The sequence below is a fragment of the Micromonospora sp. TSRI0369 genome, assembly GCF_001905625.1.
GTDB classification, from domain to species: Bacteria; Actinomycetota; Actinomycetes; order Mycobacteriales; family Micromonosporaceae; genus Micromonospora; species Micromonospora echinospora_A.
In genome coordinates, this window is record NZ_LIVU01000003.1 from 378,164 (window position 1) to 493,506 (window position 115,343).

At 72.7% G+C, this 115,343-nt stretch carries 95 protein-coding genes (2 of these 95 running past the window's edge); 54 read left to right on the forward strand and 41 right to left on the reverse strand.

The window, feature by feature from the left end; genetic code table 11:
- The 18 genes from AMK25_RS10570 to AMK25_RS10655 form a co-directional block, all read right to left on the reverse strand.
- Window positions 1-161, reverse strand: partial view of an IclR family transcriptional regulator gene (locus AMK25_RS10570; protein ID WP_073827986.1) — the 5' end (the start) only. Its footprint begins 700 nt before the window's first position; only the first 161 of its 861 coding nucleotides appear in the window; it begins with the start codon at window positions 159-161; the stop codon falls past the left edge of the window.
- 42 nt (window positions 162-203) lie between these two features.
- Window positions 204-1,193, reverse strand: coding sequence for an EamA family transporter (locus AMK25_RS10575; RefSeq protein ID WP_073827987.1), 990 nt, complete (start codon window positions 1,191-1,193; stop codon window positions 204-206).
- On the reverse strand, window positions 1,180-1,644 hold the full coding sequence (locus tag AMK25_RS10580; protein WP_073827988.1) for an Ohr family peroxiredoxin: 465 nt from the start codon (window positions 1,642-1,644) through the stop codon (window positions 1,180-1,182). The genes AMK25_RS10575 and AMK25_RS10580 overlap by 14 nt, the downstream gene beginning before the upstream one ends.
- The gene (locus AMK25_RS10585; protein WP_073827989.1) at window positions 1,641-2,468 is read right to left on the reverse strand and encodes an alpha/beta fold hydrolase; all 828 of its coding nucleotides are present in this window, start codon (window positions 2,466-2,468) and stop codon (window positions 1,641-1,643) included. Before AMK25_RS10585 ends, AMK25_RS10580 begins: the two co-directional genes overlap by 4 nt.
- Window positions 2,465-3,829, reverse strand: coding sequence for a M20/M25/M40 family metallo-hydrolase (locus AMK25_RS10590; protein WP_073827990.1), 1,365 nt, complete (start codon window positions 3,827-3,829; stop codon window positions 2,465-2,467). Before AMK25_RS10590 ends, AMK25_RS10585 begins: the two co-directional genes overlap by 4 nt.
- 35 nt (window positions 3,830-3,864) lie before the next feature.
- Window positions 3,865-4,611: an SDR family NAD(P)-dependent oxidoreductase gene (locus AMK25_RS10595; protein ID WP_073827991.1), complete on the reverse strand. Its 747-nt coding sequence runs from the start codon at window positions 4,609-4,611 to the stop codon at window positions 3,865-3,867.
- Window positions 4,612-4,711: 100 nt separating this feature from the next.
- Window positions 4,712-5,563 (reverse strand): ABC transporter permease, encoded by an 852-nt coding sequence (locus tag AMK25_RS10600; RefSeq protein ID WP_073827992.1) that lies wholly within the window; start codon window positions 5,561-5,563, stop codon window positions 4,712-4,714.
- 12 nt (window positions 5,564-5,575) lie between these two features.
- Window positions 5,576-6,406: an ABC transporter ATP-binding protein gene (locus AMK25_RS10605; RefSeq protein ID WP_082930903.1), complete on the reverse strand. Its 831-nt coding sequence runs from the start codon at window positions 6,404-6,406 to the stop codon at window positions 5,576-5,578.
- Window positions 6,407-6,431: 25 nt separating this feature from the next.
- Window positions 6,432-7,541, reverse strand: a complete 1,110-nt coding sequence (locus AMK25_RS10610; protein WP_073827993.1) for an ABC transporter substrate-binding protein — start codon at window positions 7,539-7,541, stop codon at window positions 6,432-6,434.
- A gap of 130 nt (window positions 7,542-7,671) precedes the next feature.
- A complete protein-coding gene (locus AMK25_RS10615) occupies window positions 7,672-8,058 on the reverse strand; it encodes a hypothetical protein (RefSeq protein WP_073827994.1) in 387 nt (128 codons plus the stop codon).
- Window positions 8,058-8,369, reverse strand: coding sequence for a hypothetical protein (locus tag AMK25_RS10620; protein WP_073827995.1), 312 nt, complete (start codon window positions 8,367-8,369; stop codon window positions 8,058-8,060). The genes AMK25_RS10615 and AMK25_RS10620 overlap by 1 nt, the downstream gene beginning before the upstream one ends.
- Window positions 8,369-9,445, reverse strand: coding sequence for a class I SAM-dependent methyltransferase (locus AMK25_RS10625; protein ID WP_073827996.1), 1,077 nt, complete (start codon window positions 9,443-9,445; stop codon window positions 8,369-8,371). The genes AMK25_RS10620 and AMK25_RS10625 overlap by 1 nt, the downstream gene beginning before the upstream one ends.
- Window positions 9,446-9,508: 63 nt before the next feature.
- Window positions 9,509-11,536 (reverse strand): oxidoreductase, encoded by a 2,028-nt coding sequence (locus AMK25_RS10630; RefSeq protein ID WP_073827997.1) that lies wholly within the window; start codon window positions 11,534-11,536, stop codon window positions 9,509-9,511.
- Window positions 11,537-11,896: 360 nt separating this feature from the next.
- Window positions 11,897-12,481, reverse strand: coding sequence for a TetR/AcrR family transcriptional regulator (locus AMK25_RS10635; RefSeq protein ID WP_073827998.1), 585 nt, complete (start codon window positions 12,479-12,481; stop codon window positions 11,897-11,899).
- Window positions 12,482-12,539: 58 nt separating this feature from the next.
- Window positions 12,540-13,265: an ABC transporter ATP-binding protein gene (locus AMK25_RS10640; RefSeq protein ID WP_073827999.1), complete on the reverse strand. Its 726-nt coding sequence runs from the start codon at window positions 13,263-13,265 to the stop codon at window positions 12,540-12,542.
- On the reverse strand, window positions 13,262-14,392 hold the full coding sequence (locus AMK25_RS10645) for an ABC transporter permease (protein ID WP_073828000.1): 1,131 nt from the start codon (window positions 14,390-14,392) through the stop codon (window positions 13,262-13,264). The genes AMK25_RS10640 and AMK25_RS10645 overlap by 4 nt, the downstream gene beginning before the upstream one ends.
- Window positions 14,393-14,507: 115 nt before the next feature.
- Window positions 14,508-14,975 carry an SRPBCC family protein gene (locus AMK25_RS10650; protein ID WP_073828001.1) on the reverse strand — a complete coding sequence of 156 codons (468 nt, stop codon included), beginning with the start codon at window positions 14,973-14,975 and terminating at the stop codon, window positions 14,508-14,510.
- Window positions 14,929-15,309: an ArsR/SmtB family transcription factor gene (locus AMK25_RS10655; RefSeq protein ID WP_198937503.1), complete on the reverse strand. Its 381-nt coding sequence runs from the start codon at window positions 15,307-15,309 to the stop codon at window positions 14,929-14,931. The genes AMK25_RS10650 and AMK25_RS10655 overlap by 47 nt, the downstream gene beginning before the upstream one ends.
- A 334-nt stretch (window positions 15,310-15,643) precedes the next feature.
- On the opposite strand from AMK25_RS10655, the gene AMK25_RS10660 reads away from it, so the two are divergent.
- From AMK25_RS10660 to AMK25_RS10705, 10 genes are all read left to right on the forward strand, one after another.
- A complete protein-coding gene (locus AMK25_RS10660; RefSeq protein ID WP_073828003.1) occupies window positions 15,644-16,846 on the forward strand; it encodes a dipeptidase in 1,203 nt (400 codons plus the stop codon).
- Complete coding sequence (locus tag AMK25_RS10665; protein ID WP_073828004.1) at window positions 16,843-18,468, forward strand: ABC transporter substrate-binding protein; 1,626 nt, start codon at window positions 16,843-16,845, stop codon at window positions 18,466-18,468. The genes AMK25_RS10660 and AMK25_RS10665 overlap by 4 nt, the downstream gene beginning before the upstream one ends.
- A 34-nt stretch (window positions 18,469-18,502) precedes the next feature.
- Window positions 18,503-19,456, forward strand: a complete 954-nt coding sequence (locus tag AMK25_RS10670; protein ID WP_043323238.1) for an ABC transporter permease — start codon at window positions 18,503-18,505, stop codon at window positions 19,454-19,456.
- A 64-nt stretch (window positions 19,457-19,520) separates the two neighbouring features.
- Complete coding sequence (locus AMK25_RS10675; protein ID WP_225980747.1) at window positions 19,521-20,402, forward strand: ABC transporter permease; 882 nt, start codon at window positions 19,521-19,523, stop codon at window positions 20,400-20,402.
- Between the two features lie 2 nt (window positions 20,403-20,404).
- Window positions 20,405-21,586, forward strand: coding sequence for a M24 family metallopeptidase (locus tag AMK25_RS10680; RefSeq protein ID WP_073828006.1), 1,182 nt, complete (start codon window positions 20,405-20,407; stop codon window positions 21,584-21,586).
- Entirely contained in the window at window positions 21,583-22,419 is an 837-nt protein-coding gene (locus AMK25_RS10685) for an alpha/beta fold hydrolase (RefSeq protein ID WP_073828007.1), read from the forward strand. Before AMK25_RS10680 ends, AMK25_RS10685 begins: the two co-directional genes overlap by 4 nt.
- On the forward strand, window positions 22,416-23,399 hold the full coding sequence (locus AMK25_RS10690) for an ABC transporter ATP-binding protein (RefSeq protein WP_073828008.1): 984 nt from the start codon (window positions 22,416-22,418) through the stop codon (window positions 23,397-23,399). Before AMK25_RS10685 ends, AMK25_RS10690 begins: the two co-directional genes overlap by 4 nt.
- Complete coding sequence (locus AMK25_RS10695; RefSeq protein ID WP_073828009.1) at window positions 23,383-24,372, forward strand: ABC transporter ATP-binding protein; 990 nt, start codon at window positions 23,383-23,385, stop codon at window positions 24,370-24,372. Before AMK25_RS10690 ends, AMK25_RS10695 begins: the two co-directional genes overlap by 17 nt.
- 29 nt (window positions 24,373-24,401) lie before the next feature.
- Window positions 24,402-25,604: a dipeptidase gene (locus AMK25_RS10700; RefSeq protein WP_198937504.1), complete on the forward strand. Its 1,203-nt coding sequence runs from the start codon at window positions 24,402-24,404 to the stop codon at window positions 25,602-25,604.
- Between the two features lie 87 nt (window positions 25,605-25,691).
- Window positions 25,692-26,447: a GntR family transcriptional regulator gene (locus AMK25_RS10705; RefSeq protein WP_073828010.1), complete on the forward strand. Its 756-nt coding sequence runs from the start codon at window positions 25,692-25,694 to the stop codon at window positions 26,445-26,447.
- Between the two features lie 67 nt (window positions 26,448-26,514).
- Here the strand turns inward: AMK25_RS10705 and AMK25_RS10710 are convergent, their stop codons facing one another.
- Window positions 26,515-27,882 (reverse strand): extracellular catalytic domain type 1 short-chain-length polyhydroxyalkanoate depolymerase, encoded by a 1,368-nt coding sequence (locus tag AMK25_RS10710; RefSeq protein WP_083664704.1) that lies wholly within the window; start codon window positions 27,880-27,882, stop codon window positions 26,515-26,517.
- 242 nt (window positions 27,883-28,124) lie between these two features.
- Between AMK25_RS10710 and AMK25_RS10715 the strand changes: the two genes are divergently transcribed.
- The 4 genes from AMK25_RS10715 to AMK25_RS10730 all read left to right on the forward strand — a co-directional run bounded on the left by AMK25_RS10715 (window position 28,125) and on the right by AMK25_RS10730 (window position 32,094).
- On the forward strand, window positions 28,125-29,096 hold the full coding sequence (locus AMK25_RS10715) for a PaaX family transcriptional regulator (RefSeq protein WP_073828012.1): 972 nt from the start codon (window positions 28,125-28,127) through the stop codon (window positions 29,094-29,096).
- A gap of 75 nt (window positions 29,097-29,171) precedes the next feature.
- Window positions 29,172-30,443 (forward strand): cytochrome P450, encoded by a 1,272-nt coding sequence (locus AMK25_RS10720; RefSeq protein ID WP_073828013.1) that lies wholly within the window; start codon window positions 29,172-29,174, stop codon window positions 30,441-30,443.
- Between the two features lie 98 nt (window positions 30,444-30,541).
- Window positions 30,542-30,802: an acyl carrier protein gene (locus AMK25_RS10725; protein ID WP_073828014.1), complete on the forward strand. Its 261-nt coding sequence runs from the start codon at window positions 30,542-30,544 to the stop codon at window positions 30,800-30,802.
- 53 nt (window positions 30,803-30,855) lie between these two features.
- On the forward strand, window positions 30,856-32,094 hold the full coding sequence (locus tag AMK25_RS10730; protein WP_073828015.1) for a beta-ketoacyl-[acyl-carrier-protein] synthase family protein: 1,239 nt from the start codon (window positions 30,856-30,858) through the stop codon (window positions 32,092-32,094).
- A gap of 8 nt (window positions 32,095-32,102) precedes the next feature.
- Here the strand turns inward: AMK25_RS10730 and AMK25_RS10735 are convergent, their stop codons facing one another.
- From AMK25_RS10735 to AMK25_RS10745, 3 genes are all read right to left on the reverse strand, one after another.
- Window positions 32,103-33,416: a glycosyltransferase family 2 protein gene (locus tag AMK25_RS10735; protein ID WP_073828630.1), complete on the reverse strand. Its 1,314-nt coding sequence runs from the start codon at window positions 33,414-33,416 to the stop codon at window positions 32,103-32,105.
- An 11-nt stretch (window positions 33,417-33,427) separates the two neighbouring features.
- Window positions 33,428-33,697, reverse strand: a complete 270-nt coding sequence (locus AMK25_RS10740; RefSeq protein WP_073828016.1) for a phosphopantetheine-binding protein — start codon at window positions 33,695-33,697, stop codon at window positions 33,428-33,430.
- 86 nt (window positions 33,698-33,783) lie between these two features.
- Window positions 33,784-34,464: a 4'-phosphopantetheinyl transferase family protein gene (locus tag AMK25_RS10745; protein ID WP_073828019.1), complete on the reverse strand. Its 681-nt coding sequence runs from the start codon at window positions 34,462-34,464 to the stop codon at window positions 33,784-33,786.
- 65 nt (window positions 34,465-34,529) lie between these two features.
- Between AMK25_RS10745 and AMK25_RS10750 the strand changes: the two genes are divergently transcribed.
- A complete protein-coding gene (locus AMK25_RS10750; protein ID WP_073828021.1) occupies window positions 34,530-35,939 on the forward strand; it encodes a condensation domain-containing protein in 1,410 nt (469 codons plus the stop codon).
- Between the two features lie 4 nt (window positions 35,940-35,943).
- On the opposite strand, the gene AMK25_RS10755 is transcribed toward AMK25_RS10750, so the two are convergent.
- Both AMK25_RS10755 and AMK25_RS10760 read right to left on the reverse strand, forming a co-directional pair.
- Window positions 35,944-37,146, reverse strand: coding sequence for a cytochrome P450 (locus AMK25_RS10755; protein WP_073828024.1), 1,203 nt, complete (start codon window positions 37,144-37,146; stop codon window positions 35,944-35,946).
- A gap of 10 nt (window positions 37,147-37,156) precedes the next feature.
- Window positions 37,157-38,320: a nucleotide disphospho-sugar-binding domain-containing protein gene (locus tag AMK25_RS10760; RefSeq protein ID WP_073828026.1), complete on the reverse strand. Its 1,164-nt coding sequence runs from the start codon at window positions 38,318-38,320 to the stop codon at window positions 37,157-37,159.
- Between the two features lie 194 nt (window positions 38,321-38,514).
- On the opposite strand from AMK25_RS10760, the gene AMK25_RS10765 reads away from it, so the two are divergent.
- The gene (locus tag AMK25_RS10765) at window positions 38,515-39,681 is read left to right on the forward strand and encodes a cytochrome P450 (RefSeq protein WP_241826319.1); all 1,167 of its coding nucleotides are present in this window, start codon (window positions 38,515-38,517) and stop codon (window positions 39,679-39,681) included.
- Between the two features lie 7 nt (window positions 39,682-39,688).
- Here AMK25_RS10765 and AMK25_RS10770 read toward each other — a convergent pair whose 3' ends face one another.
- Window positions 39,689-40,552, reverse strand: a complete 864-nt coding sequence (locus tag AMK25_RS10770; RefSeq protein WP_073828031.1) for a TauD/TfdA dioxygenase family protein — start codon at window positions 40,550-40,552, stop codon at window positions 39,689-39,691.
- Window positions 40,553-40,713: 161 nt separating this feature from the next.
- On the opposite strand from AMK25_RS10770, the gene AMK25_RS10775 reads away from it, so the two are divergent.
- The 6 genes from AMK25_RS10775 to AMK25_RS10800 all read left to right on the forward strand — a co-directional run bounded on the left by AMK25_RS10775 (window position 40,714) and on the right by AMK25_RS10800 (window position 48,032).
- Complete coding sequence (locus AMK25_RS10775; protein ID WP_073828033.1) at window positions 40,714-41,739, forward strand: methyltransferase; 1,026 nt, start codon at window positions 40,714-40,716, stop codon at window positions 41,737-41,739.
- Between the two features lie 252 nt (window positions 41,740-41,991).
- Window positions 41,992-43,011, forward strand: a complete 1,020-nt coding sequence (locus tag AMK25_RS10780) for a polyprenyl synthetase family protein (RefSeq protein ID WP_073828035.1) — start codon at window positions 41,992-41,994, stop codon at window positions 43,009-43,011.
- Window positions 43,008-44,045, forward strand: coding sequence for a UbiA family prenyltransferase (locus tag AMK25_RS10785; protein ID WP_073828037.1), 1,038 nt, complete (start codon window positions 43,008-43,010; stop codon window positions 44,043-44,045). The genes AMK25_RS10780 and AMK25_RS10785 overlap by 4 nt, the downstream gene beginning before the upstream one ends.
- Complete coding sequence (locus AMK25_RS10790) at window positions 44,042-45,742, forward strand: prenyltransferase/squalene oxidase repeat-containing protein (protein WP_073828040.1); 1,701 nt, start codon at window positions 44,042-44,044, stop codon at window positions 45,740-45,742. The genes AMK25_RS10785 and AMK25_RS10790 overlap by 4 nt, the downstream gene beginning before the upstream one ends.
- On the forward strand, window positions 45,739-47,010 hold the full coding sequence (locus tag AMK25_RS10795; protein ID WP_073828042.1) for an FAD-dependent oxidoreductase: 1,272 nt from the start codon (window positions 45,739-45,741) through the stop codon (window positions 47,008-47,010). The genes AMK25_RS10790 and AMK25_RS10795 overlap by 4 nt, the downstream gene beginning before the upstream one ends.
- Window positions 47,007-48,032 (forward strand): histidinol-phosphate transaminase, encoded by a 1,026-nt coding sequence (locus AMK25_RS10800; protein WP_073828045.1) that lies wholly within the window; start codon window positions 47,007-47,009, stop codon window positions 48,030-48,032. Before AMK25_RS10795 ends, AMK25_RS10800 begins: the two co-directional genes overlap by 4 nt.
- Window positions 48,033-48,956: 924 nt before the next feature.
- Here AMK25_RS10800 and AMK25_RS10810 read toward each other — a convergent pair.
- The gene (locus tag AMK25_RS10810) at window positions 48,957-49,895 is read right to left on the reverse strand and encodes a 3-oxoacyl-[acyl-carrier-protein] synthase III C-terminal domain-containing protein (protein ID WP_073828047.1); all 939 of its coding nucleotides are present in this window, start codon (window positions 49,893-49,895) and stop codon (window positions 48,957-48,959) included.
- Between the two features lie 71 nt (window positions 49,896-49,966).
- On the opposite strand from AMK25_RS10810, the gene AMK25_RS10815 reads away from it, so the two are divergent.
- The 8 genes from AMK25_RS10815 to katG all read left to right on the forward strand — a co-directional run bounded on the left by AMK25_RS10815 (window position 49,967) and on the right by katG (window position 59,481).
- The gene (locus tag AMK25_RS10815; RefSeq protein ID WP_073828050.1) at window positions 49,967-51,127 is read left to right on the forward strand and encodes a glycosyltransferase; all 1,161 of its coding nucleotides are present in this window, start codon (window positions 49,967-49,969) and stop codon (window positions 51,125-51,127) included.
- A gap of 85 nt (window positions 51,128-51,212) precedes the next feature.
- Window positions 51,213-52,190, forward strand: a complete 978-nt coding sequence (locus AMK25_RS10820) for an ATP-binding cassette domain-containing protein (protein WP_073828052.1) — start codon at window positions 51,213-51,215, stop codon at window positions 52,188-52,190.
- Window positions 52,191-52,213: 23 nt separating this feature from the next.
- Window positions 52,214-52,978: an ABC transporter permease gene (locus tag AMK25_RS10825; protein ID WP_073828054.1), complete on the forward strand. Its 765-nt coding sequence runs from the start codon at window positions 52,214-52,216 to the stop codon at window positions 52,976-52,978.
- Between the two features lie 121 nt (window positions 52,979-53,099).
- Window positions 53,100-54,752 carry a class I adenylate-forming enzyme family protein gene (locus tag AMK25_RS10830; RefSeq protein WP_083664705.1) on the forward strand — a complete coding sequence of 551 codons (1,653 nt, stop codon included), beginning with the start codon at window positions 53,100-53,102 and terminating at the stop codon, window positions 54,750-54,752.
- 45 nt (window positions 54,753-54,797) lie between these two features.
- Window positions 54,798-55,274, forward strand: coding sequence for a hypothetical protein (locus AMK25_RS10835; protein WP_073828056.1), 477 nt, complete (start codon window positions 54,798-54,800; stop codon window positions 55,272-55,274).
- A 343-nt stretch (window positions 55,275-55,617) separates the two neighbouring features.
- Entirely contained in the window at window positions 55,618-56,619 is a 1,002-nt protein-coding gene (locus tag AMK25_RS10840) for a glycoside hydrolase family 11 protein (RefSeq protein ID WP_073828058.1), read from the forward strand.
- A 133-nt stretch (window positions 56,620-56,752) separates the two neighbouring features.
- Window positions 56,753-57,181 (forward strand): Fur family transcriptional regulator, encoded by a 429-nt coding sequence (locus AMK25_RS10845; RefSeq protein ID WP_073828060.1) that lies wholly within the window; start codon window positions 56,753-56,755, stop codon window positions 57,179-57,181.
- Between the two features lie 23 nt (window positions 57,182-57,204).
- Complete coding sequence (gene katG / locus AMK25_RS10850; RefSeq protein WP_073828062.1) at window positions 57,205-59,481, forward strand: catalase/peroxidase HPI; 2,277 nt, start codon at window positions 57,205-57,207, stop codon at window positions 59,479-59,481.
- Between the two features lie 59 nt (window positions 59,482-59,540).
- Here katG and AMK25_RS10855 read toward each other — a convergent pair whose 3' ends face one another.
- Complete coding sequence (locus AMK25_RS10855; RefSeq protein ID WP_073828064.1) at window positions 59,541-59,879, reverse strand: hypothetical protein; 339 nt, start codon at window positions 59,877-59,879, stop codon at window positions 59,541-59,543.
- Window positions 59,880-60,295: 416 nt separating this feature from the next.
- Between AMK25_RS10855 and AMK25_RS10860 the strand changes: the two genes are divergently transcribed.
- Window positions 60,296-62,485 carry a carbohydrate-binding module family 20 domain-containing protein gene (locus AMK25_RS10860; RefSeq protein ID WP_073828066.1) on the forward strand — a complete coding sequence of 730 codons (2,190 nt, stop codon included), beginning with the start codon at window positions 60,296-60,298 and terminating at the stop codon, window positions 62,483-62,485.
- Window positions 62,486-62,538: 53 nt separating this feature from the next.
- Here the strand turns inward: AMK25_RS10860 and AMK25_RS10865 are convergent, their stop codons facing one another.
- The gene (locus AMK25_RS10865; protein WP_073828068.1) at window positions 62,539-63,060 is read right to left on the reverse strand and encodes an RICIN domain-containing protein; all 522 of its coding nucleotides are present in this window, start codon (window positions 63,058-63,060) and stop codon (window positions 62,539-62,541) included.
- A 194-nt stretch (window positions 63,061-63,254) separates the two neighbouring features.
- Between AMK25_RS10865 and AMK25_RS10870 the strand changes: the two genes are divergently transcribed.
- Window positions 63,255-66,029, forward strand: a complete 2,775-nt coding sequence (locus AMK25_RS10870; RefSeq protein ID WP_073828070.1) for a helix-turn-helix transcriptional regulator — start codon at window positions 63,255-63,257, stop codon at window positions 66,027-66,029.
- On the opposite strand, the gene AMK25_RS10875 is transcribed toward AMK25_RS10870, so the two are convergent.
- The 4 genes from AMK25_RS10875 to AMK25_RS10890 all read right to left on the reverse strand — a co-directional run bounded on the left by AMK25_RS10875 (window position 65,957) and on the right by AMK25_RS10890 (window position 68,799).
- Window positions 65,957-67,177, reverse strand: coding sequence for an MFS transporter (locus tag AMK25_RS10875; protein ID WP_073828072.1), 1,221 nt, complete (start codon window positions 67,175-67,177; stop codon window positions 65,957-65,959). The genes AMK25_RS10870 and AMK25_RS10875 overlap by 73 nt on opposite strands.
- Window positions 67,178-67,254: 77 nt before the next feature.
- Window positions 67,255-67,728: a hypothetical protein gene (locus AMK25_RS10880; RefSeq protein ID WP_083664706.1), complete on the reverse strand. Its 474-nt coding sequence runs from the start codon at window positions 67,726-67,728 to the stop codon at window positions 67,255-67,257.
- Window positions 67,729-67,762: 34 nt separating this feature from the next.
- On the reverse strand, window positions 67,763-67,951 hold the full coding sequence (locus AMK25_RS10885) for a hypothetical protein (protein WP_013286843.1): 189 nt from the start codon (window positions 67,949-67,951) through the stop codon (window positions 67,763-67,765).
- A 41-nt stretch (window positions 67,952-67,992) separates the two neighbouring features.
- A complete protein-coding gene (locus tag AMK25_RS10890; protein ID WP_241826320.1) occupies window positions 67,993-68,799 on the reverse strand; it encodes a hypothetical protein in 807 nt (268 codons plus the stop codon).
- 113 nt (window positions 68,800-68,912) lie between these two features.
- Between AMK25_RS10890 and AMK25_RS10895 the strand changes: the two genes are divergently transcribed.
- Both AMK25_RS10895 and AMK25_RS10900 read left to right on the forward strand, forming a co-directional pair.
- Window positions 68,913-71,570 (forward strand): cation-translocating P-type ATPase, encoded by a 2,658-nt coding sequence (locus AMK25_RS10895; protein ID WP_073828075.1) that lies wholly within the window; start codon window positions 68,913-68,915, stop codon window positions 71,568-71,570.
- A 32-nt stretch (window positions 71,571-71,602) separates the two neighbouring features.
- On the forward strand, window positions 71,603-72,484 hold the full coding sequence (locus AMK25_RS10900; protein WP_073828634.1) for a universal stress protein: 882 nt from the start codon (window positions 71,603-71,605) through the stop codon (window positions 72,482-72,484).
- A 13-nt stretch (window positions 72,485-72,497) separates the two neighbouring features.
- On the opposite strand, the gene AMK25_RS10905 is transcribed toward AMK25_RS10900, so the two are convergent.
- Both AMK25_RS10905 and AMK25_RS10910 read right to left on the reverse strand, forming a co-directional pair.
- Window positions 72,498-72,797 carry an STAS domain-containing protein gene (locus AMK25_RS10905; protein ID WP_073828077.1) on the reverse strand — a complete coding sequence of 100 codons (300 nt, stop codon included), beginning with the start codon at window positions 72,795-72,797 and terminating at the stop codon, window positions 72,498-72,500.
- Complete coding sequence (locus AMK25_RS10910) at window positions 72,794-76,945, reverse strand: SpoIIE family protein phosphatase (RefSeq protein ID WP_073828078.1); 4,152 nt, start codon at window positions 76,943-76,945, stop codon at window positions 72,794-72,796. Before AMK25_RS10910 ends, AMK25_RS10905 begins: the two co-directional genes overlap by 4 nt.
- A gap of 293 nt (window positions 76,946-77,238) precedes the next feature.
- On the opposite strand from AMK25_RS10910, the gene rph reads away from it, so the two are divergent.
- On the forward strand, window positions 77,239-79,812 hold the full coding sequence (gene rph, locus AMK25_RS10915; protein WP_073828081.1) for a rifamycin-inactivating phosphotransferase: 2,574 nt from the start codon (window positions 77,239-77,241) through the stop codon (window positions 79,810-79,812).
- Between the two features lie 47 nt (window positions 79,813-79,859).
- Here rph and AMK25_RS10920 read toward each other — a convergent pair whose 3' ends face one another.
- Entirely contained in the window at window positions 79,860-81,968 is a 2,109-nt protein-coding gene (locus AMK25_RS10920; protein ID WP_073828083.1) for a cellulase family glycosylhydrolase, read from the reverse strand.
- 310 nt (window positions 81,969-82,278) lie between these two features.
- Here AMK25_RS10920 and AMK25_RS10925 point away from each other — a divergent pair, with 310 nt between their 5' ends.
- From AMK25_RS10925 to mmsB, 6 genes are all read left to right on the forward strand, one after another.
- Window positions 82,279-82,647: a MerR family transcriptional regulator gene (locus tag AMK25_RS10925; protein WP_073828086.1), complete on the forward strand. Its 369-nt coding sequence runs from the start codon at window positions 82,279-82,281 to the stop codon at window positions 82,645-82,647.
- Window positions 82,648-82,689: 42 nt separating this feature from the next.
- Window positions 82,690-83,784, forward strand: coding sequence for an oxidoreductase (locus tag AMK25_RS10930; protein ID WP_073828088.1), 1,095 nt, complete (start codon window positions 82,690-82,692; stop codon window positions 83,782-83,784).
- 170 nt (window positions 83,785-83,954) lie between these two features.
- Complete coding sequence (locus AMK25_RS10935; RefSeq protein WP_073828090.1) at window positions 83,955-85,307, forward strand: endo-1,4-beta-xylanase; 1,353 nt, start codon at window positions 83,955-83,957, stop codon at window positions 85,305-85,307.
- A gap of 193 nt (window positions 85,308-85,500) precedes the next feature.
- Window positions 85,501-86,640, forward strand: a complete 1,140-nt coding sequence (chvE, locus tag AMK25_RS10940) for a multiple monosaccharide ABC transporter substrate-binding protein (protein ID WP_073828092.1) — start codon at window positions 85,501-85,503, stop codon at window positions 86,638-86,640.
- An 83-nt stretch (window positions 86,641-86,723) separates the two neighbouring features.
- Window positions 86,724-88,262: a multiple monosaccharide ABC transporter ATP-binding protein gene (gene mmsA, locus AMK25_RS10945; RefSeq protein ID WP_073828095.1), complete on the forward strand. Its 1,539-nt coding sequence runs from the start codon at window positions 86,724-86,726 to the stop codon at window positions 88,260-88,262.
- Window positions 88,259-89,506: a multiple monosaccharide ABC transporter permease gene (gene mmsB / locus AMK25_RS10950; protein ID WP_073828097.1), complete on the forward strand. Its 1,248-nt coding sequence runs from the start codon at window positions 88,259-88,261 to the stop codon at window positions 89,504-89,506. Before mmsA ends, mmsB begins: the two co-directional genes overlap by 4 nt.
- A gap of 59 nt (window positions 89,507-89,565) precedes the next feature.
- Here mmsB and AMK25_RS10955 read toward each other — a convergent pair whose 3' ends face one another.
- A complete protein-coding gene (locus AMK25_RS10955) occupies window positions 89,566-91,221 on the reverse strand; it encodes a glycoside hydrolase family 27 protein (RefSeq protein ID WP_073828099.1) in 1,656 nt (551 codons plus the stop codon).
- A gap of 642 nt (window positions 91,222-91,863) precedes the next feature.
- Here AMK25_RS10955 and araB point away from each other — a divergent pair.
- The 9 genes from araB (at window position 91,864) to AMK25_RS11000 (ending at window position 104,167) form a co-directional block, all read left to right on the forward strand.
- Complete coding sequence (araB, locus tag AMK25_RS10960; RefSeq protein ID WP_073828101.1) at window positions 91,864-93,546, forward strand: ribulokinase; 1,683 nt, start codon at window positions 91,864-91,866, stop codon at window positions 93,544-93,546.
- The gene (locus AMK25_RS10965; RefSeq protein WP_073828103.1) at window positions 93,543-94,226 is read left to right on the forward strand and encodes an L-ribulose-5-phosphate 4-epimerase; all 684 of its coding nucleotides are present in this window, start codon (window positions 93,543-93,545) and stop codon (window positions 94,224-94,226) included. The genes araB and AMK25_RS10965 overlap by 4 nt, the downstream gene beginning before the upstream one ends.
- Window positions 94,227-94,322: 96 nt before the next feature.
- Window positions 94,323-95,318, forward strand: a complete 996-nt coding sequence (locus AMK25_RS10970) for an ABC transporter substrate-binding protein (RefSeq protein WP_073828105.1) — start codon at window positions 94,323-94,325, stop codon at window positions 95,316-95,318.
- Window positions 95,319-95,388: 70 nt separating this feature from the next.
- Complete coding sequence (locus AMK25_RS10975) at window positions 95,389-96,930, forward strand: sugar ABC transporter ATP-binding protein (protein ID WP_073828107.1); 1,542 nt, start codon at window positions 95,389-95,391, stop codon at window positions 96,928-96,930.
- Window positions 96,927-97,994: an ABC transporter permease gene (locus AMK25_RS10980; protein ID WP_073828109.1), complete on the forward strand. Its 1,068-nt coding sequence runs from the start codon at window positions 96,927-96,929 to the stop codon at window positions 97,992-97,994. The genes AMK25_RS10975 and AMK25_RS10980 overlap by 4 nt, the downstream gene beginning before the upstream one ends.
- Complete coding sequence (gene yjfF, locus AMK25_RS10985; protein ID WP_073828112.1) at window positions 97,991-98,983, forward strand: galactofuranose ABC transporter, permease protein YjfF; 993 nt, start codon at window positions 97,991-97,993, stop codon at window positions 98,981-98,983. The genes AMK25_RS10980 and yjfF overlap by 4 nt, the downstream gene beginning before the upstream one ends.
- Before the next feature lie 26 nt (window positions 98,984-99,009).
- Complete coding sequence (gene araA / locus AMK25_RS10990) at window positions 99,010-100,512, forward strand: L-arabinose isomerase (protein WP_073828114.1); 1,503 nt, start codon at window positions 99,010-99,012, stop codon at window positions 100,510-100,512.
- A 266-nt stretch (window positions 100,513-100,778) separates the two neighbouring features.
- Entirely contained in the window at window positions 100,779-102,857 is a 2,079-nt protein-coding gene (locus tag AMK25_RS10995; protein WP_241826321.1) for an RICIN domain-containing protein, read from the forward strand.
- Window positions 102,858-103,177: 320 nt separating this feature from the next.
- Window positions 103,178-104,167 carry a LacI family DNA-binding transcriptional regulator gene (locus tag AMK25_RS11000; RefSeq protein WP_198937505.1) on the forward strand — a complete coding sequence of 330 codons (990 nt, stop codon included), beginning with the start codon at window positions 103,178-103,180 and terminating at the stop codon, window positions 104,165-104,167.
- A 123-nt stretch (window positions 104,168-104,290) separates the two neighbouring features.
- Here AMK25_RS11000 and AMK25_RS11005 read toward each other — a convergent pair whose 3' ends face one another.
- From AMK25_RS11005 to AMK25_RS11015, 3 genes are all read right to left on the reverse strand, one after another.
- On the reverse strand, window positions 104,291-107,044 hold the full coding sequence (locus AMK25_RS11005) for a beta-L-arabinofuranosidase domain-containing protein (protein WP_073828116.1): 2,754 nt from the start codon (window positions 107,042-107,044) through the stop codon (window positions 104,291-104,293).
- Between the two features lie 40 nt (window positions 107,045-107,084).
- Window positions 107,085-108,467: a glycoside hydrolase family 43 protein gene (locus tag AMK25_RS11010; RefSeq protein WP_073828118.1), complete on the reverse strand. Its 1,383-nt coding sequence runs from the start codon at window positions 108,465-108,467 to the stop codon at window positions 107,085-107,087.
- A gap of 213 nt (window positions 108,468-108,680) precedes the next feature.
- Window positions 108,681-108,893 (reverse strand): hypothetical protein, encoded by a 213-nt coding sequence (locus tag AMK25_RS11015; RefSeq protein ID WP_073828120.1) that lies wholly within the window; start codon window positions 108,891-108,893, stop codon window positions 108,681-108,683.
- 167 nt (window positions 108,894-109,060) lie between these two features.
- On the opposite strand from AMK25_RS11015, the gene AMK25_RS11020 reads away from it, so the two are divergent.
- Window positions 109,061-110,287 carry a sensor histidine kinase gene (locus tag AMK25_RS11020; RefSeq protein WP_073828122.1) on the forward strand — a complete coding sequence of 409 codons (1,227 nt, stop codon included), beginning with the start codon at window positions 109,061-109,063 and terminating at the stop codon, window positions 110,285-110,287.
- Window positions 110,275-110,928, forward strand: coding sequence for a response regulator transcription factor (locus AMK25_RS11025; RefSeq protein WP_073828124.1), 654 nt, complete (start codon window positions 110,275-110,277; stop codon window positions 110,926-110,928). Before AMK25_RS11020 ends, AMK25_RS11025 begins: the two co-directional genes overlap by 13 nt.
- Before the next feature lie 62 nt (window positions 110,929-110,990).
- On the opposite strand, the gene AMK25_RS11030 is transcribed toward AMK25_RS11025, so the two are convergent.
- Window positions 110,991-112,157 (reverse strand): serine hydrolase domain-containing protein, encoded by a 1,167-nt coding sequence (locus tag AMK25_RS11030; RefSeq protein WP_073828127.1) that lies wholly within the window; start codon window positions 112,155-112,157, stop codon window positions 110,991-110,993.
- 235 nt (window positions 112,158-112,392) lie between these two features.
- Here AMK25_RS11030 and AMK25_RS11035 point away from each other — a divergent pair, with 235 nt between their 5' ends.
- Window positions 112,393-112,863, forward strand: a complete 471-nt coding sequence (locus tag AMK25_RS11035; RefSeq protein WP_073828129.1) for a hemerythrin domain-containing protein — start codon at window positions 112,393-112,395, stop codon at window positions 112,861-112,863.
- Between the two features lie 51 nt (window positions 112,864-112,914).
- Here AMK25_RS11035 and AMK25_RS11040 read toward each other — a convergent pair whose 3' ends face one another.
- The gene (locus AMK25_RS11040) at window positions 112,915-113,772 is read right to left on the reverse strand and encodes a hypothetical protein (protein ID WP_073828131.1); all 858 of its coding nucleotides are present in this window, start codon (window positions 113,770-113,772) and stop codon (window positions 112,915-112,917) included.
- Between the two features lie 352 nt (window positions 113,773-114,124).
- Between AMK25_RS11040 and AMK25_RS11045 the strand changes: the two genes are divergently transcribed.
- Window positions 114,125-115,343, forward strand: the 5' portion of a protein-coding gene (locus tag AMK25_RS11045) for a cellulose-binding domain-containing protein (protein WP_073828134.1). Its footprint extends 416 nt past the window's final position; 1,219 of the gene's 1,635 nt are visible here — the first part of the coding sequence; it begins with the start codon at window positions 114,125-114,127; the stop codon falls past the right edge of the window.

The window sequence follows — 115,343 nt, forward strand, 5'->3', positions numbered from 1 at the left end:
TGCGCAACCGCCTTCGGCAGTCCCAGCTCCCGCGCGATCGTCGACACGCCGAGGGTCTCCGGCGCCCGTTCGGCGATGATGTTGACGATGTCGAGGGCGCGTCCGAGGCCGGAGCGGGTCCGGCCGGCGGTGGCGCTCTCGACAACCGCTGTGGTGATCATCTTCTCTCCTCCACTGTCGACGTTGGGCGGGACGGCCGGGCGTCAGGCGGGCGCGACGGGCGTCTTCCCGGGTGGCAGGCCGTCCGCCTGCCGGGGTCGCTCCCGCGCGATGACCAGCGCCACCGAGGCGAGCACCACGGCGCCGGCGAGCACCTGGCGTCCGGACAACGATTCATCCAGCACCATCATGCCGAGCAGAACCGCCACCACCGGGTTGACGTACGCGTAGGTGGACGCGAGCTGGATCGGCGCGTTGCGCAGCAGCCACGTGTAGACGCTGAAGCCGACCACCGTGGACACGAGCATCAGGTAGGTCCACGCCAGCCAGGACCGGCCCGTCACCTCGGACAGGCGGAACCCTCCCAGCTCACCGCTGGCCACGCTGGCCACCGCCACCGCGAGGCCGCCCACGAGCATCTGCCAGCCGGTGCCGACCAGGTGGTCGGCCGGCATGCGCAGCCGCTGCGACAGCGTCGAGCCCAGCGCCCACACCATCGTGGAGAGCACCACCAGCAGCATCCCGCCGAGGTGCCACCCCTGCGTCGGTACCGCGAACAGCAGCGCCAGTCCGACCACACCGCCGAGTACGCCCACGGCCGCCAGCGGGGACGGCCGCGGACCGACCACCAGCCGCAGCACCAGCACCCACAGCGGCATCCCGGCCACCAGCAGCGAGGTCAGACCCGTCGGCACGTACTGCTGGCCCAGCGCCAGCAGCGCGCTGCCGGCGCCGACCATCAGCAGCCCGCTGGCACCCACCCCGGTCCACTGCCGCCGGGGCAGCAGCAGCCCCGCCGGTCCCCGCCACAGCGCCGCCACCGCGAACAGCAGCAGCGCCGCGGCCAGGAACCGGGCCGAGGTGGCCACCAGCGGCGGAATGCTGTCCAGGGCCATCCGGTTGCCCAGGTAGGTCGAGCCCCAGATCAGGTAGACCGCGCCGAGCCCGACGGCCAGGGCCATCGGGCCGGCGGGCCGCGGCGGATCCGCCGGGTGGCGGGCCGCCGCGGGCCGGGTCAGATCAGCGGTGTCCATTTGCCCGGATCGCCACCGCGGTGTTACCCCGAAGGGCGTTCGAGTACGGACACATCCGGTCGGCCAGCTCCACCGCGCGCTCCAGGTCGGCCTGCGGGCACTGCGGCGCGGACACGTCCAGCACCACGGCGATCGCGTACCGGCCGTCGTCGGTCTGCCCCAGGGAGACCGAGGCGGTGACAGTCGTCGGACCGGGCCGCACGCCGGCCTGGCGGGCGGCGACGGCGAGCGCGCTGTCGAAGCAGGCCGCGTAGCCGGCGGCGAACAGCTCCTCCGGATCGGTGCCGGGCGCGTCCGGGCCCCGCTGGGCGGGACGGGTCAGGTCGACCCGCAGCGACCCGGTCAGCGACCGGGCGCTGCCGCCCCGGCCGCCGGACACCTCCACAGTCGCGGTGTAGACGGTGTTCGCCGGTACGACCTTCGCCTCGGACGCCGGGGTGCCGACGCTCATGCCGGCACCTCCCGTCCCAGGTCGGCGTGCACCTGCGCGGCGACCGCGTCGGCGAACGCCTCCGGCTGCTCGTCGGCCACGAAGTCGGTGCCGCCGGGAATGGTGACGAGTTCGGCACCGGGCAGCGCGGCCCGCACCTGCGGCGTCATCCGGTCCAGCAGGTCGTCGCCGCCGTGCAGCAGCACGATGGGCAGCGCGTCCAGGGCGGCCGTGTCGACGTGGTGGTCGAACACCGCCCGGTACGCGGTGGCGTAGTCCGGACCGGTCAGCAGGTACTCGGTGACCTGGCGGTTCGCCTCCTCCGGGGTCAGCGCCGGGTACAGGCCGTACACCCGGTCCCAGATCACCTTCAGGTGCCCGCCGTCGCGGTCCGGCACGTAGCCGGGCGCGTACGACCGCTTCTTCTCCGCCCGCTCCTGCTCGTCGTAGAGCGGGATGCCCTGCAGGATCAGCCGGTGCACCCGCTCCGGCGCCGACATCAGCGCCTCCGCGCCGACGATCGCGCCGGTGTGCTGCCCGAGCAGGTGCACCCGGGACAGCCCGAGGGCGTCGGCGAACTGCCACACCCCGGCCGCGTACTCCGGGATGGACCATGGGCGCGGCGGCGCGTCGGACATGCCGAAGCCCGGTGTGTCCGGGGCGATCACCCGCAGGCCGCGGCGGGCCAGCGGCTCGATCACCGCGTCGTAGGTGGCCGAGGAGAGCGGCGACTGGTGCAGGATCAGCAGCACCGGGGCGTCGGCGTCGCCGCCGTGCCGGTAGTGCACCTGACCCCACGGCACGTCGACGTAGGCGCGGCGGGCCACGCCGCGGGCCCGGGTCACTCGGCCACCGCCAGCGCCGCCATGACCTCGATGACGTGCTTGATGCCGGCCTTGTAGTCGTCCAGCCGGATGTTCTCGTTCGGGCCGTCCACGCCGGAGTCGGCGCGGGAGACGCCGACGCCGACGATGGGCCGGTCGGCGATCACGCCCTGGTTGCCGATCCACTGCGTGTACGGCTCGATGACCGGCTCGGTCCCGTACACCCGGCGGGCCGCGTCCGCGACGAGCGCGACGAACGGGTCCCGGTGGTCGGTGAGGTTGGGCCGGCTGGTCGCCATCACCTCGATGCGCAGGTCACCGAAGCCGGTCGCCGCCAGGTGGTCGCGCACGCAGCCGAGGACGCGCTCCGGGTCCTGGCCCGGCACCAGCCGGATCTCCAGCTTCGCCGAGGCGGTCGACGGGATGCCCAGCGTCACGTCGTCACGCATGTCGCCACCGGCGATACCGGCCACCGTCAGCGTCGGCACGGTCCGGATGGCCACGGCCGCGGCCTGGTCGTCGAGGTCGCCGGTGAACCGCTCGACCTGGGCCCGCTCGCGCAGGAAGTCCCCGGCGAACTCCACCTTCTCCAGCAGCGCCCGCTCCTCGTCCGTCGGCGGCCGGGCGTCGTCGGCGAAGCCGGGGATCGTCACGGTGCCGTCGGGCCGCTGCAGCTGCGCCAGGGCGGCGGCCAGGCGCGCCGTGGCGGCCGGCAGCAGCGCGGTGTTCTGGCTGGTCAGGTCGCGCGGCAGGGTCTGCGCGGTGAGCCGCAGGTAGAGCACGCCCTTCTCGGCGAGCTTGAGCAGCAGCCGGTCCTCGCCGTCGAGCCAGGAGTTCTCCCACAGCGCCGCGTCGCTGGCGAGGCGGTCGGCGTGCGCCTGCACGAAGGAGCCCAGGCCCGGGCTGTGCAGCCACTTCTTGCCCTCGAAGATGATCCGGTTGGTCACCGGCGGGGTGAGCCCCGCCAGCTTCCAGGCCGCCGCCGCGTGGATGCGGGACATGATGACCCCCTTGTCGTCGGCCACGCCCCGGGCGTAGAGCCGGCCGTCGTGGATCTCCGCCGCGTACGGCGGGCTGATCCATTCGGCGTCGTCACCGGCCGGCTCGACCTCCACGTCGTAGTGCGTGAAGTGCAGCAGCGCCTTGTCGCCCTCGCCGGCCACCTCGGCCAGCACGTACGGGTACGACTGCTCCCACGGGATGATCTCGGCCTCGCCGCCCCAGCGGCGGACCGACCCGGCGATGAACTCGGCGGTGGCCTCCATCTGCTCCGGCTCCTGGCGGCGGCTGCGGATGCGGCACAGCTGCTGGAGCTCCTCGACGAACTCGTCGAAGTGCGCGTCGACGGCCGCAAGAGCGGCCGCGGTATCCGGTTTGGGCATGGTGGTCCTCACAGAAGGGGTCGGATGGGGGAAAGTCAGTGGATGGTGACGCCGCCGTCGACGAAGATCGTCTGCCCGGTGGTCATGGCGGCGGCGTCGCTCAGCAGATAGGCGACCGCGTTGGCGACGTCCTGCGGCTGCGCCATCCGGCCCAGCGGGATGCTCGCCATCTTGTCCGCGAGGTACGCCTCGTCGCCGCGGACGTCGGAGGTCATGTCGGTGGGCACGATGGTCGGTCCGACGGCGTTGACCCGGATCCGGTCGGGCGCCCACTCCAGGGCCAGCACGCGCGCCATGTGCATCACGCCGGCCTTGCTCACGCAGTAGCCGAGCGTGTTCAGCACCGCGATGTGCCCGTTCGTGGAGCCGAGGTTCACCACCGCGCCGCCTGTCTGCCGCAGCGCCGGGTACGCGGCCTGGCACATCCGGAACGTGCCGGTGAGGTTGACGTCCAGGACGTCGGTGAAGTCCTGCTCGGACATGGTGGCCGCGGGCCCGCGCCGGACGATCCCGGCGTTGTTGACCAGCAGGTCCAGGCGGCCGTGCCGGTCCAGGACCTCGTCGACCAGAGCGGCGCAGGAGCCGGCCGACCGGATGTCCACCCGGTGCCGGGTGTGCGCGCCGCCGGACAGTTCGGCCTCGGCCCAGTCGTCGAGCAGGTCGGCCTGGGCCACTGTGGCTCCGCGCTGGGCGAGCGTCGCGGCGACGCGGGCGCCGATGCCGCGGGCCGCCCCGGTCACCACTGCCACCCGGCCGTCGAACCGGTTCGGGTCGGTGTTCATGTCTCGTGTCCTGCCTTTCCGGTCCGGCCACCGGCCGGGCGGGCGTTTCGCACGCCCGACCGGTGCCCCCAACACGTGACGGCGGTCCCGTCAACTTCCGTCACGCGCCGATCACCTTCGTGTCCTCGGCCCAGAAGGCCAGCCGCTTCTGCAGCAGCCGGATCACGAAGTGCGCCACCAGACCCATCACCGACAGCACCACGAGCACGGCGAACATGCCGGCGATGTCGAAGTTGTAGTTGGTCTGCAGCAGCAGGTAGCCCAGACCCTCCTTGGCGCCGATGAACTCGCCGACCACCGCGCCGAGGATGGCGAAGACGATGCCGATGTCCAGGCCGGCGAAGATGAACGGCAGCGCGCTGGGCAGCCGCACCATCCGGAAGATCTGCGCCTTGCTCGCGCCGAACACCGTCAGCATCTGGATCTTGTCGGCGTCGGCCGCGCGCAGACCCTCGATGACGTTCACCAGCATCGGGAAGAACGAGATCACCGCGGCCATGACCACCTTGCTGGTCAGGCCGAAACCGAACCAGACCACGAACAGCGGGGCCAGGGCGACCTTCGGCACGGTCTGGAAGGCCACGATGTACGGCATCAGGGTGGCTTCGACGATCTTGATCTGGGAGATGAACGTGCCGAGCACCAGGGCGGCGCCGACGCCGATCACGAACCCGAGCAGCGCCTCCTGCGTGGTCACCCAGAAGTGACCCCAGAACTGGTCGTCGCCGAGCTGCTGCCACAGCGACTCGACCACGCTCGACGGCAGCGGCAGGACGTACTCGTCCACGCCGAGGAGCTGGACGCCGTACTCCCAGGCCAGCACGACCACGACGAAGACCGTCGGGACCAGCCAGAGCTGGGGCTTCTCCCGCAGGTCGAACTTGCGCCGGGCGGGCCGGGCGGACGGTGCCGGTGGCTGGGCCGGCTTGCGGACCAGGTTGCTTGTTGCCATGGCTGTCCCTCGTCAGTCGATTACGCCGGCGGCGTTGAAGTGTCGGCGGATCCGTTCCACGTAGACCCCGGCCCGGTCGGACGACATGATGCCGAGGTCACGCGGCCGCTCCAGGTCGATGTCCATGACCTCCGCGATGCGGCCCGGACGGGGGCTGAGCACGACCACCCGGTCGGAGAGGAAGACCGCCTCCGGGATGGAGTGCGTGACCAGCACGATCGTCTGGTTGCTCTCCTGCCAGATGCGCAGCAGCTCCACGTTCATGTACTCGCGGGTCATCGCGTCGAGCGCGCCGAACGGCTCGTCCATCAGCAGCACCGCCGGGTCGTGCACGAGCGCGCGGCAGATGCCGGCCCGCTGCTGCATGCCGCCGCTGAGCTCGTGCGGGTACTTCTGCTCGAAGCCGTTGAGACCGACCATCTCGAGCAGTTGCTGCGCGCGTTCCCGGTGCCGGCGGGGATCCAGTCGCTGGATCTCCGCCGGCACCATCACGTTGTCGAAGATGGTGCGCCAGGGCAGCAGCGTCGGTGCCTGGAACACCATCCCGACCTCGGGAAGGGGCTTCGTCACGTCCCGCCCGGCGATCCTTACCGCGCCGCCGGTCTTCGGGCTGAGCCCGGCGAGGATCTTCAGCAAAGTGGTCTTGCCGCACCCGGACGGTCCCACGACCGAGATGAACTCGCCGCGACGTACCGTCAGGTTGATGTCGCTCAGCGCCAGGGTCGGTGCCGACTTTCGGGGCCGGTACTCCTTGTCCAGCCCGTCGATCTCGATCCAGGAGTCTTCCGACACCGATGCCGGAGCCTGCGTCTGCGCCCGGCGGGCCGTCGCCTTGATGGCCATCGAAATCCCTTCCGCTGTCCGCTGCCTAGGCGGTGTAGTTCGCGGCCTTGCTCAGCACCGCGGCCTTGTCGAAGTTGTTCGCGCCGGAGAGCAGGCTCGGGTCCCAGAGCTTCTTCAGGTCGACGTCACCGGAGATCTGGCCGGCCTCCTTGGTGTACGCCTGGGTCTTCGCCCACTCGTCGTCGCTGATCGCGCCCCAGTCACCGAACTGCTCCGGCTCGCCGCTGGCCGGCGTGGCCGTCTTCAGCCACGCGGCGAGGCTCTCGGTGTCCGCCTTGAGCCGCTCGTCGGCGGACTTGCCGGCGAGGATCTGCGGGAAGACCTTGTAGCCGATCTTCATGGCGGCCTCGGGGTTCTTGGCCGAGAAGAGCATCGCCTTGTACGCCGCGCGCAGGAACCGCTCGTACGAGTCCTTCTTGGCGTCGAAGTCACGGGCGCCGACGCTGAAGGTGAGCGACCGGATGCCGGAGAACACGTCCGGGTTGGTCAGGTACTTCAGCTGGGTGCCGGCGTTCTCGATGACCGCGTACGCCTGGGTGTAGAGCGCCAGCATGTCGACCTTGCCGTCGTTGAGCGCGGAGGCGGCCTGGGCGCCGACGCCGACCGGCAGCAGCTCGACGTCCTTGGCCGGGTCCAGCCCGGCCGCCTTGACGTAGGCGCGGGCGTACGGGGCCGAACCGGAGGCCAGGCTGATCACGCCGATCTTCTTGCCGCGCAGGTCCGCGCCGCCGGTGATCGGGGAATCCGGCTTCACCGCCATCACCCACGGCCAGTTCTGCACCAGGCCGCCGATGGCCTTGATCGGCACGTTCTTCTCCACCGCGCCGAGCGCCGAGCCGGCGTCGGCGGGGGTGATGTCGCCGCTGCCGGACGCGACCGCCTGGAGGGCGGCGACCGAGCCGTCGGCGTTGATCGTCTCGACGGTCAGCTTCTCCTCGGCGAAGTAGCCGAGTTCCTTGGCGACCGCGTAGACGGCCACCTCCTCCTTCGGGCCGATCACGGCGGAGGCGATGGCCATGGTCAGCTTCGCCTCCTTGCCCTCGCCGCCGGCCTCGTCGTCGGAGCCGCCGCCGCAGGCGGAGAGAACCAGCGTGGCGGCCAGGGCCGCCGGGAGCAGTGCCCACTTTCGTTTCATATGTACACACCTCGTCGTGAGTCGGGGGAGACCACCTCCGCCGCCGTGGCGGCGGAGGTGGGGTATCAGGCGTCGCGAAGCGACGTGTCCGTTGCGCATCACGCGTCGCGCGGCGACGCGACCGTTGCCGTCAGGCGTCGCGCAGCGACGCGACCAGTGCCAGGTCGTTGTAGACGTGCTGCTCGACGATCTGTGCGCCGTCGAGCACGAACACGTCCGCGTAGCGGATGTCGTCGAACGGCGTGCCGTCGAGCCACTCCCCGTACAGCCGCCCGAGCGAGGTCACAGTGACCCGCCCGTTGTCGTCACCCACCAGGTAGCGGTCCCGGTGCTTGCGCACCCACCGGTAGGTCCCGGTCGACGCGGCCGCCATCTCCCGCAGCGAGGAGTACTCCCGGCCGCCCGGGAAGACCAGCCGGGCCTGCGGCGCGAGGAACGCGCCGGCCTCGTCGAGCCGGCGGTCCTCACACAGCTGCAGGTAGCTGTCGATCAGTCCGGGCGCGTCCGGTGCGCTCATCAGCCGGTCTTCTCGCTCAGCGCCGCCTCCCACTGGTCCCGCAGCGGGTGCTCCGCGGGGCCGTGCTCGGTGAGGATGCGCATCAGGCGGGCCAGCAGCGCGTCCCGCTCCCGGTCGAGGACCCGCTGCTCCTCCTCGGTGGAGACGAACCCGTCGACGGCGCCCTCGGTCAGCACGCCGGAACGGGTCAGCAGTGTCTCGACCACACGTACCCGCTGCCGGGTCACGTGCAGCTCGGTGGAGAGCTGCAGCACCAGGTCGAGCAGCTTGCCGACCTTGGGGTCTCCGAAGTAGTCGAACTCGGTGCTCATCACGCCTCCGGCTTGGTCGCGGCCAGTACGGCCCAGGGGAAGTGCCACTCGGGACGGTCGCCCCAGCCCTGCGGCTGGACGCCGTTGCGGCGCTCGTCGAACGGGGTCCACGACACGTCGGTCAGGCCCGCCTCGGCGCAGACCTCGATCAGGTCGGAGCCGAACAGGTCGTGGAAGAACGGCTCGTTGTTGCGCTCGGCGTGCTCGTAGACGGTGGCGTCGCGCAGCGGGTCGCCGGTGAGCATGAACTCCAGGAAGCGCAGCGAGCCGCCCGGCTTGAGCAGGCGGGCCGCCTCCACGATCGTTTCCCGGATCGCGGCGGCCGGCATCTCGTGCAGCACCATCGTGCCGGTGACCACGTCGCAGCTGCCCGACTCGATGCCGGTGGCCCGGCCGTCGGCCTGCCGGTAGTCGATCGCCAGGCCGGTCGCCTCGGCCTCGGCGTGGGCCAGCCGCAGACCCGGTGCGGCCAGGTCCACGCCGATCACCTGCGCGGTCGGGTACTTGGCGGGCAGCGGCCGGGTGCTCTTGCCGAAGCCGCATCCGATGTCGACGATCCGGGTCGCCGCGGGCAGCTCGGGCAGGGCGGTCTTGGCGAACAGCGTGTGGAACTTGTAGCCGTCGTTGTCGCGCAGCATGACGATGCGCGCCCCGAACTCGTACACGTAGGCCGACATGTCGTCGGAGAAGAAGCTGCCGGGCTGGATGTGGATGTCGTAGTCGGTGTACCAGTCGGGCAGTTCCAGGTCGGGGTTCAGCTCCAGCGAGCCCTTCGGCTGCTCGGGCACCGACGTCAGCTGGTCGGTCAGCTCCTCGCGGCGGCTGAGCACCGCGTCGCCGGCGACCTTCCACAGCATCTTCTGCTGCACCCGCTCCAGGTGGCTGAACCAGGGGTAGAGCGGAAGGCCGCGCAGCACCTGGCTCGCGTCGCCGACCGTGGTGGCCGCCGCGCCGGTGGCGCCGTACTCCTCGCGCAGCGCCGGGTAGACGGTGTCCGCCCAGCGCTTGCGCAGGCCGAGGACGAAGTCCACGGCGGAACGCTCATCCAGGGTGAGGCGCTCCTCGATGTCCAGCATGCTTGTCTCCTCTTCAGGTGGGGGAGGACCGGTCCACGGCGGGCCGCGACCGGGATGGACGGGTCAGTGGGCGTACCGCACGCGATCCGCGGACGCGGTGTCGTAGCTGCCGAGGAACGCACCCGCCATGCGTCCCTCGTAGACGGCTTCGAAGGCCGTGCGGGGGGCGTTCGCGTCGCCGACGACGTGGATCCGGGGGCCGTCGGGCAGCGCGTCGAGCTGCCGGTACAACTCGTCGGCGGCCTGCGCCGAGCCGGCGTCGACGACCGTGGTGACGTCCTCGACGAGGGTGTCGGTGCCGGCGAGCGGGCCGCCCAAGGCGACCGCGTCGGCCCCCGCCGGGTGCGCCGTGCGCATCGGGTGCACAGCGATCCCCAGGTCCGCGAAACGCTTGAGCAGCGCCAGCCGCGAGTACGTGGTGATCTTGGCGCTCACCGAGGCGGTGGGGGAGACGAGGTGGACGCGGGCGCCGCGGCGGGCCAGCCCTTCGGCCACCGAGGCGGCGGCCCAGGTGCCCTCGTCGTCGAGCACGACGACGGCGCCGGTCGGCCGGAAGTCGGGATCGGTCAGCGCGTCGACGGCCTGCCAGATGTCGATCACCGGCGGGCCGCCGGGCAGCTCCCGCCGGGTGGGCCGGGAGCCGGTGGCCAGGACGACGTCCTGGTAGCCGCCGGCCAGCACGTCCTCGACGCCGATCCGGTGGCCGAGGCGTACCGGGATGCCGGCGGCCTCGACGTCGCGGGCCAGGTCGCGGGTGAGCAGGCCGAGCCGTTCCCGTCCGGGTACGCGCGCGGCCAGTTCCACCTGCCCGCCGAGGTGCCCGTGCGCCTCGACCACCGACACCTGGTGCCCGGCCCGGTGGGCGGAGAGGGCGGCCTCCAGGCCGGCCGGGCCGCCACCGACGACGAGGACCTTCCGCCCGCCGGACGGGCCGGGCAGCTCCGGCCAGGCCTGCGCCCACTCCCGCTCGGCGCCGACCTCCGGGTTGACCACGCAGGAGATCGGCAGGCTGGTCTCCAGCCGGCCGATGCAGCCCTGGTTGCAGGCGAGGCAGGCGCGTACCTCGTGCTGGCGGCCCTGCTCGGCCTTGCGGACCAGGTGCGGGTCGGCGATGTGCGGGCGGGTCAGGCCGACCAGGTCGGCCTCGCCGGCGGCGACGAGCTCGGCGGCCTCCGGCAGGCTGTCCAGCCGGCACACCGCGAGCACCGGCAGGTCCGGGAACTCCTGCTTGAACAGCGCCGCGTGGTGCCGGAACGGGGCGTGGCCGAAGCTCATGTCCGCCATCTGCGTCGCGAGCGACCAGCTGCCGTGGTAGGCGGAGTGGCTGACGTGCACGTAGGCGAGCGGGAAGTCGGCGCGCAGCTTGCCGACGATCTCCAGCACCGCGGCCGGGTCGAGACCGCCGGGCAGGAACTCGTCGGCGCTGACCCGCAGTCCGACGGGCAGGTCCGGCGCGGCGGCCAGCACCGCGGTGAGCACCTCGCGGGTCAGCCGCATCCGGTTGTCGAGGCTGCCGCCGTAGGAGTCGTCGCGGGTGTTGGTGTGCGGCGAGAGGAACTGCTGCAGCAGGTGGCCGTGGCCGGCGTGCACCTCCAGGCCGTCGAAGCCGGCCTCGCGCATCCGCCGTGCGGCGGCGGCGAACGCCTGGACGACGACGGCGATGTCCCGGCGTCCCATCGCGTGCGGCACGTGCGAGCCGGCCGCCCACGGCACCGGCGAGGAGGACCAGGCGGCGGTACGGGTCGCGTCCCCGTTCGCCTGCCGGCCGGCGTGCATGATCTGGGCGAACATGCGCGCGCCGTGCTCGTGCACGGCTTCGGTCACCGCCGCGTAGGCCGGGATCGACGAGTCGTCGAAGCTGCCGAGGCTGATGCTGCGGCCCGCGCTCGTGGGGTGCACGCGGATCGCCTCGGTGATGATCAGGCCGACGCCGCCACGGGCCCGTTCCGCGTGGTAGGCGACGTGGCGCCCGGTGGGCACGTTGTTCAGTCCGAAGTTGGTGGTGTGGCCGGGGACGAAGACCCGGTTCCGCAGTGTGAGACGACCGAGCCGGGTGGGGGAGAGAAGAGCGAGAAGCTTGTCGTCAGGCATGCCTCGGACTTCCTGTTTCGGGCCGCACTCGGCGAGGCCGAGAGCGTTCGGTTGAACCGTACGCCGTTCGATTGAGTGGAACGGTAGGGGTGACGCCGGTCTCCGTCAACGGGCTACCGATCGGTAACTTAGTCCGCCGCACTGCCCCTGACCTGCTGTTCCACTAGGCGGAACGCAAGCGGGCAAGGTTCGTCGATTCGTGGCTCGATCGTTCGGGTGGCCGCAGGAGATGACAGTGCCGCCGACCGGCGACCGGCCGGCGGTCCGCGCCGATCATTCGGTCGGCTGGGGCGGCACTGTCCGGTTCGGAGGGACGCTCGCCGCGAGGCGGCCGGGTGGGACGTGCCGGCGGTGCGGAGGTCAGGCAGCGGCCGGGCGCACGTACGGGGTGAGCAGTTCGCGGGCGAGGCCGGTGGCCGCCGGAAGGTCGAGGCCGTTCTCGATCATGCGGCTGAGGGCGTAGACGATCGACTGGATGACCTCCGCCATCCGGTTCGGGTCGCTCGCCCCGTGGTCGGTGAGAGCGGCGCGCAGCGGCGCCTCGAGGCTGTCGTGCAGGAGGCGGCTGGAGGTCGCGAGCACCTCGCTGTTGCCGGCTGTCGCCATCGCCCGGGCCAGCGCGTGGTCGCCCCGGGCAACCAGTTGCAGGTTTGCCTCGACGTACGCCAGGATTCTCGACCCCGGCGTGCGGGCCTCGGCCATCTGGTTCTCGACGAAGGCCGACCACCGGGGAAAGGTGTCGGCGACGAGCACGTCGAACATGTCGGTGCGCGACTTGAAGTAGGAGTACGCGCTGGACCGGGCCAGGCCGGCGTGCCGCGCCACGTCGGCGAGGCTGGGGATCTGGTCCGGGTTCTGCGAGAGCAGGGCGCGGGCGGCGTCGAGCAGCGCCGCCCGCTGGGCGGCCCGGTGCTCGGCGACGGTTGAGGCCTGGATCTTCGGCACGCCAACCTCCAAGTCTCCGGTGTGCGCACCGGGTCCGCGTCGCGCCCTGCCGTCGCGGTCAGCTGCTCGTGGCGAGCTTGCCGTCGATCATCTCGTAGACGGTGTCACAGTACTTCAGCACGTCGTGATCGTGAGTAACCATGACCACCGCCACCGACCGCTCCCGTGCCTCCTGTGCGAGGAGCTGGACGATGTCGTGGCTGCGGGCCCGGTCCAGCGCCGCTGTGGGTTCGTCCACCAGCAGCACGGACGGCTGCGTCATCAGCGCCCGGGCGATGCCGACGCGCTGGCGCTCGCCGCCGGAGAGCTGGTGCGGCCGGCGGTCGGCCTTACCGGCCAGGCCGACGTGCGCGAGCATCTCCAACGGGTCGCGTCCGGCGCGGTCCCGCCGCCCGCCCAGCCGCAGCGGCAGGCGCAGCTGGTCGGCGGCGGTCAACGCGGGCAGCAGGTTGCCCGACTGGAACACGAACCCCACGTGCCGGCGGCGAAGCTCGGTGCGCGCCCGGCGGCTGGACACGGTCATGTCGTGGCCGGCCACTGTGACGGCGCCCTGGTCGGGGCGGGCCAGCCCGCCGGCGACGGCGAGCAGGCTGGACTTGCCCGCGCCGGACGGCCCGACGATCGCGGCCAGTTCGCCCGGCGCGACGGTCAGGTCCACGTCGTCGAGCGCGTGCACGGTCTCCGCGCCGTCGCCGTGCCGCAGGTGGACGCCGCGCATGACCAGGCCGAGTTCGGCCGGGGCGGTGTCCGATGTCGTGGGGGACGCTGTGGGCCGGCTGCTCATCGGTTGCCTCCCAGGGCGGTCGCCGGGTCGATGGAGGTGAGGCGGACGACGGCGGCTGCCGCGCCGACCAGGCCGAGCACGAGCAGTCCGGCCGCGGCGGCGGCGATGCTCTGCGGGTGCAGCGCGAACGGCACGTTGCCGCCGGAGATCAGCGCGCCGAGGCCGAGGCCGATCCCCATGCCGACGGCGATGGCGAGGGCCAGCAGGATCAGCGCCTGGGTGAGGGCGTCGCGCAGCACCCAGCCGGTCGAGGCGCCCAGCGCCCGCAGCACGGCGACCTCCTGCTTGCGCTGGATCGCCCAGACCGCGAAGAACGCGCCTGCCACGAGCGCCGAGATCGCGTAGAGGAAGCCCTGGATCAGCTGGAGCGTCGTCGTCTCGGCGGTGTAGCCCGGCGAGGCGCCGTAGGACTCCTCCAGCGTCAGGCTCTCCGTGCCGGCGGCCTTGTCGCCCGCGGCCAGGTCCACCGAGTCGCCGTCGGCCGCGCGGACCGCGACGGCGGTGATCTCCTGGGCGGCCTGCGCCGGCACCTGCGTGCCGGCCGGGGTGCCGGACTTGACCGCCTGCCACGTCGCCAGCGGCACGTACGCCACGTCGACGTGGCCGAAGGTGTCCTGCTGCTCGGTGACGCCGACGACGCGCAGTTTCGTGCCCAGCCGGTCCACAGTCACGGTGTCGCCGACGCGCAGGCCCGCGTCGATCGCGGTGGGGCTCACCACGATCCCGTCGGCCGGGCCGAGCCGGTCGCCCTCGCTGACCGCGGGCGACAGGAACGAGTCGGTCTCGACGCCGAACAGCGCCAGGTCGACCTCGGTGCCCCGGTCGGTACGCCCGTTGGTGAGCGTGTTGCCGAACGGGGTCGCCTCCGCCACGCCGGGCTGGTCGCGCCAGGTGTCCACCGCCGAGGCGTCCACCACGCTGCGCGAGAACGCCGAGTCGTGCTGCACGCCGTGGGCGAACGCGAACGAGGTGACCGGCAGGTTCTGCAGGCCGGAGACGCCGTCGCGGACCAGCCCGACGGACAGGCCGGACAGCATCACCATCAGCACCGAGATCAGCACGATCACGGCTCCCATCAGGGCGAACCGCAGCCGCGCGAACCCCAGCTCGCGAATGGCCAGGAACATCAGCCGCCACCTCTCATGTTTGTCGACACCATGTCGCGATGTTATCAACACGGTGTCGGCAAAAAGCGGGATCGGCGCTGTCTACCCGACCACAATCCGTGACGGCGCGGCCCGGTCAGCCGGGCGAGGGCAGCGTCCCGCGCTCCCGCGCCAGGTACGCCTCGATGCGGGCGAACGCCCCCGTCCACACCTCGGTGGCGAAGAAGTCGCGCAGCTCCGGGGCCGGGAAGCCGCTCTGCGTCACGGTCATCAGCGTGCCGCCGTCCTTCTCCTCGAAGGTGACCTCGACGCGGGTGGTCATCGTCTCGCCGTCCGGGCTGCTGCCGGACGACTCGGTGACCAGGCGGTGCGGGCGGTCGATCTCCAGGAACGTCTGCGTCTCGCGGAACAGCATGTCGGGGGAGGGGCCCCAGACCGCTGTCTGCTTGCCGCCGACCCGCAGGTCGACGTCGATCTCCACGATGCCCGGCTCCTCGTCCAGGATGCCGAACCAGACCTTCTGTTTACCGGCGTCGGTGTAGGCGTCGAATGCCTCCTCAGGCGTGCCCGGAAGGAGTCGGGTCAGGTGGATCTGGAGCGTCATGGCCGTGGTCCTCCGTGGTGAGAGTGAGATAGGCGTCGAGGCCGTCCAGGCGGCGTGCCCAGACGCGCTGGTAGAAGCTGATCCAGGCCATCGCCGCGTCCAGCGGGGCCGGGTTGAGCCGGCACTGCCGGGACCGGCCGACCTTCTGCGTGACCACGAGACCGGCGTCCTCCAGCGCGCGTACGTGCTTGCGCATGCCGGTGAGGCTCATCCCGGTGGGCTCGGTGAGCTCGCTGATGGTGGCCGGACCCGTGCCGAGCCGGATCAGGATGTCGCGTCGGGTGGGGTCGGCCAGGCCGGCGAAGACCCGGTCGAGCGTCTCTTGCTGAACCACACGGTTCACTGTATAACACTGAACCCTTTGGTTCATCGTTGGTCACGCATTAGGAGCTCGTTCCGTCGCCTAGTGGTCTGACCACTGGTTGTGATCGAGGCGGCGACGGGTCGGTCCGCCGTTCGGCGTGATCGCCTCGGGCATTTGGCCCACCCCCGGCTCCACTGCTCGGGCCGCCCGTCGAAACCTGTCTCGACCTGCGGGAATGTTGCTCGATTCGGATAACGGAAAGGTCACGAGGTATTCCTGCGCGCTGGTCGCGCTCGGTACGTTCCACGAGGCATGAGGTCAGACCTCACTCCTCATGCCTCTAGCTGACGAGGTGAATAGACCAGTGCAGGAACCCGCCCCCCGCTACGCCGGATACCGGTCCTTCGACTACCTGGTGCCGCATGTGGACTACAAGGTCTTCGAGCTCGCGCCGCAGATCGGCCGGGTGCCGGAACACGACCTCGGCCTGAGCGACGACCAGCGTGCCCGGGTCTCCCGGCTGCTGCGCGAGCACATGGCCATCTCGCTGCACGAGCACCCGAAGATCCTGCCGGCCGACGTGACCCAGTTGCGCGACTACAACCGCACCGGCCGCAACTCCTTCGGATTCGAGGGCCTGGCCCGGTCCGGCATGACCGCGGTCTTCGACAACTTCATGAACGGCACCGGCTGCGTGACCAGCGAGCACGCCTGGAAGTGGGACGACGTCATCTACGACATCGGCCTGCGCTTCGCCGACGTCGCCAAGCAGGACCACGTGGTGGTGGCGACCACGCTCGAACAGATCTTCGAGGCCAAGCGCAACGGGCAGATCGCCCTGGTGGCCGGCCTGGAAGCAGCCACGATGATCGAGAACGAGCTGGACCGGATCGACATCCTCTACGGCTTCGGCGTACGCCAGATGGGCATCGCCTACAGCCAGGCGAACATGCTCGGTTCCGGCCTCTCCGAGGACCGCGACGGCGGGTTGACCCACTTCGGCCGGCGCGCCGTGGACCGGATGAACAAGCTCGGGATCGCCATCGACATCTCGCACTCCGGCGACCAGACGTCGCTGGACGTGATCGAGGCCAGCCGGGTGCCGGTGTTCATCACCCACGCCGGCGCCCGCTCGGTCTGGAACACCCCCCGGATGAAGCCGGACGAGGTGATCCGGGCCTGCGCCGAACGGGGTGGCGTGATCGGCATCGAGGCCGCTCCGCACACCACCCTCTCGGGCGACCACCCGCACCACTCGATCGAGTCGGTGATGGACCACTTCACCTACTGCGTGGACCTGGTCGGCATCGACCACGTCGCGTTCGGCCCGGACACCAACTTCGGTGACCACGTCGGACTGCACGACAGCTTTACCCAGCACCTGGCGATCGGAAAGGCCCACGGCGTGGTGGACCACCCTCGGGTTCCGTACGTGAGTGGCATGGAGAACCCGGCGGAGTGCTTCAGCAACATCGTCGGGTGGTTGGTCACGCACGGTTACTCCGACGACGAGATCGCCAAGGTCATCGGCGGCAACATCATCCGGGTTCTTCAGGAGGTTTGGTGAAAAAGACAGTCAAGGGTCGGTGGCGGCTCGCTGTCGCGCTCGGCGTGGCGGCCACGCTCGGTGTCTCCGGCTGCAGTCTGAACGAGGAGACCTCCTCCTCCAGCGGCTCGTCGTCGGACTCGGTCCTGCGGATCGGCACCACCACCGACGTGAGCAATTTCAATCCGCTCCAGTCGTTGAGCAAGACCGACTCGTGGATCCTCAACGCGATGTACCCGCACCTGCTGCGGATCGACGAGAACGCGAAGAAGTCGCCCGAGCTGGCCAAGGAGTACCGCTACGAGGACGACGGCAAGACCGCCGTCTTCGTGCTGCGCGACGACTTCAAGTGGACCGACGGCAAGCCGGTGGTCGCCGAGGACGTGAAGTTCTCCGCCGAGTCGATCATGAAGTACAAGCTCGGCAACGTCGCGGCGAAGCTGACCTGGGTCGAGTCGGTCGAGGCGCCGGACGCGACCACTGTGAAGTTCAAGCTCTCGCAGCCGTACGCGCCGTTCGCCGAGGGCGTCGGCTTCTGGATGTCGGTCGTTCCGAAGCACATCTTCGAACCGGCCGGCGACCTGTCCAAGTTCGCCAACGACTCCAACTGGGTCGGTGCCGGGCCGTTCGTCCTGGACAGCATCACCAAGGGCCAGCGCTACGTCATGAAGCGCAACGAGCACTACCCGCTCGCGCCGGGTGGCAAGGCCGCGGTGAGCCAGGTCGAGTACCGGGTCTACCCGGACGTGAACACCATGATGCTGGCGCTGCGCAACGGTGACATCGACATGATGGGCACCCCGGTGCCGGTCTCGGCGGCGAAGACCTTCGAGAACGACGAGAAGATCAAGCTGAAGAAGGTCGGCGCCCTCGGCTTCGCGCACCTGACCTACAACATGAAGAACAAGTACCTCGCCGACCAGGACGTCCGGCAGGCGCTGTCGATGGCGATCGACACCAAGGCGATCATCTCGGCCGTGCTGCAGGGCGACGGCCAGCAGATGGCCGGCCCGATCTCGCCGATCTTCTCCGAGTACGACAACACCGAGCTGCAGCCGTACCCGTTCGACCCGGAGGGCGCGAAGGCCAAGCTGAGCGCGGCCGGCTACAAGGACGCCAACAACGACGGCTTCTTCGACGAGCTGAAGTTCGGCGTGGCGTGCGATCAGTCCAACGCCAACATCACCCGGGTCGTGCAGCTGTTCCGGGAGAGCGCGGCCAAGGCCGGCGTGAAGCTGGAGAACGAGTGCGTGGAGCGGAACACCTTCCTCACCCGCACCAAGAACGGCGAGTACGACATCGACGCCTCGCAGTGGGGTGTCTTCGACAACCCGATGGACCAGCTGCGCAGCACCTACCTGTCCAGCAACCCGGGTGGCATCAACTACAACCTGCTCGAGTCGGCGGAGATGGACGCGCTGATCAACGACGCGGCCGGCACCACCGACGTGGAGGCGTTCAAGACCAAGATCAAGAACATCGACAAGGTCGTGCACGAGCAGGCGTACCTGACCCCGCTGTACGTGGAGAACTTCCAGTTCGCCTACAACGCCAGCAAGTTCACCGGCTTCGTCCCGTCGCCGTCGGACCTGCTCGGCATTGTCACCGCGTACTCGCTGGCCCAGGTCACCCCGGTCAAGTAACCCACCCAACCTAGAGGGAGAGGAGGGGTCCCCCGTGGCGCGTTTCGTGCTCAGCCGGGCACTGAAGGCCGTCCTGACCGTGTGGATTGCGATCACTTCGACGTTCTTTCTGCTCCGGCTCCTGCCGGGGGACCCCACGACCCTCATGGTCGAGGGCGACATGACACCGGAAATGCAGGCGGCACTGCTCAAGACGTACGGCCTGGACCGTCCGCTGTGGGAGCAGTACGTGTCGTACCTGCGCGAGCTGGTCCAGGGCAACCTGGGCATCTCGTTCCGCCAGATCCAGCCGGTCACCGACATCATCCTCGACCGGCTGCCCTGGACGCTGCTGCTGGCCGGCAGCGCGTTCGTCCTGACCGTCGCCGTCGGTATCCCGATCGGCGTGGCAGCCGCGGTCAACCGCGGCAAGTGGCTCGACCGCGCGTTGCAGGGCTTCGGGATCAGCGCGAACGCGCTGTTCGTGCCGAGCGTCGCGATCCTGCTGCTGGTCTTCTTCGGCGCCCAGCTCGGCTGGTTCCCGATCGGTGGGGCGATCGACCCGGACACCCGGGGCGCGGCGGCCTACCTGAGCCTGGCCCACCACCTGGTGCTGCCGGTGCTCTCCCTGGTCCTGGTGCAGCTCGGCCCGTACGCGCTGACCCTTCGTACCAACATGATCGAAGTCCTCGGTGAGGACTACATCCGCGCCGCGCAGGCGCGTGGTCTCTCGGCCCGGCGCCGGGTGTGGAAGCACGGCCTGCGTAACGCGATCCTGCCGGCGCTGACCCTGATGGGCCTGCAACTGGGCACCCTGGTCGGCGGCGCGGTGCTGACCGAGACGGTCTTCGCCTACCCCGGGGTCGGCCGGCTGATCTACGAAGCGGTCGGGCAGCAGGACTACCCGGTGATCCAGGGGGCGTTCATCATGCTCGCCGTCACCGTGGTGATCGCCAACGCCCTGACCGACATGCTCTACGCGGTCCTCAACCCCCGGATCCGGCTGTGAGCGCGCGCAGCGCCCCGGCGCGTCGCCCGGGTCCGTTCGCCGCCACCACCGAAGGGAGGGTGCAGTGAGTGCCCCCGTGCTGACCGAGCAGGCGCTCCCGCCGGTCCCGGCCGCGCCCAAGCGGTCCTTCCTCTCCGGCTACCTGCGCCAGCCAGTCGTGGCGCTGTCGGTGCTGGTGCTGCTCGTGATGGCGTTGCTGGCGGTCTTCGCGCCGCTGATCGCCGACGAGCCCGCCGGCGCCGGAGCGGACGTGCTGCAACCCCCCTCCGGGGCACACTGGTTCGGCACCGACGACCTCGGGCAGGACATCTTCGCCCAGGTGGTCTGGGGCACCCGGACCAGCATGGTGATCGGCCTGGCCGCCTCGCTGCTCGCCATCGTGCTGGGCACCGCGATCGGGCTGGCCGCGGCGTACTTCCGGCCGTTCGACGCGGTCGCCACGGTGATCACCGACGTGATGCTGGCGCTGCCCACCCTGCCGCTGATGATCATGCTGGCGGCGGTGGTGAGCCCGAGCGTCACGACGCTGACCCTGATCATCGGGTTCTTCGCCTGGCCCGAGGTCGCCCGGCTGATCCGGTCGCAGGGCCTGGTGATCAGCGCGATGCCCTACATCGACGGCGCGCGGGTGCTGGGGGCCACCGGCTGGCGGATCGTCACCCGGGAGATCCTGCCCGCCGTCGTCTCGCTGATGGTGGTCAGCGTGCTGCTCACCGCCTCCCGGGCGGTGATCTCCGAGGCCGGCCTGAGCTTCCTCGGGCTCGGCGACCCGGACGCCTGGTCCTGGGGACGGATCCTCTTGAACGCCCAGCGCAGCGGCACGATCGCGATCGCCTGGTGGCAGACGCTCTTCCCGTCCCTGGCGATCCTGTTCCTGGTGCTGGCGGCGACCCTCGCCGGAACCCGGTTCAACGACACCCGCGACCCCCGTCGCAACGGAGGCTGACCATGCGACTGTCCGAGAGCTTCTACCACAGCGTCCGTGGCCGGCTCGCCGAGGCGCTCGAACAACGCGGCCTGGACGGGTTCCTGGCCACCTCGCCGGCGGAGGTCGCCTTCCTCAGCGGCTTCTTCTACATCGCCACCGAACGTCCGGTGTATCTCTGGCTGCCGCGGACGGGGGACCCGCTGCTGGTGATCCCGCGCCTCGACGAGGAGTACGCGGCCCAGCAGGGCGTGACAGTTCAGACCGTCACGTACTTCGAGTACCCGGGCGTGGTCACCGCCGAGGAGACGCTCGCCTCGGCGTTGTCCCGTCCGGGCGGTCCGGTCCGCCGCATCGGCGTGGGCACGGGCGTTTCGGTCGGCGCGTTCCGGGCGCTGTCCCGGGCCATCGGCGGGGCCACGCTGGAGACCACGGACGCGGTCGCCGCGCTGCGGCTGCGCAAGTTTCCCGAGGAGATTCCGTTCCACGAGGCGGCCGCGCGGATCTGCGACGAGATGCTGGCCGCCGGACGGGCCCTGATCGAGGAGGCGCTCGCCGCCGGGCGGCCGCTGCCGCGCGAGGACGAGATCGCCCGGCACGTGATCGGCTTCGGCACCGACCGGATGTACGCCGAGTACGACCTGGTCGTCTACACCACCAAGCTGGCCGGCGGGCTGGTCTACGCCGGCCCGAACTCCGCCCTGCCGCACGGTCTGCCGACCCGTCGGCGGCTCCAGCCGGGCGACACTCTGATCCTCTCCCTCGGCGCGGCGGTGGCCAGCCGGTTCGTGGAGAGCGAACGGACGTTCGTCATCGGCGAGCCCAGCGCCGAGCAGGTGCGCTACTACGAAGCCGACCGGGAGGCGCAGGAGGTGGGCACCCAGGCGATGATCGCCGGCCGTACCTGCGCCGAGGTCAACCGGATCTGCCTGGACGTCCTGCGGGACCGGGGCCTGGGCGACTACATCCGGCACCGGCAGGGCCACGGCATCGGGATGCAGAACCACGAGGCGCCCTGGGTCGAGGACGGCGACCACACCGTGCTCGCCCCCGGGATGCTGCTGTCCAGCGAGCCCGGCGTCTACGTGCCCGGCCACGCCGGCTACCGCATCTCCGACACGGTTTTGGTAGAGGACGACGGCCCGCGCCGGCTCACCCGGTACCCGCGTGACCTGGCATCCAACATCATCGAGGGGATCCGATGAGAATCAACGGAGCGGAACTGGTCGTCGAGGCGTTCGGCCCGGTCGACGGCCCGGCGATGATCGTGCACCACGGTGCGCCGGGCCTCGGTTCCCGCCAGGAGCCGAAGCGCTCGTTCGGCCCGTTCGCCGATCGGATGCGGGTCATCGTCTTCGACGCCCGTGGCTCCGGCGAGTCCAGCGACGACGGACCGTTCACCCACGAGCAGTGGGTGGCCGACGTGGACGCCATCCGCGCGCACTTCGGCTACGAGACGATCGTCATGGCCGGCGGCTCGTACGGCGGGTTCATCGCCATGGAGTACGCCATCGCCCACCCGGAGCGGGTCTCCGCGCTGGTGCTGCGGGACACCGCCGCGGACACCGCGCACGATCACCTCGCGGTGGAGCGGGCCCGCAACACCGACCGTTCGGTGATCCCGGAGTGGGTCATCGACCGGATCGGCACCGGCCGGTTCGAGAGCAACGAGCAGTTGCGCGAGTACTGGCGAGCGATCCTGCCGCTCTACGACCACCAGCACGACCCGGCCAAGGACGAGGCCCGACTCGCCGCCACCCGGTTCCACTACCGCACCCACAACGCCGCCTTCGGGCAGAACATGCCCCGCTACGACCTGAAGTCGAAGCTGCCGTCGATCACGTGCCCGACCCTGGTGACAGTGGGCCGGCACGACTGGCGTACCCCGGTGGCCGCCTCGCAGGTCATCGCGGACCTGGTGCCCCGCGGCGAGCTGGTGGTCTTCGAGTCCTCCGGCCACTCGCCGCAGCTGGAGGAGCCGGAGCGGTTCCAGCAGGTGGTGCGCGACTTCCTCAGCCGCGCCGGAGTGCTCCGATGAGCCTGTTGGAGATCGCCGACCTGAAGGTCGCGTTCCCCGGCCCGACCGGGCCGGTCAACGCGGTGAACGGGGTGTCGCTGCGGATCGAGTCGGGGCAGACCCTTGCCATCCTCGGTGAGTCCGGCTCGGGCAAGAGCGTCACCGCGCAGGCGGTGACGGGCATCCTCGACGTGCCGCCGGCGACGGTCACCGGCTCGGTCCAGCTGCGCGGCCGGGAACTGCTGACCCTGCCCCGCAAGCAGCGGGAGCGGATCAGTGGCGAAGAGATCGGGATGGTCTTCCAGGACGCGATGGCCGCGCTCAACCCGGTCTTCACCGTCGGACACCAGATCGTGGAGGTGCTGCGGGTCCGGCGGGGCATGTCCCGGGCCGACGCCCGCCGCCGCGCCGTCGAACTGGTCGACCGGGTGCGGATCCCGGCGGCCAAGGACCGGATCCGGGACTATCCGCACCAGTTCTCCGGGGGCATGCGCCAGCGCATCATGATCGCGCTGGCCATCGCCCTGGAACCGGACCTGCTGATCGCGGACGAGCCCACCACCGCGCTGGACGTGACGGTGCAGGCCCAGGTGATGGAGTTGCTCGCGGAGATCCAGCGGGACAGCGGAATGGGCCTGCTGCTGATCACCCATGACCTGGGGGTGGTCGCCGAGGTCGCCGACGACGTGGCGGTGATGTACGCCGGCCGGATCGTCGAACGGGGCACCGTCGAGCAGATCTTCGCCGGTCCGGCGCACCCCTACACCGAGGGGCTGCTCAACTCGATGCCCCGGGTGGACCGGCGCGACGAGCAGCTGTACGCGATTCCCGGCGCTCCGCCCAACCCGGCTCGGCTCCCCGCCGGCTGCCCGTTCCACATGCGTTGTCCCCGGGCCACCGACGAGTGCCGGGTGGTCCTGCCGCCGCTGCTGGCGCTGCCGGCCGACCGCGCCAGCGCCTGTCACCACCACGAGGAGGTGCTCGATGCCACCCGGCGATGAGGTCGTGCTGCGGGTCGAGAACCTGGTCAAGCACTTCCCGGTCAAGGGACGGGTCCCGTTCACCTCCGGCGGCGTGGTCAAGGCCGTCGACGGTGTCTCCTTCGAACTGCGCCGGGGCGAGACGCTCGGCGTGGTGGGCGAGTCCGGCTGCGGCAAGAGCACGCTGGCCCGCATGCTCGTCGGGCTGGAGCAGCCCACCTCCGGCGCGGTGCGCTTCGGCACGTCAGTGGTGCACCAGGCCAGGGGACGGGAGCTGCGGGCCCTGCGCCGGCGGATCCAGATCGTGCTCCAGGACCCGTACACGTCGCTGAACCCCCGCCGCACGATCCGGGAGATCCTGCTCCAGCCGTTCGAGATCCATCCGGACGTGCTGGACCGCCGGCGCCGGATCGAGCGGATCAAGGAGTTGCTCGACCTGGTCGGTCTCGACCCCGGCCTGCACCTGGACCGCTACCCGCACCAGTTCTCCGGTGGGCAGCGCCAGCGCATCGGCATCGCCCGGGCGCTCGCGCTCAGCCCTGACGTCATCGTCTGCGACGAGCCCGTCTCCGCGCTGGACGTGTCGGTGCAGGCGCAGGTGGTCAACCTCCTGGAGCGGCTCCAGGAGGAACTCGGCGTGGCGTACGTCTTCATCGCCCACGACCTGTCCGTGGTGCGCCACATCTCCGACCGGGTGGCCGTGATGTACCTGGGCAAGCTCGTGGAGACCGGTCCCGAGGTCAGCCTCTACGAGTCGCCCCGGCACCCGTACACCCGGGCACTGCTGTCGGCCGTGCCGGTGCCGGACCCCGCCGGTCGGCGGCAGCGGCAGCGGATCCTGCTGGCCGGCGACCCGCCCAGCCCGGTCGACCCGCCCTCCGGCTGCCGTTTCCGGACCCGCTGCTGGCAGGCGACCGACACCTGTGCCGGCACCGAACCGCCGCTGGCCGCCGGGGTGCATCCGGTTGCCTGCCACTTCCCGCTGGCCGCTTGACGGCCGGCGATCGCCAAAGGAGAAGCGTCTTGCTGCAAGAACCCGCCCCCCGGTACAAGGGCCACAGGTCGTACTCGTACCTGGAGCCGCACTCGGACTACCGGGTGTTCACGTTGGCCGAGGAGATCGGCCGGGTGCCGGAGCACGACCTCGGCCTGACCGACGTCCAGCGTGCGCGGGTGACGCGGCTGCTCACCGAGCACGCCGCCATCTCGCTGCACGAGCATCCGGTGGTGCTGCCCGCCGACGTCAGTGAGTTGCGGGCCTACAACCGCACCGCCCGCCAGCGCACCGGATACGAAGGGCTGGCGCGCTCCGGCCTGACCGCCGTCTTCGACAACTTCATGGCCGGCGCCTCCTGTGTGACGAGCGAGAACGGCTGGAAGTGGAACGACCTCGTCTACGCCCTCGGGATGCGGATGAGTGACCTCTACAAGCAGGACCACGTCTTCCTGGCCACGTCCCTGGACGACATCCACGCCGCGAAGCGGGACGGCCGGCTGGCCCTGGTCGCGGGCCTGGAGTGCAGCAGCCCGATCGAGAACGAGCTGGACCGGATCGACATCCTCTACGGCTTCGGCGTACGCCAGCTCGGCATCGCGTACAGCCAGGCGAACATGCTCGGCGGGGGCCTGTCGGAGAAGCACGACGGCGGGCTGACGCACTTCGGCCGCCGGGCGGTGGACCGGATGAACAAGCTCGGCATCGCCATCGACATCTCGCACTCCGGCGACCAGACCTGCCTGGACGTGATCGAGGCCAGCCGGGTCCCGGTGTTCATCACACACGCCGGCGCCCGCTCGGTCTGGAACACCTCCCGGATGAAGCCGGACGAGGTGATCCGGGCCTGCGCCGAGCGGGGTGGCGTGATCGGCATCGAGGCCGCCCCGCACACCACGCTCTCGCAGGCGCACCAGCACCACTCGATCGAGTCGGTGATGGACCACTTCACCTACTGCGTGGACCTGGTCGGCATCGACCACGTCACGTTCGGCCCGGACACGATGTTCGGCGACCACGTGGGCGTGCACGACACTTACGCCGGCAACTACGCCCACGACGCCGGCAACCGTCCGCAGCACCCGCGGGTGGAGTACGTGTCCGGACTGGAGAATCCGGGTGAGGCGTTCGGGAACATCGTGGGCTGGCTGGTGGCGCACGACTACTCCGACGACGAGATCGCCAAGGTGATCGGCGGCAACACCATCCGGGTGCTGGAGCAGGTGTGGTGAGGCGGTGCCGGTGATCGTCCGAGCGGACCTGGACGAACTACACTCCGTACGCCGACGCGGCGGCGGGCAGTGATGAGGTGAGGGCGGATGGCTCGGCGGGAAACCGCGCTACAGGCGGCGCACGGCCGGCTGCGGCAGCTGATCGGCAGCGAGTTCCGGTCGGGTGAGAAGCTGCCCAACGAGCGGGACCTGGCCGATCGTCTGGAGGTCAGCCGCGCGACAGTGCGCGAGGTGCTGGGGCAGCTCGCCGCCGAGGGGGTGGTGACCCGGACCTGGGGGATCGGCACCTTCGTGCACGACGACGCCGAGCGGGTGCCGGTGTCCATCGGTGACGTCACCGCGCTGCGGGACCGGATCACCGCCACGGGGCACCGTCCGACGCTTCAGGACGCGTCGGTCAGCCGGGCGAAGTGCCCGGCCGACTGCGCGCGCGTCCTCGGGCTGGAGCCGGACTCGCCGGTGTGGCGGGTCGACCGGCTCTTCGCCGTGGACGGCGTCCCGGCCGCCTGGATCCGTGATCACCTGCCGCTGCGGTTCGACGGCCGCGACCTCGACCCGTCCGGGTTGCTCAGCATCGACCTGGACATGTTCGAGTTTTTGGCCAGCGCGACCGGCATGCCGGTGCGGCGGGCGGAGATCGAACTCACCGCGGTGCTCGCCGACGACGAGGCGACCGGGCGGCTCGGCGTGGCGATCGGACATCCGCTGGTCACCGCGACCCAGGTCGGTTACGGGACGGGCGGCGCGGCGCTGTTCCACGGCCACATCACGGTTCGCACCGACGTGTTGACCCTGCGGATCAGCCGCGGCGGGGCGCCGGAACCGGCCCCACCGGCCGGGTAGCCGACGGCCCCGCGACGCGGGGTCGCGGGGCCGCCGTCCGGACGTCACCGGGGTCGGGGTTCGCCGGTCAGGTCAGCGTGCAGGACTGGCCGTTGAGGGTGAACGAGCTGGGCCGCGCGGTGTTGCCGGTGTGCGTGGCCTGGAAGCCGATGGTGGTCGAGCCGCCGGCCGGGATGGCCGCGTTGTAGGAGACGTTGCGTGCCGTCACCTGGCCCGAGGAGGGGGAGTACGAGGCGTTCCAGCCGGAGGTGATGGTCTGGCCGCCGGGCAGCGTGAACGCCAGCGACCAGCCGTTCACCGCGGTCGAGCCGGTGTTGCTGATGGTGATGTTCTCGGTCAGGCCGTTGTTCCAGGCGTTCAGCTCGATGCGCACCGAGCAGGCGCCGGTGCCGGGCGGGGGCGTGGTCGGTCCCGGCGGCGGCGTGGTGGGGCCGGGCGGGGGCGTGGTCGGTCCCGGCGGCGGAGTGGTCGGTCCCGGTGGGGGCGTGGTCGGCCCGGGCGTGCTGGTCAGGCCGAAAAAGGCGATCGCCGCCGCGGCCATGCCGGACGACGGCAGGCTGTGCCCGGCGCCCTGGATGCTGTACGCCTCGACCTGGACGGTGCCGGTGGAGTCGGCGTAGCGCCGCCGGTTCCAGCCGGACTGCGGCGTGTCGGTGGAGGTGGGGTTCTGGCTGAGCCCGAACACGTTCGTCCACTGCTCGATCGTCTCCTGCAGCAGCGAGTACGGCACGAGCGTGTCGTTGGTGCCGTGCCAGAGCTGCACCCGGGGACGGGGCCCGGTGTAGCCGGGGTACGCCTGGCGGACCGCGTCACCCCACTGCTGCGGGGTGCGGTTCATGTTCCCGCCGGTGCACTGGCTGGACCCGGGCGGGTAGTCGGCGGCGCCGGCGAAACAGTTGAACGGCACCCCCATGAACGCCGCGCCGGCCTTGAAGACGTCCGGGTAGAGCGCCAGCATGTGGTTGGTCATCATGCCGCCGGACGAGCTGCCGGTGGCGTAGACCCGGTCCGGGTCGGCGCCGTACTGCTGCTGCACGTAGCGGACCATCGAGATGAGCGACACCGGGTCGCTGCCGCCGCCGCGGCGCTTGGCCGCGTCGGACCAGGTGTCGAAGCAGTTGCCGAAGCCGGCCTGCTGGGTGGCGCTGGGATAGATCACGATGAAGCCGTACCGGTCGGCCAGCCCGGCGAACTCGCTGCCGGAGTAGAAGCCGGGGCCGGAACCGCCGCAGCCGTGCATGGCCACCACGGTGGCCGGCCGGGACGGACGGTTGTCCGGCACGTAGACGTGCATGCGCATCCGCCCCGGGTTGTCGCCGAAGCTGGTCACCTCGGCCAGCGACGCCGCGTACGCGGGTTGCACTGTGGGGATCACCAGGCCGGCCGCTACCAGCGACGCGGCCAGGGCCACCACCATCTTGGCTCTGATTCTCACGGAGACTCCTTCGATCGCCTGTGTGCAGGCGGGAATGAGCGGTCACGCGCCGCGCCGGCCGCCCGGACGGCAGCGGTGTCGCGCCTCGCTCACGGAATGTGGCTCGCCCGGCCCGGCTCCGCGCTCATATGGCACATAGTGTTCCCGTCGGGCGGTGAACTGTCAATCGAAGCGCGCCGATATGCTGCGGCGGCGTTCGTCTAGAGTCGGTGCTCCGTCCCTGAGCCGAGCCCGGAGCGCGTGTGCCAAGCCCGTTCGACATCGAGGAGATCTACCCGGACGAGGCGCCCACGCCGCGGCTGCCCCGGCGGCAGGCCGGCACCTCGCCGCAGAGCGTGGCGGTGACCCTCCTGGCCGACTACACGCTGCGTACCCGGGCCCCGCTGCCGTCCGCCGCGATCGTCGAGCTGCTCGCCGAGACCGGGGTGACGAGCGCCGGCGCCCGTACCGCGATCAGCCGGCTGGCCCGCCGCGGTGTGCTGGAGGGCAGCCGGCAGGGCCGCAACAGCTTCTACCGGCTCAGCCGTGGCGCCGCCGCCGACCTCTCCGCCGGCGGGAGCTGGATCGTCGCCTCCACAGTCGACCCGCAGGCGTGGGACGGATGCTGGACGGTGGTCGCGTTCTCGCTGCCGCAGGACCGCGGCACACAGCGCCGCGCCCTGCGCGGGCAACTGCGCTGGCTCGGCTTCGCGCCGCTGTACGACGGGCTGTGGATCTCCCCGTACGAGCTGGGGGAACCGGCCCGGTCGCGCCTGGCGCAGCTCGCGCCCGGCGCGGTCACCGTGTTCCGGGGACGGCAGGACGCGCTCGACGTCACCGGCCAGCGCGCCCCCGTCGACGCCTGGGACATCGCCGCGATCAGCGCGCAGTACGAGGAGTTCCTGCGCCGGTGGACCCCGCTGGCGTCCCGGCTCGAGTCGGTCGACGGCCCGGCGGCGGTGCGGGCCCGCACCGAGGTGATGGACACCTACCGGCGGTTCCCCACGCTCGACCCGCGGCTGCCGCTGGAGCTGCTTCCGCCCGGATGGCTGCGCCGGCCCGCCCGGGACCTGTTCACCGCTGTCTACGACGGACTGGCCGAACCCGCGCAGCGGCACGTCCGGGCGGTCGTCGCGCGGTTCGCCGATCCGGTGCCGCCCGGCATCCAGGCGCACACGACAGCCGACATGCTCGCCGGCGTACGCGAGGACGCCTGCGGGGCGGGCCTGGAGTGACCGCCGGCCGTCCGTGGACACATCGGCGCCGGTGAGTCTATGGTCACGGGACTGCGGTGACCGCGAGGAGTGGCCATGGGCGTCCCCGTCTCCCTCGACGAGCTGCTCGGCGACGAGGTGCGGCGCGATCCGTACCCGTTCTACGCCCGGCTGCACGAGGCGGGGGAGGCCGCCCGGCTGCGGCCCACCGACCCGCACGCGCTCGTCGTGCACGGCTACGACGCGGTCAACCGGGTACTGCGCGACCCGGTGTTCCGGGTGCTCGGCGCCGACTACCTGGACCGGGCCGGCGTCCGCTGGCGCCAGCACCAGGTGACCCGGATCCTCCAGTCGTCAATGCTCAACGCCGCCGAGCGCGACCACCTCCGGGCCCGGCACCTGTTCTCCCAGGCGCTCACCCCGCGCCGGGTCGCCGCGCTGGAGCCGGCCATCGGGCGCATCGCCGACGACCTGCTCGACCGGCTCGCCGAGGCGGGCGCGGACGGGCGGCCCGTCGACTTCATGGCGCGCTTCGCGCTGCGCCTGCCCAGCGACGTCATCGGCGAGCTGCTGGGCGTGCCGGAGGAGGACCGGGAGTGGTTCCCGCCCCGGGTCCGCGCGTTCGACGCGGTGCTGGAGATCGGCCGCCGGTCCATGCGCGAGATCCGGGCCGCCAACGTCGCGGCGGCGGAGCTGACCGCGTACTTCACCGGCCTGGTCGCCGCGCGTCGGGCGACGCCGCGTGACGACTTCGTCTCGGCGCTGCTGCGCGGCGTCGAGGCCGAACCCGGCCGGCTGACCGCCGACGAGCTGCTGGCCAACCTGATCATCATGTACAACGCCGGGTTCCGGACCACCGCGAACCTGCTCGGCAACGGGCTGGTGCTGCTCGCCGAGCGGCCGGGCGCCCGGGCCGAGCTGCGCGCCGATCCGTCGCTCGCCGCGTCCTACGTGGAGGAGATCCTGCGGTACGAGCCGCCGGTGCACTTCGCCGTCCGGTACGCCGCCGTGGACACCGAGGTCGCCGGCCTGCCGGTGCCTGCCGGGCGGACGGTGGTGGTGCTGACCGGCGCGGCGAACCGGGACCCGCGCCGCTTCCCCGACCCGGACCGGTTCGACCCGTCCCGCTCCGACAACCGGCACCTGGCCTTCAGCGCCGGGCCGCACTACTGCTTCGGGGCGACGCTGGCCCGCGCCGAGGGGCGGCTGGTGCTGCCCCGCCTGCTGGACCGCTTCCCGGCGCTGACCGCCGAACCCGGGCCGCGTCGCGCGCTGATGCTGCGCGGGTACGACCGGCTGCCGGTACGGCTGACCGGCGCCCACCCATCGGCCGACCGGGTACCTTGCCAAACCAACCTGATCGAGTAAGGTCGATGCTACGCGGAGTGTCGGTTCCGTGTCTCACCGAGGTTCCGTCGAGCAGGTCGAGCGCGCCGCCAGGGCATCGTGGAAGGGAAACACCGGACATGACCGATGAGATCCGCGCGTTCCTCCTCGCCGCACTGACCGAGATGAAGTACGACGTCGGCGACGTCGACGACGACACCGTCTTCGGCCCGGCCGGGCTCGACGTGGACTCCCTCGGCCTGGCCGAGCTCGCGGTGCGGGTGGAGGACCGGTTCGGGGTCGCATTCGACGACGACGAGGCGGAGGATCTCGCGATGATGACAGTCGGCGAGTTCTGCCGCGCGGTGGCGGCGCGTATCGCCCCGGCCTCGGCGCACTGACCGATGCCAGGGCACGGCACCCGGCCGCGTCACGCCCCGGCGCACCGGGTCCGGTGAGCGTGCGCGAACGGGTCACGGTCACCGGCATCGGGCTCGTCAGCCCGGTCGGCGCCACCGTCGCCGAGGTGTTCGACGCGGTCTGCGACGGCCGCTCCGGGCTCACCCGGCCACCAGCCGACCATCCGCTGCACGGCGTGGTCGACGTGGCCGCGTTCGCCCCGGCGATCGATCCGGCCACCGTGCTGCCCGGCCCCGAGTCCCGCGTCGTGGACCGGTCGATAGTGATGGTGCTGCGCGCGGCCGAGGACGCGCTCGCCGACGCCGGGCTGCGGATCGGCCACGACGTCGACAGCTACCGGGTGGCCGCCGTCGTCTCCGGCGTCGGCGGGCTGTCCACGCTGGAGGAGCAGGTGCTCGCCCGCGCCGGGCGCGGACGGTTCGGGGTCAGCCCGTACATGCTGCCCGGCACGCTGCCCAACATGGGCGCGGCCCGGATCGCGATCAAGTTCGGCATCCACGGCTACACCTCGTCGATCGGCACGGCGTGCGCGGCCGGCGCGCAGTCGATCGGCGAGGCCCTGCGCATCCTGCGCGCCGGCGACGCGGACGTGGTGCTCGCCGGATGCGCCGAGGCGCCGCTGTTCCCGACGTTCGCCGACGCGTTCGGCAACGCCCGGGCGCTCGCCCGCGGCTGGGCCGACCCGACCGCCGCGAGCCGCCCCTTCGACCGCCGCCGCAACGGGCTCGTCCTCGGCGAGGGCGCCGGCGTGTTCGTCCTGGAACGCGCCGCGCACGCCGCCGCGCGCGGCGCCCGCCGGCACGCCGACGTGCTCGGCTGGGGCGCCACGAACGACGCCCACCATCCGACCACGCCGCGCCCCGACGGCGCCGGCGCGGCCCGGTGCATGCGCCTGGCCGTCCGCGACGCCGGCCTGGCGCCCGCCGACATCGGGTACGTCAACGCGCACGGCACCAGCACCCGGGCCGGGGACGCCGCCGAACTGGCCGCGCTCGCCGACGTCTACGGCGCGTACCCGCCCCCGCTGAGCTCGACGAAGGGCGTCACCGGGCACATGCTCGGCGTCTCCGGCGTGATCGAGGCGGCCATCGGCGTCGAGGCGCTGCGCCGCGGCCTGCTGCCGCCCACCCACAACCTGGACGAGCCGGAGCGCGACGGCGAGGTCGACCACATCCGTGAGCGGGCACGCGCAACGGCCGTGGACGCGGTGCTGTCGAACTCGTTCGGCTTCGGCGGCCACAACGTCAGCCTCGTCCTGGCGCGCCCCGCCTGAGCGGCGGGTCAGCGGAGCGTGATCACCGTGGCGGCGTCGTAAGCGGCGACGGCGACGCTGAAGTGCGGGCGCAGCATGTCGGCCACGTAGTCCAGGTCGGCGACGAGCGGTACCGGTAGCAGGGCGCGCTGATCGAGGCCGGTACGGGAGGCGACCAGCTCGATCCGGTCGGCCTTGAGCAGCCCGCGGGTGAGGAACGCCGGCAGGTCCTCGGGGAGCAGGCAGCGCCACATGTCCACGTTGACGATCACGTCCAGCGCGCCCGCCTTGAACTGCTGGAGCACGGTGCCGAGCAGGTGGGAGTTCGTCTCGCCGACCGGCGCGTCGTGGTCGAACGTGTGCGACCCGGCGCCCAGGTCGAGCGCGGACACGCCGTTGCCGACGACAAGCGCGGCGCTCGTGGCAAGCTCGTCGCGCAGCGACTCGGGCAGCGCGGCCGGCCGGCCCAGGCCACCGGCGCGGTACGCCTCGATCGCGGCGCCGTAGAGCCGGATCCGGCCCAGGTGCCGGCCGAACGTGTTGATCCCGTACAGCACCTCGACGTCGTAGCGCAGGTGCTTGCGCAGCAGGTACTTCATGTTGTCCATCGAGGCGATCCCGTTGGACGTCTTGCGGAAGTGCGGGAGGTGGTAGGAGAGCGCGTCGACGTCCAGCCGGAACAGCTCCGGCGGGGCGCCGTGCAGGTGGAACACCCGGTAGAAGAACTCCAGGTCCTCGAAGCCCCACTTGACCATCGCCTCGTCGAAGCCACCGACCCGCCGGAACGACTCGTGGTCCACCGACGCGTTGTGGGTCAGGCCGAGCACCCACGGCGCACTCGGGAAGTCGCCCATCCGCTGCGGAAGGGCGATGTCCTCCAGCCGCGGGTCGCCACGCTCGGCGTCGAGCATCGCCGGCACGACCGGCTCGCCGCGGCGCAGCGCGTCCGCGCCGGCCCAGTCGAGGTCGTACCGCTGCCCGAGCAGCACACCGGGCCGCCCGGCCCGCCCGGCGTGGAAGTCGCGGTGCCGCTTGAGCAGCGTGGGATGCGCCACCGTGTCGGCGTCCAGGAACATCAGCGTGGCCGCGCGGGCCCGGGCCGCCGCCGCGTTGCGGTTGGCGCTGCGGCCCCGGTTGCGGTCGCTGCGCACGTACTCGATCCGCAGCCGGCCCCGGTACGCGTCCACCACCGGGCCCAGCGCGACAGCCGACCCGTCGTCGCCGACGACGACCTCGAAGTCACCGGACGGCAGCGTCTGCCGGGTCAGCGAGCGCAGTGTGGTGTCGAGCGCGGACGGGTTCTCGTGCGCCGGCACCACCACGCTCAGGCTCGGCCGGTCCACCGTGGGCATGCTCAGCGCGCGGTGGAGTTGGCGGTGATGTAGTCGGCCAGGTCCGCGAGCGTCGCCATCCGGTCCTCGTCCAGCTCCTCGACGTCGATCTGGATCTCCAGCTCGTCCTCCAGCGCCAGCAGCAGCTCCAGGCCGAGCGAGGAGCTGAGGCCGAGCTCGTCCATCAGCTGGGTCTGCTCGGTGACCGGCGCGTCCGGCCGCAGCATGCGGGTCAGCAGCACGGTCAGGCGTTCCACGACCTGCTCCCGCGGCGGCGCGTCGTGTTCTAGCACCGGGGCTCCTGCGGGTCGATCACGCGCTCCAGCATGGAGTCATCAGAGCAGGGGGCATCGGTGAGTGTCAACGGGTGCGGTGGTGGTCACCGGAAGTCACCGAGGTCGGTGCGGCACTCGACCGCGTACGGCTCGTCGCCGGCCAGCGCCACCGCCACCGCGCAACCCTGCGGCGCGACCACGTCGGCGAGCCGGTGCCGCCCGGCCGGGTCGGCGCACTCGACCACGTCGGCCCGGTCCACCGGCATCCCGAGGTTGGGCCACAACCGGCCCCCGGCCGCCTTGACGGCCGCCTCCTTGCGGGCCCACAGCCGGACGAACCGCCGTGCCCGGACGGCCTGGTCGCACCCGGCGGCGACGTGCCGCGCCTCCCGCGGGTGGAAGAAGCGCGCGGACGCCGACACCGGGTCCCCGCCCGGCGCGACGTGCTGGATGTCCACTCCGACGGGGCGGCGGTCGCTGAGCGCCACCGCGACCAGATCGCCGGAGTAGGACAGGCTGGTGTGCAGGCCGCGCCACGGCCCGGTCAGCGCCGGTTTGCCGTACCGGCCGCGACGCCAGGTCAGCGCCGCCGGTGACGCGCCCGTGGCCCGCCCGGCCAGCACGCGCAGCGCGCCGTGCGCCACTGTGAACCGGTCCCGCAGCCCGCCGGCGGCGAGCCGCGCGGCCCGGGCCCGCTCGGCCGGGTCGAGCACCGCCCGGTACCGGGCCAGCTCGTCCGGGCCCGCCTCGGCCGGAAGCACCCAGACCCGTACGGCGTCGCGCATGGACGGCAGCGTAACGGTGCGCCGTCGCGTTGACACACACCGATACCCGTTGCTCTCATTGACCGGTGTTCGCGCAGACGGTCCAGGCCCACGTTCCCGTCGCGTTCGCCGGGCCGGGCGCCGGCGTCGCGCCCCTGACCTGGGGGCAGAAGGCGATCATGCAGGACATGCGGGAGACCGGCTGGACGCACAACGTCAGCGGCGCCCACCCGGTGCCGCCGGGCGTCACTGTCGAGCAGGTGGCGGCCGAGTTCGCCGCGCTGATGGCCCGCCACCCGGCGTTGCGGATGCGGCTGGGCGACGGCGACGGGGGCGGCCCGTGCCAGGTCGTGTCCGCCAGCGGCGAGACGGTCCTGGACGTGGTGGACGTACCCGACGACGCCGACCCGGCCGACGTCGCCACGTTCGCCTACGACCTGGGCCACGCCCGCCTGCTGAGCCACTACGACCTCTACCGCGACTGGTCGGTGAAGATGGCGGTGATCCGGCACCGGGGCGCCCTGGTGCACCGGGTGCTGACGATCGACCACCTCGTGGTCGACGGCACCGCCACGTCGCTGCTCCTGGCCGACCTGGGCCTGGCCGGGCGCCCCGTCCGCCGGGTCGCCGACCCGCGTACCGTGCAGATCCTCGACCTGGGCCGGCGAGAGGAGACGCCGCCGCTGCGCCGGGTCAGCGACCGGGCCGTCCGGCACTGGGCGGAGCACCTGCGGGACATCCCGCCGCTGACGTTCGGCGAGCCGGCCGCCGGTGGGCGCCAGGGGCACCGGTACTGGCACGGCCGGTTCAGCTCACCGGCGGCGTACCTGGCGGTGCGGGCCATCGCGGCGCGGACCCGCACCGACACCTCGCGCGTGCTGCTGGCGGTCATCGCGGTCGCGATCGGCCGGGCCACCGGCGTCAGCCCGCTCACCGCCAAGCTCATCGTCGGCAACCGGTTCCGGCCGGGCTTCGCCGAGGCCATCGCCCCGCTGAGCCAGAACGGCGTGCTGCGCGTCGACACCGCCGACACCACAGTGGACGAGGTGGTGGCGCGTGCCCGCCGGGCCGCGGTCTCGGCCGGGAAGTACGCCTACTACGACCCGGCCCAGCTCGCGGAGGTCTCGGACCGGCTGGACGCCGAACGCGGATATCCGGCGCGGATCAGCTGCCGGATCAACGACCGGCGGGTGGCCACGCGGCAGGCGGCCGACGGCGGCCTGGGCGACGACCCGGTGACCGCCGAGCGGATCCGCCGCCGCGCCGACGAGACGTTCCTGGTCTGGGACGGCCCGCTGGACCACCTGCCCGAGCAGATGTTCATCACCGTCGAGGACCAGCCGGAGACGGTCTACCTCCAGGTCATCTTCGACTTCGGCTGCTTCACCGAGGAGCAGGCGGAACGGCTGCTGCGCGGCGTGGAGGAGGTGGCGGTGGAGGCGGCCCTGGACCCCGCCGCGCCGACCCGGGTGACAGCGGGATCGGCGGGCGGCTGACCGGTCACCGGTCCCAGGTCACCGGCAGCGTCTCCAGGCTGCGCACCACCAGCCCCGGCCGGAACCGCAGCTGCGACTCGTCGACCGCGAGCCGCAGCCCGGGCAGCCGCCGCAGCAGGCCGCCGAGCGCCTCCTGCAGCTCCATCCGGGCCAGCGCCGCGCCGAGGCAGTGGTGCGGGCCGGCGCCGAAGGCCAGGTGCGGGTTGTGCGCGCGGGTCAGGTCGAGCGTGTCCGCGCCCGGGAACACAGTGGCGTCGCGGTTCGCCGACGCGATCGCCGGCAGCACCGCGGCGCCGGCCGGCAGGCGTACGCCGCCCAGCTCCACCTCCTCGGTCGTGACGCGGGGGAGCAGCACTCCGTTGTCGCCGAGCTGGATGAAGCGGGACAGCTCCTCGACCGCCCGGGCCACCGCGGCCGGGTCGTCGCCGCGCAGCGCGGCGAGCTGCTCGGGGTGGCGGGCCAGCACGAGCAGGAACAGGTTGAGCTGGTTGGTGGTGGTCTCGTGTCCACCGACGAAGATGCCGGCGGTGACCGAGACCAGTTCCCGTTCGGTGAGGTCGTCGTGCTCGTCCCAGACCGCGATGAGCGCGCTCATCAGGTCGTCGCCGGGCTCGCGCCGGCGCTGCTCGATCAGCTCGCGGAACGCCTCCAGCGCGGCCCGGGGCGCCTCCGGGTCGGCGTCCCAGTCGCCGACGAGCGCGTCCGACCACTGGCGTACCCGCTCCCGGTCCCGCTCGGGGATGCCGAACAGCGTGCTGATCACGGAGATCGGCAGTGGACCGGAGACGTGGGTGATCACGTCGGCGGGCGGACCCGCGGCCACCAGGTCGTCGATCATGACGTCGACGAGCGCCGCCACCCTCGGACGCAGCTCCTCCACCCGGCGGACGGTGAACGCGTGCGACACGGCCCGGCGCATCGTGGTGTGCCGGGGCGGGTCCATGCCGATCAGCGAGTCCTCGGCGAGCGAGCCCAGCTCCCGGGTCGGGCGGTTCGGGCCGGCCGCGGCGGCCCGGCTGAACCGCTGGTCGGTGAAGACGCGCCGTACGTCGGCGTGCCGGGTGGCCAGGTACGCGCACGCCCCGTCGGGCAGCTCGACCCGGGCCACCGGGCACGTCTCGCGCATCCGGGTGTAGTCCGGCGACGGGTGGTAGATCGTGGGAGCCGGCGCGAGCGGGTAGGGGATGGCCGGCGGGTCTTGCGTCATCTGCGACTCCTCAGATCGGGCCGCCCCGGGCCAGGGCGGCGAGCGTCGGCACCAGGTCGGCGGGGGCGGGCATGGCGTGGACCCGGTCGCGCATCAGCGCCGCCGCGCGCCGCCACGGGCCGTCGGCGACCAGCTCGCCGACGAGGTCCCGCACCGCGGCGCCGGTGGCCTGCTCGCGGGTCAGCCAGGCGCCCGCGCCGGTGGCCGCCAGCCGTCCGCCGTTGAAGTGCTGGTCGCTGACCTGCGGCAGGACGAGCTGCGGCACGCCGTACGCGAGCGCGGTCATGGTGGTGCCCGCCCCGCCCTGCTGCACCAGCGCGGCGCAGGTCGGCAGCACCAGCCGCATCGCCAGCGGCCCGTCGGCCAGGCGGACCCCGGCCGGAACCGGTCCCAGCGCCTCGCGCTGGCGCGGCTCGACCACGACGACGACCTCCACGTCCAGGCCGGCGACCGCGCGGATCACCCCGGCCAGGTCGAGCCGGTCGTCCAGGCCCGCGCCGGCCATCATGGTGCCCGCCGTGACGCACACCCGGGGCCGGTCCGCCGGGCGGCGCAGCCAGGGCGGCAGCACGGCCGGGCCGTTGTACGGCACGAACCGCACCGGGCAGCCGGGGCGCCGCATCGGCACCTGCATCGGCGGTGGCACCGGGTCGAGCGTCAGCACGCCGTCCAACGCCACCTCGGCGGCGGCGAGCCCGAACCGGGCGGCGAGCGGCCCGACCACCGCGTCCGGATCCAGGCGCACCGTGGTCGAGGAGTCCGGCCCCCACAGGTTCAGCACGCCGGGTACGCCGAGCGCGGCGGCGGCCACCGGCGCGGCCAGGTTGAACGGCTCCCAGAGGATCAGGTCCGGCCGCCAGGACCGGCCGAAGGAGACCAGCTCGTCGAGGACGGCGTCGGCGAACCGGACCACCCCGCCGTCGGCGGTGATCGCCGGCTCCACGGCGCCCGTCGTGGCGGGCCCGCCGAGTGGGGCCACCGCGCCGATCCGGCCGGCGAACGCGGTGGCGAAGTCGACGTCGGCGCCCAGCGGCACGGCGGCGAGCCCGGCCGAGCTGATCGCGGTGACCATCGAGGGGTGGCTGGCCACCCGCACCTCGTGGCCGGCGGCCTGGAGCGCCCAGCCGAGCGGGACCAGGCTGTAGAAATGCGACCGCCAGCCCCACGTCGACATCAGAATTCGCAGAGCCGCAGTCAAATCCCACCAATCCGCGCGCGAAACGGCAGTCCTGGCCAACCGATGCTAGGTGATGGACGCGGTACGCGGAAGGTCGCGCACGATCGCAATGGATATTGACGCCGGGCTAACCGATGCTGGAGTCTTAGCCGATGCCCGAGGTGGACCGCGATCAGCAGGCGGGTGGTGCCGTGAGCGTCAATTCCGGGTTGCGTTCCTATCCGTTCGAACCATTCACCGGCGATCTTCCCGCCGAGCTGCTGGAGATGGTCGTGGCCGAGCCGGTCAGCCGGGTGCGGCTGCCCGACGGGCGGGCCGCCTGGCTGGTGCTCGGCTACGAGCACTGCTGCACCGTCCTGGCCGACCCCCGCTTCTCCCGGCTTCCGCTCGGCGCCACCGTGACGCCCGACGGCGGCGGTCCCCGGGAGTTGAACATGGACGGTCCGCCGCACGCGGCGGTGCGCCGGGTGGCCGCGCGCGCGTTCACCGCCCGCCGCATCGAGACGTTCCGTCCCCGGGTGCAGCGGCTGGTGGACGAGCTGGTCGACGCGATGCTCGCCGGTCCGCGCCCGGCCGACGTGGTGGCCGGGCTGGTCGCGCCGCTGCCGGTGTTCGTGGTGTGCGACGTGCTCGGGGTGCCGGCCGCCGACCGTCCCCGCTTCTACGCCTGGATCGAGGGGCTGAACTCGGTCACCGCGTACGGCTCGGCCGACGCCGCGACCGCGCAGGCGCAGCTGCGGGACTACCTGGCCGGTCAGCTCGCGCGCAAGCGGGCCGAGCCCGGTGACGACCTGCTCTCGGCCTGGGTCCGCGGCACGCACGAGCTGGCCGACGCCGAGCTGGTCGAGCTGGCCATGGGCGTGCTGCTCGGCGGGCTGGAGATCAACTCGACGAGCGCGGGCCTGCTCGCGCTGTTCCAGCACCCGGAGCAGCTGGCCAAGCTGCGCGCGGCGCCGGAGAAGCTCTCCGCGGCCACCGACGAGATCCTGCGCTACACGTCGGTGAGCGCCATGTTCCGGGTGCAGGTGGTCCGGGAGGACCTGGTCCTCGGCGGCGTCGCAATGCACGCCGGGGACTGCGTGATGGCGGTCCCGTGGGCCGGCAACCGCGACCCCCGGTTCTTCCCCGAGCCTAACGTCTTCGACATCGACCGCCGGCCCGACGTCCCGCACCTGACCTTCGGCTTCGGGCCGCACTTCTGTCTCGGCACGGCGCTGGGCCGGATGCAGGTGGAGCTGTCGCTGGGCGCGCTGCTGACCCGGATGCCGGCGCTCGCGCCGGCGGTGCCGCCGGCGGAGATCCCGTGGCGGCACGACCGGATGAACGGCGGCATCGCCTCATTCCCGGTGACCTGGTGAACGGCGGTCAGTAGCTCTCCACCGCGTTGACCCGGTCCGGCCAGTAACGCTGGCCGGGCGCGGGCACGTAGTGCTCCCAGCGCGGCGGGTTCCCGGTCGGGTGGTCGCCGAGCACGGTGATCCGCTGCCCGCGGCGCAGCCCCTCGTAGTCGTTGACCGCGTAGTGCTGGGTCACCCGGTTGTCCCACACCGCGACGTCCCCGGCCCGCCACCGGTAGCGGCAGGTGAACTGGGGACTCTCGGAGAAGGCGAACAGGTGCTCCAGCAGCGCGTCGCTCTCGTTGCGGGTCAGCTGCGGGATGTGCGAGGTGAACAGCCGGTTGACGTACAGCGAGCGGCGCCCGGTCTCCGGGTGCACCCGGACCACCGGGTGCTCGGCGCGGCTGGTGAACTCGGTGCCGATCCGGATGACGTGGATGGCGGTCAGCCCGTCGAGCAGGTCCCGCATCGGCGCGGAGAGCGCCTCGTAGACCCGGTACTGGTTGGTCCACATGGTGTCGCCGCCGACCTCGGGCAGCTGGACCAGGTGCAGGATCGAGGCGATCGGCGGGCTCTGGTGGAACGTCATGTCGGTGTGCCAGACGTCGACCTTGCCGCCGTCGGCGGAGTCGATGACGACGATCTCCGGGTGCCCGTCCAGCCGGGGCAGGTAGGGATGCAGCTCGACCTCGCCGAAGCGGCGGCCGAACGCCACGTGCGCCCGCGGCGTCAGCCCGGTCTGACCGGCGAGGAAGACGACCTGGTGCTTGAGCAGCAGGTCGTGGATCAGCGCGAAGCCCTCGTCGGTGAGCGTGTTGAGGTCGACGCCGTGGACCTCGGCGCCCAGCGCGCCGGAGACGAGCCGGACCTCGGCCGCGATGGATGTGGTCATCGATGATCCCTCCGGTCTGCGCGCCACGGCTGGTCCGCGAATTGTTCCACGTCCGTGAATGTCCTCACCAGCCGTCGTCGTTGACTCACCCGCCGTACGCCTGGAACCATTCGGTGCCGGCGGGGCGGCGAGGCCGGCCCGCGACGTGGGAGGAGGCGCGGGTGGCGATCGATGCTCCGATCGAGGGTGACGCGGCGGAGCGGCTCGACCGGCTCACCGACCTGGCCACCCCGTTCGCGGTCCGCACGGTGGTGACGCTGCGCGTGCCGGATTTGATCGCCGACGGCGTCACCGGTCTGGCCGAGCTGGCCGCCGCCGCCGGGGCGGACGCCGACGCGCTGGGCCGCCTGCTGCGCTACCTCGCACACCGGGGCGTGTTCGTCGAGGTGTCGCCGGACGTCTTCGGCCTGACCGACGTCGGCGATCTGCTCTGCGACCGCGAGGGCGGTGGCCTCGGCGCCTACCTGGATCTCGGCGGCCTCGGCGCGCGGATGGACCTGGCCTGGGCCGGTCTGCCGCACGCGATCCGCACCGGCGGGCCTGGCTACCGCGAGGTGCACGGGCGGGACTTCTGGGCCGACCTGGACGCCCACCCGGACCACCGGGCCTACTTCGACGCCCTGATGCTCAGCCAGCAGCGGTTCACCGCGCCCGAGGTCGCGGCGCTCTATCCCTGGCACGAGGCGCGCCACGTGGTGGACGTGGCCGGGGGCGCGGGCGGGCTGCTGCGGGAGGTGCTGGGCGCCCATCCGCACCTGCGGGGCACGCTGGTCGACCGGGCCGAGCCGGTGGCCACCGCCGCCGCCGCGTTCGCCGAGTGCGGCCTCGCCGACCGGGCCGAGGCCGTGACCGGCGACTTCTTCGCCCCGCTGCCGCCCGGCGCCGACGTGTACGTGGTCTCGCGCGCGCTCACCGACTGGAGTGACGCCCACGCGACGGCGATCCTGCGGCGCTGCGCCGAGGCGGCCGGAGCGGCCGGCCGGGTGCTCGTCATCGAGGTGCTGCCGACAGTGCCGCACGTGCCGCACCTGTCCCCGTACGACCTGCGGATGCTGGTGCTCGTCGGTGGCCGCGAGCGCGGGGTGCCCGAGTACGCCGAGCTGGCCGCCGCCGCGGGCCTGTCGCCCCGGCGCACCTACCACGGCACGGACGGGCTCACGCTCATGGAGTTCGCCGCCGACGCCTGAGCCCGGCAGCGTGCGTCGCTCCTGTCCGGTGCCGTCCCGTGCGCCCGATCATTGACGCATATGCATCGACATGGCGGCCCTGGGTGGAACGGCGGATTTCTCTGGTCATCGGTCAATGTGCTGAGAAATGCGGTCACGACATTTGCGACCACCCATATCCCTGCGCATTTATCAATGGTTGTTCGCGGACCGGGCGGCCGGTAACGTCTCGCGTGGCGACTAGCCGATCCCTCGCGAAAGGGTCGACGCGTCATGACGGTTGCTGGCTCCACGCGATATCCGCCCTTCATCGACGATCTCGCCCGCAGCGAATCGGGGCGGCTGCTGCGCGCCGAACTCGGACGGCGATGGCCCGAGACACCCGACCAGCTCGACGCGATAGTGCGCTACGCGCTGCTGCCGGCGGGCAAGATGCTGCGCCCGATGATGACGCTGCACGCGGCCGAGGCGGTGGGCGGATCGCCCCGCGACGTCCTCGCCGCGGCGCTCGCGACCGAGTACCTGCACGTCGCGACGCTCGTGCACGACGACATCATCGACGCCGACACGCTGCGCCGCGGCCGCCCGGCGGTGCCGGTGCAGTACGGCATCCCCGGCGCCATCGTGGCCGGCGACCACCTGATCTTCCACGCCTTCCGGGCCGTCGTGGAGGGCGGCCGGGGCGTGCCCCCGGGCGCGGTCGTCGCGGCCGTGGCCGCGCTGGCCGAGGCGGGACAGGACCTGTGCCGAGGGCAGGCGCTGGAGGCGCGGCTCGTCGGAGACCTGGACGCGGGCGCCCGCTGGTATCCGGAGATGATCCGGCTCAAGACCGGCGCGCTGTTCCGCGCGGTGTGCGAGATCGGCGCGCTGCTCGGCGGCGCGGACCAGCTGGTGGCCTCGGCGCTGGCCCGGTACGGCGAGCACCTCGGCATGGCCTTCCAGATCCGCGACGACCTGCTGTCCTATCTGGCCACCCCGGAACAGACCGGCAAGCCCGCGACGAGCGACCTCAACAACGGCCGCCCGACCCTGCCGTTGCTGCTGGCGTACGACGCGGTCACCGACGCGACCCGGGTGGAGCTGCTGGCGGTGCTGCACCGGCGCGGCGCCGGTCCCGGCGACGTCGAGTGGATCGCCGCGCTGCTCCGCGACGTCGGCGCGGTCGACGGCGCCCGCCTGCGGATGGTGGGGCACGCCGAGTTGGCCCGCGCCGAGCTGGCCGTGCTCACCCCGTCCGCCGGAACGGACGTGCTCACCGGCATCGCGGCCTGGATGACGAGCGGGACGGCGTGAGCACAGCCGCCGCCCTGCGGGCGCTGCGGGCCCACGTCGAGACCTGGCGGCCCTACACCCTCTGGTACGTCGGGCTCGTCGGCCTGGCCGGCGCCGCCGTGGCCGGCGGCCCGCACCATCCGTGGGTGCTGCTGTCGGCGTGGGCCGCGCCGACCGCCGGCTGGCTCGGCGGCCACTACCTCGGCGACTACTTCGACAGGCACCTGGACGCCGGCAGCAAACCGCACCGGCCGATCCCCTCCAGCCGCCTGGGCGCGGGCACCGCGCTGTGGTGCGGCTGCGCCTGGTTCGCGCTGCTCGGTGTCCTGGCCGTGCTGGGCGGGTGGGGCACCACGCTGGCCGCGCTGCTGGCCGGCTGCGGCATCGTCGCGTACAGCAGGTGGTTCAAGGCCCGCGGCATCGCCGGCAACCTGGTCCGCGGCGCGCTCGGCGCGGTCGCGCTCGTCTACGGCGCGCTCGCCGCCGGCCTCGCGCCGGACCGCGCCTCGGCGGCGCCGGTGCTGCTCGCGCTCGTCGTCGCGTTCTGGTCGCACGACGCGATGTCCAACCTGGTGGGCGCGCTGCGCGACATCGACGGCGACCGCGCCGGCGGCTACCGGACGCTGCCGGTGGGGCGGGGCGTGCCGTTCGCGGTGCGGACCGTGCTGGTGCTCTACGCCGTGGCGATCGCAGCCGCCGTCGCCGCCGGACTGCTCGCCGGCCGGGGCGCGCGGACCGCGTACCTGGTCACCGTGCTCGTGGTCCTGCTGACCGGTGTCGTCGCGCTGGCGCCGCTGGTGCGGCGGCGCGGCGGAATGCCGGTCGTGGTGGCGCTGCGCGCGCACTCGGTCCTGGTGGTCGAGCGGGTCGCGCTGGCCTCGGCGGCGGTCGGGCTGGGCCTCGGCTTCGCGGTGCAGCTCGCGCTCGCGCTGCCGATGGTCGTGCTGACCTGGGTCGCGCAGCGCGCCATGCGCGCCCGGCACGAACTCGGCCCGCCGGTCGCGGGCCTGACCCTCGCCACCCACAGTCGAGTACCGGTGGAGGACGCGCGATGACCACTGTGACCGCCGAAGCCGTCGGGAAGGCCGTCACCGCCGGCGCCGAGGCGCTCTTCCGCCGGCGTCGCCCCGACGGGGCCTTCGGCGACGACCCGCCCGCCTCGGTGCTGGGCACCGCGGGCGCGGTGGCGGCGCTGCACGCCGCCGACCCGGCCGGCAGCGCGGACCTGGTCGGCGCCGGAACCGCCTGGCTACGCCGGCAGCAGCACGACGACGGCGGCTGGGGCGGTGTGGTGGGCGCCGGAACCGCTGTCGTGCCCACCGCCGTCGCGATCGCGGCGCTGGCCCTGACCACGCCGGCCGACAGCGCCGAGGCGATCGCGGCGGGCCGGGCCCGGCTGGCCGCGCTGGGCGGCGTCGACACCGTCACCGACCCGGCCATCTCCCTGCTCTGCCGCCAGTTGCTCACCATGGCCGGGATGACCGCCGAGGCCGGCCCGCTGCGCCGGCTGCCACTGGAGATCGTCCTGTTCGACCGGGTACGCCGGCAGCGCCTGTCGTTCCGTACCGCGCCGTTCATCGGGCTCGCCCTGATGCAGGCGGACCTGCTGCCGGCCGGCCGCCTGCGCCGGGCCACGCTGCGCGGGGCCCGGCCGGCGGCGCTGCGGCTGCTGCGGTCCATCCACGACCACGAGGGCGGCACCGGCGCGCTCAGCGAGGACCCGTGGCCGGCCGCGCTGGTGCTGCTCGGCCTGGCCCGCAGCGGTGAGGCGCCGGACATCGCCCGCGCCGTCGTCGGCTGGCTGCGTGAGGCGGTACGCCCCGACGGCGCCTGGGACGCGGTCACCAACCTGGACCTGACCCGGACCGGGTACGCGGCGACCGGGCTGATCGCGGCCGGGTACGCCGACGACCCCCGGCTGCGCGCCACCCGGGAGTTCCTCCACGCCGGGCGCAAACCGGAGGCGTTCGAGGTGCTGGACGTGCCGCCGGGCGGGTGGAGCTACTCGAACGCGCGCGGCTGGCCGGTGACGCTGGAGTCCGCCGAGATCCTCTCCGCGCTCGCCGGCTTCCCCGGCGCCGACGCCGACCCGGTCCTGCGCGACGGACTGGCGTGGCTCGTCGGCCGCCAGGACAGCCGCGGCTCGTGGAGCCTGTGGGTACGTGACACCCGGCTCGCCAACGACGGTCCCTGCCCGGCCATCACCAGCCAGGCGATCCTCGCGCTGCACGACGCCGGGCACCCGGACGACCACCCGGCGATCGCCCGGGCGGCGGCCTGGCTGCTGACCCGGGCCGCGCCCGACGGCACGTTCGAGAACCTCTGGTACCGCGACCACACCTCCGGCACCGCTGTGGTGGTCGGCGCGCTGTCCCGGGTCGGGCACGCCCGGCACGAGGTGGTGCGCCGGGCGGCCCGGTGGCTGCGCGACACCCAGCTGCCCGACGGCTCGTGGGGGCCGGGCGACGGCACGGCGGGCTCGGTCGAGGAGACGTCCTGGGCCGTCCAGGGTCTGCTCGCCACCGGCGACCCGGACGCCACCGGCGCGGTGGACCGGGGCGTGGCCTGGCTGGTCGCCGCCGCCGGGCCGGACGGGACCTGGCCGGCGGCCCGGGTGTGCAACTACATCCGCCACCACATGCGCTACCCGAACGCCGTGATCACCCAGGCGCTGGCGCTGCGGGCACTCGGCGAGTACCGCCGGGCCGCCGCCGCGCGGCCGGACGTCGCGCCGGGCGCGGTGGCCCGATGACCCCCGACGTGGTGGTGGCCGGCGCGGGCGCGGGCGGCCTGGCCTGCGCCCGGGCGCTCGTCGCGCTCGGCCTGCGGGTGCTGGTGCTGGACCGGCAGCGCACCCCCGCGTCGATCGCCAAGGGCGAGATCCTGCAGCCCGAGACGGTACGCATCCTCGACTCCTGGGGGCTGCTGGACGCCCTGCGGGCCACCGGCGCGCGCCCGGTCGGGCGGCTGGCCATCCGCGACCCGGCGGGCGAGCCGTTGCTCTGCCTGGACTACGCCGGGCTGCCCGGGGCGTACCGGCAGATCCTCTGCGCCGACTACGGCGACCTGCGCCGCGTGCTCACCGACCGGCTGCCGCCCGGAGCGCGCATCCGGTGGGGAGCGCGTGTCACAGACGTCCTGCGCGACGGCGACGGACGGGTCGGCGGCGTCCGGGTCGTCGCGGACGGCGCCGAGCAGGAGATCCGCGCGCCGCTGGTGGTCGCCGCCGACGGCATGTCGTCGCCGCTGCGCCGCGGCGCCGGGATCGGGGTACGGCGCCAGGAGTACCCGCACGGCCTGGTCGCCTTCGACGTGGCCGGCGTCGACGTGGCCGAGGAGGTGTCCGCCTACCGCACCGGCCGGGGACTCTGCCTGGTCTACCCGCTGCCGGGCGGGCGGTGCCGCCTGTACGCGCAGGTGGCGCCGGACGAGTTCCGGGGACGCGTCGACCTGGGCGCGTGGTGCGACCGGCTGCTCGCCGACGTGCCGGCGATCCGCCCGCTGGGCGCGGCCCTGCGCGCGACCCTGGACCGGCGCCAGCTGCTCGCTGTCTACCGGCTGCGCAGCGCGCGCCTGGCCGTGCCAGGGCTCGCGCTCGCCGGCGAGGCGGCCCACGCGGTGCACCCGATGGCGGCGCAGGGCGTCAACAGCTCCCTCGGCGACGCCGAGACGCTCGCCGCCTGCCTGGCGGCCGAGGGCGGCACGCCGGAACCGGCAGCGGTGGACCGGGCGCTGCTCACCTTCGAGGCGGCGCGGCGGCCCCGGCTGGACCACGTCGCGACAGTCAGCCACAACGCCTCCCGCATGATCACCGCGGTGTCCGGGCTGCCGAAGCTGCTCGGCGCGCGGATGATGCGCCGCACCGCAGCCAACCCCCGCCTGCTCGGGCTCACCGCCGGAAACCTCTCCGGCACCGACGTCCGGCCGCTGTCCGCGGTCGACCGGCTGTACCAGCTCGGGCTCCTGGCCGACCGGCACGCGCACACCCCGCCGGTCTCCTCGGAAAGTGAGCGACAATGACGCCTGGCACCGCCGTCGGGACGCACCCGCCGGCCGACCTGTCCATGAACGAGACCCCCTACCCGCCCCTGCCGGGCGTCCGGCGGGTGGTCACCGACGCCGCCGCGGCGCTGCAGCGCTACCCGGACCGCACGTCGGCGGCGCTCGTGGCCGCGCTGGCGCAACGCCTCGGCGTGGGACCGGAGGCGATCCTCGTCGGCCCCGGCTCGGCCGGGCTGTGCCAGCACCTCGTGCAGTCCCTCGGGCCTCGGCCGGACGTCGTCCACCCGGCCCTGTCGTTCGAGGGCTACCCGCTGATCATCGGCAACGCCGGGGCCCGCGCCGTGCCGGTGCCGATGGACGGGTACGCCCACGACCTGCCCGCGATGGCGGACGCGGTGACCGAGCGGACCCGCTGCGTGCTGCTGTGCAACCCGAACAACCCGACCGGGGCTGCGCTGCGCCGCGACGACGTCGAGGCGTTCCTGGACCGCATCCCGGCCGACGTGCCGGTCATCGTGGACGAGGCGTACCGCGAGTTCGTCACCGACCCGCGCTCGCCGGACGGGATGGACCTGTACCGGGCGTACGACAACGTCTGCGTGCTGCGCACGTTCTCCAAGGCGTACGGGCTGGCCGCGCTGCGCGTCGGGTACGCCGTGGTGCCGCCCCGGCTCACCCGGGCCGCCGCGCTCACCGGGGCGGTGTTCTTCCCCTCCGCGCTCGCCCAGGCGGCGGCGGTGGCGAGCCTGACGCCGGAGGTGGGCGCCGAGCTGACCCGGCGGTGCACCGAGCTGGTGGCGGAGCGTACCCGCCTGATCGGCGCGTTGCGCGGCCTCGGGCTCACCGTGGCGCCCAGCGAGGCCAACTTCGTGTGGCTACCGCTGGGGGAGCGGGCCGTGCCGTTCGCCGACCGGGCCCGGGAGGCCGGCATCCTGGTCATGGCGCTGCCCGGCGCCGGGGTCCGGATCACCGTCGGTTCCCCGGAGGCGAACGAGCGGCTGGGCGCGTTCGTCCGCGCCGCGCTCGCCGACGGGCTCTGACCGGCCGGCCGGCTCCAGCGCGACCACGCTCAGGTAGCCCAGTGCGGGCTCGTAGTCGGCGGCCAGGACGGTCCGGGGCCGCGCCGCGTCCCCGGCGAGCCGGTCCAGCAGCGCCCACCAGACACCGGTGGACGGCTGCCTCCCCGGACCGGTCGTCACCGCGTGGCCGCCGGGACCCGGCCACGCCGCCGCGAGGTCCGCGCCGAGCACGACGGCGACATCACCGCGTCCGGCCGTCAGCCCGGCCACCTCGGCCGCCGCGAGCGCGGCGACGTCGTCCACGCGGACGTCCGCGTGCTGGCGCAGCGCCGCCACGCGCGCGCCGCCGCCGAGCCCGATCCGCTCCGGACCGTCGCCGCCGGCCCCTCCCGCGCCGTCGCGGGCCTCGCCGTCGCCGGCCGGGGCGCCGTACAGCATGGCCACGGCCCGGTGGCGGGCCGGTACGGCCACCGCCGCGTCGTACGGCAGGACCGCCTGCTCGACGGTGACCAGCAGGGCGCGGCGGCACCCGTACCCGCTGGCGATCCGCAGCCCGGTGAACGCCGCCGCGGAACCCTGGTCGCAGAGCGCGAACGACATCGGGGTGCCCGGGCAGACGTGGCTGAGATACGCCGCGGTGGCCCGGCCGGGCAGCATGTCGTGCACGGCGAACGCCAGCACGAGCAGGTCCACCGGCTCGTGCGGCGGTACGACGGCGGGGATCAGTTCGGCGGCCATCTCCCCGTACGACTGGCCGAGCGCCGCCGAGGGCGCGTCGAACAGGCCGTCGGGCACCCGCAGCCCGTACGGCCGGGTCAGGTCGGTCAGGTAGCCGGCGGCGCGCTCGCGCAGCACGGGGTCGCCGAGCAGCGCGGCCGGGCCGGTGAACGTGCGTCGCGCGGCCCGCAGCAGGCGGAGCCCGGTCTCCATGGTGGCCTCCGCCGCTCAGTGCTCGAAGACCATGGCGGCGAACGTCGCGCCGTCCCCGGCGCCCACGGCCGCGACCAGGTACCGGTCGCCCGGCCGGAGCAGGCCGCGCTGCCGGGCGGTGCGGTAGTTGACGAACGCGTCGGCGCAGAACACGTGGCCGGTCTCGGTGACGTTGTCCAGCAGCACCCGGTCCAGCGGCAGTCCGATCAGCCGGCACAGCCGTTTCCAGGTCATCAGGTTGACGTTGTGCGGCAGCACCAGCCGCAGCTCGGACAGCGCCGTGCCGGCCCGGTCCAGCGCCCGGCCGATCACCTCGGCCAGCGCCGGCCGGTACGCCCGCTGGAACCGCGCCGGGGACTCGCCGCCCGCTACGTCGAACTCGCCCCGCTGGTGGCAGGCGTACGCGAGCAGCCGGTCCCGGCCGCCACCGGCGCTGAGCAGGCAGGCCGAGGCGCCCTCGCTGAACACCGACGTCTCCGGGATGAACTGGGCGTCGCGGGTGAACGCCTTCTCCCCGGTCAGCACGAGCGCCAGCGGCGGCCCGTCCGGCGTGTCCGGTTCGGACGCGAGCAGCCGCCCGGCCACGTCGATAGCGGCCAGCGCGCTCGCGCAGGACTGCTGGGTGAGCGTGAACGCGAGCGCGTGGCCCAGCCCGAGCGTGCGGCACACCTCGTACAGCGGGTTGACCGGATAGGGGGTGACCACCGGGAAGGCCCGCCCGTACACCACGAACCGCACCCGCCGCCGCAGCGTGTGCAGCGCGGTGAGGCCGCCCGCGGCGCGCAGCAGCAGGTCGGTCAGGGACAGCCCGGGGTCGCGGCGGACCTCGGTCAGGCCGTGGAAGCGGCGGAACAGGCGGACCTGCATGTCGGTCAGGCCCAGCGGCGCGGCCAGGCTCTCGACCGGCACCCGGCGCTGCGGCAGGAACACCGAGACGGCGTCGATAGCCGTCATGCGCGTACCGTCACGCCACGGATCAGATCAGTGACGCCGATGGATGTCAACGCGCGTGCGATCATATCGACGTGGCTCGCTTCCTCTTCGTCGTCCTGCCGGTGGAGTCCCATCTGAACGCCCCGGTCGCCATCGCCCAGGAGCTGGAGGCGGCCGGGCACGAGGTGGCCTGGGTCGGGCCGCGCAGCGACCTGCGCCCGCTGGTCGGCCCGGACGCCACGCTGTTCCCGACCGGCAAGCGCTACTACCGCTCCGACGGCGCGTCCGGGATGGCGGCGGTGCGCACCCTCTGGGAGGGGCACGTGCTGCCCGCGAACCGGTTCATCCGCGACGCCGCCGACGCCGCCGTCGAGCGATACCGGCCGGACGTGGTGGTGGCCGACCAGTACGCGCTGGCCGGCGCGCTCGCCGCGCACCGCCGCGGGCTGCCGTGGGCGACGTTCTGCGTCGGCGTGCTGGAGCTGACGCCACCGACGGAGGACCTGCCCGAGTTCACCGACTGGGTGGGCGCCCAGGTCCGCCGGGTGTGGGCGATGACCGACCTGCCGGTGGACGAGACGATCGACCTGCGCTTCTCGCCGTACCTCGTGATCGGCCTGACCACGACGGCGCTCACCGGCCCGGCACCGCTGCCGCCCGGCTGCGTGCTCACCGGCCCGGCGCTGGGACGGCGGCGCAACGCGCCCGCGTTCGCCTGGCCGGAGTGGGATCCGGGCCGCCGGCATGTGCTGGTCACCGTCGGCACGATGGCCGAGCACCTCGCCGCCGACTTCTACCGGCGGATCACGGCGGCCACCGCGCCGCTGGCCGACCGGGTCCAGGTGATCCTCGTCGCCGGCGCCGGGCTGGTGCCCGACCCGCCGCCGCACGTGCTCGTCGCGCCCCGGGTGCCGGTGCTGGAGCTGATGCCCCGGCTGGACGCCCTCGTGTCGCACGGCGGGCTGGGCACGGTGTCCGAGGCGCTCGCCCACGGCGTGCCGGTGGTGGTCGCGCCGATCCGGCACGACCACCCGGTGGTGGCGCGGCAGGTGCGCCGGGCCGGCGCCGGGGTGGAGGTCTCCTTCGGCTCCGCGACACCGGCGGAGCTGACCGCCGCGCTGAGCGCGGTGCTGGACGATCCGGCGTACCGGGCGGGAGCGCGCCGGGTGGGGGAGTCGTTCGCGGCGGCCGGAGGCGCCCGCGCGGCCGCGGCGCGTCTCGCCGCGTTGGCACGGACGGCTCCCGACACCTGACGCATCGACCGTTGTCCAACCGTCGGGGCCGAACTAGCCTGACCTGACGCACCCGCGCCGGCGTCGCGCCGCACGAGGAGGCTCGATGATCGAGGCCACCGGCCTACGCAAGTCGTTCCGGGTCGGACGCGGCCGTGGCGCCACCACAGTCGAGGCGGTACGCGGCGTCGACTTCGCGGTACGGCGCGGCGAGATCGTCGGTTTCCTCGGCCCGAACGGCGCGGGCAAGTCCACCACGCTGCGGATGCTCGCCACGCTCATCCGCCCCAGCGGGGGAGTGGCCACCATCGCCGGGGTCGACCTGCTGCGCGCGCCCGCGCAGGTGCGGCGGCGGATCGGCTTCGTGGCGCAGGCCAGCGGCACCTACGACGACTCCACCGCCCGGCGGGACCTGGTGCTCCAGGCCCGGATGCACGGGCTGTCGAAATCGGTGGCGCAGGAGCTGGCCGTCGCGGCGATCCGCGCGTTCCAGCTCGACGACTTCGCCGACCGCAAGATCAAGACGTACTCGGGTGGGCAGCGCCGCCGCCTCGACGTCGCGCTCGGCGTCATCCACTCGCCGCAGGTGATGTTCCTGGACGAGCCGACAGCGGGGCTCGACCCGCCCAGCCGGGTGCGGATGTGGCAGGAGGTGCGGCGGCTGCGCGAGGAGGGCATGACCATCTTCCTCACCACGCACTACCTGGACGAGGCCGACAGCCTCTGCGACCGGGTCTCGATCATCGACGCCGGGCGGATCGTTGCCGAGGGCACCCCGTCGGCGCTCAAGCGCGAGATCTCCGGCGACGTGGTCGCCGTCGACTTCGCGTCCGCCGACGTCGCGGACGAAACCGGCGGCGATCTGCCGGCCGCGACGAAGCTGCTGGCCGAGGCGCCGTACGTGCACGCGGCCGAGCCGGTCGACGGCACGCTGCGGCTCTACGTCGACAGCGCCGCCACGGCCATCCCGCAGGTCATGCGGGCGCTCTACGACCGGGGCATCGAGCCCGGCGCGATCGAGGCCCGCCGGCCCAGCCTCGACGACGTGTTCCTGGCCAAGACCGGCCGGTCGCTCGCGGAGTGACCGGACGCCGAGAGGAGTACGGCGTGAAACTCGTCCGCGACACCTGGCTGATCTTCCAGCAGGAGGCCGGCCTGATGGTGCGCAACCCGGTGATGGTGGCGTTCAGCCTGGCCCAGCCGATCACCTACCTGATCCTCTTCGCGCCGTTCCTCAAGGTGGTGATGGTCGACCGGGGCGCCTCGACCTACGCCGACGCGTACCGCATCTACGTACCAGGCCTGTTCGTGGCGATGGGCCTGTTCGGCGGCCTGTTCGCCGGTTACGGGCTGCTCAGCGCGCTGCGCGCGGGCATCATCGACAGGTGCCGGGTGACGCCGGTGAGCCGCACCGGCCTGCTGCTGGGCCGCGCGCTGATGCACGTGTGCCTCAACGTGGTGCAGGCCATGGTGGTCACGCTCGTGGCGCTGCCGTTCGGCCTGCGGGTGCACCTGGCGAACCTGCTGGTGTCGTACGCGCTGCTGTCGGTCATGGTGCTGCTGAGCACCTCGATCTCGTACGACATCGCGTTGCTGGTCCGCAACGAGAACAGCCTCGGCGTGCTGGTGAACACGGTCGGGCAGCCGGTGTCGCTGCTCGCCGGCGTGCTCATCCCGCTCGTGCTGGCGCCGATGTGGATCCAGCGGGTCGCGGTGTGGAACCCGTTCGCCTGGGCCACCGACGGCATGCGGGCGCTGTTCGCCGGCCAGATCACCCAGGCCGTGGTCTGGCAGGGCGCGCTCATCATGTCCGGGCTGGCCGCGGCGAGCCTGTTCTGGTCGTCGCACCTGTTCAACCGCGACGTGTCCTGACCGAGCGTACATCGAGCATTGTCTCAGCGTGGCGGGCGCTCTAGCCTGATCGTGTCCCCGCTCGGCGGCCGGTACGCCGGCGGCGCGGCCGTGACGTGTGTCAGCTGAGGAGGCGACTCGTTTGGGTGCCGACAACTTCCGCGCGACGCTGGCGGCCGACATGGAGCTGGGCGCGGGCAACGTGCTGCTCCGGCTGGCCGAGCACGGCGCCGACATGGACATGCCCCGGGTGACGTTCGACGTCGACGTCGACGGCATCCCGGCCTGGACGCCGCTGTCACTCGCCACCCTGACCGAGCGGGTCGCGGCGCGGGCGGCGTGGTTCCGGGCGCGCGGCGTCCGCCGGGCCGACCCGATCGCGGTGTACGTGACCTCCGCGCCCGACGTGTTCCTCAACTTCCTGGCGCTGACCTGGCTCGGCGCGATCCCGGCGCTGATGAACGGCAACATGCCGATCGAGCTGGCGGCCGAGTTCGTGCGGCGGCTGCGCGGCGCCGGGGTGGTGATCGACGCCGACCACGCCGCCCTGGCCGAGCACGACCTCGGCGCGCCGGTCCTCGGCGACGCGGCGCACACCGGCGCCGGCGACCCGGCGCAGGCCCCGCCGCACCACCGGCACCATCCGCAGGACCCGGTGGTCATCACCCACTCCTCGGGCACCACCCGGGTGCCGGCGGCGATCGTCCATTCGCACCACGGCCTGTTCGCCGCGATCCGCGCGGTCCGGCTCACCGAGTCCCGGCCGTACGGCGAGGTACGGGAGATGTCCGCGCTGCCGGCCGCGCACGCCGCCGGCATCATCACCCTCAACCAGGCGCTCTGCAACGGCTACCAGTTGCTCTGCCTGTCCGCGCAGGGCGGCCCGTTCGCGCGCAGCGCCGAGACGATCCTGGACGCGATCGAACGGTGGCGCCCCACCGGCGTGTTCGGTTTCGCGGTGACCTGGTCCGAGCTGGCCCGCGTCGACCTCACCACCCGCGACCTCAGCTCGGTGCGCAACTGGTTCAACACCGGCGACTGCGCGCACGAGTCGCACGTACGCCGGCTGGTCGCGGTCGGCAGCCACCCCGCGTACACCCGCGACGGCATGGTCGACGTCCCCGGATCGAAGTTCGTCGACATGCTCGGCTCCACCGAGATGGGGCACGGCGCGTTCCGGATCACCCACCGGCTGGGCAGCGACCGCTACGACCGCTGCGTCGGCAAGCCGTACCCGTTCGCCGAGATCGCGCTGCTCGACGTGGACACCGGCGAGGAGGTCGCGCCGGGGCAGGTGGGGCACGTCGGCCTGAGGTCGCCGACGCTGGCGCTCGGGTACTGGAACGACTCGGTCACCACGTACCGCACCCGGCTGGGCGGCTACTACCTCACCGGCGACCTGATGTACCGCGACGCCGACGGGAACTACCACCACGTCGACCGGGCCAGCGACGCGGTCGACCTGGGCGGGGGGACCTGGCTGTACACAGCGCTGTCCGAGGAGCGCGTCCTGCGGCACTGCCCGGACGTCCGTGACTGCACAGTGGTCGCGGCGGCGGGGGAGGACGGCACGACAGTGACCGACGTGCTGCTCCTGCTCGCCGAGGACGCGGATCCGGCGCGCGACCGTACCGACCGGGTGCGGGCCGCGCTCGGCCCGGCGGTGGCCGCGACGCTGCGCCGGGTGGTGACCGTCCCCGACGCCGACGTGGTGATGGGGCCGACCGGCAAGGTCCGCAAGTTCCTGATGCGACAGCGCCTGCTCGCCGGCGCCGCGGCGCCCGGCGCGGGCTGACCCGGGGGAGATCGACACCTGGCGCGGCCGTGCCAGAATCTGGCCGTGTCCTACCTCCCCTCGCAGCCGTACCCGCCGATGCACGGTGTCGTCCCGCTGATCGCCTACCCGCATCCGATCGCCCCGCCGCCGGGCTGCGGAGTGCTGGTGGTATCGGTGAACCGGGGGCCGTACATGATTCCCGCGCCGGTCACCAGCCGCTTCAAGATCGACCGCCAGTTGGTCGCGATCCCGGGCGAGGGTACGTGGCACGTCGCCGTCCCGGCCGGCGGGCACGACGTCCGCTACACCGACTTCATGGGCGTGCCGCTGATGACCACGTCGCTCATGGTCCAGCCGGGAGCCGCCCACCACCTCGTGTTCCGCTTCGGCGGGTGGCGCAACCGGGTCCACGACGGGTACGGAGCCGACGTGACGCGGTTCGGCCTGTGGTCGAACTACACGGTCGCCCTCGTCACGCTCGTCGTCGGCGGGGTGATCTGCTGCGGCGTGTTCGGGTTGCTGCTGGGCTCGACCGGATAGCGGTGCCCGGCGCGGGCCGGCCTTGATCCGGAAAGCCACCGAAACTTCCGGCCGCCATCACTCCATCAGCTCGCTCGCGAGGCCCTCGGCGTGGTCGCGCCAGGCTTGCGCGGCAGCGCTACGACCGATTTGTGATAGTTCGGGTTTCCACAACATTTCCGGAACTTGTTGACACGGTGAATCGATCCTCCAATACTGTGGCCATCGGCGTATCTCGATTGACGTCGATGTCCGTCCACCGCCTGGCGCGGCGTCGCCCGTCCCGCCGTCCATCAGGGACGAGCGCTCACAGCTCGCGCCACCCGGCTGGCCGCGCCAGCCGTCAGAGGGAGGAAACCCGTCCATGAACGACGCCCCCGTCCGCACGGGCATCCGCAGGCGCGGACGCCTCCGGATGCTCTTCGGCGGCGCCTGTGCCGTGGCGCTGATCGCCGCCGGGACGACGGCGGTCACGTCCGGCCCGGCCTACGCCGACACCACCGTCACGTCGAACTCGACCGGCACCAACAACGGCTACTTCTATTCCTTCTGGAAAGACAGTGGCAACGTCTCCATGACCATGGGCAACGGTGGTCAGTACAGCACCCAGTGGAGCAACATCAACAACTTCGTCGCCGGCAAGGGCTGGAACCCGGGCGGCCGCCGCACGGTCAGCTACTCCGGCAGCTTCAACCCGTCCGGCAACGCGTACCTGACGCTCTACGGGTGGACGCGCAACCCGCTCGTCGAGTACTACATCGTCGACAGCTGGGGCAGCTGGCGCCCGCCGGGCAGCGGCTACATGGGCTCGGTGTCCTCCGACGGCGGCACGTACGACGTCTACCGCACCCAGCGGGTCAACGCTCCCTCGATCGAGGGCACGCGGACGTTCTACCAGTACTGGAGCGTCCGTCAGCAGAAGCGCGTGGGTGGCACCATCACCTCGGGCAACCACTTCGACGCCTGGTCCCGCTACGGCATGAACCTCGGTTCGCACGACTACCAGATCCTGGCCACCGAGGGCTACCAGAGCAGCGGCAACTCCAACATCACGATCGGCGGGACCGGCGGGGGCAACCCGACCACCCCGCCGCCGAACAACGGTGGCTGCACGGTCAGCGTCAGCCGGGCCGAGGAGTGGGGCGACCGGTTCAACGTGACCTTCTCGGTCAGCGGCACCAGCAACTGGGTCGTCAACATCCAGACCCAGGGCGGCCAGAGCCTGCAGAACAGCTGGAACGCGTCGGTCAGCGGCACCAGCGGCACGCTCACCGCACGTCCCAACGGCAACGGCAACAACTTCGGCATCACGCTCTACAAGAACGGCAACAGCAACACGCCCACCGCGAGTTGCTCAGCCGCCTGAACCCTCTTCCGGGGAGGGGGTGCCGCGCCTGGCGCGGCACCCCCGTTTTCGTGTGTGCGGACGGTCGCGGTGGCGGCCGACACACCTGGGCAAAAACTTGATTCATTCCAAAAGACCGGGCTAAGGTCGTCGCATGACGGCCGACTTCGAGACGCAGCTCCGGGCGGTCTCGTTGCGGGTGACCCGGCCCCGGCTGGCGGTGCTCGCGGCGTTGCGCGACCACCCGCACGTCGACACGGACACCGTGATCGCGCTGGTCCGCGCAGAGCAGCCCACCGTGTCCCACCAGGCGGTCTACGATGTGCTGCGGGCACTCACCGACGCCGGCCTGATCCGGCGCATCCAGCCGGCCGGCGCCACGGCCCGCTACGAGTCTCGGGTGGGGGACAACCACCACCACGTCGTGTGCCGTTCCTGTGGCGCCATCGCCGACGTCGAGTGTGCCGTCGGCGGCGCCCCCTGTCTCACCGCCTCCGACGACCACGGTTTCGTGGTGGACGAGGCGGAGGTCGTCTACTGGGGCACCTGCCCCGGCTGCGCGGCCGACCGCACCGCCCAGTGATCCGCCAGTTCGGAAGGAAACAGATGAGCGACACCCAGGACAACCGGCCCGTCAGCCCGCAGGGCGTGGACGCCAAGGAGGCGGCCGGCTGCCCGGTCGCGCACGACTCCGTGACCGCGCACGGCAGCGAGAGCGAGAACCCGGCGATCGACTCGCCGACCCCGAAGACCGGCGGTCGTCCGCGTACCAACCGCGACTGGTGGCCCAACCAGCTCGACCTGTCGGTGCTGCACGCCCACTCGCACAAGGGCAACCCGCTCGGGCCGGACTTCAGCTACGCCAAGGAGTTCGCCAAGCTCGACGTCGAGGCGCTCAAGCGGGACATCGCCGAGGTCCTCACCACCTCGCAGGACTGGTGGCCGGCCGACTTCGGCCACTACGGCGGCCTGATGATCCGGATGAGCTGGCACGCCGCGGGCACTTACCGCATCGAGGACGGCCGCGGTGGCGCCGGCGACGGCGGCCAGCGGTTCGCCCCGCTGAACAGCTGGCCGGACAACGCCAACCTGGACAAGGCCCGCCGGCTGCTCTGGCCGGTCAAGCAGAAGTACGGCCAGAAGATCTCCTGGGCCGACCTGCTGGTGCTCGCCGGCAACGTCTCGCTGGAGTCGATGGGCTTCAAGACCTTCGGCTTCGGCTTCGGCCGTGAGGACGTCTGGGAGCCGGAGGAGATCTTCTGGGGTCCCGAGGACGCCTGGCTCGGCGACGAGCGGTACGCCTCCGAGAAGGACATGGTGGCCGGCGTCGGCGCGACCGAGATGGGTCTGATCTACGTCAACCCGGAGGGCCCGCGCGGCAACGCCGACCCGCTCGCGGCGGCGCACTTCATCCGCGAGACGTTCCGCCGGATGGCGATGAACGACGAGGAGACCGTCGCGCTGATCGCCGGCGGCCACACGTTCGGCAAGACCCACGGCGCTGGCCCCGCCGACCAGCACGTCGGCCCCGAGCCGGAGGCCGCGCCGCTGGAGGCGCAGGGCCTGGGCTGGCTCAGCACGTACGGCAAGGGCAAGGGCGGGGACACGATCACCAGCGGTCTCGAGGTGACGTGGACCGACAAGCCGACGCAGTGGTCCAACCGGTTCTTCGAGATCCTCTTCGGCTACGAGTGGGAGCTGACCACCAGCCCGGGTGGCGCCAAGCAGTGGGTCGCCAAGGACGCCGAGGCGATCATCCCGGACGCCCACGACCCGTCGAAGAAGCACAAGCCGACGATGCTGACGACCGACCTGTCGCTGCGCGTCGACCCGGCGTACGAGAAGATCTCCCGCCGCTTCCTGGAGAACCCGGACGAGTTCGCGCTCGCGTTCGCCAAGGCCTGGTACAAGCTGCTGCACCGTGACATGGGCCCGGTCAGCCGCTTCCTCGGCCCGTGGGTGCCCGAGGCCCAGCTGTGGCAGGACCCGGTGCCGGCCGTCGCGCACGAGCTGGTGAGCGACGCCGACGTCGCGGCGCTCAAGGCGAAGGTGCTGGAGTCCGGCCTCACCATCGCCCAGCTGGTCTCCACCGCCTGGGCCTCGGCCGCGAGCTACCGCTCCACCGACAAGCGCGGTGGCGCCAACGGCGCGCGGATCCGGCTGGAGCCGCAGCGCAACTGGGAGGTCAACCAGCCGGAGCAGCTCGCCACCGTGCTGGCCACCCTGGAGGGCATCCAGCAGGAGTTCAACGCCGCGGGCGGCGCCCAGATCTCGCTGGCGGACCTGATCGTGCTGGCCGGCTCGGCCGCTGTCGAGCAGGCGGCGCGGGACGCCGGCGTCGAGCTGACCGTGCCGTTCCACCCGGGGCGTACCGACGCCACCCAGGAGCAGACCGACGTCGAGTCGTTCCGGGTGATGGAGCCGCGCGCCGACGGGTTCCGCAACTACCTGCGGCCGGGCGAGAAGACCCAGCCGGAGGTGCTGCTCATCGACCGGGCGTACATGCTGAACCTGACCGCGCCGGAGATGACCGTGCTGGTCGGCGGCCTGCGCGCGCTCGGCAACAACGTCGGCGGCGCGTCGCACGGCGTGCTCACCGACCGGCCCGGCGTGCTCACCAACGACTTCTTCGTCAACCTGCTCTCCCCGGGCACCCGGTGGAAGGCGTCGGAGTCCGAGGAGCACGTGTACGAGATCCGGGACCTGGCGACCGACCAGGTGAAGTGGACCGCGACCGCGGTCGACCTGATCTTCGGCTCCAACTCGCAGCTGCGGGCGCTCGCCGAGGTCTACGCCAGCGACGACGCGCGGGAGAAGTTCGTCCGCGACTTCGCCGCCGCCTGGACGAAGGTCATGGAGCTGGACCGCTTCGACCTGGCCTGATCCGCCGGATACCAGCGAGCCCCGGTCCGTCGCGCCGCGACGGGCCGGGGCTCGTCCGGTCAGCCGTGCAGCGTACGGCTCGGTGGGATGCCGAACACGGACCGGTAGTGGGCGGTGAACCTGCTGTGGCTCAGGAAACCCAGCGGGTGGCGATCCGGCTGACGGTCTCGCGCCGCGGATCGCGTCTGCGTGCCGGAGCCGCTGTCCCGGATCAGGTTGCCGCGTACGGTGACCGAGTCGCAGGCGGCGTTCAGCGCGACACCTGCGCGGTGCTCCGGGCACGCCGGCAGTTCGTACCGCGTGCCGGGCGCCGGGATGGTCGGCGCTCCGGGCCCGGCCGTCGCCCGCGTACGCGGCGCTCCGGGGACGGCGTGCGGGCGGACCCCGAAACCGGCCACGGCACCTCCCCCCGGTCGGGCGGCGCGCACGGGCACGGCGCGTGCGCCGTCCGTCGCGTGAGCGGGATCTACGCCCACGGTACGTGGCCCACGGCCTCGGGCCGGCCGATTCGGCGAGTGTGCACGCGGCCGGGCCGCAAACGTTGGAAAAAATGCTCGGAAGTTGCGGCCGTCTCGCGAGACGGCCCTGTCGTCCCGAGCCGCGGGACTCGTGCCGGAGGGTGGATCACGCCGTCCTACATGGATAGACCCCAGGTAGAAGGCCATCCAAGCGCATCAGTGTTGCCTGCGGGTTTCGAAAACTTTGCCGCAAGCTCTTGCAAAGACTTTCATGGATGACGCATGGTGTTCGCTACCCGGGACGGCCGCCCCACCCCCGCTCACCCTTTCGAACCCACGGAAGAGGTCCCCCAACCATGCAATCCGTCAGGCCACACCCCCGTGGCCGTGCCGGTCGCCTGCTGCTCGCCGCCGCGCTCGTCGCGGCGGGCGGTACGGTTGCCGTCGCGGCTGCCACCACCGCCGCACCCGCCCGCGCCGCCGTCGTACTAAACGACAGCGAGGTGACCGCCAACCTCTGGGAATGGAACTGGACCTCGGTCGCCGCCGCCTGCACCGACCACCTCGGACCCGCCGGCTACGGCGCGGTGCAGGTGGCACCGCCGCAGGAGTCGGTGAAGCTGCCCGCCAGCGCCGACGGCGCCTACCCCTGGTACGAGGTGTACCAGCCGGTGTCGTACAAGCTGGACAGCCGGTTCGGCAACCGCCAGCAGTTCGCGGCCATGGTCAACGCCTGCCACGCCGCCGGTGTGCGCGTCTACGTCGACGCGGTGGTCAACCACATGGCCGGCACCAACAACCCGGCCGGTACGCGCGGCTACGCCGGCACCGAGTTCTCCGGCTACAGCTACCCGGCCGTGCCGTACGGCGACGGCGACTTCCACCGCCCCGGCGACAACTGCCCGACCGGCGGCGCCATCAACGACTGGAACAACGAGGCCCAGGTGACCAGCTGCGAGCTGCTGTCGCTGTCCGACCTCTACACCGAGAAGGAAGCGGTCCGGAACAAGATCGCGGCGTACCTCAACGACCTGATCGGGCTCGGCGTCGACGGCTTCCGGGTCGACGCGGTCAAGCACATCCGCAAGGACGACTTCGCGGCCATCCTCGGCAAGCTGAACAACACCGTCGTCGAGGGCCGGCGGCCGTACGTCGCGCAGGAGATCTTCGACGGGGCGAGCAACCCCGCGTTGCAGGCCCGCGCGTACATCGGCAACGGCGACGTGCTCGACTTCGCGTACGCCAAGGGCATCCGTTCGGCCTTCCAGGGCTCCATCTCGGCGCTGGCGAACGTGCCGAACTGGAACCTCGACGCGCCCGGCGCCAACGTCTTCTCCATGGTCACCAACCACGACCTGGAGCGCGACGGCGTGGTGCTGTCGTACAAGAACGGCACCGACTACGTGCTGGCCAACTACTTCGCGCTGGCCTACCCGCACGGCAAGCCGTCGGTCTACGACAGCTTCACCTGGTCCAACCGCAACCAGTCCCCGCCGCACGACGGCACCGGACGGGTCACCGACACGGTCTGCGGCACCGCCTGGACCTGCCTGAGCCGCACCACCGGCGTCAAGGGCATGGTCGGCTGGGCCAACGCCGCCCGGCCGGTGAAGACCGTCTCGGACTTCACCACGGTCAACAGCAACGTGATCGGCTTCCACCGCGGCGACCGGGCCTGGATCGGCATCAACGACTCCGGCTCCGCCACCACCGCCACCTTCGCCACCGGCCTGGCCGACGGCCGGTACTGCGACGTCATCTCCGGCGTCGCCACCGCGAGCGGCTGCACCGGCGGCACGGTGACCGTGTCCGGCGGCCGGGCCACCGTGACCCTCCCGGCCAACGACGCGGTCGCGATCCACGTGAACGCACGTGCCGGCGCGAGCCCGTCCCCGACGGCCTCCCCGACCGCGTCCCCGTCAGCCTCGCCCACTGTCAGCCCGGGTGACCGGATCGCCACCACGTTCACCGTCACCGCGAATCTGGCCGCCGGGCAGGACGTCCGGGTCGTCGGCAGCGTCCCCGCGCTCGGGTCGTGGACGCCCGCGGGCGGCGTCAAGCTGGCCGCGCAGGGCGGCGGCGTCTACCGCGCCACTGTCGACCTGCCCCGGTCCACAGCTGTGGAGTACAAGTTCGTCAAGCTGACCGCCTCCGGCGCGGTCACCTGGGAGTCCGGCGCGAACCGGACGCTCACCACCCCGCCCTCCGGCACGTACGCGGTGACCGAGACATTCCGCGGTGACACCGTCTCCACGACTGTGGCCACCACGTTCTCCGTCACCGCTACCACCGCCTACGGGCAGAACGTGTTCGTGGTCGGCAACACGCCGGCGCTCGGCAGCTGGAACCCGGCGGCGGCCGTGGCGCTCTCGTCGGCCGCGTACCCGGTCTGGCGGGCCACAGTCGACCTGCCCGCGAACACCGCTGTCGAGTACAAGTACGTCAAGAAGAACCCGGACGGGACGGTGACCTGGGAGTCCGGCGCGAACCGGACGCTCACCACGCCGGCCGGCGGCACCCGCGACGTCACCGACACCTGGCGCTGACGATCGTGCGGCCCGTCCCCCTCACCCCCGGGGACGGGCCGCATCCGCGCCGGTCAGACGGCCGCGAACGACCAGACCTGGGCCGGATTGCCGAACCCGGTGCAGCGGTAGATCTGGACGGTCGCGCCGTCGGCGTCCGATCCGCCCCGCACGTCCATGCACCGGCCACCGATCTGCGACTTGATCTGGTGCACCCCCGCGAACGAGTTCGGGTCGACCGTCCACTTCATGCTCGACGTGCCGGTGCAGGCCCACTGCTGCAACGGTGTGCCGTCGGCGTTGACCCCGTTGCGGACGTCCACGCACATGCCGCTGAACTGGTTGACGAACGTGTAGGCGTCCCTGCCCACCGGCGACCAGCGCTGCACGGCCTGGCCGTCGCAGGTGCGCTGCGCGACCCGGCCGCCGAGCGACGACGGGGCGTCGGACCGGTCCACCTCCAGGCACTTGCCGCTGCCGTAGTTGACGATGGCGTAGTGGCCGCTCGCGGCCTGCGCCGGCGGGCCGGACGCCACCCCGAACCCGGTGGCGAGCAGTCCCGCCGCCAGCACCCCGGCCGCTCTCTTCCCGATCATGGTGTCTCCCCTCGGAGTCGTGTCGCCGTCCCGGATCCGCCGATGGACACCGGCCGGACGACTGGGGAAGACGCTAGGGATCCGCGACGGCCTCCGGATCCGGGTTCCTCCTAGTCGACGAGGGCGCGCGGGCACCCTGTCGGGTTCGCGTCGCGCCCGCCCGTCCGGACCACACCGGCGGCTAGCGTGCGGTCATGGGCAGCGGACCGGCGACGGCCGGTGCCGTCGGCACGGCCACGGACACCGGTGAGGACGCCCTTCTCGGACGCGCCGACGAGTGCCGGCGGCTCGGCGCGCTGCTGGCCGACGCGGTCGACGGTCACGGCGGCGCCCTGGTGCTGCGCGGTGCGGCGGGCGTGGGCAAGACGGCGCTGCTGGAACACTGTGCCGCGCGGTCCGCCGGGATGCGGGTGCTGCGCGCCACCGGCGTGCCGTTCGAGGCGGAGCTGCCGTTCTCCGCGCTGCACGAGCTGGCGCGCCCGCTGCTGCACCGGCTCGGCGATCTGCCCGCGCAGCAGGCCGACGCGCTGCGTACCGTCTTCGCCATCGACGGCGGTTCCCGCCCGGTCAACCGGCTCGCCGCGTACGTGGCGACGCTGAGCCTGCTCACGACGGCGGCCGAGGACACGCCGGTGCTCTGCCTGGTCGACGACGCGCACTGGATCGACCCGGCCTCCGCCGAGGCGTTGCTGTTCACCGCCCGGCGGCTGCTCGCGGACCGGGTCGCCGTCGTCTTCGCGGCCCGCGACGCTCCCGCGTTCCCCGCGCCCGGCCTGCCGGAGCTGCCGCTGACCGGTCTGGCGCGGGACGACGCGATCCGGCTCGCCATGCGCGCCGGCCTGGACCGCCGGGTCGCCGCCGACCTGGCGGCGGCCACCGCCGGCAACCCGCTCGCGCTGACCGAACTGCCGGCGACGCTGTCCGAGGAGCACCGCAACGGGTGGCTGCCGCTGCGGGAGCCTCTCGTGCTCGTCGAACGCATCGAGATGACCGTCCTGGCGCACGCCCGCGGACTGCCCGACGACACGTGGCGTGCGCTCGTCGCCTGCGCGGTCACCGAGGCCACCACCCCGGCGCTGCTGGAGCGGATCCTGGCGGCGGACGGGCTGCGCCTGGGCGCGCTGGACCCGGCGGTCGACGCCGGGCTGATCCGGGTGACCGACCGCGAGGTGACGTTCCGCCACCCGCTGACCCGCGCCGCGGTTCACTCGGTCGCCGGCCCCGGCCGGCGGCGGGCCGCCCACCTGGCGGTGGCCGCCGCGCTCACCGGCGACGACACCGCCGACCGCCGGGCCTGGCATCTCGCGGCCGCCACCACCGTGCCCGACGAGGGCGTCGCCGCGTTGCTGGCCGGATCCGCCGAGCGGGCGCAACGCCGGGGCGGGGTGGTGGCCGAGGCACGGGCGTACGAGCGGTCCGCCCGTCTCACCCCGGACCCGGACGTACGGGCGTCGCGGCTCGCCGCCGCGTCCCGCGCCTGGGCGAACGCCGGCGCGAGCCGGCACGCGATGACGCTGGGGGAGGAGGCGATCGGGCTGACCGGCCGCGCCGACCTGCGTTGCCGGGTCAAGCCGTTGCTCGCCCATCTGGCGCAGCAGCACGGTGACACGGCGGGCGCCGAGGCGTACCTGGCCGACGCGCAGGCGTACGCGCAAGCGGATCCGCTCGGCGCGGCCCGGCTGATGAGCGCCCGCGTCAACCAGTTCTGGGCGCGGCTGGACGTCACCGGCATGGTGCCGCTGTGCGCGCGGGTGGCCGAGCTGGCCGCCGCGGACGCCGGCGCGACCTGGCCGAAAGGGCCGATCCGGCTGGCCGCGGCACAGGTGCTGGCCGGGCTGCCCGAAGGGGTCGCGTCGGCCCGTGCCCTGGTCGCCGCCTGCGCCGGCCACGCCGACGGCTCGGCGGCGGAGCTGGCCGAGGTGTTCTGCTGGATCGGGGAGCACGACACCGCGCGGGCGCTGCTGGAGCCGGAGGTCGAGCGGGCGCGCGCCACCGACGACGTGTTCCTGCTGGCGTACGCGCTACCCCGGCTCGCCGGGCTGGAGTGGCGCACCGGCCGGCTGCACGCGGCGTACCAGGCCGCCGCCGAGGCGGTCCGGATCGCCGAGCAGGTGGCGCTTCCGGTGCTGCGGGCGGAGGCGCTGGCCGCGCTGGCTCTGGTGGAGGCGCTGCTCGGCGATGAGCCGGAGGCGCTCGCGCACGTCGACGACGCCCGTCGGCTCCTGCCCGGCGAGTTCCGGGAGATCGAGGTCCGGCTGCGGTACGCCGCCGGGATCGCGGCGGTGGTGGGTGCGCGCTGGCACGACGCTGTGACCGAGCTGGAACGGGTCCGCCGGGCCCAGCGCGACGGCGGCATCGCCGAACCGGGGTGGCTGCCCGTCGCGGCCGAGCTGGCCGAGGCGTACGCGCACCTGTCCGACCCGCAGCGGTCGGCGCGGCGGCTGCGCGACCTGGCCGGGGCCGGCGGTGCCGCCGCCCGCGCCGCCGCGGCGCGCGTCGGGGGCCTGCTCGCCGGCGAACCAAACCTGGACGAGGTCTTCGCGGCGGCGCTGGCCCGGTGCGATCCCGCCGTCGTCCCGCTGGAACGAGCCCGGACGCTGCTCAGCTACGGGCAGCGGCTGCGCCGGGCACGGCGCCGCCGGGACGCGCGGGTCCAGTTGCACGCCGCGCTGCGGTTGTTCGAGGCGCTCGGCGCGCAGGGCTGGGCTGGGCGGTGCCGCACCGAGATCGACGCCACCGGCCGGCGGCCGCCGGACCCCGGCGACCGGACCGGCGACCGGCTGACCGGCCAGGAACGCCTGATCGCCCTGCACGCGGCGGAGGGCCTGACCAACCGGGAGATCGCGGCCCGGGTCTTCCTGTCACCGAAGACCGTCGAGTACCACCTCGGCAACGTCTACCGGAAGCTGCGGCTGCGCTCCCGGCCGGAGCTGATCCGCCACCTGTCCGGCCCACCGGCCGCAGGCTGACGAACCGGCCGGACGGCCACCGCCAGCGCCGCGGCCAGGCACGCCACGGCGGCTGCCACCATCGGCGGCCGGCCGCCGACGGCGACCGCCACCGACCCGAGCGGGATGGCCAGCGTGATCGGGCCGAACATGACCGTGTTCGCCGTCCCGGCGACCCGCCCGAGCATCGCCTGCGGCGTGTACGTCTGCACGGCGGTGACCGCCGCGACGAGCGTCCACGGCAGGCCGACGCCGATCACCACCGAGGCGGCGAGCGTGCCCGGCCACCACGGCAGGCAGCGTCCCAGGCAGCCGGCGGCGAACAGGACGGCGCCGGTGACCCCGACCGCGATCTCGCCGTGGCGGCGGACGAGCCGCCCGACTACCAGCCCGGCGAGCAACGAGCCGCCGCCCTGCGCGCTGGCCAGCACGCCGAGGAAGGTCGACGGCAGCGCCAGGCCCGTCACCACCACGTCGTACAGCGCCGCGGTGGTGAAGCCGGACATCGCGATGGACACCGCCGCGAGCGCCACCGGTACGCGTACCGCCCGTCGGGCCAGCAGCGCGGCGAGTCCGTCGCGCACCCCCGCCGCGGGCGCGGTCGGGAGAGCGGGTTCCGCCCGGGTCAGACGCAGCGCGCCGTACAGAGCGGCCACGAGCACCGGTACGACGGCGGCGAGCACCGCGACGACGTGCCCGCCCCGCCACGCGTACAGGCCCGCCCCGGCCAGCGGCGCCACCAGTTTCATGCCCTCCTGCGCGCTCGACCGCCAGCCGTTGACGTCGGCCAGCCGGGCCGGGGGGAGCGCGGCGGGCAGCAGCGCGGTCTCGCCGGCGTCGACGAGCACGTAGCCGATCCCGTACGCGAGTGAGACGGCGTAGATCAGCCACGCGTCGCCGGGCCCTCGAACCGCAAGCAGGCTCAGCAGCGCGGCGGCGAGCGTGAGGTCCACGCCGATCACCAGGGGCCGCCGGGGCACCCGGTCGAGCAGGCCGCCGAGCCACGGGCCGGCCAGGGTCGGTGCGTAGACGCAGAGGCCGGCCAGCGCGGCGAGCCCGGTGGAACCGGTCAGGTCCAGGATCCAGATGCCGGAGACCAGGGCCATGGCGCTTCCGCCCAGGCCGGACAGCAGTGAGATGGCCACGAACAGGCAGGCGTTGCGGCGCATGGGATCCCCCGAGAGTTGAGCCTGGAGGACTCATCCTCGGGACCTGAGTCGCCGTGGGGCAATACTTCGCGCCTACGTCAATGTCCTGTTGACAGGGCCGCCGTGATGCGCCCGGCGGCGTCGCGTGCCGGAGCCGGCAGCCGGGACCCGGCCCCGGCCAGGTCGTCGGCGAGGTGCGCGGCCAGCGCGTACAGCGGCCCGGCGGTGGCGTCGAGCGCGAGCGCGCAGGTGCGGCGCGTCAACGCCGCGCGGGGGAAGCGGGCGTCCCACGAGCGGTCCGCCTCGATCCAGCGGTGCAGGTCGGTGACGGCGGCCCGGAGCGCCGGCACGTCGGGGGAGCAGGCCGGGTCGAGCCGGGTCACGCGGGCCCGCCGGGCCGCCGCGAGACGCTGCCGGCGCTGCTCGGCGGCCTGCCGGCTGCCCAGGCCCAGCGCCCGCGCGATGTCGGCCCAGGTGGCGCCGTCGTGCCGGGCCCGGTCGATCAGGTCCAGCTCGCGGTCGTCCAGCCGGACACGGGTCGCGGCGATCTCGGACAGGCCGGCCAGGCTCACTCGTCAACGCTACATTGACATGGGCCCGAGAAGGTCAGTCCTCCGGGACGCCCGGTCCCACCTCGCCGCGCGCCAGGCGCTCGGCGTTGCGGTCGGCCTCGCTCTCCGCGTTCTCCGCCCCGGCGCCCGGGTCCCGGGTCCGCCGCCCCTCGGCGTCCTGGAACACCTGCCCGCGCTCGAGCGCGCCCTCCTGTTGCCGCTGGAACTGCTCCGGATCAGTCATGACCGTCAGGTGCCCCGGCGGCCGCGCGGCAAACCGGCACGTCAGCGCGGCGGCGCCAGGTACAGGGCGGTCCGGCAGCCGGTCTCGCCCGGCTCCAGCCAGATCCGGTCGTACCCGGGAGCCTCGATCTTCCCGGCCGGGGTGCGGACCAGCAGGAGGCAGTCCCGTTCGGCCGGTACGCCGACGGCGGCGACGAGCGCACCGTCGCGCGCTGTCGTGTCGACGGTGATCCAGTCCTGCGGGAACGCCGCCCGCACCGCGCCCGCCAGCGTCTCCGGGGTGGCGGTACGCAGCACGGCGGTGAGCCGTTTCTGCCCGTCCTCGGGCACCCTCGGCACCGGCGCGGCGGTGGGTGGCGAGGGAGCGGGGCCGCTCGGACAGTCGATCTCGTGGTACGTCGTGTAGCGGTAGAGCTCGAACTCGTAGCGGTAGCAGCGCGTGGCCTCACCGGCGCTGTTGCTCGCGCCACCGATCGACAGCGGCGGCTGCTCCGGCACCGTCACCACGAACCGCACGTCGACGGTGGCCCGCTCGTTCCCGGCGGTGCGGCCGGACCACGCCAGCGCCTCCCGCCGGACTGTCGCACCGCCGCCCGACGCGGCGTCCTTCGGCTCCTGGACGATCTCGGCCGCCGCGATCGACCCGGCGTCCCGCGCCCGGTTGCGGTGGCCCAGCTCCGTGTTGAGCTGCTTCGCCTCCGCCGCCGCGGTGTCGCGCGCCAGCGCGTCGCCGCTCTCCTCCCCGATTCCCCTGCCGCATCCGGCCGACGCGAGCAGGAGCACCGCGAGCGCCCAGCGGACCGGCCGGTGACGGGGTTTCGGCCCGACGGCGCTGCGTGTCCGGTTCACCGCGCGGACGTTACCGGCGAGCCGCGCGCCGCGCTGCCCCGTTCCGCGGTGGGGGCCGTTGGTCCCGGGTCCGGCAGGCCCTCGGCCCTGCGAGCCGCGCCCCCGCACCCGGCATGCTGGGATTGCCCGGCGCGGGCGGCGACGACATGGAGGGCAATGTGGTGAGCAACGGCGGGCAGGGCACAGTGACGCCCACCGAGATCTCTCCGGCCCCCGCGAGCGGCCTCGGCTCGGCCGAGGCGGCCGCGCGGCTGCGCGCCGACGGGCCGAACACGGTGGCCGCGCCGCGCAAGCGCGGGCTGGCCGGGCGGATCTTCCGCCAGCTCACCGACCCCCTGGTGGCGCTGCTGCTGGCCGCCGCCGTGGTGACCACGCTGCTGCGCGACTACCCCGACACCGCGGTGATCGTGCTGGTCGTCCTGATCAACACCGCGATCGGCGTGGTGCAGGAGGTACGCGCCGACCGCGCGGTGGCGGCGCTGGACCGGCTCGCCGCGCCGACGGCCCGGGTGGTCCGTGACGGCCGTGACCTCGTGCTGCCCGCCGCCGACCTGGTCCGGGGCGACCTGGTCCGGCTGGAGGCCGGCGACGTGGTGCCCGCCGACCTGGACCTCACCGACGCCGTGCGGCTCAGCCTGGACGAGTCGGCGCTGACCGGTGAGTCGGTGGCGGTGACCCGGGTCGCGGGGGAGGAGGCGAGCGCCGGCACTGTGGTCACCACCGGCCGCGCCACCGGAACCGTGGTACGCACCGGCGCGGCGAGCGCGCTCGGCCGCATCAGCGCCCTGGTCGCCGCGACCCGCCCGGCGCCCACTCCGCTGCAACGCCGCCTGTCCTCGCTCGGCCGGGTGCTCGGCCTGACCGCCGTGGTGCTCTCCGGGCTGGTCTTCGCGATCGGCGTGTTCGACGGACGCCCGGTCACGCAGATGGCGGTCACCGCGGTGAGCCTGGTGGTGGCGGCCGTACCGGAGTCGCTGCCCGCCGTCGTCACGCTCGCGCTCGCCCTGGGCGCGCGCCGGATGGCCGGCAGCCGGGCCATTCCCCGGCGGCTGCACGCGGTGGAGACCCTCGGTTCGGTCACCGTGATCGCCTCCGACAAGACCGGCACGCTCACCGAGGGCCGGATGGCGGTGCAGCACGCCGTCGTGCCCGGCCGCGACCGCTACGCCGTGACCGGCACCGGCTACGCGCCCGACGGCGAGGTGCACCACCGGGGCGAGCCGGTGAGCGCCCCTGACGAGCTGCGCGGCCTGGCCCGCGCCGGACTGCTCTGCAACGACGCCACGCTGACCCCGCCGACCGACGAGCGGCCGGAGTGGACAGCGATCGGCGACCCGCTGGAGGCGGCGCTCGTCACGTTCGCGGCCCGCTGCGGCCTGGACCCGGAGACCACCCGCGAGGCCTGGCCCCGGGTGGCGGAGGCGCCGTTCGACCAGGACCTGCGCCGCATGACGACGGTGCACCGCCGCTGCGACGGGCGCTACCTCGTGGTCTGCAAGGGCGCGCCGGAGAACCTGCTGGCCCCGCCGCTGATGGACGCCGGCGCCGGGGAGCTGGCCGAGCTGACCGACGCCGCGCACCGGCTCGCCGCCGAAGGACTGCGGGTGCTGGCGGTCGCCTCCGCCGTGGTCGACACCGCGCCGGACCCGGCCCGGCCGACCGGCCTGCGCCCGCTGGGACTGGTAGCGGTCGGCGACCCGCTGCGCGCGGCGGCCCCCGGCATCGCCGCGGGCTTCGAGGAGGCCGGCATTCGGCTGGTCCTGATCACCGGCGACCACCCGGCGACCGCCGCCGCGATCGGCGGCCGGCTCGGCCTCTGGCGCGACGGCGACCCGCTCGCCAACGGCGACGACGGCGACCCGGGCGGCGCCCACCCCGACACCCGGGTGTACGCGCGGACCCAGCCGGAGCAGAAGCTCGACATCATCGCCGGCCTCCAAGACCGGGGACACGTGGTCGCGATGACCGGCGACGGCGTCAACGACGCCCCGGCGCTGCGCCGCGCCGACATCGGCGTGGCCATGGGCGGCGGCACCGAGGTCGCCCGGCAGGCCGCCGACCTGGTGCTCGTCGACGACGACCTCACCACAGTGGCGACCGCCATCGGCGAGGGCCGCCGGATCTACGACAACATCCGCCGGTTCCTGCGCTACGCGCTCGCCGGCGGGGTCGCCGAGATCGCGGTGATGCTGCTCGGCCCGCTGTTCGGGCTGCCCGTACCGCTGCTGCCGGCACAGATCCTCTGGATCAACCTGCTCACCCACGGCGTACCCGGGGTCGCGCTGGGCGCGGAGCCGGCCGAGCCGGGCACGCTGAGCCGCCGGCCCCGCTCGCCGCAGGAGTCGGTACTCGGCGGCGGCCTCGGCCGGGACGTGCTGGTCACCGGCGCGCTCATCGCCGCCGCGACGCTCGGCGCCGGCGTGTGGGCCGCGGCGGCGGACCGGCCGTGGCAGTCGGTGGTCTTCGTGGTGCTCGGCCTGGCGCAGCTCGGCGTTGCGCTGGCCGTCCGCGCGATCCGTACCCCGGGCTCCCGTGAGCGCAACCTCGCGCTGCCGGTGGCGGTCGCCATCTCCGCGGTTCTCCAGGTGGCGGGCGTGCTGCTGCCGCCGCTGCGCGAGCTGCTCGGCACGTCCCCGCTCAGCGCGCTCGACCTGCTCGCCTGCGCCGCGATCGGCGTACTGCCCGGGCTGGTGCTGCGGCTGACCCGCCGCTTCCACGGGACCAACGGCCCGCGGGTCGAGACCCCGGACCCTGTCCGGCCGGCCGCCTGACGGGCAGGCTGAGACCAGTGAAGGAGGACGACATGACAATCCACTCGCAGGCCCCCGTCGTGGTGGGCGTGGACGGCTCCGCCGCCTCGCTGGACGCGGTCCGGGTGGCCGCCCGCGAGGCCGCCGACCGGAATCGGCCGCTGCAGGTGGTGCACGCGTTCATCTGGCCGCTGACCCGCGCGCCGCTCACCCCGGCCCCGGGCGCGCCCGCCGGCGCCGGCCTGCGCAACCAGGCCGAACGTTGCGTCGCCGAGGCGGTCGCCGAAGCCGCCAAGGTCGCGCCGGACGTACCCGTCACCGGTGTGGTCGTCGACGGCGCGCCGGCGGCGGTGCTGGTCGCGGAGTCCCGCGACGCCGCGCTGGTCGTGCTCGGCCACCGTGGCCTGGGCGGCTTCGCCGGCCTGCTGATCGGTTCGGTCACGCTCCAGGTGTCCGCCCGCGCCCACTGCCCGGTGCTGGTGACGCGCGGCGAGGCGCGCGCCGACGGCCCCGTCGTGGTCGGTGTGGACGGCTCCGAGCTGTCCACCGCGGCGGTCGGCTTCGCGTACGAGGAGGCCGCCCGCCGGGACGCGCCGCTGGTCGTGGTGCACGCCTGGCTCTATCCCACCCCGCTCGGGCCCGGCGACATCCTGCCCCTGGTGTACGACCCGGCGGAGCTCGCCGAGGAGTCCCGGCGGGTGGTCGCCGAGTCGATCGCCGGCTGGGCCGAGCGCTACCCGGACGTGCCGGTACGGCAGCGGTCGGTCCGCGGCGCCCCGGCCCGGGTGCTGGTGGAGGAGTCGAAGTCCGCCCGGCTCGTCGTGGTCGGCGCGCACGGGCGGGGCGCGCTGGGCGGGCTGCTGCTCGGCTCGGTCAGCCACGCGGTGCTGCACCACGCCCAGTCCCCGCTGGTGATCGTGCGCAACGCCTCCTGACCGCGCGGCGACGTCAGGCGCGGCGGACGGTGGTGAGGTCGGCCAGCCCGGAGATGGCCAGCAGCGGCTCCAGCATCGGACCGGCGATCAGCGCGATCCGGTCGGCGTGCGGGAACAGCGCGGCCAGCCCGGCGCTGTCCAGGTACTCGACCTTCGTGAGGTCCACGACCAGGGGTTCGCCCTCGGGCCGTACCGCCTCCGCCAGCGCCTCGGCGAACGAGGACGCGTTGCTCATGTCGATCTCGCCGACGGCGGTCAGCACGCGCACGCCGTCGGGGCGGTCGCTCGTGGTCAGAGTCAGGGACGCGCTCATGCGGTGATCCTCGCCTGCATGTCGACTGTGGTGCCGGTGGCCCCCGGGGTGACGCTGATGTTGTCCATCAGCGCGCGCATGAGCACGAGCCCTCGGCCGCGGTGCGGGTCGGGAGCCTGCTCCCGTTCCCGCCAGTGACCGCTGTCGGTGACGCTCAGGCGCAGGTTGTCGGCGGTGGCGGCGGCGCGCAGCCGGATCCGCCCGCCCGGGTTGTCGCGGTGCCCGTGCTCGATGGCGTTGGCGCACGCCTCCCCGGCCGCCACCAGGACGTTGTAGGCGTGGGCCGGGGCCAGCCCGCAGCGGTCCAGCCAGCCCCGCAGCGCGCTGCGCACCTCGGCCAGCCGCGTCGACTCGGCCGGGAAGTCCAGCTCCAGCGGCCCGGGGTGGCGGTAGAGCAGCAGCGCCACGTCGTCGTGGTAGCCGCCGTCGGGGGTGAGCCGCTCCATGATCTCGGTGGCGAGCACCTCCACCGGCGCGTGGTGTCCCTGCTGGATGGCGTCGGTGGCGCGGGCGATGCCGACGGTGATCGGCTGGCGGCGGCGTTCCACCAGGCCGTCGGTGTAGAGCATCAGGGTGGCGCGCGGCGGCACCGTCGCCTCCGCCTCCGGGCGTTCCTCACCCGCACGCACGGCCAGCGGCCGGGACCGGCCGTGCTGCAGGAGCTGCGGCGTGCCGTCGGCGCCGACCACGATGGCCGGTGGGTGACCGGCGCTGGAGTAGCGCATCAGGCCGGTGGCCGGGTCGAGGACGCCGCAGAAGACGGTGGCGCAGGACGCGCCGGGAAGCAACGCGGCGAACCGGTCCAGCGCCGCCAGCGTCCGGGCCGGGCCGGGGTCCTGCAACAGCAGGGCGCGGCAGGCGCTGCGCAGCTGCCCCATCACGGTGGCGGCCCCCAGGCCGTGTCCCACGCAGTCGCCGACCACGATGCCGATGCGCCCGTCCGGCAGCTCCACCGTGTCGTACCAGTCGCCGCCGACCTTCAACGGCACCGCGGCGGGGGAGTACCGCACGGCGAAGCCGGCGGGCAGTTGCGCCGGGCCGAGGATCGCCCGCTGCAGGGCCAGCGCCGTCTCCCGCTGCTGGTCGATCTGGTGCACCCGGTGCAGTCCCTGACCGATGTGGCCGGCCAGCAGCGCCAGCAGGGTCTGGTCCTGCTCGGTGAAGGGCCGCTTCTCGCCCAGGTCGATCCAGAGCGCCATGGTGCCGTGCGGGTGCTCGACGGCGATGCCGGCGCCGTGCGTACGTGTCGCCACCGGCGTCAGCAGCGGGGTGTCCCGCAGCGCGAGCAGAGCCTGCCGGCGTTTGCCGGGCAGCGTCTCCCACCGGGTCGCCGGGTCGGTGGCGGTCACCAGGGGGGCGGGCTCGTCACCGAAGACGGCGGTGAGCACGCCCGCGGCCCGCCACAGCTTGCGCAGCTCGTCCAGTACGCCGAGCAGCGCGTCGGTGAGGTCGTCGGCCTGGGACAGCCGCATGCTGAGCCCGGCCAGGGCGGTCTCCCGCTGGACGGCGTAGTGCTCGGCGGTCACGTCGCGGAACGTGCCCACGATCATCCGCCGGCCGCTGTCCGGGTCGTCGACCTGGTTGAACGCGGCCGAGATCCAGATGCGGTGCCCGTCGCGGTGGGTCACCGGCACGGTGTAGGTGCCCCGGGACTGGCCGACCAGCAGGGAGAACGCGGCGGCCACCTGGCGGTGCGCCTCGGGTTCGGCCTCCTGATCCGGCCACCACGGCTGCACCGCCGGATAGGGCAGGCCCTCGGTCCCGTAGCCGAGGATGTCGGTGAACGCCGCGTTGATCTCGACCACGGCGCCGTCCTCGTCGCAGACGAAGAACGCCTCCTGCAACGAGTCGACGAGCGCGGTGCGCCAGCGGGCGTGGTGGTTGCGCAGCCTCGCCAGCTCCACGTTCGCGCGCACGCGGGCCAGCAGCTCGGCGGCCGGGAACGGCTTGACCAGGTAGTCGTCGGCGCCGGCCTCCAGCCCTTCGATCGAGGCCTCCTGACCGGCGCGGGCGGACAGCAGCAGCACCGGGGTGCCGGCCGTACGGGGGTCGGCGCGCAGCGCGGCCACCAGTTGCAGGCCGTCGAGCCGGGGCATCATCACGTCGCTGACCACGAGGTCGTGCCGCCGCGCGCGGGCGGCGTCCAGCGCGGCCCGCCCGTCGGCGACCGTGTGCACCTCGTGCCCGGCCGAGCGGAGCAGCCGGGCGAGGTACTCCCGCATGTCGGCGTTGTCGTCGGCCACCAGGACGCGGGCCGGCGCCCCACCGGGCAGCGGCTGGACCGGCCCGTCCGCCGCGGCCGGGTCGTCCCCGCCGGCCGAGGCGCCCGGGTCGGCGGGCAGCCAGCGCAGCGCCTCCTGCACGAACGGCTCGGCGGACACGGGCGTGCGGCCGGCGGCGGCCGGGGCGAGCGCGTCGGCGGGCAGGTGGGCGGTGCCGAACGGCACCCGGACGGTGAAGGTGGTGCCGCCGCCCACTGTGCTGTGGGCGTCGATGTCGCCGCCGTGCAGCGAGATCAGCTCCTTGACCAGGGCGAGGCCGATCCCGCTGCCCTCGTCGGAGCGGGAGCGGGCGTTCTCGATGCGGTGGAACCGTTCGAACAGGCGCGGCATCTCCTCGGCGGGGACGCCGATGCCGGTGTCGGCGATGCGCAGCACGGCCATCCCGTCCTCGGTGCGCATCAGCACCCGCACGGTCCCGTCGAAGGTGAACTTCAGCGCGTTGCTGAGCAGGTTGAGCACCACCTTCTCCCACATCCCCCGGTCCACGTGCACCGGTTCGGGCAGGGGCGGGCAGTCGACCTCGAAGGAGAGTCCGGCGCGCTCGATCGCCGACCGGAAGATGCTGGCCAGGTCGGCGGTCACCGCGGCCAGGTCCACCGGCTCGTAGCGGGCCTGCATCCGGCCCGCCTCGATCCGGGAGAAGTCGAGCAGGCTGTTGACGAGCTTGCCCAGGCGAAGCCCGTTGCGGCGGATGACGTCCAGCTCCGCGCGGACCCGCTCGTCGGCGTCGCGCAGCCGGCCGCGCAGCTCGTCCACCGGTCCCATGATCAACGTCAGCGGGGTGCGGAACTCGTGACTGATGTTGGAGAAGAAGGCGGTCTTGGCGCGGTCCAGCTCGGCGAGCTCCTCGGCCCGCCGCTGCTGCGCCTGGTAGCTGCGGGCGCTGGCGATGCCGGTCGCCAGGTGCCCGGCGGTCAGCTCCACGAAGCCGCGGTAGCCGTCGTCCAGCGCCCGGTAGCGGTTCAGCCCCGCCACCAGGAACCCGTACGGCGCGCCGCCCTGCTGCCGCAGCGGCACCACCAGCGCCTCGGCCGGCGGGGCGGGCCAGACACCCGCGGGGAGGTCGGCGAAGGCCGGGCCGTCGAGCGCCACCCGTACCGACTCGCCCTCGGTGAGGGCGCCGGCGGGCCACGGGGCGGCGGGGTCGGTGAGGGACAGCATGGCCGGGGCCGCCGGGTGGCCGGCCGCCAGCCCGGTCGCCTCCACCAGCCGGGCGTCGCCGCCGTCGTACAGGTAGGTGAGCGTGAACGGCAGGTCCTGCTGGTTGCGGGCCAGCTGGCGGCTGACGAACGTGAGCGTCTCCTGCTCGGTGCGGATGACGCTCGGGTCCGAGCCGAGGTCGCGCAGCGTCGCCATCCGCCGCTCGCCGATGACCCGTTCGGTGTCCTCGCTGACCACGCAGAGCATCCCGACCAGGCTGCCGTCGTCGTCGCGCAGCGGGCTGTAGGAGAACGTGTGGTACGTCTCCTCCCGGTAGCCGGCACGCTCCAGGAACAGCAGCAGGCCCTCGTCCCAGGTCGCCTCGCCGGTGCGCAGCACGGTGTCGATGCGGGGGCCGATGTCGTCCCAGATCTCGGTCCACACCTCGTTCGCCGGGCGGCCCAGCGCCCACGGGTACTTGCGGCCGAGCGTGTCCCGCCGGTAGGCGGCGTTGCAGAAGAACGTCAGCTGCGGACCCCAGGCCATCCACATCGGGAACCGGGAGGACAGCAGGATCCGCACCGAGGTCCGCAGGCTCTGCGGCCAGGTGTCCGGCGGCCCGAGCGGGTGCGCGGACCAGTCGACCCGCGCCAGGTCCGGCCCGATCTCACCGTCGACGGCGAAGACGTCGGCGCGCGTATGCGGGTCGGTGTCAGCGCCGCTCATCGCCCGAGTCTCCCCCACCCCGTCCGATCCCGCTCGTCCGGGCCGCGTCGCGGCCTCGTGATCGCTTCTTGCCCCGTCGCGCCCCCGGCACTCCACCCGGGGCGGGGAGATCTGACTCACGTGACGGCGGCGGGTCAGGGCAGGGGTTCGTGGTGCGGCAAAACGAAAGGCAAGGAGACAGATCTCCTCGCCACCATCAATGTATATCGCACCCCGGGTCTTGCCGCAAGGCCCCGGTGATGCCGCAGAATCATCGGCCGGTGCGGGTTGAGCTGCGAAAACGGGGGCACGGCATGACCGGACGGTACGTGTGGCAACTGCACGAGGTGGACGAGGCGCGGATCGTCGGCGGCAAGGGCGCGCACCTGGGGGCGCTGACGCGGATCGACGGGGTGCGCGTACCCCCGGGTTTCTGCGTGACGACGGACGCCTTCCGGCTGGTGGCGCGGACGCCGGCGCTGGCCGGCCCGCTGGACCGGCTGGCCCGCGCGGACGCGGACGACCCGGCGGCGCTGCGCGCGGCCGCCGCCGACGTCCGGCGCGCGGTCGAGCGGGCCGAGCTGCCGGGCGACGTCGCGGCGGCGGTCACCGCCGCGCTGGCCGGGCTCGGCGCGGAGGCCGCGTACGCGGTGCGGTCGAGTGCGACAGCCGAGGACCTGCCGGACGCCTCGTTCGCCGGCCAGCAGGACACCTACCTCAACGTGATCGGCACGGCCGAGGTGCTGCGGCACGTCAGCCGCTGCTGGGCCTCGCTGTTCACCGACCGCGCGGTGACCTACCGGCGGCGCCACGGCATCGACGACCGCGCCGTGGACATGGCGGTGGTGGTGCAGCGGATGGTCTTCCCGGACGCCGCCGGGGTCCTCTTCACCGCCGATCCGGTCACCGGCGACCGGCGGGTGGTCTCGGTGGAGGCGGGCTTCGGCCTGGGCGAGGCCCTGGTCTCCGGCCTGGTGAACCCGGACGTGTTCACGGTGCGCGACGGCGCTGTGGTCGGCCGGACGCTCGGCACGAAGTCACGGGCGGTGCATGCGGCGCCCGGCGGCGGCACCCGGCAGGAACCCGTCGACCCGGCGCGGCAGGCGCAGCCGGCGCTGACCGACGCGCAGGCGGTACGCCTCGCCGCGCTGGGCCGGCGGATCGAGGCGTACTTCGGCTGCCCGCAGGACGTCGAGTGGGCGCTGACCGGCGACGACATCCACATCCTGCAGAGCCGGCCGATCACGACGCTGTTCCCGGTGCCGGCTGCCGCCGCCGACGGGACGTTCCACGTCTACCTGTCGGTCGGCCACCAGCAGATGATGACCGACGCGATGAAGCCGCTGGGTCTGTCGATGTGGCGGCTGACCGCCATGGCGCCGATGCACGAGGCGGGCGGCCGGCTGTTCGTCGACGCCACGCCGCACCTGTCCACCCCGGCCGGCCGTACCGCGTTCCTGGGCATGATCGGCCGGGCCGACCCGCTCACCCGGGACGCGCTGGAGACGGTCCTGGCGCGGGACGTCCTGCCGACGACGCCGGACCCGGAGCCGGCTCCGGCCGGGCCGCCGCCGATCGAGACCGATCCGGCGATCGTCGCCGGCCTCGTCGCGCGCAGCCAGGCGTCCGTCGCCGCCCTGCGCCGCGACATCGAGGGCCGCAGCGGACCGGAGCTGTTCGACTTCCTGATCGAGGCGTTCGCCGAGCACAAGCGGGTGCTCACCGATCCGGTGAGCGCCCAGGTGATCATGGCGGGGATGCAGGCCGCCTGGTGGCTCAACGACAAGCTGGGGGAGTGGCTCGGCGAACGCGACGCCGCCGACACGCTCACGCTGTCCGCGCCCGGCAACGTCACCGCCGAGATGGGGCTGGCGCTGCTCGACGTGGCCGACGTGATCCGGCCGTACCCCGAGGTGGTGGCGTTCCTGCGCGACGCCGGCGACGGGTTCCTGGACGAGCTGCCGAAACTGCCGGGCGGCGCGCAGGTGCGCGAGGCCGTCGAGGGCTATCTCGACCGGTACGGCATGCGCTGCGTCGGCGAGATCGACATCACCCGGCCACGGTGGAGCGAGCGCCCGGCCACGCTCGTCCCGCTGATCCTGGACAACGTCCGCACCTTCACCCCGGGCGCGGCCGCCCGGCGCTTCGCGCACGGCCGGGAGCGGGCCGAGGCGAAGGCCCGGGAGGTGCTGGACCGCCTGCGCGCGCTGCCCGACGGTGACCGCAAGGCCGCCGAGACGCAGCGCATGATCGACCGGGTACGCACGTTCGCCGGCTACCGCGAGTACCCGAAGTACGACATCGTCAGCCGCTACGCCGTCTACAAGCAGGCGCTGCTGGCCGAGGCCGGCCGGCTGGCCCGGGCCGGTGCGCTGGCCGATCCGGAGGACGTCTCTTACCTCACCTTCGACGAGTTCCGCGAGGTCGCGGCCACCGGGCGGGCCGACGCCGGGCTGATCCGGCGGCGCCGCGAGGAGTTCCGGGCGCACCAGGCGCTCACTCCGCCCCGGGTGCTCACCTCCGACGGGGAGGCGCTCAACGGCTCGTACCGGCGCGACGACGTGCCCCCGGGGGCCCTGGCCGGGCTGGCGGTCTCGGCCGGCGTGGTCGAGGGGCGGGCGCGGGTCGTGACGGACCTGACCCGGGCCGACGTGGAGCCGGGCGACATCCTCGTCACCGCGTACACCGACCCGAGCTGGACGCCGCTGTTCGTGGCCGTCGCGGGACTGGTGACGGAGATCGGCGGCCTGATGACGCACGGCGCGGTGATCGCCCGCGAGTACGGCCTGCCCGCGGTGGTGGCGGTGCCGGACGCGACCCGGCTGATTCCCGACGGCGGGCGGATCCGCGTGCACGGCACCGACGGGTACGTCGAGCTGCTGTCCTGACGGCCGGTCCGGGTCCCGGTTTGCCCCGCCGGGACCCGGAGCGCCGGTCAGGCGGGGCTGCCGGTCACCGTGTCTCCGGACCTGACTATCCGGTACGTGACCTGGGTGCCGCTCCAGAAGTGGAAGGTGAGCGTGACCGGGCCGTCGTCGACCTCGGCGAAGAACTCCGGCTTCAGGATGATCGTGTTCGCGGCGTAGTCGGGCTGGAAGTGCGTCCAGAACTCCTTGTACGGGGTCCAGTTCGCCGGCCCGGCGGGGCTGCCGTCGGTGTACTTCGCCTCCATCGTGGCCAGCTCATCGCCGTTGAACCGGGTGGGTACGGCGAAGGCGCCGGTCGTGCCGGTCGCCGCTGACTGCGTCGGCGGATCGTACGAGACGACGCTGATCTGCCACGGCACGCCGGCGGAGAAGCGGGCCTCGACGGTGGCGTTGACGCCCGGGGCGCGGTTGCCGGCCAGCCGGGCCATGGCCGCCGCGGTCAGCGTGAGCGTGGTGCCGGACACTGTGTAGTCGGCGCCCTCGGTCAGCCTGCTGCCGTTCTGCCACAGCCCCTGGAACGACGTGCCGTGCAGATCGAGTGTGAGCGTTTCGGCGGTGACGGCGCCGGTGCGGGGCACGTAGATCCGGTCCGAGGACGCGGTCGCGGAGCGGGTGGTCCAGCTCGCCTTCATCAGGGCGAACAGGCCGGGGTCGCGCCACTGGAGGTCGTTGCGGTTGAGGAACGATCCGGCGTCCCAGAGGACAGTGGTGAGACCCCGGCTGCGGGCGTGGTAGCCGACGGCCTCGAAGAACTTGAGCAGTTCCCCTCGTTCGATGATGCCGGGCCGGGTGTAGTCGTAGCTGAGCAGCGCCCACTCGCCGACGACCACCGGGATGCCCCGGGCGACGAACGTGTCGCGCACCCGGTTGAAGCCGTCGACCAGGTCCTGTTCGACGTTGGCGTCGTACCGGGTGCCGCCGGCGATGTTGACGCTGAACGGCCACCATCCGTAGAAGTGGACGGTCGCGGCGATGTGGTCGTCCTGGAGGCGGGAGATCGTGGCCGACAGCGCGTCGAGCCGGGCCTGCTCGGAGCTGGTGTGCAGGGTGGGCAGCACCAGTACGCGGTCGGTGTTGTTCCCGCCGGTGGGGCGTACCAGGCGAACGAACGCGGTGTTCAGCTCGTCCAGCACCTGGTCGCTCTGCGCGTCACTCGCGGTGCCGGTGAACTGAGGCTCGTTGATGCTCTCGAAGAGCAGCCTGGACGAGTGGTCGCGGAAGGTGGTGGCGATCTGGGTCCACAACGCGGTGTACCGGTTCAGCACGGTGGTGCGGTCACCGGGATAGGCGTTGAGCCACTGCCACGAGTCGTGATGCAGGTTGATCAGCACGTACAGGTCCTCGGCCAGCGCCCAGTCGACCACCTGGCGGATCCGGCTCAACCAGGCCGCGTCGATGGTGTAGTCGGGGGCGGGACCGTGGTGGTTGCTCCAGGTCACCGGCATGCGGATGCTGCGGTAGCCCTGGGAACGCACCTGGTGCAGCAACGCCTGTGTCACCGGCGGGTTGCCCCACGACGTCTCGTCGGGGATGGCGTCGAACGTGTTCCCCAGTCCCCACCCGGGCTGCATGGCGGCGACGGTGGCCATCGCGTCGTCCGACGGCGACGGCGACGTGGACGGCGACGGCGAGGGCGACCGGGAGACCGACGGCGAGGGCGATGGCGGCGGGGTGGAGGTCGGCCCGCCTCCGCTGCCGCCGCAGGTGACGCCGTTGAGGGCGAACGAGGTGGGCGCCGTGTTGGCGCCGGTCCAGGCCCCGTTGAACCCGAAGGACACGCTCGCGTCGGTGCTGATCGTGGCGTTGTAGCTCATGTTCTTCGCGGTCTGCCGGGCGCCGGCCGCGGTGACGGTCGCGTTCCATGCCTGCGTCACCCGCTGCCCCGACGGGAACGTCCAGGTCAGCTCCCAGCCGTTGACCGGGCTGCCCAGGTTGGCGACCGTGACGTCGGCGGTGAAACCGCCCGGCCATTGCGACGGCACGGTGTAGGTGACCCGGCAGCCAGCGGCGGCCTGGGCGTTGCCGGTGACGGTCAGGCCGCCGGTGACGGTGAGGGCCGCGACGGCGGCCACCAGGCCGATCCGCCGGCGGACTTGTCGGACGTTGTGCTCACTCATGAAAGGGCTCCTCGCCGTGCAGGCGATGTGGTGGGTGCCGGATGCGCGGCAGGCCGCCTGCGTGCAGCGGCCGGCGACGTTCCGGTGCGCGGCGCCTGCCCGGGGCGCGCGCGATGAGTGGCGGGGCTCCCGCGGCTGCCGACAGCATCGATGTGACCGATAACATCGGCGGTAGTCGATTACCATACCGGAGGCACCCGCTTGCGGGAACGACGCGCGGCCCGGTCGCCGGTATCGTCGTGAGCACCCACTGACGGCCCGGCCGCCGCTGCCCGGCGGGCGAGCGGGGACGCACGGACACGGGGGCGCGATGCGGATCGGGGAGCTGTCGGCGCGTACCGGGGTCAGCGCCCGGTCCATCCGGTACTACGAGCAGCAGGGCCTGCTCGCCGCCCTGCGCACACCGAGCGGCCAGCGGGTCTTCGCCGAGTCGGCGGTGGACCGGGTCCGGCTCATCCAGCGGCTGTTCGACGCCGGGCTGAGCAGCCGCCGGATGGTCGAGCTGCTGCCCTGCGTGACCGACCCGGAGATCCGCACCTCGTGGCTGACCGACCGGCTGCGCGAGGAACGGGCCCGGATGACCGCCGAGATGGCACGCCTCGCGCACGCCGTCGCGGTGCTCGACGACGTGGTGGCCGACATGACAGTGACCGAGGACACCCGGGATCCGGCCGCCTGAGCGCTTGCCCTTGACACCGGTGTCAACTCCTAGCGTCGGGTCATGAACGCGACTCTGGACACCGGATCGCCGGTGACGCCGCTGCTGGAACCGGTCACCGTCGCCGGGCTGTCGTTGCCGTCCCGCTTCGTGATGGCGCCGATGACCCGTAACCGCGCGCCGGGCGGCGTGCCGACGCCGGAGATGGCCGAGTACTACCGGCGCCGCGCCGCGGCGGGCGTCGGCCTGATCGTCACCGAGGGCGTGCTGGTGGACCATCCCAGCGCCGGCCACGAGGACACCGTGCCGCGGATGACCGCCGGCGCGGCCGAGGTCGGCTGGCGCGGCGTGGTCGACGCGGTGCACGCCGCCGGCGGCCGGATCGCCGCGCAACTGTGGCACCTGGGCAGCCTGCGCGAGCCGGTGGACGGCGCTCCGGCGTGGACCCCCTCGGGGGTACGCGAGCCGGGCCGCCCCGCGCCGCACGCGATGACCGCCGCCGACGCGGACGAGCTGCTGGCGGCGTACGCGGACGCGGCCCGGGTGGCGGTCCGGGCCGGGTTCGACGCGATCGAGATCCACGCCGCGCACGGTTACCTGCTGGACGAGTTCCTGTGGCCGTACACGAACCGCCGGACCGACGCGTTCGGTGGCTCGCCGGCGCGGCGGGCGGCGTTCCCGGCGGCCGTGGTCCGCGCGGTCCGCGCGCAGGTCCCGGCGCACCGGCCGGTGATCGTGCGGTTCTCCCAGTTCAAGGAGCGCGCGTTCGACGCGCGGATCGCGGAGACTCCGGCCGAGCTGGCGCAGATCCTCACCGCGTTCGCCGAGGCCGGCGCGGACGTCCTGCACGCCTCGCAGCGCCGCTTCTGGGAGCCGGCGTTCCCCGGCTCGGCGCTGAACCTGGCCGGCTGGGCGAAGCGTCTCACCGGCCTGCCGTCGATCACCGTCGGCTCGGTCGGGCTGCGCCGGGACTTCCTGCGCGCGGGCGGCGCGGAGTCGGTGGCGGGCCTGGCCGCGCGGCTGGTGGACGGGGAGTTCGACCTGGTCGCGCTCGGCCGCGCGCTGCTCGGCAACCCGGCCTGGGTGACGCACGCCGCAGCCGGGCGGCTGGGCGAGATCGCCGACTACCGCAAGGCGCACGAGGACGTCTATCCCTAGGCGCCAGGGGTTGACGCCGGGGGATGTTATCGCTCACAGTCGATGCCAGGGCATGAGCGCCGCAAGGCTCACCGGGCGAGCCGCGCTGGTCGTACCTCGACACCGTCACCGGACGCGGAGTCGGGGACTCGCACCACCACCATCGCGTAACCCCCGGAAGAGGAATCCGCATGAGACGAAAGAGAGCCTTGCTGACTACCGGCATCCTGGCCGGCGCGCTAGCCGCCGGCATGGCGGTGGCCCTGGCGCCGGCCGCGAGCGCCGGCACCACGCTTCGCGCGGCGGCGGCCGAGAAGGGCCGTTACTTCGGCGCCGCGGTCGCCACCGGCAAGCTGTCCGACAACACGTACGCCACGGTGCTGAACCGCGAGTTCAACTCCGTGGTGGCCGAGAACGAGATGAAGTGGGACGCCACCGAGCCGCAGCAGGGGCGGTTCAGCTACAGCGGCGGCGACCGGCTGGTCAGCCACGCTCGCACGAACGGGATGTCGGTGCGCGGGCACGCGTTGCTCTGGCACGCCCAGCAGCCGTCGTGGGCGCAGGGTCTGTCCGGCAGCGCGCTGCGCAACGCCGCGATCAATCACGTCACCCAGGTCGCCACCCACTTCCGGGGGCAGATCTACGCCTGGGACGTGGTGAACGAGGCGTTCGCCGACGGCGGCAGCGGCGGGCGCCGCGACTCGAACCTGCAGCGCACCGGCAACGACTGGATCGAGGCCGCGTTCCGGGCCGCCCGCGCCGCCGACCCGGGCGCGAAGCTCTGCTACAACGACTACAACACCGACGGCATCAACGCGAAGTCGACCGGCATCTACAACATGGTGCGCGACTTCAAGTCGCGTGGCGTGCCGATCGACTGCGTCGGCTTCCAGTCGCACCTGGGCACCACGATCCCCGGTGACTACCAGGCCAACCTCCAGCGCTTCGCGGACCTGGGCGTGGAGGTGCAGATCACCGAGCTGGACGTGATGACCGGCGGCAACCAGGCGAACATCTACGCCGCTGTCGCCCGGGCCTGCCTGGCGGTGTCGCGCTGCACCGGCATCACGGTGTGGGGCGTGCGGGACTGCGACTCGTGGCGCGGCTCGGACAACGCGCTGCTGTTCGACTGCTCGGGCAACAAGAAGGCGGCGTACAACGCCGTGCTCGACGCGCTCAACGCGGGCGGGAACAACCCGCCGCCGACCACGACCCCGCCGCCGAACAACCCGACCACGCCACCGCCGGGTCAGGGCGGGTGTACGGCCTCGGTGACGCTGAACTCCTGGACCGGTGGCTTCGTCGCCAACGTGAAGGTGACAGCGGGCTCGTCGGGCACCCGGGGATGGACCGTCACCATGACGCTGCCGGGCGGCGCGAGCGTCACCAACACCTGGAGCGCCACCGCGAGCGGTAACAGCGGCACGGTGCGGTTCACGAACGTCGACTACAACGGCCAGCTCGGCGCCGGCCAGAGTGCCGAGTTCGGGTTCCAGGGCAACGGAAGCGGATCGGGCATGACGCCCACCTGTTCCGCCTCCTGAGCCGGGTCCGCGGGGGCGGCGCGACGTGCCGCCCCCGCGTGTCCCGGACGCGTCCTACCTGGACCGCCGTCTCTGTTACAAGAAAGAGACGTGCACATTTCGCGCGATTGGTTGACGGGGCAACTTGTGAGCGTTAACACTCGCCGTGACGGTTACCTGTGTCACAGGGGCCCACGGAGGGGAGAGGACGCTCGTGCGCAGACGAATCCTGGCCGCAGTCAGCGGCGCCGCGCTCGCGATCAGCCTGGCCGCGTGCAGCGGCGAGGGCGCCGGAGGCGGCTCGGACACCAGCTCCGCCAAGCCCGGCGACCTGACGATCGGCGTCTCGATGCCGACCCAGACCTCGGAACGGTGGATCGCCGACGGCAACTCGGTGAAGGAGAAGTTGCAGGCCAAGGGCTACAAGGTCGACCTGCAGTACGCCGGGGACGACATCCCCACCCAGTCGCAGCAGATCGACCAGATGATCACCCAGGGCGCGGACGTGCTGGTCATCGCCCCGATCGACGGCACCGCGCTCAGCGGCCAGCTCCAGGCCGCCGCGGCGGCGAAGATCCCGGTCATCTCCTACGACCGGCTCATCCGCAACAGCCCCAACGTCAGCTTCTACGTCAGCTTCGACAACTACAAGGTGGGCGTGGCGCAGGCCAACGCGCTCCTGGTCGGCCTCGGCCTGCTGAACAAGGACGGGTCCAAGGGGACCGCGACCGGCCCGTTCAACGTGGAGTTGTTCGCCGGCTCGCTCGACGACAACAACGCCGGCTTCTTCTTCAACGGCGCGATGGACACGCTCAAGCCGTACCTCGACGCGGGGACGCTGAAGGTCAAGTCGGGGCAGACCAAGATCGAGCAGGCCGCCATCCTGCGCTGGCAGCAGGAGACCGCGCAGAAGCGGATGGAGGACCTGCTCACCTCCAGCTACAACGACGGCAGCAAGGTCGACGGCGTGCTGTCGCCCTTCGACGGCCTGTCCCGGGGCATCATCACCGCCCTGCAGAACGCCGGCTACCGCGGCGGCGCCAAGAAGATGCCGGTGGTGACCGGTCAGGACGCCGAGGTCGCGTCGGTCAAGCTCATCAACGACGGCGTGCAGGGCTCGACCGTGTTCAAGGACACCCGGCTGCTGGCCGAGCAGGCGGTGATCGCCGCCGAGGCGTTCCTGCGCAAGGAGGAGCCGAAGGCCAACGAGACCAAGGCGTACAACAACGGCGTCAAGGTGGTGCCCGCGTTCCTGCTGCCGGTCCAGACGGTCTACAAGGAGGACATCAAGTCCGTCCTGATCGACTCCGGTTACCTGACCGAGCAGGAGGTCGCCGCCGGCCGAGCCGGCTGATCCGACCGCCGGGCCCGGTGGCGTGCCGTGCCACCGGGCCCGCCCCGCTCCGGACACCACGACCACGAGCAGGACGGATACCCATGAGCGACCACATCCTCGAGATGCGTGGCATCACGAAGACCTTCCCGGGGGTCACCGCGCTGCAGGACGTCTCGCTCGCCGTACGGCGCGGCGAGATCCACGCGATCTGCGGCGAGAACGGCGCCGGCAAGTCCACGCTGATGAAGGTGCTGTCCGGGGTCTACCCGGCCGGCAGCTACGACGGCCAGATCGTCTTCGACGGCGAGCCGGTCGGCTTCCGGGGCATCCAGGACAGCGAAGCGCGCGGCATCGTCATCATCCACCAGGAGCTCGCGCTGGTGCCGTACCTGTCGATCGCCGAGAACATCTTCCTCGGCAACGAGCGCCGGGGCCGCGGCGGGCTCATCGACTGGCACCGCACCAACGCGGAGGCCGCGGCGCTGCTGCGGTCGGTCGGGCTGCACGAGAACCCGGTCACCCCGGTCATCCAGCTGGGCGTCGGCAAGCAGCAACTGGTGGAGATCGCCAAGGCGCTGTCCAAGAAGGTGCGGCTGCTGATCCTCGACGAGCCGACCGCGGCGCTCAACGACGTCGACTCGGCGCACCTGCTGGACCTGATGCGCAGCCTCCGCGACCAGGGCATCACCTGCATCATGATCTCGCACAAGCTCGGTGAGATCACGGCGATCGCCGACTCGACCACAGTGATCCGCGACGGCCGTACCGTCGAGACGCTGGACATGGCCGACGGCGGCGCGACCCAGGACCGGATCATCCGCGGCATGGTCGGACGCGACCTGGCCACCTTCTACCCGACCCGCGACGTGACCCCCGGCGAGGAGGTGCTGCGGATCGAGGACTGGACCGTGCGGCACCCGACCCAGGACCGCCTGGTGGTCGACCGGGCCTCGCTGCACGTGCGCGCCGGTGAGGTCGTCGGCATCGCCGGCCTGATGGGCGCCGGGCGCACCGAGCTGGCGATGAGCGTGTTCGGCCGCGCCTACGGCCGGGACATCAGCGGCCGGCTCTTCCTCAAGGGCCGCGAGGTGCGGGCGCGCACGGTGGCCGAGGCGATCGCCAACGGCATCGCGTACGCGACCGAGGACCGCAAGCACTACGGCCTCAACCTCATCGACGACGTCCGGGGCAACATCTCGGCCGCCGCGCTCGACAAGCTCGCCCGCAACGGCTGGATCGACGGCAACCGCGAGATCCAGGTCGCCGAGCGGGGCCGGCGCGACATGAACATCAAAGCGCCGACCGTCATGTCGGTGGTGGGCAAGCTCTCCGGCGGCAACCAGCAGAAGGTCGTGCTGGCGAAGTGGCTCTTCACCGACCCGGACGTGCTGATCCTCGACGAGCCGACCCGGGGCATCGACGTCGGCGCGAAGTTCGAGATCTACACGATCGTCAACCGGCTGGTGGCCGAGGGCAAGGCGGTCGTGCTCATCTCCTCCGAGCTGCCCGAGCTGCTCGGCATGTGCGACCGCGTCTACACCCTGGCGGCCGGCCGGATCACCGGGGAGATGCCGGTGAGCGAGGCCACCCAGGAGAACCTGATGGAACTCATGACCAAGGACAGGGATCTCGTCCGATGACCAGCACGAAGCCCACGCCCCAGAAGGTCGCCGCGCCCGACACCGGCGCGGCCGCCAGCCTGCACACCGGCACCAGCGATCCGCGCACGCTGATCCTCGGCAACCTGCGGCAGAGCGGCATCTACATCGCCCTGGTGGTGATCGTCGCGCTGTTCGCGGTCCTCACCGACGGCGTCTCGCTGAGCCCCGGCAACCTCACCAACATCGTGCTCCAGTACTCCTACATCCTGGTGCTCGCGATCGGCATGGTCATCGTGATCATCGGTGGCCACATCGACCTGTCCGTGGGATCGGTGGTGGCGCTCACCGGAGCGGTCTCCGCGGTGCTCGTCATCCGGGAAGGCATGCCCTGGTGGTCCGGTGTGCTGGCCGCGCTCGCGGTGGGCGTCGCGGTCGGCGCGTGGCACGGGCTCTGGGTCGCGTACGCCGGGATCCCGGCCTTCATCGTCACCCTGGCCGGCATGCTCCTGTTCCGCGGCCTCACCCTGCGGGTGCTGGACAACATCTCGCTGTCGCCGTTCCCCGAGGAATACCAGCGGGTCGCCGCCGGCTTCCTCAACGGACTGCTGGGCGGCGAGGGCTACGACGCCTTCACGCTGTTCATCGGCGCGTTCGCCGTCGTCGGGTACGCGGTGGCCGTGTTCCGGACCCGGGTCGCCCGGGTGCGCCACGAGCAGCCGGTGGAGTCGTTCCCGCTGTTCGTCCTGCGGATCGTGGTGGTCGGCGCCGTGGTCATGTGGTTCGCCTGGCAGCTCGCCAACGCCCGCGGCCTGCCGATCGTGCTCATCGTGCTGGCCGTGCTGGTGCTGATCTACGGCCTGCTCACCCGCCGCACCGTGTTCGGCCGGCAGGTGTACGCGATCGGCGGCAACCTGCCCGCGGCGATGCTGTCCGGCGTCCGGGTGAAGCGGGTCAACTTCTGGATCTTCGTCAACATGGGCTTCCTGTCCGCCGTGGCGGGCGTGATCTACTCGTCCCGGTCCAACGGCGCCCAGCCGGCCGCCGGCAACATGTTCGAGCTGGACGCGATCGCGGCGGCCTTCATCGGCGGCGCGGCGGTCACCGGCGGGGTCGGCACCGTGGTCGGCGCCATGGTGGGTGGCCTGATCATGGCGGTGATGAGCAACGGCATGCAGCTCATGGGCGTCGACCAGTCCGTCCAGTCGGTGGTGAAGGGCCTCGTCCTGCTCGTGGCTGTGGCGTTCGACATCTGGAACAAGCGCCGGGCCGCCGGCGCCCGGTGACGGCCGGCCGGACGCTCGCCCCTTCGTCCGGCCGACCGCCGTTCACCGGCCGCAGCCGCTCACGCGCGGCTCCACCGCTGGTTGGTGTTGCCGTGGCAGGTCCAGACGATCACCCGGGTGCCGTTGGCGGTGCCCGCGTTGTCGACGTCCAGGCACAGCGACGGGAAGCGCACGTTGCTCACCGTGCCGTTGCCGTTGATCGTCCACTGCTGGTTGGTGCCGCCGTTGCAGTCCCAGATCTGCACCCGGGTGCCGGCGGTCGCGCTCGTCGGCACGTCCAGGCACTTGCCGAGCACCTGCAACGCCTGCCCGTTGGCCGTGAACTGCTGATTGGCGTTGTTGTGACAGTCCCAGATCAGCGTGCCGGTGCCGTTGGCGGTGCCGGCATTGTCCACGTCCAGGCACCGGCCGGACGACTCGCTGCGCAGCCGGAACGTGGTCGGGACCGGTGGCGGGGTGGTGGTCCCGCCGCCGCTGACCCGGTAGACCACGGTGCCGTGCGCGGGCACGCTGGCGGAGATCGTGCCGGTGCTGGTGGAGGTGCCGTCGGTCCACGCGTCGCGCAGCGTGAACGAGCTGCCGCTCTTGCCCACCGCCGCCGCCGTGGTGGAGACGGTGGTGGTCGAGCTGCCCTGGTTGAACAGGGCGACCGCCACGTCGCCGTTCGCCAGCGGCTTGGCCAGCACCCGCCGGGTGCCGTCGAAGGAGACCTGGACCGCCTGGCGGCCGAGCGTGTCCTGGTTGATCGCGACCAGGTTGGCGTTACGCAGGATCGCCAGCGTGGCCGAGCTGGCGGAGCGTACGTCGTTGCCCATCATCAGCGGCGCCGCCAGCATCGTCCAGAGCGCGAAGTGGCTGCGCATCTCCGTGTCGTTCATGCCGCCGTTGCCGACCTCCAGCATGTCCGGGTCGTTGAACCCGCCGGGGGCGGCGTACCCGGCCAGCGGCACCGTGACGTCGACGATGTTCTGGATGCCCATCGGGTAGCCGTTGGTCTGGCCGGTGTTCCACGCGTTGGTGATGTCCTCGGTGGTCCGCCAGAGGTTCGCCACGTCGCTCCAGTTGCGCTGCGGCCCGGTCTTGGCGTGGTAGCTGTTGGGGTTGATGCTGTAGACGATCGGCCGGCCGGTGGAGGCCAGCGCGTCGCGCATGATGCCGAACCGCGCCACCTGGTCGTTGATGGTGCCGGTGCCCGAGCACCAGTCGTACTTGAGGTAGTCCACGCCCCACGCGGCGAACTGCCGCGCGTCCTGGTACTCGTGGTTGAGGCTGCCGGTGGCGCCGGGGAACGCGCCGCCGACCTGGGCGCAGGTCTTGTCCAGGGGCACCTGGTAGATGCCGAACAGCAGGCCCCGGGCGTGCAGGTAGTCACCGAGCGACTTCATCCCGCTGGGGAACCGCTGCGGGTGCGCCTGGAGGTTGCCCTGCGCGTCCCGGTTCGGGTTGAACCAGCAGTCGTCCACGACGACGTACTTGTACCCGAGGTCGCGCAGTCCGTTGGCGACGATCGCGTCGGCGGTCTGCCGGATGAGGGTCTCGTTGATGTTGCAGCCGAAGGTGTTCCAGGTGTTCCACCCCATCGGCGGCGTACGGGCGACGCCGTTGTCCAGCGCCCGGGCCGGGCGTGGGGCCACTGCCCCGTCGGTGACTGTGGCTGCGAGCGCCACCGCCGCGACACCCAGGACGGCGAGCGTCCATCGGGTCCATCTGCGCACTGGTCCTCCTCGGTGGCCGGGCGCGGTCGGTGCCGGTGCCCGGAAGGAGCAGCCCGCCGGTTGCACGGCGTCGCCCGTGGTCCACGGGGACGGACGCGGCACGGCACTTCCAGAGGGCCGGACGGTGTCGGCGGGCGCTCGTGGGTGGTGGGGGGTCCGGCGGTCGACGGGGTCGCCGTCCGTCGCCGCCCGGCTGCGGCGCCGGGGTTTCCCGGACGGCGGCGCCACAGCGCTTGGGATGGCGAAAATGTTATCGCTGACATCAAGAGCTGTAAATAGGAGTGTGGGTCCCGGGTCGCCCGCGACGGCCGGCTGCCGGCGGTGTCGCGGCGAGAGAAAAGGCCGCTGAAAGGCCCTCTGAGCGGCCCTGCGGCGGGGCCTGGACGCTTGGGACCGGGGTGCCGGAACCGCCGAGAGAATTTCCGGAAGTTCCATTTATTGTTGTCGTTAACAGAGGGGCAGCCCGGGGTTCGCCGGTGCTCCCGGCGTGGATCTCCCCGGCCGGCGGTCGGGCCGGTACACGGGGGCCCGCGGGCGTCGGTCCCGGACGGCGGTCCTCGTTACGTAGCTGTTGCCCGGACGTGTCTTGACGGATGTGTATGTGAGCGCTAACACTAACTCCGTGACACGGCGGAGGTGCAAATGAGCGAAGTGGACGCGTCCGACCGGTACGTGATCGGGGTCGACTTCGGCACGTTGTCCGGCCGGGCGCTGGTGGTCCGGGTCCGCGACGGCGCCGAACTCGGCACAGCGGTGCACGAGTACCGGCACGGGGTCATCGAGACCGCGCTGCCCGACGACGGCCCGGCGTTGCCGCCGGACTGGGCGCTGCAGGATCCCGACGACTACCGCGACGTGCTGCGCCACGCCGTACCGGCAGCGCTCTCCGCGGCCGGTGTGGACCCGGCGCGGGTGGTCGGGATCGGCATCGACTTCACCGCCTGCACCGTCCTGCCGACGCTCGCCGACGGCACGCCGCTGTGCGAGATCCCGGAGCTGCGCCACCGGCCGCACGCCTGGGTCAAGCTCTGGAAGCACCACGCCGCGCAGCCGCACGCCGACCGGATCAACGCGCTGGCGCACGAACGCGGCGAGCCGTGGATCGGCCGCTACGGCGGCAAGATCTCGGCGGAGTGGCAGTTCGCCAAGGGGCTGCAGATCCTGGACGAGGACCCGGAGGTCTACCGGCGCGCCGAGCGCTTCATCGAGGCGGCCGACTGGATCGTCTGGCAGCTGTGCGGGGTCGAGACGCGCAACGTCTGCACCGCCGGCTACAAGGGCATCCGGCAGGACGGCCGGTACCCGTCACCGGACTACCTGGCCGCGCTCGACCCGGGTTTCACCGACTTCGTGACCAAGCTGGACGGTCCGCTGCTGCCGCTGGGCGCGCGGGCCGGCGGGCTCGACGCCCGCGCCGCCGCCTGGACCGGCCTGCCCGAGGGCATCGCGGTAGCTGTCGGCAACGTCGACGCGCACGTCACCGCCGCCGCCGCTCAGGCGCTGCGGCCCGGCCGGCTGGTGGCCATCATGGGCACCTCCACCTGCCACGTGCTCAACGGCACCCACCCGGCCGAGGTGCCGGGCATGTGCGGCGTGGTCGACGGCGGCATCAGCCCCGGCGCCTGGGGCTTCGAGGCCGGGCAGAGCGGCGTGGGGGACATCTTCGGCTGGTTCGTGCGCCACGGCGCCCCGGCCGGATTCGACTCGCACGAGCGGCTCACCGAGGCCGCCGCCGCCCAGCCGGTCGGCGCGCACGGCCTGGTGGCGCTGGACTGGTGGAACGGCAACCGGTCCCTGCTGGTCAACCACGACCTGAGCGGGCTGATCGTCGGGCTGACGCTGGCCACCCGGCCGCCGGACGTCTACCGGGCGCTGCTGGAGGCCACCGCGTACGGCACCCGGATGATCGTCGAGGCGTTCGCGCAGGCCGGAGTGCCGGTCGACGACCTGGTAGTGGCCGGCGGGCTCACCTCCAACCGGCTGCTGATGCAGATCTACGCCGACGTCACGAACCGGCCGCTGAGCATCATCGGCTCCGCCCAGGGGCCGGCGCTCGGCTCGGCCATCCACGCGGCGGTCGCCGCAGGCGAGTATCCGACGATCCACGAGGCGTCCGCTGCCATGGGCCGGATCGAGGAGGCGGTCTACCGGCCCGTACCGGAGAACGTCCGGGCGTACGACGCCCTCTACGCCGAGTACCGCGCGCTGCACGACCACTTCGGCCGCGGCGCGAACGACGTCATGCTGCGCCTGCGGGCGATCCGCAACGCGGCGGCCGACGCCGCCCCGGCGCGTACCCCCGCGAGCCTGGAGGTGGTGGGATGAGCGCCGGCGTCGTCGGCCAGGTCGCCGCGCTGCGCGAGACGGTGGCCCGCCTGCACCGCGAGCTGACCCGCTACGGACTGGTGGCCTGGACCGCCGGCAACGTCTCGGCCCGCGTACCCGGTCAGGACCTGATGGTCATCAAGCCCAGCGGCGTCGACTACGACGACCTGACCGCCGAGTCCATGGTGGTCTGCGACCTGGGCGGCGCTGTCGTCGACGGCGGCGGCTCGCCGTCCAGCGACACCGCCGCGCACGCCTACGTCTACCGCGCGATGCCCGAGGTCGGCGGCGTGGTGCACACCCACAGCGGCTACGCGACCGCCTGGGCGGCCCGGGGTGAGGCGATCCCGTGCTGGCTGACCGCGCAGGCCGACGAGTTCGGCGGGGAGATCCCGGTCGGGCCGTTCGCGCTGATCGGCGGCGACGACATCGGCAAGGGGATCGTCAGCACGCTGTCCGGGCACCGCTCGCCCGCGGTGCTCATGCGCAACCACGGCGTCTTCACCATCGGCCGGGACGCCCGGGCGGCGGTCAAGGCCGCCGTGATGTGCGAGGACGTCGCCCGTACCGCGCACCTGGCCCGAGCGCTCGGGCAGCCGCTGCCGATCGCGCCGGCCGACATCGACTCGCTCTACGACCGTTACCAGAACGTCTACGGCCAACGCCCGTCGGCGCCCTGACCCCGGACCGGGCGCCGCGCATCCACCCCACCACCACACCCGGCCGCACCGGCTCCCCGCCGCGCGTCCGGAACATCCAACCCCGGAGGAGAACCGATGAGAACCAGGAGCACGGCCCGCAGGGTCATCGCCGCGTTCGCCGGCGTGCTGCTCGCCGGCAGCATGGCGGCCTGCGGCAACAGCGACACCGGCGGCGATTCCGGTGACGGCAACGACAAGATCGTCCTGGGGTTCTCCCAGGTTGGCGCCGAGAGCGGCTGGCGCACCGCGAACACCACCTCGATCAAGGAAGCCGCCGCCGAGGCCGGCATCGAGCTGAAGTTCGACGACGCGCAGCAGAAGCAGGAAAACCAGATCAAGGCGATCCGCAACTTCATCCAGCAGAAGGTCGACGTGATCGCCTTCTCGCCGGTGGTGGAGTCGGGCTGGGACACCGTGCTCAAGGAGGCCAAGGACGCGAAGATCCCGGTCATCCTGACCGACCGCGCGGTCGACTCGGCCGACAAGTCGCTCTACAAGACGTTCCTCGGCTCGGACTTCGTCAAGGAGGGCCGCCTCGCCGGCGAGTGGCTGGTGGAGCAGAAGAAGGCGGCGCCCGGCCCGGTCAACATCGTCGAGCTGCAGGGCACGACCGGTTCGGCCCCGGCCAACGACCGGAAGAAGGGCTTCGCCGAGGCGATCGCCGCCAACCCCAACCTGAAGATCGTCGCCTCGCAGTCGGGTGACTTCACCCGCGCCGGCGGCAAGCAGGTGATGGAGCAGTTCCTCAAGGCCAACCCGAAGATCGACGTGCTCTTCGCGCACAACGACGACATGGGTCTGGGCGCGCTCGAGGCGATCAGCGCGGCGGGCAAGACGCCCGGCAAGGACATCACCATCATCACCGTCGACGCGGTGAAGGACGGCATGCAGGCCCTCGCGGACGGCAAGTTCAACTTCATCGCCGAGTGCAGCCCGCTGCTCGGCCCGCAGCTGATGGAACTGGCCAAGAAGGTCAAGGCCGGCGAGGAGGTCCCCGCCCGGATCGAGACCGAGGAGACCACCTTCACCCAGGAGCAGGCCAAGGAGGCACTGCCCAACCGCAAGTACTGACCCACCCCGGGGGTCGCCGTCGCGAGACGGCGGCCCCCGTGCCACCACCGTCTAGAAGAGGTCCGATGGGATGACGGGTAACCGTCCGGTCCTGACCATGACCGGCATCAGCAAGACCTTCCCCGGGGTCCGCGCGCTGCACGACGTCGACTTCCGGCTGTTCCCGGGCGAGGTCCACGCCCTGATGGGTGAGAACGGCGCCGGCAAGTCCACCCTGATCAAGGTGCTGACCGGCGTCTACGGGACCGATGCGGGCGTCATCACCCTCGACGGCGAACAGGTCTCGTTCAGCGGCCCGATGCAGGCCGCGGCGGCGGGCGTCAGCACCGTCTACCAGGAGGTCAACCTCTGCACCAACCTGTCGGTGGCGGAGAACGTGTTCATCGGCCGCGAGCCGCGCCGGCTCGGCGCGGTCCGCTGGGGCGAGATGCGCCGGCGGGCGCGAGACCTGCTGGCCCGGCTCGACCTCGACCTCGACGTCACCGCGCCGCTCGGCACGTACTCGCTCGCGGTGCAGCAGATGGTCGCCATCGCCCGGGCGATCGACGTGCAGGCGCGGGTGCTGATCCTGGACGAGCCGACGTCCAGCCTGGACGCCGGCGAGGTGGCGCAGCTGTTCCGGATCATGCGCCAGCTCCGCGACGAGGGCATCGCGATCCTGTTCGTCACGCACTTCCTCGACCAGGTCTACGGCATCGCCGACCGGATCACGGTGCTGCGCAACGGCACGCTGGTGGGGGAGTACCGCACCGAGGAGCTGCCGCAGTTCAGCCTGGTCGAGAAGATGATCGGGCAGGAGCTGGACGTGCTGGAGCGGCTCGACGAGCAGCAGAAGCGCGCCACTGTCGACGCCGACGACGAGGCCCCGCTCGTGGATGCCGCCGGGCTGGGCCGGCGCGGCGCGGTCGCGCCGTTCAGCCTGCGCATCCACGCCGGTGAGGTGGTCGGCCTGGCCGGCCTGCTCGGCTCCGGCCGCACCGAGGTGGCGCGGCTGATCTTCGGCGCGGACCGGGCCGACCACGGCCAGGTCCGGCTCGACGGCGGCCGGGCGCCGGTGCGCAACCCGATCCAGGCCATCGGTCAGGGTGTCGGTTTCTGTTCGGAGAACCGCCGGGCCGAGGGCATCGTCCCGGAGCTGACGGTCCGGGAGAACATGATGCTGGCGTTGCAGGCCGCGCGCGGCTGGCTGCGCCCGATCCCGCGCCGCCGCCAGGACGAGCTGGTCCGCAGGTACGTGGAGGCGCTGAGCATTCGCCCGGCGAACCCGGAACTGCCGGTGCGCAACCTCTCCGGCGGCAACCAGCAGAAGGTGCTGCTGGCCCGCTGGCTCATCACCGAGCCGCGCCTGCTCATCCTGGACGAGCCGACCCGCGGCATCGACGTCGGCGCGAAGGCCGAGATCCAGAAGCTGGTGGTGCAGCTCTCCGACGGCGGCATGGCGGTGCTGTTCATCTCCGCCGAGCTGGAGGAGGTGCTGCGCCTGAGCCACCGGGTCGCGGTCATGCGCGACCGCGAGATGGTCGCCCAGCTCGACAACGACGACACGCTCGACGCCGACCGCGTCATGCGCACCATCGCCAGCGGAACCCCCCGGGAGGAGGTGACCCGATGACCGCCGTCGCCGACCGCCTCCGCCCGTTTACCAGCCACCGCCTGTTCTGGCCGGCGCTGGTGCTCGTGGTGATGCTCGCCGCGAACACCGTCTACCGTCCCGGCTTTCTCGCCGTCGAGGTCAAGAACGGCCACCTGTACGGCACGCCCATCGACATCCTGCGGCTGAGCGCGCCGCTGATCCTCGTCGCGCTCGGGATGACGCTCGTCATCGCCACCGGCGGCATCGACCTGTCCGTCGGCTCGCTCTGCGCCATCAGCGGCGCGATCGCCTGCCTGCACATCAGCGGGGCGGCCGACCAGAACAGCCCGGCCACGGTGGCCACCGCGCTGGCCCTGGCCTTCGGCGCCGCGCTCGTGCTCGGCGCGTGGAACGGGATACTCGTGGCGGTCATCGGCATCCAGCCGATCATCGCGACGCTGATCCTCATGGTGGCCGGACGGGGCATCGCCCAGCTGGTCACCGAGGGGCAGATCATTACGATCAACTCCGGTCCGTACCGGGCGATCGGGCTCGGGCACTTCCTGACGCTGCCGCTGGCCATCCTGATCGCGCTCGCCGCCGCGCTGCTGGTGGCCGCGTTCACCCGGCGCACCGCGCTCGGCCTGATCGTCGAGTCGGTCGGCGGCAACGCCGAGGCCAGCCGGCTGGCCGGCATCCGGTCGCGCCGCATCGTCTTCCTCGTCTACGTGATCAGCGCCGTCTGCGCCGCGCTCGCCGGCTTCATGGTTACCGCGAACGTGTCGAGCGCCGACGGCAACGCCGCCGGCCTCTGGATCGAGCTCGACGCGATCCTGGCGGTCGTGATCGGCGGTACGTCGCTCGCCGGTGGCCGGTTCTCCCTCGGCGGCACCGTCCTCGGCGCGCTGATCATCCAGACCCTGACCACCACTGTGTACGCCATGAACATCTCGCCGCAGACGTCGCTGCTGTTCAAGGCGGTCGTCGTCATCGCCGTCTGCCTCGTGCAGGCCCCGGCGTTCCGCGCGCGGCTGCGCCGGCGGCGCGGGGCCGAGCCCGGGCCGGCGGCGCCGCAGCGGGAGAAGGAGCAGGTGCCCGCATGAGCAGCACGTCGTTGAGCACCGGCCGCTCCTGGCGGCCCAGCCTGCCGCGGCGGCACGTCCCGGTGCTGGCCACGCTCGCCCTGCTGCTCGTCATGTACGGCATCGGCGTGTCCCAGTACCGCGCGTTCTCCAACATCCAGGTCGTCTTCAACGTCTTCATCGACAACGGCTTCGTGCTCGTCGTCGCGGTCGGCATGACGTTCGTGATCCTCACCGGCGGCATCGACCTGTCCGTCGGCTCGGTGGTCGCGATGACCGCGATGGTGTCGGCGTCGCTGCTGCGCGACGGCCTGCCCGCGGCCCTGGTGCTGGTGATCGCGCTGCTGATCGGCCCGACGCTGGGCTTCCTGATGGGCTGCGCGATCCATTTCTTCGAGATCCAGCCGTTCATCGTCACGCTCGCCGGGATGTTCTTCGCCCGCGGCATGTGCACGTTCATCAGCGACTCCTCGATCTCCATCACCGACGGCTTCTGGACGTCGATGTCGCAGCAGCGCATCGGCGATCCGGCCGGCAACTTCGTGTCGATAAGCGTGCTGATCGCGTTCGCGGTGGTGCTGATCGCGGCGTACGTGCTGGCGTACACCCGGTTCGGCCGCAACGTGTACGCGGTCGGCGGCAACGCGCAGTCGGCGCTGCTGATGGGCCTGCCGGTGGCGCGGACCCGGATCGCCGTCTACACGATCAGCGGGCTCTGCTCGGCGATCGGCGGCATCCTGCTGTCGTTCTACACGCTCTCCGGCGCGCCGCTGATCGCCGTCGGGATGGAGCTGGACGTGATCGCCGCCGTCGTGATCGGCGGCACCGTGCTCACCGGCGGTTCCGGGTACGTCTTCGGCACCGTGCTCGGCGTGCTGGTGCTCGGCGTGATCCAGACCCTGATCACGTTCGACGGCAGCCTCAACTCCTGGTGGACCAAGATCGTGATCGGCGGGCTGCTCTTCGCGTTCATCCTCCTCCAGCGGCTCATCGGCATCCGGTTCAAGTGACGGTTCCTAGCGCGGAAGGCAACAACATGGCAACTCACCCCCAGCCCGAGGTCTGGTTCCTCACCGGCAGCCAGGGCCTCTACGGCGAGGACACCCTGCGGCAGGTCGCCGAGCAGTCCCGGCAGATCGCCGCGCGCCTGGACGAGTCGCCGGACATCCCCGTACGCGTGGTCTGGAAGCCGGTCCTCACCTCCAGCGCGGACATCCTGGCGGTGTGCCGGGACGCGGCAGTGCAGGGCGCGGTCGGGGTGATCGCCTGGATGCACACGTTCTCCCCGGCCAAGATGTGGATCTCCGGGCTGGACGCGCTGCGGACGCCGCTGCTGCACCTGCACACGCAGGCGAACGTGGCGCTGCCGTGGGACGAGATCGACATGGACTTCATGAACCTCAACCAGGCCGCCCACGGCGACCGGGAGTTCGGGTTCGTCCAGACTCGGCTCGGTGTGGCCCGCAAGACCGTCGCCGGCCACGTCACCGACCCGCGCGTCACCGGCCGGGTCGCGGCCTGGGCCCGGGCCGCCGTCGGCTGGTCGGCGCTGCGGACGCTGCGGCTGGCGCGCTTCGGCGACAACATGCGCGACGTCGCGGTCACCGAGGGGGACAAGGTCGAGGCGGAGCTGCGCTTCGGCGTCTCGGTGAACACCTACGGCGTCAACGACCTCGTCGCGGCCGTCGACCAGGTGGGGGACGCGCAGGTGGACGACCTGGTCAAGGAGTACGACGACACCTTCCGGGTGGCGCCGGAGCTGCGGCCCGGCGGGGACCGGCACGACTCGCTGCGGTACGCGGCGCGTCAGGAGCTGGGCCTGCGCGCGTTCCTGGAAGCCGGCGGGTTCCGGGCGTTCACCACGAACTTCGAGGACCTCGGCGGGCTGCGCCAGCTTCCCGGCATCGCGGTGCAGCGCCTGATGGCAGACGGCTACGGCTTCGGCGGCGAGGGCGACTGGAAGACCTCGGTGCTGGTGCACACGCTCAAGGCGATGGCCGTCGGCGTGCCCGGCGGCACCTCGTTCATGGAGGACTACACCTACGACCTGACGTTCGGCCAGGAGCTGATCCTCGGCGCGCACATGCTGGAGGTGTGCCCGAGCATCGCCGCCGACGTGCCGAGCGCGGAGGTGCACCCGCTGAGCATCGGCGGGCGGGAGGACCCGGTGCGCCTGGTCTTCGACGCCGCGCCCGGCCCGGCCGTGGTGCTGGGCATGGCGGACATGGGGGAGCGGTTCCGGCTGGTCGCCAACACGGTGGACGTGGTGCCGCCGCCGCACCCGCTGCGCCGGCTGCCGGTGGCCCGCGCGGTCTGGCGTCCACAGCCCGACCTGGCCGGCTCGGCGGAGGCATGGATCACCGCTGGCGCCCCGCACCACACCGTGCTCTCCCAGGCCGTCGGCGTGGAGGAGCTGCGCGACCTGGCCGCGATGGCCCGGACCGAGCTGGTGGTCATCGACGCCGACACGCGCCCGCACCGCTTCGCCGACGAGCTGCGCTGGAACCAGGCGTACTACCGGCTCGCCCGGGGCTTCTGAGCACTCGCCGCCCGCCACGCCGGCCCGCCCGCCCGCCGCGCCGCCCGCGCGGCGGGCGGCTCGTGTTACGCCTTGACGAACGGCATGTTATCGCTCACAGTCGATGGATAGGGTCACCGGCACCGCTCGCGGGCCGTTCCGGGCGCGATCTGCGCCGCAGTTGCCAGGGATCCGACTCCCGCCTGGGTGGGCATCGCTGTTAGCGATAACGCCGACATCGTCGGCGCGCGTCGCCGTGCCCGGGCTCCGGTCGACGAAGGAGGATCATGGTGACGGCTCGACTGTCCCGTGGACGTGGACGCCTGTCCCGGCTGCTGGCCGGGGTGGTGGCGCTGCTGGTCGGTGGCGTGGTGGTGGGCGCCGTGCCCGCCCCCGTCTCCGCGGCCACTGTGGACACCGGCGCGTACTACGTGCTGGTGAACCGCAACAGCGGCAAGGCGCTGGACCTGTACAACCAGGCGACGAACGACGGTGCGCGGATCACCCAGTGGACGCGCAACGACGGCGCCTGGCAGCAGTGGCAGTTCGTGGACTCCGGCGGTGGCTACTACCGGCTGCGCTCCCGGCACTCCGGCAAGGTGCTGGACGTGACCGGCGCGTCCACCGCCAACGGCGCCGCGGTGGTCCAGTGGACCGACCACGGCGGCACCAACCAGCAGTTCCGGCTGGCCGACTCCGACAGCGGGTACGTCCGTCTGATCAACCGGAACTCGAACAAGGTGATGGAGGTGCAGAACGCCTCCACCGCCGACGGCGGCAACATCGTCCAGTACGACGACTGGAACGGCGCGAACCAGCAGTGGCAGCTGGTGCGGGTCGGCGACAACCCGGGTGACCCGGGCACGCCGAGCGGCAACTTCACCAACCCGGCGGTCTGGCAGGACTTCGCCGACGTCGACATCATCCGGGTCGGCGACGTCTACTACATGTCCGCCTCGACCATGCACTACTCGCCGGGCGCGCCGGTGCTGCGCTCCTGGGACCTGGTGAACTGGGAGTTCGCCGGGCACTCGGTGCCGCGGCTGGAGTTCGGCACCAAGTACGACCTGAGCGGCAGCGAGCAGGCGTACGTGGACGGCATCTGGGCGTCGACGCTCAACTACCGGCCGAGCAACCGCACGTTCTACTGGGCCGGGTGCATCGACTTCGCGCAGACCCACATCTACACCGCCGCCGCCGTGGACGGCGCGTGGAGCCGCCTCGCCACCATCCCCAACTGCTACTACGACGCCGGCATGCTGATCGACGACAACGACACCATGTACGTCGCGTACGGCAACGGCACGATCAGCGTGGCCCAGCTCTCCGCCGACGGGCGCAGCCAGGTGCGGGCCCAGCAGGTCTACCAGACGCCGTCGAGCATCGGCACGCTGGAGGGCGCGCGCTTCTACAAGCGCAACGGCGCGTACTACATCTGGCTGACCCGCCCGGCCAACGGCCAGTACGTGCTGAAGTCCACGAACGGTCCGTTCGGCCCGTACGAGCAGCGGCAGGTGCTGCTGAACCTGCCCGGCCCGATCTCCGGTGGCGGTGTGCCGCACCAGGGCGGGCTGGTGCAGACGCAGACCGGCGCCTGGTACTACATGGCCTTCACCGACGCGTACCCCGGTGGCCGGATGCCGACCCTGGCGCCGATCACCTGGACCTCCGACGGCTGGCCGCAGGTGCAGACCGTCAACGGGGCCTGGGGCGCCAGCTACCCGAACCCGTTGCCGACCCGTCCGGTCAAGCCGCTCACCGGCACCGACACGTTCTCCGGCACCACGCTCGGCGTGCAGTACGAGTGGAACCACAACCCGGACAACAGCAGGTGGTCGGTGAACAACGGCCTGCGGTTGCAGACCGCCACCGTCACGAACGACCTGTACCGGGCCCGCAACACGCTCACCCACCGCATCCAGGGTCCGACCTCGACCGGCACCATCGAGCTGGACTACTCGACCATGCGCGACGGTGACCGGGCCGGCCTGGCGATGCTGCGGGACAGCTCGGCCTGGATCGGCGTACGGCGGGACAACGGCGCGACCCGGGTGGTGATGACCAACGGCCTGACCATGGGCTCGAACTGGAACACCACGAGCACCGGGACGGAGATCGCCAGCGCGGCGGTGTCCGGCGGGCGGATCTGGCTGCGCGCGAACGCCGACATCCGGCCCGGCTCCGGGCGGCAGGCGCGGTTCTCCTACAGCACCGACGGGGTGAACTTCGTGTCGCTGGGCAACGCGCTGACGCTCAACAACGCGTGGCAGTTCTTCATGGGCTACCGGTTCGGCTTCTTCAACTACGCCACCCAATCCCTGGGCGGCGCGGTGACGGTGCGGCAGTTCTCGCTGACGACACCGTGACAACGGTCACTATTCGCGGCCGTTGACACATCTTCAATAGCCCGGGGTGCGGCTCCGGCAATCGCCGGAAATGCCGCACCCCGGGCCCAATTCCACCCGCTCCGAGCTGCCTGTTCGTGCCACTGCGTAACGGAAGGGAATGAGCCGCCTGTCGATTCCGCGATATCGGCGCGCCACGGTGGGAACGGTCGATCGGCGGTGCGGATACCGAGGGGACCGCTGGCGTAGACTGTCGCCACCCGGGACGGTCCGGTCGAGATCGACCGGGTGCGGCCGCCGCGGGCAGTGGCGAAAGTGAGGTGGCCGTGCGCGGTCCTGCGATGACGGACGTGGCTCGCCTCGCCGGGGTTTCGCACCAGACGGTCTCCCGGGTCCTCAACGGGCATCCCAACGTGCGTGAACAGACCCGGCTGCGGGTCCAGGCCGCCATCACCGAGCTCGGCTACCGGCCCAACCGCGCGGCCCGCGCGCTGGTGACCGGTCGATCCCAGGTGATCGGCGTGGTCGCCCAGAACACCACGCTGTACGGCCCGGCGTCGCTGCTGGCCGCGCTGGAACAGACCGCCGCCGAGGCCGGTTTCGCGGTGAGCATCGGCAGTGTCCGCGACCTCGACCACCGCTCCATCTCTGCGGCGGTGGAGCGGCACCTGGCCCACCGGGTCGCCGGCATAGTGGTGATCGCGCCGGTCGAGTCCGCCGGGGAGGCGCTCGAACGGCTGCCCCAGGACGTGCCGCTGGTGACCGTCGACGGCGATCCCCGGCGGCCCATCCCGCTGGTCACCGTCGACCAGGTCGCCGGCGCCAAGGCCGCCACCGAGCACCTCCTCGCCGCCGGGCACCGCACCGTCTGGCACGTGTCCGGCCCGTCGGACTGGTTCGACAGCGCCGGCCGGATAGAGGGGTGGCGCGAGGCGCTGCGGCAGGCGGGCGCCGAGATCCCCCCGCTGGTCCCGGCGGACTGGTCCGCTGCCGCGGGCTACCGGTGCGGGCAGATGCTGGCCCGGATGCCGGAGGTCACCGCGGTCTTCACGGCGAACGACCACCTGGCGCTCGGCGTGCTGCGCGCGCTGCACGAGCACGGCCGCCGCGTACCGGACGACATCAGCGTCGTCGGGTTCGACGACGTGCCCGAGGCGGCGTACTTCATCCCGCCGCTGACCACGGTGCGGCCCGACTTCACGGCGGTGGCCGCGGCCAGCCTCGACCTGCTGCTGGCCCAGATCGAGTCGGAGTCGGCCGGCCCGCTGCGCCAGACCATCGCCCCGACGCTGGTCCGGCGCCGCAGCGTAGGCCCACCCCCCACCCGCTGACCCCACCCGCGCACGCCGCGCCCAACCCCCTCGCCGATCTTGCACTTCGGGCCCCCAGGGTGTCCGGTTGGCGAACTTCGCAGGGTCCGATAGTGCAAGATCGGCGAGCTGGGGCGGGGTGCGTCAGAGGAAGCGCCAGCGCTGGTGGGCTGCGCCGGTGTCGTCGGCGAGGACCGCCTGCGCGCCCTGGGCCGCGGAGCCGCCGCTGAGGCCGAGGACACGGCCCCCGTTCGCGCACTGGATCCGGAACCATCCGCCGCCGCCGTGACGCAGCCGCCACCTGTGGTCGGCGGTGCCGTTGTCGGCCCACTGGACGATCCGGGCGCTGGCCGCTGTCGAGCCGCCCTCGACGCCCAGCACCTTGCCGCTGTTGCCGTTGCGCAGCCGCAGGTAGCCGCCGGTGTCCACGAGCGCGGTCCAGAGGTGGTCGGCGGTGCCGGTGTCACCCCACTGGATGACCAGCCCACCGTCGGCGGTGGACATGTTCTGCACGCCGAGCACCAGCCCGCTGCCGAGGTTCTGGATCCGCCGCGCCCCGTTGGGCAGGAACCGCCACTGGTTGTCCAGACTGCCGTTGTCCGGGTCCTGCACGGCGAACGCGCCCTGGGCGGTCGAGCCGCCGGAGATGCCGAGCAGCTTGCCGGTGTGCACGTTGCGCAGCTTGTGGCTGCCGTCGCCGACGTCGACAACGGTCCAGAGATGGTCGGCGGTGCCGTTGTCCGCCCATTGCAGGATCCGCGCGCCGTCGGCGGTGGACATGTTCTCCACGCCCAGCACCTTGCCGCTGTTGACGTTGCGCAACCGCAGCGCCGACCCGTCGACGACGAGCTGCCAGTCGTGGTCGGCGGTGCCGGTGTCGCCCCACTGCAGAGCGAGGCCGCCGTCGGCGGTGGACATGTTCTGGATGCCGAGCACCAGGCCGCTCGCCGCGTTCGCCAGCCGGAAACTCGCCTCGCCACCGCCGCCGCCCGCGCCGACGCGCCAGTAGACCGTGTAGTTGTGGCCGTGGGCGTCGTAGAACGGGCCGAGGTTGACGGTGGCGCCGTCGGCACGGGCGGTGAAGGCGAGACTGCCCGTGCCGGTCCGGGTGACCGAGGCGGGGTCCAGCGTCGGCAGGGCGCTCAGCGTGGTGTTGCCGTAGTTGCCGGAGAGCACCACCGGCCCGTACGTGACGGCGGCGACCGCGGCGTCGTCGTTGGCCGCCACCGTCGCCACGCGCATCGGCAGCCGGACCGTGACCGTGTCGCCGGAGGTCCAGTCGCGGGTCAGGACGGCGTAGCTGCCGGGCGTGGTGGCGATGCCCGCGGCGACGCCGTTGACGCTGACGCTCGCCCCGCTGGTCCACGCCGGGATCCGGATCCGCATCGTCCACGACCCGCTCACCGAGCCGGTCACGGTCAGCGTCGTGGTGTCGCCGACCGGGTACGAGGTGGCCTGGGTGACGGTGATACCGCGCTGGCTCCAGGTCAGCACCGAGGGCATGAACAGGTTGACGGTCAGCGTGGTGCCGTTGTGGAAGTAGATCCCGTCGGCGAGCGTGGTGTTGGTCTCCAGCCCGGTGCCCTGGCAGCACCAGAAGGAGTTGTAGTCGGTGCTCCACGTGCCGCCGCCCCACGCCGGGCCGACACCGCGCCGCCCGCCCGGGTTGAGCGGGGTGAAGTAGGTGACGTGGCCGTGCGCGTCGGCCGGGTTCTGCTGGCCGATCATGTGGTTGAGCAGCGCGCGCTCGTAGAAGTCGGCGTACGCGACCCGGTCCGGGTCGAGCTGCCACAGTTCCCGCGTGAGCTTGAGCATGTTGTACGTGTTGCACGCCTCGCAGGTGTCGTTGCGCAGGTAGCCGGCGATCGCGTTCGGGGCGCGGAAGTGCTCGGCCTGGCTGTTGCCGCCGATGGCGTACGTGTGCGCGCCGACGGTGATGGCCCACGCGTTGGTGGCGATGTCGCGGTAGCGGGTGGCGCCGGTGGCCTTGTACTCCCGGGCCGCGCCGATCCACTTGGGCACCTGCGTGTTGGCGTGCAGCCCGTTGAGCTGGTCGGAATTGGCGGCGAGCGGGTTGAACACCGCGGCGTGGTCGAACCGCTGCGCGACGGTGAGCCACCGCCCGTCGCCGGTCTGCTGGTAGAGGTCGGTCAGCACCGCGTTCATGCCGCCGAACTCGGTGCCGAGCATGGCCTGCATCTGGGCCGAGGTGAGCCGGCCGGTGCGCTGGTCGACCCAGCCGGCCAGCGCCAGCAGCACGTCCCGGGCCTGGGTGCTGCCGATCAGCCGCCACACGTCCAGCAGTCCGGCCAGCGTCTTGTGGATGCAGTAGTAGGGGACGTTGCCGTTGCTGAGCGTCCGGGCCTCCAGCGCGGTGAAGTCGGACTCCGGGAAGCCGGACAGGTAGCCGGTGCTGAACCCGGCCGCGCCGTTGTTGGCCTGGCAGCGGGCCAGCTCGGCGACCATGGTGAGCGCCTTGTCCCGGCAGGTGGTGTCGCCGAGCACCGCCCACGCCTGCGCCCAGGCGGTCAGGAAGTGACCCTGCATGTGGGTGCGGAACGGGAAGTTCGGCGCGTCCCAGCCGCCGTTGGCGGCGGCGCCGCCGGTGGACAGGCGATGGTTGGCCCGGAAGTTGTAGAGCAGCCGGTTGACGTCCACGAAGCGCAGGTAGGCCACCGTGCGGTTCTGGTTGTCCTGCCACCGGCTCGCGGTCAGCCGGACCTGGCCCGGGTCGAAGGCGTACGCGGACACGCCGATGTCGGGGCGGGCCGGTGGCAGCGCGGCGTGCGCCGTACCGCCTGCGGTGACGGACCCGGCGGCGGCGCCGGCGGTGGCCGCGACGGCGGTGGCGCCGGTGGCGCGGAGCAGGAATCGGCGGTTCACCAGGGGAGCGGGCATGGACGGCCTCCGTGGCGGGGACGGTGGTGGTGGGGGACGGTTACGCGGTGACCCGGAAGGTGGCGTCCTGCCGGTCGAGCGCGGGGGATCCGGCGCCGAGCGGGTCGATGCGCAGCCGGTAGTCGTAGTGCCGCAGGTAGCGGGTGGGGTAGTTGTACGAGCGGAACGACGACCAGGTGGCGTCGGCCAGGCCTGCGGTGCGGTGGAAGGTGGCGTCGGCGCGGAACGTGGCGGTGCCGTCGTTCGGGTCGAGCCGGACCGCGTAGTCGTAGTGCCGCAGGTAGTTGCCGGGGTAGTTGACCGACTCGAACGAGACGCCGGTAGCGTCGGCCAGGCCGGGGACCATCCGCCACATCTGGTCCTGGTACGGGTCGAACGGGTACGCGTCGACGCGGGCGACCCGGTCGGCGTGCCGGACGTAGCGGTCGGGCAGGTTCGACGACTTGAGCCGGACCCAGTTCGGCGTGCCCCAGCGGTTGACCATCGCGGCGTACTCGCCGTCGGTGATGCCGATCATCGAGCCGTGTTTGGAGTTCAGCGGCGGGGTGTAGTCCCGCTGGTTCAGTGGCGTCCACGAGTTGCCGGAGATGGTCGTCGTGGACCAGGCGTAGTAGTCGTTGTTGACCGGGCTGAACGAGTCGCCCCACAGCCGCCAGCCGCCCTCGTTGGTGCGCAGCAGCAGCGGCGCCTCGATCGCGTTGCCCTGCCGCAGTCCGCTGGTGTACGTGGTGAAGCTGTTCGGCGCGGCAGTGGTGGAGCGGGCGCCGTAGAGGTATCCGTCGTCGAGGTTCTTGTAGTAGAGGTACGTGGTGCCGCCGTCGACCACCACGTCGCCGTCGAGCACGCCGAAGGCGGGGCTGAAGTAGACCTGCGGTGCGCTGACGGTGCGGAAGTCGCTGGTGTAGTTGACCAGGAACACGTCCCGGCCGTTGTTGGCGGAGTAGACGATGGCGTACTGGCCGCGGGCGGCGTCCCAGAACGCGGTCGGCGCCCAGGTGTGGGTGTCGAGCGTGTGCATCCGGATGCGCCGGTAGCCGGTGAACGCGGTCAGGTCGGCCGAGTCCCACACGTGCAGGTACTGGCTGGTCAGCCCCCAGTTGGTGCCCTTGAGGTCGGTGGCCAGCACCACGAAGGTGCCGTCGGTCCTGCGCAGCACGAACGGGTCGCGCAGGCCGAGCTGCCCGGCGGTCGGGGTGACCACCGGGTTGTTCTGGTTCAGCGGCGTCCAGTTCAGCCCGTCCCGGCTGACCGCCAGGTGCAGGCCGTAGTCGGCGCCGAGGCCGTTCGGCGTCTCGGTGAAGTAGGCCATCGCGTAGGCGGTGTTCGCCGCCGCGAGCGCGCCGCGGGGCAGGCTGAGCGCGCCGGAGGCGGCGGCAGCCGCGGACAGGGCGCCGACTGTGAACGCGCGTCGGGTCAGGGGCACGACGGGGGCCTTTCTCTGCGGTGGAGATGACGGCCGCGTTAACGCTAACAACGTCCCCTAGCCTGGCGTTCATATAGCTGGCTGTCAATCGATTCGCAGCGTTAACGCACCCGCCGCACGCTCACCTGCGGCGCGAACGCCGCAGGGCGGGCCGTCGTCGTCACGGCCCGCCCTGCCCGGCTGTCCGGCGCCGGCGCGCGGCCGGCGACTGGGTCAGCGGTTGCGGTAGTGGTTGACGGCGAGGGTCCCCCCGCTCAGCAGCGCAAGCGCGCCGAAGGCGGAGCCGGCCCACGGGTTGCCGACGACGCTCGACAGCACCACGTTCGCGGCCACGCTCACGATGAGCACCAGCCAGAGCAGCGGGCGCATCCGGGTGACGGACGTCGGGGCGGCGGCGGTCTCGGCGGTACGGTCCAGGTCGTTCACGGCTGCCTCCTCGGTGATTTCTTCTACGACCGACACTAGGGAGCCGGCCGGTCGGGAACGATCCCGCCAGCACGACAGTCCTGGTACAGCAGGCTGTACTTTCCGCGCCCTGGGCTGCCGGACCGTGACCGCGGTGACCTATCGTGTCGCCCGGGGGTGGGGCCGCGATGGAACACGTGCGTAGGCGGGTCCGTGCCTCGGTGGACGCGCTGGAGCACCTCGTCGGCGGGCTGGGCACCGCGGTGCTGGCCCTGGGCACGCTGCTCGGGGCGGTCGTCGTCGCGGCGGCCTGCGTCGGCGGAGTCGGACTGCTGCTCGTACCCGGACTGCTCCAGGCCGTGCGGTCGGCGGCCGACCGCGAGCGCGCCCGGCTGTCCCGGTGGGGGCCGCCGATCCCGGAGCCCGGGCCGGTGCCGGCCGGGCTGCGCACGGCGCTGCGTGACCCGGTCGTGCGGCGGGAGCTGAGATGGGTGGCCACCCACGGCACCGTGGGCTTCGGCGCCGGGCTGCTCGCGCTCACGCTGCCGATCTACGCCGTGCAGGACATCACGTTCCCGCTCTGGTACCGGCTGGTGACGCCGGGGCCCGGCGCGCCCGGGATCTGGTGGTGGCACATCGACGGGCTCGGCGACGCGCTCGCTGTCGCCCTGCTCGGGGTGGGATGGCTGGTCATCGCGGTCGCGAGCGGCCCGGCGCTGGCGCGGCTCCAAGCCCGGCCGGGCCGCCGGCTGCTGCCCCCGCCACCCGGGTTCGACCTGTCGCTGCGGGTCGCCGAACTCACCGCCACCCGGGCCGCGGCGCTCGACGCGCACGCGGTGGAACTGCGCCGCATCGAGCGCTCGCTGCACGACGGCACCCAGAACCGGCTGGTCGCGGTGAACGTGCTGCTCGGCGCCGCACGGCGGGCGGTGCGCCGCGACCCGGACCGCGCCGACGAGATCCTGGAACGCGCGCAGAACGCGGCCGAGCAGGCGCTCGGCGAGCTGCGTACGGTGGTGCGCGGCATCCTGCCGCCGGTGCTCGGCGACCGAGGGCTGGCCGGGGCGCTCGCCGGGCTCGCGGCGGAGTGCGCGGTGCCGTGCCGCCTGTCGGTGGACGTCGACGTGCGCTGCGCGGCGTCGGTGGAGGCCACCGCGTACTTCGTGGTGGCCGAGGCGCTGACCAACGTGGTCCGGCACAGCGGCGCGAACGGCGTCGAGGTCGTCGTGCGCCGGGAACGGGACCGGCTGCTGGTGACGATCACCGACGACGGGCGCGGGGACGCCGACGAGACGCGCGGCTCGGGGCTGACCGGCATCCGCCGCCGGGTCGAGGCGTACGACGGGCGGATGACGCTGACGAGCCCACCGGGAGGGCCGACGAGGATGCACGTGGAGCTGCCATGCGGATTGTGATCGCCGAGGACGACGCGCTGCTGCGCGAAGGGCTGGCGCTGCTGCTGCGCGCCGAGGACCTGGACGTGGTGGCCACCGCCGGCACGCCGGGGGAGTTCCTGGCCGCTGTGGACGAACACCGGCCGGACGTGGCGATCGTCGACGTGCGGATGCCGCCCACCCACACCGACGAGGGCATCGTCGCCGCGGTCGAGGCCCGCCGCCGCCGGCCGGGCCTCGCGGTGCTGGTCCTGTCGGCGTACGTCGAGCAGGCGTTCGCCACCGAGCTGTTCGCGGTCGGCGCGTCCGGGCTCGGCTATCTGCTCAAGGAGCGGGTCGGACGGGTCGAGGAGTTCCTCGCGGCGCTGCACCGGGTCGCGGGCGGTGGCAGCGTGATCGATCCGGAGGTGGTCGGGCAGCTGCTGGCCCGCAACCGGCGGCCGGACACGGCGCTGGCCGAGCTGTCGCCGCGCGAGCACGAGGTGCTGGCGCTGATGGCCGAAGGGCTGGGCAACGGCGCGATCGCCGAGCGGTTGTTCGTCACCGACGGCGCGGTGCACAAGCACATCCGCAGCATCTTCGCGAAGCTCGGCCTGCCGCCGGACGACCGCGCCGACCGCCGGGTCACCGCCGTGCTGCGCTACCTCGACGGCCGGCGGTAGACCACGCAACGCAGGCGCGCCGCCTCACCGGGGAGGCGGCGCGCAGGCGGCTGTGGTCCGGATCAGCGGCCGGTGCCGCACAGGGCCGCGTCGACGGTGCTGGTGACCGCCTCCAACATCTCCAGGCTGGTCGGCAGCGCGGTCACCGCGACCACGGCGCTGCGCCCGTCCGTGGTGGCCAGGTTGCGGGTCTGGAAGCCCTGGATGTCGCCGCCGTGTCCCCAGGCGTGGCCGCCGCAGGGCAGCTCGTGCCGGGCGATGCCCAGGCCGTACTCCCACACCCCGGTGGGCTCGAAGTCGGGTGCCGGCACCGTGCGCGTCAGGGCCGCCTGCTGAGCGGGCTTGAGCAGCTTGCCCGCCAGCAGCGCCTCGAAGAACGCCCGCAGGTCCGACGGCGTCGAGACGAGCTGACCGGCGGCCCAGCCCAGCGACGGGTCCATCCGGGTCACGTCGACCCACGGCGCGCCCGGCTCCACCGCCACGTATCCGCGCGGCAGACGCCCCGGCAGGTCCTGCTCGCCGGTCTGCGGCCAGTACGTGTCACGCAGCCGCAGCGGCTCGATGATCCGCCGGGTGATCTCCTCACCCACCGGACGCTTGGTGACCCGCTCGATGATCAGCCCGGCCAGCACGAAGTTGGTGTTGCTGTACTCCCACTTCTGACCCGGCGGGAAGCGCCGCGACTGGGTGAGCGCCTCGTCCAGCAGCCGGCGCGGGTCGAAGTAGTCGCTGCGGCGGTCCACCAGATCCTGCGCCTCGCTGAACACGACCTCGTCGTAGTCAGGCAGGCCGCTGGTCTGCTGCAGCAGCTGGCGTACGGTGATCCGCCGCCCGTCGTTGCCGTTCGCGCGCACCATGCCGGGCAGGTAGCGCTCGACGGTGGCGTCCAGCTCGATCCGGCCCTCGCCGACGAGCTGGAGGACGACCACGGCGGTGAACGTCTTGGTGTTGCTGCCGATCCGCACCCGGGCGTCGCGGGGGATCCCGGCGCCGGTGCGCAGGTCGCCGACCCCCGCGGTGTAGTCGCGCACCCGGCCGTCGCGGCGTACGGAGGCCAGTGCCCCGGGGAAGCCGTGCTCGGCGACCAGGCCGTCCAGTCGCGTCTGGACGGCGTCGCCGGCGGGACGCCGGGCATCGGTGGTCGCGGCGGACGCGGCGGGCACACCCAGCGCGGCGACGGTCAGCAGGGCCGTGGCGCCGACTGCGACCGGGAAGGTACGGCGGGTCATGGGAACTCCTCGACGGAGGTGAACGGGTACGGCCTCAAGCCTCGGAGAATCGGGCTGCACGTTCCATACCGCCTGCTGCCCGAACCGGGGTAGCGCTGGCACTACTTGATGGGGCCGGTGCCGCCGGTTAGGCTCCGCGCAGCGTCGCGTGCCGGTGGCAGACCGTGTCAGGCATGGAGGCGCCGGACCGGAGGGAGCACGACGATGACACTCGTCGTCCCTTCGCCCTCTCCTCATGGCTGAGGGCGAACAGACCAGGCTGGTGGCCTGGAGCCGAGAGATGCGCGCCGTCCACGAGCGGCTGCGCGAGGCGTTGGAGGTGACCCGGCAGGCGCTCGCCGCCGGTGAGCCGGCGCGGCCCGCGACGCGGGACCTGCTGCTGTTCTGCCACGGGTTCTGCGCGGCCCTCACCGCGCATCACGAGGGCGAGGACCACAGCCTCTTCCCGGCGATCGCGACGCGGCATCCCGAGTTGCGCGAGACGCTGGACCGGTTGCGGCAGGACCACTCGATGATCGGGTACCTGCTGTCCGGGCTGAGCGCGGCGGTGGCCCGCGACGCCCCGCCCGACGAGCTGACCCGGCACCTGGAGGGCGTGGCGGCGATCATGGAGTCGCACTTCCGGTACGAGGAGCGGCAGCTTCTGACAGTGCTGGAGACGCTGGCGCTGGACGCCGACCCGGCCGACGTCCTCGGACCGCTGTGAACCCTGGTCGCGGCCCGGCGGGATGCGCGCCGCCGGGCCGCGACCGGGCGTTCAGTTCAGGCCGCAGGTGGCCAGCGCGTCCAGGTTCGGGCGCTGCGCGCCGACCCGGTTGAACGCGATCTCGATGCGGTCGAGCGCCGCGACGCGCTTGCTGCGCAGCGGCCCGAGGATCGCGTTGTCGATGAACGCCGGTCCGCCTTCGGGGCGTACCGCGAGCTGGGCGAGGCGGGCGTTGGCCTCGGCGATCTGCTTGTCCAGCGTGGCCAGTTCGGCCTGCACCTGGCCGGCGGCCGTCGCCGGGACGGCGGGCAGCGCGACGCGCGGGCAGTTGACCGTCCGGGCCTGTCCGCCCGCGTTCCCGTTCTGGCCCCCGGCGTTCCCGTTCTGGCCCCCGTTGTTGCCGTTCTGACCGCCCGCGTTGCCGTTCTGGCCGCCGGCGTTCTGGCCGGCGCCGCCGTTGACGGCGCTCGGCACGCCCGGCGCGTTCAGCGAGCAGGCCGCCAGCGCGTCCAGGTTCGGCCGCTGCGCGCCGATCCGGTTGAACGCGATCTCGATGCGGTCGAGCACGGCGACGCGCTTGCTGCGCAGCGGGCCGAGGATGGCGTTGTCGATGAACGCCGGTCCGCCCTCGGGGCGTACCGCCTGCCGGGCCAGCCGCTCGTTCTGCCGGGCGATCTCCTGGTCCAGGTTGGCCAGTTCCCGCTCCACCTGCGCCGATGCCGCCGCCGGTACGGCGGGCAGCTTGTCGCGTACCGTCGGGCAGTTCACGGTCTGCGCGGCGGCAGTGGTGGCCGGGCGGTTGTTCTCGCCCGCCGACGCCAGTTGCAGCCCACCGGCGAACAACAGCGCCGCGAGAGCGCCCACCCCGCCGAGCTTCAGGATCGCGGTCTTGCGCGTACCCCTGGCCATGCACCTCTCCTCTGGTTGACCGGGAGGGGTGCGGCCGCTGCCGCGCCGCCTCCGCGGTGCGAAGTGACGACTGGAGGAATCGTGCTCGTGTCCGCTCCGGCATCGCGGTTCGGGCCGATGTTCCCGTCGGCAGTGGATACGGACCGAGGCGCGAGATCGTTCAGTGCGCCGGATGTTTGACCGCATCGACGTCTGTCGTTAGGCTGCGCTGAAAGCGCTTACTGTGCGGGAGACGTGAGCGTTCGTCCGTGATGACGCGGACGTCCGGGCGACAAGGCCCGCCCCTGACACCGACCGGGCATCGGTGCCGGTTGCGGCGCGGGCACTGCACCACCACCCGGAGGAGAGCAGCATGATCAACCGACACCGCCGTACGGTGTTGTGGACCTCGGCCGCGGCGACGGCGGCGCTCGCCGCGTCCGGCCTGGCCGTCGGCGCGACCGCCGCCCAGGCCGCCGCCGGCTGCCGCGTCGACTACGCCGTCACGGCGCAGTGGGGCGGCGGCTTCACCGCCAACGTCAACCTGACCAACCTCGGCGACCCGCTCAACGGCTGGGCCGTCACCTGGACCTTCGCCGCCGGGCAGACGGTCAGTCAGGCCTGGGGCGCCGAGATCACCGCCAGCGGCGCGTCCGTGCGGGCCGCCAACGTCAGCTACAACGGCAGCCTCGGCACCAACGCGACCACGTCGTTCGGCTTCAACGGCGCCTGGAACAACAGCAGCAACCCGGTACCGTCCGCGTTCGCGGTCAACGGCGTCACCTGCACCGGCGGCGTCACCCCCACCACCGGCACGCCGCCGACCAGCGCACCGCCGCCGAGCAGCCCGCCGCCCAGCACGCCCCCGCCCAGCACCCCGCCCCCGAGCACACCGCCGCCCAGCACGCCGCCGCCGGCGGGCGGGGCGATCTACGCCGCGCCGAACGGAACCGCCGGAGCGGCCGGCACCCAGGCCAGCCCCACCACGATCGCCGCGGCGATCACCCGCGTCGGCGCGGGCGGCACGATCTACCTGCGCGGCGGCACCTACAACCTGTCCCAGACGGTCACCGTCGCCGCCGGCAACGACGGCACGTCGAGCGCCCGCAAGAACCTGTACGCCTACCCGGGCGAGACGCCGATCCTGAGCTTCTCGGCGATGAGCGAGGACCCGGCCAACCGGGGACTGGCGCTCAACGCCTCGTACTGGCACGTGCGCGGGCTCGTGGTCGAGCGCGCGGGTGACAACGGCATCTTCGTCGGCGGCAGCAACAACGTCATCGAGCGGACGGTGACCCGCTTCAACCGCGACACCGGGCTGCAACTGTCCCGGATCGCCTCCAGCACGCCCCGCGACCAGTGGCCCGCCAACAACCTGATGGTCAGCGTGGAGTCGCACGACAACGCCGACTCCGACGGCGAGGACGCCGACGGCTTCGCCGCCAAGCTCACAGTGGGCAGTGGCAACGTCTTCCGGTACGCGGTGTCGCACCACAACATCGACGACGGGTGGGACCTCTACACCAAGTCCGACACCGGCGCGATCGGCACGGTGACCATCGAGGACTCCGTCGCGTACAGCAACGGCACGC

Excerpts from the sequence above, each read along its gene's own strand:
- AMK25_RS10755 (WP_073828024.1), bottom strand. The coding sequence starts at position 37,146 with ATGACGCAAGACCCGCCGGCCATCCCCTACCCGCTCGCGCCGGCTCCC.
- AMK25_RS10965 (WP_073828103.1), top strand. The coding sequence starts at position 93,543 with ATGAGCGCCGGCGTCGTCGGCCAGGTCGCCGCGCTGCGCGAGACGGTG.
- AMK25_RS10895 (WP_073828075.1), top strand. The coding sequence starts at position 68,913 with ATGCTGGGATTGCCCGGCGCGGGCGGCGACGACATGGAGGGCAATGTG.
- AMK25_RS10745 (WP_073828019.1), bottom strand. The coding sequence starts at position 34,464 with ATGCGCGACGCCGTACGGGTCTGGGTGCTTCCGGCCGAGGCGGGCCCG.
- AMK25_RS10780 (WP_073828035.1), top strand. The coding sequence starts at position 41,992 with ATGACGGTTGCTGGCTCCACGCGATATCCGCCCTTCATCGACGATCTC.
- AMK25_RS10615 (WP_073827994.1), bottom strand. The coding sequence starts at position 8,058 with ATGAGCGCACCGGACGCGCCCGGACTGATCGACAGCTACCTGCAGCTG.
- katG (WP_073828062.1), top strand. The coding sequence starts at position 57,205 with ATGAGCGACACCCAGGACAACCGGCCCGTCAGCCCGCAGGGCGTGGAC.
- AMK25_RS10860 (WP_073828066.1), top strand. The coding sequence starts at position 60,296 with ATGCAATCCGTCAGGCCACACCCCCGTGGCCGTGCCGGTCGCCTGCTG.
- AMK25_RS10770 (WP_073828031.1), bottom strand. The coding sequence starts at position 40,552 with ATGACCACATCCATCGCGGCCGAGGTCCGGCTCGTCTCCGGCGCGCTG.
- AMK25_RS10725 (WP_073828014.1), top strand. The coding sequence starts at position 30,542 with ATGACCGATGAGATCCGCGCGTTCCTCCTCGCCGCACTGACCGAGATG.
- yjfF (WP_073828112.1), top strand. The coding sequence starts at position 97,991 with ATGAGCAGCACGTCGTTGAGCACCGGCCGCTCCTGGCGGCCCAGCCTG.
- AMK25_RS10795 (WP_073828042.1), top strand. The coding sequence starts at position 45,739 with ATGACCCCCGACGTGGTGGTGGCCGGCGCGGGCGCGGGCGGCCTGGCC.
- AMK25_RS11035 (WP_073828129.1), top strand. The coding sequence starts at position 112,393 with ATGGCTGAGGGCGAACAGACCAGGCTGGTGGCCTGGAGCCGAGAGATG.
- AMK25_RS10930 (WP_073828088.1), top strand. The coding sequence starts at position 82,690 with ATGAACGCGACTCTGGACACCGGATCGCCGGTGACGCCGCTGCTGGAA.
- AMK25_RS11040 (WP_073828131.1), bottom strand. The coding sequence starts at position 113,772 with ATGGCCAGGGGTACGCGCAAGACCGCGATCCTGAAGCTCGGCGGGGTG.
- AMK25_RS10630 (WP_073827997.1), bottom strand. The coding sequence starts at position 11,536 with ATGCCTGACGACAAGCTTCTCGCTCTTCTCTCCCCCACCCGGCTCGGT.
- mmsB (WP_073828097.1), top strand. The coding sequence starts at position 88,259 with ATGACCAGCACGAAGCCCACGCCCCAGAAGGTCGCCGCGCCCGACACC.
- AMK25_RS10690 (WP_073828008.1), top strand. The coding sequence starts at position 22,416 with ATGAGCCTGTTGGAGATCGCCGACCTGAAGGTCGCGTTCCCCGGCCCG.
- AMK25_RS10695 (WP_073828009.1), top strand. The coding sequence starts at position 23,383 with ATGCCACCCGGCGATGAGGTCGTGCTGCGGGTCGAGAACCTGGTCAAG.
- AMK25_RS10995 (WP_241826321.1), top strand. The coding sequence starts at position 100,779 with ATGGTGACGGCTCGACTGTCCCGTGGACGTGGACGCCTGTCCCGGCTG.
- AMK25_RS10650 (WP_073828001.1), bottom strand. The coding sequence starts at position 14,975 with ATGACGCTCCAGATCCACCTGACCCGACTCCTTCCGGGCACGCCTGAG.
- AMK25_RS10875 (WP_073828072.1), bottom strand. The coding sequence starts at position 67,177 with ATGCGCCGCAACGCCTGCCTGTTCGTGGCCATCTCACTGCTGTCCGGC.
- AMK25_RS10925 (WP_073828086.1), top strand. The coding sequence starts at position 82,279 with ATGCGGATCGGGGAGCTGTCGGCGCGTACCGGGGTCAGCGCCCGGTCC.
- AMK25_RS10845 (WP_073828060.1), top strand. The coding sequence starts at position 56,753 with ATGACGGCCGACTTCGAGACGCAGCTCCGGGCGGTCTCGTTGCGGGTG.
- AMK25_RS11030 (WP_073828127.1), bottom strand. The coding sequence starts at position 112,157 with ATGACCCGCCGTACCTTCCCGGTCGCAGTCGGCGCCACGGCCCTGCTG.
- AMK25_RS11025 (WP_073828124.1), top strand. The coding sequence starts at position 110,275 with ATGCGGATTGTGATCGCCGAGGACGACGCGCTGCTGCGCGAAGGGCTG.
- AMK25_RS10980 (WP_073828109.1), top strand. The coding sequence starts at position 96,927 with ATGACCGCCGTCGCCGACCGCCTCCGCCCGTTTACCAGCCACCGCCTG.
- AMK25_RS10605 (WP_082930903.1), bottom strand. The coding sequence starts at position 6,406 with ATGGCCATCAAGGCGACGGCCCGCCGGGCGCAGACGCAGGCTCCGGCA.
- AMK25_RS10600 (WP_073827992.1), bottom strand. The coding sequence starts at position 5,563 with ATGGCAACAAGCAACCTGGTCCGCAAGCCGGCCCAGCCACCGGCACCG.
- AMK25_RS11005 (WP_073828116.1), bottom strand. The coding sequence starts at position 107,044 with ATGCCCGCTCCCCTGGTGAACCGCCGATTCCTGCTCCGCGCCACCGGC.
- AMK25_RS10640 (WP_073827999.1), bottom strand. The coding sequence starts at position 13,265 with ATGAGCAGCCGGCCCACAGCGTCCCCCACGACATCGGACACCGCCCCG.
- AMK25_RS10760 (WP_073828026.1), bottom strand. The coding sequence starts at position 38,320 with ATGTCGACGTGGGGCTGGCGGTCGCATTTCTACAGCCTGGTCCCGCTC.
- AMK25_RS11020 (WP_073828122.1), top strand. The coding sequence starts at position 109,061 with ATGGAACACGTGCGTAGGCGGGTCCGTGCCTCGGTGGACGCGCTGGAG.
- mmsA (WP_073828095.1), top strand. The coding sequence starts at position 86,724 with ATGAGCGACCACATCCTCGAGATGCGTGGCATCACGAAGACCTTCCCG.
- AMK25_RS10820 (WP_073828052.1), top strand. The coding sequence starts at position 51,213 with ATGATCGAGGCCACCGGCCTACGCAAGTCGTTCCGGGTCGGACGCGGC.
- AMK25_RS10905 (WP_073828077.1), bottom strand. The coding sequence starts at position 72,797 with ATGAGCGCGTCCCTGACTCTGACCACGAGCGACCGCCCCGACGGCGTG.
- AMK25_RS10920 (WP_073828083.1), bottom strand. The coding sequence starts at position 81,968 with ATGAGTGAGCACAACGTCCGACAAGTCCGCCGGCGGATCGGCCTGGTG.
- araB (WP_073828101.1), top strand. The coding sequence starts at position 91,864 with ATGAGCGAAGTGGACGCGTCCGACCGGTACGTGATCGGGGTCGACTTC.
- AMK25_RS10620 (WP_073827995.1), bottom strand. The coding sequence starts at position 8,369 with ATGAGCACCGAGTTCGACTACTTCGGAGACCCCAAGGTCGGCAAGCTG.
- AMK25_RS10910 (WP_073828078.1), bottom strand. The coding sequence starts at position 76,945 with ATGAGCGGCGCTGACACCGACCCGCATACGCGCGCCGACGTCTTCGCC.
- AMK25_RS10575 (WP_073827987.1), bottom strand. The coding sequence starts at position 1,193 with ATGGACACCGCTGATCTGACCCGGCCCGCGGCGGCCCGCCACCCGGCG.
- AMK25_RS10625 (WP_073827996.1), bottom strand. The coding sequence starts at position 9,445 with ATGCTGGACATCGAGGAGCGCCTCACCCTGGATGAGCGTTCCGCCGTG.
- AMK25_RS10790 (WP_073828040.1), top strand. The coding sequence starts at position 44,042 with ATGACCACTGTGACCGCCGAAGCCGTCGGGAAGGCCGTCACCGCCGGC.
- araA (WP_073828114.1), top strand. The coding sequence starts at position 99,010 with ATGGCAACTCACCCCCAGCCCGAGGTCTGGTTCCTCACCGGCAGCCAG.
- AMK25_RS11000 (WP_198937505.1), top strand. The coding sequence starts at position 103,178 with ATGACGGACGTGGCTCGCCTCGCCGGGGTTTCGCACCAGACGGTCTCC.
- AMK25_RS10720 (WP_073828013.1), top strand. The coding sequence starts at position 29,172 with ATGGGCGTCCCCGTCTCCCTCGACGAGCTGCTCGGCGACGAGGTGCGG.
- AMK25_RS10580 (WP_073827988.1), bottom strand. The coding sequence starts at position 1,644 with ATGAGCGTCGGCACCCCGGCGTCCGAGGCGAAGGTCGTACCGGCGAAC.
- AMK25_RS10595 (WP_073827991.1), bottom strand. The coding sequence starts at position 4,611 with ATGAACACCGACCCGAACCGGTTCGACGGCCGGGTGGCAGTGGTGACC.
- AMK25_RS10865 (WP_073828068.1), bottom strand. The coding sequence starts at position 63,060 with ATGATCGGGAAGAGAGCGGCCGGGGTGCTGGCGGCGGGACTGCTCGCC.
- AMK25_RS10840 (WP_073828058.1), top strand. The coding sequence starts at position 55,618 with ATGAACGACGCCCCCGTCCGCACGGGCATCCGCAGGCGCGGACGCCTC.
- AMK25_RS10870 (WP_073828070.1), top strand. The coding sequence starts at position 63,255 with ATGGGCAGCGGACCGGCGACGGCCGGTGCCGTCGGCACGGCCACGGAC.
- AMK25_RS10705 (WP_073828010.1), top strand. The coding sequence starts at position 25,692 with ATGGCTCGGCGGGAAACCGCGCTACAGGCGGCGCACGGCCGGCTGCGG.
- rph (WP_073828081.1), top strand. The coding sequence starts at position 77,239 with ATGACCGGACGGTACGTGTGGCAACTGCACGAGGTGGACGAGGCGCGG.
- AMK25_RS10885 (WP_013286843.1), bottom strand. The coding sequence starts at position 67,951 with ATGACTGATCCGGAGCAGTTCCAGCGGCAACAGGAGGGCGCGCTCGAG.
- AMK25_RS10645 (WP_073828000.1), bottom strand. The coding sequence starts at position 14,392 with ATGTTCCTGGCCATTCGCGAGCTGGGGTTCGCGCGGCTGCGGTTCGCC.
- AMK25_RS10800 (WP_073828045.1), top strand. The coding sequence starts at position 47,007 with ATGACGCCTGGCACCGCCGTCGGGACGCACCCGCCGGCCGACCTGTCC.
- AMK25_RS10975 (WP_073828107.1), top strand. The coding sequence starts at position 95,389 with ATGACGGGTAACCGTCCGGTCCTGACCATGACCGGCATCAGCAAGACC.
- AMK25_RS10685 (WP_073828007.1), top strand. The coding sequence starts at position 21,583 with ATGAGAATCAACGGAGCGGAACTGGTCGTCGAGGCGTTCGGCCCGGTC.
- AMK25_RS10810 (WP_073828047.1), bottom strand. The coding sequence starts at position 49,895 with ATGACGGCTATCGACGCCGTCTCGGTGTTCCTGCCGCAGCGCCGGGTG.
- AMK25_RS10680 (WP_073828006.1), top strand. The coding sequence starts at position 20,405 with ATGCGACTGTCCGAGAGCTTCTACCACAGCGTCCGTGGCCGGCTCGCC.
- AMK25_RS10610 (WP_073827993.1), bottom strand. The coding sequence starts at position 7,541 with ATGAAACGAAAGTGGGCACTGCTCCCGGCGGCCCTGGCCGCCACGCTG.
- AMK25_RS10590 (WP_073827990.1), bottom strand. The coding sequence starts at position 3,829 with ATGCCCAAACCGGATACCGCGGCCGCTCTTGCGGCCGTCGACGCGCAC.
- AMK25_RS10970 (WP_073828105.1), top strand. The coding sequence starts at position 94,323 with ATGAGAACCAGGAGCACGGCCCGCAGGGTCATCGCCGCGTTCGCCGGC.
- AMK25_RS10935 (WP_073828090.1), top strand. The coding sequence starts at position 83,955 with ATGAGACGAAAGAGAGCCTTGCTGACTACCGGCATCCTGGCCGGCGCG.
- AMK25_RS10900 (WP_073828634.1), top strand. The coding sequence starts at position 71,603 with ATGACAATCCACTCGCAGGCCCCCGTCGTGGTGGGCGTGGACGGCTCC.